The sequence below is a fragment of the Sorangium sp. So ce321 genome (genome assembly GCF_051530195.1).
Lineage (GTDB): Bacteria > Myxococcota_A > Polyangia > Polyangiales > Polyangiaceae > Sorangium.
The window spans coordinates 4,468,872-4,584,214 of sequence record NZ_CP150329.1 but is presented as its reverse complement, the minus strand read 5'-3'; the positions used below and the strand labels follow the sequence as shown (position 1 = coordinate 4,584,214).

Annotated in this window: 73 protein-coding genes (1 of these 73 only partly in view); 34 read left to right on the top strand and 39 right to left on the bottom strand. The window is 71.8% G+C overall.

Features of this window, described 5'->3' with window-relative positions; all coding sequences use genetic code 11:
• Positions 1 to 139: 139 nt before the first annotated feature.
• The gene (locus tag WME89_RS17455) at positions 140 to 832 is read right to left on the bottom strand and encodes a hypothetical protein (RefSeq protein WP_438010261.1); all 693 of its coding nucleotides are present in this window, start codon (positions 830 to 832) and stop codon (positions 140 to 142) included.
• A 437-nt stretch (positions 833 to 1,269) separates the two neighbouring features.
• Between WME89_RS17455 and WME89_RS17450 the strand changes: the two genes are divergently transcribed.
• A complete protein-coding gene (locus WME89_RS17450) occupies positions 1,270 to 3,273 on the top strand; it encodes a PAS domain S-box protein (RefSeq protein WP_438010260.1) in 2,004 nt (667 codons plus the stop codon).
• A gap of 21 nt (positions 3,274 to 3,294) precedes the next feature.
• Here the strand turns inward: WME89_RS17450 and WME89_RS17445 are convergent, their stop codons facing one another.
• The 3 genes from WME89_RS17445 to WME89_RS17435 form a co-directional block, all read right to left on the bottom strand.
• Complete coding sequence (locus tag WME89_RS17445) at positions 3,295 to 6,921, bottom strand: protein kinase domain-containing protein (RefSeq protein WP_438010259.1); 3,627 nt, start codon at positions 6,919 to 6,921, stop codon at positions 3,295 to 3,297.
• 365 nt (positions 6,922 to 7,286) lie between these two features.
• Positions 7,287 to 8,180, bottom strand: a complete 894-nt coding sequence (locus WME89_RS17440; protein WP_438010258.1) for a fibro-slime domain-containing protein — start codon at positions 8,178 to 8,180, stop codon at positions 7,287 to 7,289.
• Positions 8,181 to 8,343: 163 nt separating this feature from the next.
• On the bottom strand, positions 8,344 to 9,216 hold the full coding sequence (locus tag WME89_RS17435; protein ID WP_438010257.1) for a hypothetical protein: 873 nt from the start codon (positions 9,214 to 9,216) through the stop codon (positions 8,344 to 8,346).
• Between WME89_RS17435 and WME89_RS17430 the strand changes: the two genes are divergently transcribed.
• Positions 9,199 to 9,978, top strand: a complete 780-nt coding sequence (locus WME89_RS17430; protein ID WP_438010256.1) for a hypothetical protein — start codon at positions 9,199 to 9,201, stop codon at positions 9,976 to 9,978. The two genes, WME89_RS17435 and WME89_RS17430, sit on opposite strands and share 18 nt — an antisense overlap.
• A 135-nt stretch (positions 9,979 to 10,113) precedes the next feature.
• Here WME89_RS17430 and WME89_RS17425 read toward each other — a convergent pair whose 3' ends face one another.
• The 3 genes from WME89_RS17425 to WME89_RS17415 all read right to left on the bottom strand — a co-directional run bounded on the left by WME89_RS17425 (position 10,114) and on the right by WME89_RS17415 (position 15,197).
• Complete coding sequence (locus WME89_RS17425; RefSeq protein ID WP_438010255.1) at positions 10,114 to 12,009, bottom strand: L,D-transpeptidase; 1,896 nt, start codon at positions 12,007 to 12,009, stop codon at positions 10,114 to 10,116.
• A 132-nt stretch (positions 12,010 to 12,141) separates the two neighbouring features.
• The gene (locus tag WME89_RS17420; protein ID WP_438010254.1) at positions 12,142 to 13,503 is read right to left on the bottom strand and encodes a DUF1552 domain-containing protein; all 1,362 of its coding nucleotides are present in this window, start codon (positions 13,501 to 13,503) and stop codon (positions 12,142 to 12,144) included.
• Positions 13,500 to 15,197, bottom strand: a complete 1,698-nt coding sequence (locus WME89_RS17415) for a DUF1592 domain-containing protein (protein ID WP_438010253.1) — start codon at positions 15,195 to 15,197, stop codon at positions 13,500 to 13,502. Before WME89_RS17415 ends, WME89_RS17420 begins: the two co-directional genes overlap by 4 nt.
• 276 nt (positions 15,198 to 15,473) lie before the next feature.
• On the opposite strand from WME89_RS17415, the gene WME89_RS17410 reads away from it, so the two are divergent.
• The 3 genes from WME89_RS17410 to WME89_RS17400 all read left to right on the top strand — a co-directional run bounded on the left by WME89_RS17410 (position 15,474) and on the right by WME89_RS17400 (position 20,087).
• On the top strand, positions 15,474 to 16,889 hold the full coding sequence (locus WME89_RS17410) for a hypothetical protein (protein WP_438010252.1): 1,416 nt from the start codon (positions 15,474 to 15,476) through the stop codon (positions 16,887 to 16,889).
• A gap of 25 nt (positions 16,890 to 16,914) precedes the next feature.
• Positions 16,915 to 17,535 carry a hypothetical protein gene (locus tag WME89_RS17405; protein WP_438010251.1) on the top strand — a complete coding sequence of 207 codons (621 nt, stop codon included), beginning with the start codon at positions 16,915 to 16,917 and terminating at the stop codon, positions 17,533 to 17,535.
• Between the two features lie 107 nt (positions 17,536 to 17,642).
• Positions 17,643 to 20,087, top strand: a complete 2,445-nt coding sequence (locus tag WME89_RS17400; protein ID WP_438010250.1) for a hypothetical protein — start codon at positions 17,643 to 17,645, stop codon at positions 20,085 to 20,087.
• Between the two features lie 78 nt (positions 20,088 to 20,165).
• On the opposite strand, the gene WME89_RS17395 is transcribed toward WME89_RS17400, so the two are convergent.
• The 3 genes from WME89_RS17395 to WME89_RS17385 form a co-directional block, all read right to left on the bottom strand.
• Positions 20,166 to 21,785 (bottom strand): hypothetical protein, encoded by a 1,620-nt coding sequence (locus WME89_RS17395; RefSeq protein ID WP_438010249.1) that lies wholly within the window; start codon positions 21,783 to 21,785, stop codon positions 20,166 to 20,168.
• 132 nt (positions 21,786 to 21,917) lie between these two features.
• Positions 21,918 to 22,826, bottom strand: a complete 909-nt coding sequence (locus WME89_RS17390; RefSeq protein ID WP_438010248.1) for a hypothetical protein — start codon at positions 22,824 to 22,826, stop codon at positions 21,918 to 21,920.
• Entirely contained in the window at positions 22,823 to 24,349 is a 1,527-nt protein-coding gene (locus WME89_RS17385; RefSeq protein ID WP_438010247.1) for a hypothetical protein, read from the bottom strand. The genes WME89_RS17390 and WME89_RS17385 overlap by 4 nt, the downstream gene beginning before the upstream one ends.
• A gap of 321 nt (positions 24,350 to 24,670) precedes the next feature.
• On the opposite strand from WME89_RS17385, the gene WME89_RS17380 reads away from it, so the two are divergent.
• Positions 24,671 to 28,561: a serine/threonine-protein kinase gene (locus WME89_RS17380; protein WP_438010246.1), complete on the top strand. Its 3,891-nt coding sequence runs from the start codon at positions 24,671 to 24,673 to the stop codon at positions 28,559 to 28,561.
• A 344-nt stretch (positions 28,562 to 28,905) separates the two neighbouring features.
• Here the strand turns inward: WME89_RS17380 and WME89_RS17375 are convergent, their stop codons facing one another.
• From WME89_RS17375 to WME89_RS17340, 8 genes are all read right to left on the bottom strand, one after another.
• Positions 28,906 to 30,489, bottom strand: a complete 1,584-nt coding sequence (locus WME89_RS17375; protein WP_438010245.1) for a protein kinase domain-containing protein — start codon at positions 30,487 to 30,489, stop codon at positions 28,906 to 28,908.
• Positions 30,490 to 30,747: 258 nt separating this feature from the next.
• Positions 30,748 to 42,318 carry a tetratricopeptide repeat protein gene (locus WME89_RS17370; protein WP_438010244.1) on the bottom strand — a complete coding sequence of 3,857 codons (11,571 nt, stop codon included), beginning with the start codon at positions 42,316 to 42,318 and terminating at the stop codon, positions 30,748 to 30,750.
• Positions 42,319 to 42,394: 76 nt separating this feature from the next.
• Positions 42,395 to 43,303 (bottom strand): tetratricopeptide repeat protein, encoded by a 909-nt coding sequence (locus WME89_RS17365; protein ID WP_438010243.1) that lies wholly within the window; start codon positions 43,301 to 43,303, stop codon positions 42,395 to 42,397.
• Positions 43,304 to 43,843: 540 nt separating this feature from the next.
• Complete coding sequence (locus tag WME89_RS17360; RefSeq protein WP_437930805.1) at positions 43,844 to 45,886, bottom strand: AgmX/PglI C-terminal domain-containing protein; 2,043 nt, start codon at positions 45,884 to 45,886, stop codon at positions 43,844 to 43,846.
• 89 nt (positions 45,887 to 45,975) lie between these two features.
• A complete protein-coding gene (locus WME89_RS17355) occupies positions 45,976 to 46,224 on the bottom strand; it encodes a hypothetical protein (RefSeq protein ID WP_437626347.1) in 249 nt (82 codons plus the stop codon).
• A 275-nt stretch (positions 46,225 to 46,499) separates the two neighbouring features.
• Complete coding sequence (locus tag WME89_RS17350) at positions 46,500 to 47,969, bottom strand: tetratricopeptide repeat protein (protein ID WP_438010242.1); 1,470 nt, start codon at positions 47,967 to 47,969, stop codon at positions 46,500 to 46,502.
• A gap of 11 nt (positions 47,970 to 47,980) precedes the next feature.
• Positions 47,981 to 51,835 (bottom strand): hypothetical protein, encoded by a 3,855-nt coding sequence (locus WME89_RS17345; protein WP_438010241.1) that lies wholly within the window; start codon positions 51,833 to 51,835, stop codon positions 47,981 to 47,983.
• A 91-nt stretch (positions 51,836 to 51,926) separates the two neighbouring features.
• Complete coding sequence (locus WME89_RS17340; protein WP_437626344.1) at positions 51,927 to 53,579, bottom strand: tetratricopeptide repeat protein; 1,653 nt, start codon at positions 53,577 to 53,579, stop codon at positions 51,927 to 51,929.
• A gap of 631 nt (positions 53,580 to 54,210) precedes the next feature.
• Between WME89_RS17340 and WME89_RS17335 the strand changes: the two genes are divergently transcribed.
• Positions 54,211 to 55,047 (top strand): hypothetical protein, encoded by an 837-nt coding sequence (locus WME89_RS17335; RefSeq protein ID WP_438010240.1) that lies wholly within the window; start codon positions 54,211 to 54,213, stop codon positions 55,045 to 55,047.
• A 295-nt stretch (positions 55,048 to 55,342) separates the two neighbouring features.
• Entirely contained in the window at positions 55,343 to 55,666 is a 324-nt protein-coding gene (locus WME89_RS17330) for a YraN family protein (RefSeq protein ID WP_438010239.1), read from the top strand.
• Positions 55,667 to 55,805: 139 nt separating this feature from the next.
• On the opposite strand, the gene WME89_RS17325 is transcribed toward WME89_RS17330, so the two are convergent.
• Entirely contained in the window at positions 55,806 to 56,675 is an 870-nt protein-coding gene (locus WME89_RS17325; protein WP_438010238.1) for a HAMP domain-containing protein, read from the bottom strand.
• Between the two features lie 76 nt (positions 56,676 to 56,751).
• Positions 56,752 to 57,519 (bottom strand): HEAT repeat domain-containing protein, encoded by a 768-nt coding sequence (locus WME89_RS17320; protein ID WP_438010237.1) that lies wholly within the window; start codon positions 57,517 to 57,519, stop codon positions 56,752 to 56,754.
• Between the two features lie 451 nt (positions 57,520 to 57,970).
• Here WME89_RS17320 and WME89_RS17315 point away from each other — a divergent pair, with 451 nt between their 5' ends.
• The 9 genes from WME89_RS17315 to WME89_RS17275 all read left to right on the top strand — a co-directional run bounded on the left by WME89_RS17315 (position 57,971) and on the right by WME89_RS17275 (position 69,438).
• On the top strand, positions 57,971 to 59,782 hold the full coding sequence (locus tag WME89_RS17315; RefSeq protein WP_438010236.1) for a carboxypeptidase regulatory-like domain-containing protein: 1,812 nt from the start codon (positions 57,971 to 57,973) through the stop codon (positions 59,780 to 59,782).
• A gap of 124 nt (positions 59,783 to 59,906) precedes the next feature.
• The gene (gene ftsY / locus WME89_RS17310; protein WP_438010235.1) at positions 59,907 to 61,274 is read left to right on the top strand and encodes a signal recognition particle-docking protein FtsY; all 1,368 of its coding nucleotides are present in this window, start codon (positions 59,907 to 59,909) and stop codon (positions 61,272 to 61,274) included.
• A 671-nt stretch (positions 61,275 to 61,945) separates the two neighbouring features.
• Positions 61,946 to 62,641: an outer membrane beta-barrel domain-containing protein gene (locus WME89_RS17305; RefSeq protein WP_438010234.1), complete on the top strand. Its 696-nt coding sequence runs from the start codon at positions 61,946 to 61,948 to the stop codon at positions 62,639 to 62,641.
• Positions 62,642 to 62,846: 205 nt separating this feature from the next.
• The gene (locus WME89_RS17300) at positions 62,847 to 63,581 is read left to right on the top strand and encodes a hypothetical protein (protein WP_438010233.1); all 735 of its coding nucleotides are present in this window, start codon (positions 62,847 to 62,849) and stop codon (positions 63,579 to 63,581) included.
• Between the two features lie 221 nt (positions 63,582 to 63,802).
• Positions 63,803 to 64,498 (top strand): HEAT repeat domain-containing protein, encoded by a 696-nt coding sequence (locus WME89_RS17295; RefSeq protein WP_438010232.1) that lies wholly within the window; start codon positions 63,803 to 63,805, stop codon positions 64,496 to 64,498.
• A gap of 304 nt (positions 64,499 to 64,802) precedes the next feature.
• The gene (locus WME89_RS17290; RefSeq protein ID WP_438010231.1) at positions 64,803 to 66,401 is read left to right on the top strand and encodes a hypothetical protein; all 1,599 of its coding nucleotides are present in this window, start codon (positions 64,803 to 64,805) and stop codon (positions 66,399 to 66,401) included.
• A gap of 11 nt (positions 66,402 to 66,412) precedes the next feature.
• On the top strand, positions 66,413 to 67,882 hold the full coding sequence (locus WME89_RS17285; RefSeq protein WP_438010230.1) for a cytochrome c3 family protein: 1,470 nt from the start codon (positions 66,413 to 66,415) through the stop codon (positions 67,880 to 67,882).
• 108 nt (positions 67,883 to 67,990) lie between these two features.
• Positions 67,991 to 68,245, top strand: a complete 255-nt coding sequence (locus WME89_RS17280) for a hypothetical protein (RefSeq protein WP_020735484.1) — start codon at positions 67,991 to 67,993, stop codon at positions 68,243 to 68,245.
• A 77-nt stretch (positions 68,246 to 68,322) separates the two neighbouring features.
• Positions 68,323 to 69,438 (top strand): hypothetical protein, encoded by a 1,116-nt coding sequence (locus tag WME89_RS17275; protein WP_438010229.1) that lies wholly within the window; start codon positions 68,323 to 68,325, stop codon positions 69,436 to 69,438.
• Positions 69,439 to 69,454: 16 nt separating this feature from the next.
• Here WME89_RS17275 and WME89_RS17270 read toward each other — a convergent pair whose 3' ends face one another.
• On the bottom strand, positions 69,455 to 70,369 hold the full coding sequence (locus tag WME89_RS17270) for a diguanylate cyclase (protein WP_437626330.1): 915 nt from the start codon (positions 70,367 to 70,369) through the stop codon (positions 69,455 to 69,457).
• A gap of 57 nt (positions 70,370 to 70,426) precedes the next feature.
• On the opposite strand from WME89_RS17270, the gene WME89_RS17265 reads away from it, so the two are divergent.
• Together WME89_RS17265 and WME89_RS17260 are read left to right on the top strand one after the other, a co-directional pair.
• The gene (locus WME89_RS17265; protein ID WP_438010228.1) at positions 70,427 to 71,248 is read left to right on the top strand and encodes a DUF3105 domain-containing protein; all 822 of its coding nucleotides are present in this window, start codon (positions 70,427 to 70,429) and stop codon (positions 71,246 to 71,248) included.
• Positions 71,249 to 71,288: 40 nt separating this feature from the next.
• Positions 71,289 to 75,761 carry a sigma 54-interacting transcriptional regulator gene (locus tag WME89_RS17260; RefSeq protein WP_438010227.1) on the top strand — a complete coding sequence of 1,491 codons (4,473 nt, stop codon included), beginning with the start codon at positions 71,289 to 71,291 and terminating at the stop codon, positions 75,759 to 75,761.
• A 73-nt stretch (positions 75,762 to 75,834) separates the two neighbouring features.
• Here the strand turns inward: WME89_RS17260 and WME89_RS17255 are convergent, their stop codons facing one another.
• The 7 genes from WME89_RS17255 to WME89_RS17225 form a co-directional block, all read right to left on the bottom strand.
• On the bottom strand, positions 75,835 to 76,554 hold the full coding sequence (locus WME89_RS17255; RefSeq protein WP_438010226.1) for an SCO family protein: 720 nt from the start codon (positions 76,552 to 76,554) through the stop codon (positions 75,835 to 75,837).
• Between the two features lie 52 nt (positions 76,555 to 76,606).
• A complete protein-coding gene (gene cyoE / locus WME89_RS17250; protein WP_438011942.1) occupies positions 76,607 to 77,614 on the bottom strand; it encodes a heme o synthase in 1,008 nt (335 codons plus the stop codon).
• Between the two features lie 380 nt (positions 77,615 to 77,994).
• Positions 77,995 to 78,897: a carboxypeptidase regulatory-like domain-containing protein gene (locus WME89_RS17245; RefSeq protein ID WP_438010225.1), complete on the bottom strand. Its 903-nt coding sequence runs from the start codon at positions 78,895 to 78,897 to the stop codon at positions 77,995 to 77,997.
• Positions 78,898 to 79,082: 185 nt separating this feature from the next.
• On the bottom strand, positions 79,083 to 80,153 hold the full coding sequence (locus tag WME89_RS17240; protein ID WP_438010224.1) for a hypothetical protein: 1,071 nt from the start codon (positions 80,151 to 80,153) through the stop codon (positions 79,083 to 79,085).
• 260 nt (positions 80,154 to 80,413) lie between these two features.
• Complete coding sequence (locus tag WME89_RS17235; protein ID WP_438010223.1) at positions 80,414 to 80,920, bottom strand: T3SS (YopN, CesT) and YbjN peptide-binding chaperone 1; 507 nt, start codon at positions 80,918 to 80,920, stop codon at positions 80,414 to 80,416.
• A 44-nt stretch (positions 80,921 to 80,964) separates the two neighbouring features.
• Positions 80,965 to 82,713, bottom strand: coding sequence for a hypothetical protein (locus tag WME89_RS17230; protein ID WP_438010222.1), 1,749 nt, complete (start codon positions 82,711 to 82,713; stop codon positions 80,965 to 80,967).
• Positions 82,714 to 82,998: 285 nt separating this feature from the next.
• Positions 82,999 to 83,844 (bottom strand): SDR family NAD(P)-dependent oxidoreductase, encoded by an 846-nt coding sequence (locus tag WME89_RS17225; RefSeq protein WP_437310456.1) that lies wholly within the window; start codon positions 83,842 to 83,844, stop codon positions 82,999 to 83,001.
• Positions 83,845 to 84,079: 235 nt separating this feature from the next.
• Here WME89_RS17225 and WME89_RS17220 point away from each other — a divergent pair, with 235 nt between their 5' ends.
• Positions 84,080 to 84,874 (top strand): J domain-containing protein, encoded by a 795-nt coding sequence (locus tag WME89_RS17220; RefSeq protein WP_438010221.1) that lies wholly within the window; start codon positions 84,080 to 84,082, stop codon positions 84,872 to 84,874.
• A 3-nt stretch (positions 84,875 to 84,877) separates the two neighbouring features.
• On the opposite strand, the gene WME89_RS17215 is transcribed toward WME89_RS17220, so the two are convergent.
• Positions 84,878 to 85,612, bottom strand: a complete 735-nt coding sequence (locus WME89_RS17215) for an OAM dimerization domain-containing protein (protein WP_438010220.1) — start codon at positions 85,610 to 85,612, stop codon at positions 84,878 to 84,880.
• Positions 85,613 to 85,999: 387 nt separating this feature from the next.
• Complete coding sequence (locus WME89_RS17210) at positions 86,000 to 87,544, bottom strand: lysine 5,6-aminomutase subunit alpha (RefSeq protein ID WP_438010219.1); 1,545 nt, start codon at positions 87,542 to 87,544, stop codon at positions 86,000 to 86,002.
• A gap of 187 nt (positions 87,545 to 87,731) precedes the next feature.
• Here WME89_RS17210 and WME89_RS17205 point away from each other — a divergent pair, with 187 nt between their 5' ends.
• The 4 genes from WME89_RS17205 to WME89_RS17190 all read left to right on the top strand — a co-directional run bounded on the left by WME89_RS17205 (position 87,732) and on the right by WME89_RS17190 (position 92,604).
• Positions 87,732 to 88,307 (top strand): FxsA family protein, encoded by a 576-nt coding sequence (locus WME89_RS17205; protein WP_438010218.1) that lies wholly within the window; start codon positions 87,732 to 87,734, stop codon positions 88,305 to 88,307.
• A gap of 475 nt (positions 88,308 to 88,782) precedes the next feature.
• Entirely contained in the window at positions 88,783 to 89,298 is a 516-nt protein-coding gene (locus WME89_RS17200; protein ID WP_438010217.1) for an NUDIX hydrolase, read from the top strand.
• Between the two features lie 290 nt (positions 89,299 to 89,588).
• The gene (locus WME89_RS17195; RefSeq protein ID WP_437626316.1) at positions 89,589 to 90,281 is read left to right on the top strand and encodes an oxidoreductase; all 693 of its coding nucleotides are present in this window, start codon (positions 89,589 to 89,591) and stop codon (positions 90,279 to 90,281) included.
• A 208-nt stretch (positions 90,282 to 90,489) separates the two neighbouring features.
• Positions 90,490 to 92,604, top strand: coding sequence for a RecQ family ATP-dependent DNA helicase (locus WME89_RS17190; RefSeq protein ID WP_438010216.1), 2,115 nt, complete (start codon positions 90,490 to 90,492; stop codon positions 92,602 to 92,604).
• Between the two features lie 139 nt (positions 92,605 to 92,743).
• On the opposite strand, the gene WME89_RS17185 is transcribed toward WME89_RS17190, so the two are convergent.
• The 4 genes from WME89_RS17185 to WME89_RS17170 form a co-directional block, all read right to left on the bottom strand.
• On the bottom strand, positions 92,744 to 92,956 hold the full coding sequence (locus tag WME89_RS17185) for a hypothetical protein (protein ID WP_438010215.1): 213 nt from the start codon (positions 92,954 to 92,956) through the stop codon (positions 92,744 to 92,746).
• Positions 92,957 to 93,718: 762 nt separating this feature from the next.
• Complete coding sequence (locus tag WME89_RS17180) at positions 93,719 to 94,789, bottom strand: tyrosine/phenylalanine carboxypeptidase domain-containing protein (RefSeq protein WP_438010214.1); 1,071 nt, start codon at positions 94,787 to 94,789, stop codon at positions 93,719 to 93,721.
• 144 nt (positions 94,790 to 94,933) lie between these two features.
• Positions 94,934 to 96,253 carry a PhoH family protein gene (locus WME89_RS17175; protein ID WP_438010213.1) on the bottom strand — a complete coding sequence of 440 codons (1,320 nt, stop codon included), beginning with the start codon at positions 96,251 to 96,253 and terminating at the stop codon, positions 94,934 to 94,936.
• A 170-nt stretch (positions 96,254 to 96,423) separates the two neighbouring features.
• Positions 96,424 to 97,785, bottom strand: a complete 1,362-nt coding sequence (locus WME89_RS17170; protein ID WP_438010212.1) for a sigma-54-dependent transcriptional regulator — start codon at positions 97,783 to 97,785, stop codon at positions 96,424 to 96,426.
• 398 nt (positions 97,786 to 98,183) lie between these two features.
• Between WME89_RS17170 and WME89_RS17165 the strand changes: the two genes are divergently transcribed.
• From WME89_RS17165 to WME89_RS17155, 3 genes are all read left to right on the top strand, one after another.
• Complete coding sequence (locus WME89_RS17165; RefSeq protein WP_438010211.1) at positions 98,184 to 99,848, top strand: aminotransferase class I/II-fold pyridoxal phosphate-dependent enzyme; 1,665 nt, start codon at positions 98,184 to 98,186, stop codon at positions 99,846 to 99,848.
• A gap of 208 nt (positions 99,849 to 100,056) precedes the next feature.
• The gene (locus WME89_RS17160) at positions 100,057 to 100,791 is read left to right on the top strand and encodes a glutathione S-transferase family protein (protein WP_438010210.1); all 735 of its coding nucleotides are present in this window, start codon (positions 100,057 to 100,059) and stop codon (positions 100,789 to 100,791) included.
• Between the two features lie 74 nt (positions 100,792 to 100,865).
• Positions 100,866 to 101,573 carry a hypothetical protein gene (locus WME89_RS17155; RefSeq protein WP_438010209.1) on the top strand — a complete coding sequence of 236 codons (708 nt, stop codon included), beginning with the start codon at positions 100,866 to 100,868 and terminating at the stop codon, positions 101,571 to 101,573.
• Positions 101,574 to 101,617: 44 nt separating this feature from the next.
• Here WME89_RS17155 and WME89_RS17150 read toward each other — a convergent pair whose 3' ends face one another.
• A complete protein-coding gene (locus WME89_RS17150) occupies positions 101,618 to 103,222 on the bottom strand; it encodes an alpha-amylase family glycosyl hydrolase (RefSeq protein ID WP_438010208.1) in 1,605 nt (534 codons plus the stop codon).
• 545 nt (positions 103,223 to 103,767) lie between these two features.
• On the opposite strand from WME89_RS17150, the gene WME89_RS17145 reads away from it, so the two are divergent.
• Both WME89_RS17145 and WME89_RS17140 read left to right on the top strand, forming a co-directional pair.
• Entirely contained in the window at positions 103,768 to 104,673 is a 906-nt protein-coding gene (locus WME89_RS17145) for a hypothetical protein (RefSeq protein ID WP_438010207.1), read from the top strand.
• A 142-nt stretch (positions 104,674 to 104,815) separates the two neighbouring features.
• Entirely contained in the window at positions 104,816 to 106,273 is a 1,458-nt protein-coding gene (locus WME89_RS17140; protein ID WP_438010206.1) for a serpin family protein, read from the top strand.
• 36 nt (positions 106,274 to 106,309) lie between these two features.
• On the opposite strand, the gene WME89_RS17135 is transcribed toward WME89_RS17140, so the two are convergent.
• The gene (locus WME89_RS17135; RefSeq protein WP_438010205.1) at positions 106,310 to 107,215 is read right to left on the bottom strand and encodes a PAS domain-containing protein; all 906 of its coding nucleotides are present in this window, start codon (positions 107,213 to 107,215) and stop codon (positions 106,310 to 106,312) included.
• Between the two features lie 406 nt (positions 107,216 to 107,621).
• On the opposite strand from WME89_RS17135, the gene WME89_RS17130 reads away from it, so the two are divergent.
• Together WME89_RS17130 and WME89_RS17125 are read left to right on the top strand one after the other, a co-directional pair.
• Positions 107,622 to 108,791 (top strand): acyl-CoA dehydrogenase family protein, encoded by a 1,170-nt coding sequence (locus WME89_RS17130; RefSeq protein WP_438010204.1) that lies wholly within the window; start codon positions 107,622 to 107,624, stop codon positions 108,789 to 108,791.
• A 108-nt stretch (positions 108,792 to 108,899) separates the two neighbouring features.
• Positions 108,900 to 109,961 (top strand): LNS2 domain-containing protein, encoded by a 1,062-nt coding sequence (locus WME89_RS17125; protein WP_438010203.1) that lies wholly within the window; start codon positions 108,900 to 108,902, stop codon positions 109,959 to 109,961.
• Between the two features lie 69 nt (positions 109,962 to 110,030).
• Here the strand turns inward: WME89_RS17125 and WME89_RS17120 are convergent, their stop codons facing one another.
• Positions 110,031 to 110,969, bottom strand: coding sequence for a vWA domain-containing protein (locus tag WME89_RS17120; RefSeq protein ID WP_438010202.1), 939 nt, complete (start codon positions 110,967 to 110,969; stop codon positions 110,031 to 110,033).
• Between the two features lie 599 nt (positions 110,970 to 111,568).
• Here WME89_RS17120 and WME89_RS17115 point away from each other — a divergent pair.
• Entirely contained in the window at positions 111,569 to 112,168 is a 600-nt protein-coding gene (locus WME89_RS17115; protein ID WP_437665955.1) for an HAD family hydrolase, read from the top strand.
• A 19-nt stretch (positions 112,169 to 112,187) separates the two neighbouring features.
• On the opposite strand, the gene WME89_RS17110 is transcribed toward WME89_RS17115, so the two are convergent.
• Positions 112,188 to 112,856 (bottom strand): DUF2293 domain-containing protein, encoded by a 669-nt coding sequence (locus WME89_RS17110; protein ID WP_438010201.1) that lies wholly within the window; start codon positions 112,854 to 112,856, stop codon positions 112,188 to 112,190.
• A gap of 248 nt (positions 112,857 to 113,104) precedes the next feature.
• Here WME89_RS17110 and WME89_RS17105 point away from each other — a divergent pair, with 248 nt between their 5' ends.
• Positions 113,105 to 113,671 (top strand): class I SAM-dependent methyltransferase, encoded by a 567-nt coding sequence (locus WME89_RS17105; RefSeq protein WP_438010200.1) that lies wholly within the window; start codon positions 113,105 to 113,107, stop codon positions 113,669 to 113,671.
• A gap of 123 nt (positions 113,672 to 113,794) precedes the next feature.
• A complete protein-coding gene (locus tag WME89_RS17100; protein ID WP_438010199.1) occupies positions 113,795 to 114,604 on the top strand; it encodes a fumarylacetoacetate hydrolase family protein in 810 nt (269 codons plus the stop codon).
• A 381-nt stretch (positions 114,605 to 114,985) separates the two neighbouring features.
• Here WME89_RS17100 and WME89_RS17095 read toward each other — a convergent pair whose 3' ends face one another.
• On the bottom strand, positions 114,986 to 115,343 hold the 3' portion of the coding sequence (locus tag WME89_RS17095) for a serine/threonine-protein kinase (RefSeq protein ID WP_438010198.1). Its footprint extends 1,103 nt past the window's final position; 358 of the gene's 1,461 nt are visible here — the last part of the coding sequence; its start codon lies beyond the right edge, outside the window; the stop codon is at positions 114,986 to 114,988.

Below are 115,343 nucleotides of genomic sequence, written 5' to 3'. Positions count from 1 at the left end.
CCGGCAGCGCGTCGCCGAGCGGGGCTCGTCCGCACAGGAGACGGGCCCAGATCGGCGTTTTCGGCGCGCAAGCGCACTCCTGTGCGCTGAGCACCGAAAACGTCGAGGTGGGCCCGTATCCGAAGCGGACGAGTCCCGCTCAAAGAGGGAGCCAGAAGTCGGGACCGAAGAGGCGCCGAGCGGCCTCGATCGTGCGGAGGGCGCGCGGGAGATCGAGCTTCGCCTGGTGCTCGGCCAGCTGCACGACGTAGGGGATCCAGAGCGGCCGGCAGACGACCAGCGCGGCGAGGTGGAACTCGGCCTCCTCGGTCTGGCCTAGATCCGTCGAGACCTTCCCGAGGATGGTGTGCACCGGGACCGGCGAGCCAAGCGGCGCGATCGCCGTCGCGCAACGCCGCACCCCGTCCGCGGCCTGCTCGCTGGGGTGACGCCGGAACTCCTGGAACGCCTCCTCGAGCTCATGCTCGTCGCTGACCTGCTCCGGCAGGTGCTCCGCGACAAGCTGCTTCCAGTGCTCGACGAACGGCAGCGCCGCGAGCGCGGCCGACCTGTCCGCATGGGCGACGAGCAGATCGGCCTCTTTCCAGTCGCCAGCCTCGCGGGCGAACTCGAGCCCGGAGACGACGCGGGCCTCCTCGTGAAGCCCCGGCTCCTTCGTCAGCAGCCACCGCTGCCAGTAGAGCGCTCCCCGAAAGGCCACGCGCGCAAGCGGCTCCTTGTTCTCGGCGCGCATCTGCAGCGCCACGCTGATGAGCGCGCTCTTGTGCCGCTGCACGTCCTCGACCACGAGGCTCGCCGGCCAGGCACAGAGCCCGCACGCCTCGGAGATCATCGCGCTCCCCTCGCGCCGCGCGCTGGCTCCGCTCCGGCAGGCCGTGCAGAAGGAATCCGCTGCGACACAGGTCAACGCTACCACGACGCACGCGCCACGCGAGAGGTCGTCAGGGGCAGGTGATAGGCAGACCACAGCCGCGACAGCGACGGCCGGGCAGCCGTCGCCGCAGCAGGCGGCATGCGCCGAGCCGTGCAGCCCGACGGAACCGTGCGGCACGCGCCGAGCCGCGCGGCCACGCGATCGGCAGCCGCAAGGCCGCGCGAGCAGCACCGCCTCGCGGGCACATGGACCTCCACCGAGGCTTCCTGCACAATGGGCGGCTGGCGGCAGCGACCGAGCGGTCGGGACGGCGACCGCTCGAGGTGCTGATTGGCGAGCGAGCTCGTGAGGACGGTCCGGCAGCGTGGCGCGCGTGGCGGTAGGGAGCGCCGACCATGAGCCAGCGCGATCTCTACCGCGCCGCGTTCGAGGCCGCCGAGGACGCGCTCCTGCTGCTCGAGGGCGGCCGCGTGATCGAGGCCAACCCGAGCGCGACGCGGCTGTTCTCGGGCACCGCGGACGGCCTCCTCGGGCGCGCGCTCGCGGACCTCTCGCCGCTCCTCCAGCCCGATGGGCAAGACTCCGCCGGAGGGCTGAAGCAGCGGATCGACGCCGCGAGCCGCGGCGAGCCGCAGCGGTTCCGCTGGCTCTACCGGCGCCCCGGCGGAGGCCTCATCGTGGCCGACACGCAGCTCGCGCGGCTCGCCCTCCCCGACAGCGTCGCGCCGATCCTGCGCGCCGTCGTGCACGAGGAGGACAAGGAGCAGCGGCGGCTCTACGCGCTCGCCGTCGACATGCTCGGCATCGCGACGCTCGACGGGCGCTTCAAGGAGCTCAGCCCGTCGTGGGAGCGCACGCTCGGGTTCAGCCGCCAGGAGCTGATGGCGCGCCCCTACCTCGACTTCATCCACCCCGAAGACAAGACGCGGACCCTCTCCGAGACGGATACGTTCTCGACGGGCGCGCAGACGCTCACCTACGAGAACCGCTTCCTCTGCAAGGACGGCTCGTACCGGTGGCTCGAGTGGAACGCGATGCTCGCGCTCGACGAGGGGCTCGTCTACTTCGTCGCCCGCGACGTGACGCGGCGCAAGAGCGCCGAGCTGGCGCTCCGCGAGTCCGAAGAGAAGCTGCGGGCGCTGTACGAGGGCATCCCGCACTACCTGACCGTCGTCGACAAGGACGGGCGGATCGTCTCCGCGAACCGGTCGTACCCCGGGGTCTCCATGGAGAGCCTCCTCGGCCGGAGCCTCTACGATTTCACGGCGCCGGAGTACCACGACACGGTGAGGCAGGCGCTGGAGGCCGTGCTCACGACCGGCGGCCGGGCGCACTACGAGGTCGTCGGCGCCGGGGCGAACGGCGGACGGGCGTGGTACGCGAACCACGTCAGCGCGATCCCGGGCGCCGGCGAGGTCGCGAACGCGCTCATCGTCTCGGAGAACATCACGGACCGCCGGCACGCCGAGGAGCAGCGCCGGCAGACCGAGGCGCGGTTCCACGCGGCCGTCGAGGCCAGCATGGACGCGTTCCTCACGATGACCTCCCGGCGCGACGAGAGCGAGGAGATCGCCGATCTCGTGATCACAGGGCTCAACGCGCGCGCCGCGGCGATGCTCTCGATGCCCCGCGAGGAGCTCCTCGGCAAGCGCCTCTCGGAGCTCGAGCACTCGGTCGAGGCCGACGTCCTGCTCGACAAGTGCCTGCGCGTCGTCCGGAAGGGCACGCCGCTCGAGGAGGAGATCCTCCTGCCGGCGCCGCCCGGCCAGGCGTCGCGCCCGGGTACGTGGGTGCACCACCAGATCGTGCCGATCCAGGGCGGCGTGGCCGTGACGATGCGGGACACGACCGATCGCAAGCGGCTCGAGGATCAGCTGCGCCAGTCGATCGATCGCCTCGAGGCGTACGCCGAGGAGCTGGAAGGCAAGAACCGGATGCTCGCCGAGGAGAACGCCGAGCGCGAGCGGACCGCGAGCGTCCTGCGCCAGCAGCAGGAGGCGATCCGCGCGCTCTCGACGCCGATCATCCAGGCGTGGGAGGGCGTCCTCGTGCTGCCGATCATCGGCGCGCTCGACAGCGGCCGGGCCACGCAGATCATGGAGAAGCTGCTCGGGGAGGTCGTCCGCACGCAGGCCCACTTCGCCGTGCTCGACTTGACCGGCGTGGAGGACGTGGACGCGCCGACGGTCGACCACCTGCTCCAGGTGGCGCGGGCGGCGAGCCTGCTCGGCAGCCGCTGCCTCATCTCCGGGATCTCCCCCGGAGTCGCGCAGGCGATCGTGGAGCTCGGCAGCGACGCGCGGACGTTCGAGACCTTCGCCGAGCTCGAGGACGCCCTGCGCCACGCGCTGCGCGTGTCGGGCGCCCGGCTGCCGCGGCTGGGGCGCGGGAAGCGCTGAGGCGCCCGGCGGAGCCGCGCGCTACGCCTCGTCGGCCTCGATCTCCTCGCGGAGCTCCCGGGCCCGCGCCGCGTGGCGCGCCGCCTCGGAGCCCTCGCCGATCGCGTCCGCGTACGTCGCGGCGCGGGCGTACGCCGCCGCCGCCGCCCGCAGATCGCCGCCCCGCTCGTAGTGGTGGGCGAGGAGGGCGGCGCACTCGTCGCCCGGCGCGCGGTGCTCGAGCCAGTCGGCGACGAGCAGGTGGATCCGCCGCCGGATCTTGAGGCTCAACGTCTCGTAGGCGACCTCGCACGTCGCCTGCTCCGCGAAGACGTACTCGCGCTCGCCCGGGAACGTCGCCGGCGAGCGGAGCCGGATCAGCTGGCGCTCGCAGAGGCGCGCGAGCAGCTCGGCGGTGGACGCGCCGGCCCCGTGGCGCACCGAGAACGGCGGATCGAGATCCTGGAGCTCCGCGAGGATGCGCTCGCTCGACATCGGCGAGCGCGCCTGCGGGGCGTCGTTCCGGAGCCGCTCGACCGCGCCCTCCCAGAAGGTCCGGCCGACGACGGCGGCCTGCGCGAGGAGCCCGCGCGCGTCGGCGTCGAGCCGATCGAGGCGGGCCTGGACCAGGCCGTGCACCGTCGGCGGCAAGCTCAGCGTGCCCAGCCCGTCCTCGCGGACGCGCCACGCGCCCCCCTCGGCCTCGATGGAGCCGGCGTCCACGAGGTGCTGGAGCATCTCCTCGACGGTGCGCGGGTTGCCCTCGGCGCGCTCGGCGAGCGCGCGCACGACCTCGGGGTTGAGCTCGGGGACGCAGCGGAGCCGATCCCGGATCATCTCCTCCGCGTGACGCCGCGCGAGCGGGAGCGCGTCGACGCGGACGTAGGCTTCCTTGGCGATGCCCCAGTCCGGGCGGCGCTCGTAGAGCTCGGGGCGCGCGGCGCACACGACGCAGAGCGGCAGCCCCTCGGCGTGCGCCACGAGCTCCTCGAGGAGATCGAGCGTCGCGTCGTCGGCCCACTGGAGGTCGTCGCAGATGATCACCATCGGTGTCCGCTCGAGCGCGAACGTGATGAGGTGCGCCAGCGCGGAGGTGATCCGGCGCTTCGCCAGGACGCTGCCGCGCGCCGCGGAGTCGAGCAGCCCGGCGGGCGCAGGCCGCGCGCCCAGGATCGCCGCCAGCCGGGCGAGGATGTCGTCGAGATCGCTCGAGCCGAGCGGCCTCGCCAGCGACGGAGAGGGATCGAGCTCGTCGTCGTCCTCGTACCGCACGGCGCCGGGCCCCCTGCGCCCGGTGACGGTCGAGCTGATCGGCCCGCGCAGGGGGACGGACGACGCGCGGGTCACGACGGGCGACGCGCCGCCGAGCGCGGCGCGGGTCCCGGCGCCGGCGGCCTCCCGCTCGGCGCGGGCGCGCGCGCGCGCGGCGCGCAGCCGGAGCCAGCGCAGGCCGCGGCGCAGCTTGCGCAGGATGACCTGGGCCGGATCGGCCTCGTAGATCCCGAACCACCGGCGCAGCAGCGCGCCGGCCAGGCCGTAGCTCGTCTCGCGCGCGAGCGCCGAGCACTGCGCCGAGAGGACGAACGGCTCGCCGGGCGACGCGGACGCGGGGCCGTGCTCGGACGCGGGCGCGCCGCCCTCCGGCGCGCCGCCGCGGAGGCCCGCGAAGAGCTCGGTGAGCATCCGCGTCCGGCCGACGCCCGGCGCGCCGACCAGCGTGACCAGCCGCGGCCGGCGCTCGTGGAACGCGGTCTCGACGAGGTCGCGCAGGCGCTGCATCTCCGCGCCGCGCCCGACGAGCCGCGTCGCGATCCCGTGGAAATCGGGCGGCGCGGGCGCGTGGTGGGGCGGGCCCTCGCCGAGCACGCGGTAGCTCGGCGGCGACGCCCCACGGTAGCTCGGCGGCGACGCGCCGCGGTAGCTCGGCGGCGACGCGCCGCGCGCGGAGGACTCCGGCGCCGCCCTGCCCGCGGCGGCGCCCCCCTCGAACGGCTCGACCCGGAACCGCCCGAGGACGAGCCGGTGCGTGTCGCGGCCGATCACGATCGCGCCGCGCGGCGCGCTCTGCTGGAGGCGCGCGGCGCCGTCGACCGCGTCGCCGATGACGGCGAGATCCTGGCGCGACGAGCCCGCGGCGCCGACGAAGACCCGCCCCGTCGTGATCCCGATCCGCACCGAGAGGTGCACCGATCGCGCCGCGCGCGGCAGCGCCAGGCGCGGGATCGCGGCCTGCGCGCCGAGCGCGGCGACGATCGCCCGCTCGGCGTCGTTGTCGGTCGAGCGAGGGACGCCGAAGACGGCCATGACGCGCCCGCCGATGGGCCGCTCGACGACGCCGTACATCCGCTCGACGTGCTCCGCGAGCACCTGGTAGCAGCGGTCGACGACGTCCTTGACGTCCTCGGGGTCGAGCCGCGACGAGAGCGCGGTCGCCTCGGACAGGTCGGCGAACAGGACGGTGCACACCCGGTGCTCCCCGCCCTCGAACGGCGCCACGGCGCGGCCTCTCGACGGGCTGCGGTCGGGGCTCACGGTCCCCCTCACGCCGCTGCTCTCCGGCGCCCACCGCGGCGGCGATGGCGGCGGCAGCGACGCCGGCCGCGGCGACGGCGGCGGGACCGATAGCGACGGCGGCGGCGGCAGCGGCGGCAGGTGGACGGCGGCGAAATCGAGCAGCCCTTCGTCGTCGTCGTCGGCCGCGTCCGGGCTGAAGGCGGGCGCGCGCAGGGTGTCGCGCGCCACCACGACGACGCTCGCGCGCTGGGCGGCTTCCAGGGCGGACCACATCTCGCCGAGGTTGTGGAACCGCTGCGAGGGGTGGATCGCGAGCGCGCGGCCGAGGACCGCCTCGACGTCGACGCTCGCGTTCACCCCGCGGCCGCGGAGGCTCGGCCGGAGCGCCTCGTCGCTCGACGAGACGAAGAGCTGGATCACGTCGCTGCCGGAGAGGGCGGGATGGCCGCTCGCGACCTCGATGAGGATGAGGGCCATCGCGTAGACGTCCGTCCACGGTCCGGTGGCGCCGAACCGCGGGCTGAACTGCTCCGGCGCGCCGTACTGCGGCGTGAACGCGCGGAACGTTCGTCCCGTCTGCACGAGCGCCTCGGCGAACTTCGGTGTCTCGGCGAAGACCTTGGCGAGCCCGAAGTCGAGCACCTTCATGCGATCGCCGAGCAGGAACAGGTTGGCCGGCTTGACGTCGCGGTGAGAGACGTTGCCGTCGTGGGCGACGGCGAGCGCGGACGCGACCGGCGCGAGCAGCTTGAGCGTGTCGGCGAAGCTCCTCGGCGGGAGGTTCTGGGCGCGGCGGCGCTTGAGGTCCTGCTCCAGCGTCTCGCCCTCGAGCCACTCCATCACGATGTACGGCGTCCACGGCCCGTTCGGCGCGGCGGCGGCGCCGATGTCGAGCGCCTGGACGATGCCCATCGTCCGTCGCGAGAGCTGGTGGAGCAGGCGCGCCTCCTCGCGGAACTTGGCGAGGAACGCGTCCTGCTGATCAGGGCTCAGGCCCGTCGGGATCTTGAGGCACTTGACGGCGACCGGGGCGTCGAAGCCGAGGTGCCGGGCCCTGTAGACGACGCCGAAAGCGCCCTCGCCAGCCAGCGCCTCGACGGCGAACTGGCCGTCGATTATCGACCCTACCCAGCCGAACGGGTCGCTGGCCTGCATCGTTGCCTAGGCTACCTGCTGCGACGAACCACGAGCAAGGTGGCAGCGGCGGCCAGGCGGCCGTCGAGGGGAGGTGCGGGGCGGGGCGCGCGTGGGGGCCCCGCCGAACTCGCAAGGGCCGCTCGTGTCTCCCTCGCTGCGCGAGGGAGACACGAGCGGCAAAGATGTGCTCGGACAGCGGCCCGTCCCCACGCGCGCCCCGCCCCGCACCTCCCCTCGACGGCCGCTCCAGGGGGGAAAGGGGGGGTCGGCGCGAGCTGCTGGGGGGATACGGCGCGGGCGGGGCGGTGAGCCGAGGAACGCGGACGGTGGGAAATGAAGGGTGCTGTGGGCTCAGGTCGCGCCGGGCCCGCGGACGACCGAGCTCAGTTGACGACCGGGGTGAAGCAACCGATGGACGTGTCGATGCGGAAGTTCGACTCGGTCGTACGGCGCTCGGCGAAGAAGAAGTCGAGCGCGTACTTGTTGCCCGGGGTGATGCCGAGCTCCTGCGCGCGCGCGTCGAGGTCGATCGTCGCGCTCTCCGGCTTGTGAATACCGCCCAGATCGATCGCGAGGCGGCCGTTGATGAAGGTGAAGAGGTCGTCGTCGCCCGAGAAGGTGAACACCTCGCCACCCTTGTATTCAAACGTGGTGTGGAGCTCGAGCGTGAAGTGATAGTTGTGGCTCCGGTCCTCGTTGCCAAACCCCATGTCGTCGATCGGGAAGAAGTCGGAATCGTCGTACGTGGACGTGCCGTTCCCGTTGTCCGTGAGCGAGATGGATATCTGGATGGCGGTGTTCACGTCGGGCACGTCGCGGAACCACTGATCGAAGGCCTCCTTGCCGGTCGTGGTCAACGTGCCCTCGCTGCCGCCCGCATAGACCGGCTTGCCGTCCGGGCCGAGCTGAGCCTCCACGATGCCCCGGTCCTCCCCGGGCCGGGCCTCGAAATCCGGGTGCGAATCCTTGAAGTCGCGCACGATCGCGATGAGATCGCTGCCGCAGGCGTCGCCACCCGCGCTCGGGTCGCCGCCGACGCCGCCACCGAGATCTCCCCCGAAGTCGTCGCCGTTCGCCGACCCGTCGCCGTTCGCCGACCCGTCGCCGTTCGCCGACCCGTCGCCGTTCGCCGAGCCGTCGCCGTTCACCGACCCGTCGCCGTTCGCCGACCCGTCGCCCTCCGAGCCAGCGTCGCCGCTCCCCCCTCCGCACGCGGTCGTCGCCACGAGCGCCACGAGCGCCGAGACCGCCACCATGGTCCGCCGATAAGCCATCATGTCTTGCCCCTTTTCCTGAGCGGGAAAAGCCACCGAGTCCGCCTGGAACGACGTCGGAGACGCCACGCCGCCGATGTCCTCCCCGGTGCGCGGGGGTGCGTCGAACGGGTCAGTTTTTTTTCAGAGAGCGGACCGATATCCGAGCGCCCTCGGGCGCCGCAGCTCACGCCTGCGATCGCCGCGCAGGGACGCCGTAGAAGTAGTACCCCTCCCCACGGAGTGGGAATCTGTAGGTACCGTACTCCCACGTGAACGCGTCGCCGAGCGGGGCGACCATCTCCCGCAGCTCGGCCTCGGAGTAGACGCGGAGCGTGCTCACCAGGCCGTCCCACACGCTGGCCGCGGCGGCGATCGGCGTCGCCCACGTGAGCCACGCCTTGGCGGCCCGGGAGCGGCGCGTGAGCAGCGGGTTCGCGGCGAGCGCGGCGACGCCGACCGGGACCATCGGCAGGAACCCGAGCGGGTTCCGCTCGAACCCCTCGGACAGGAAGATGCCGGACGAGCCGCGCGCCGCGTCCGCGAGGATGGCGCGCGCGAGCTCGGGAGAGAAGTGGTGGAACGCGTTGATCATCAGCCGCGCGCGGCCCTCGGCGAGCGCGGGCGGGATGCGCGTCGCGTCCACGGGCGACGGCTCGAAGGCGACGAACGACGGGTGCCGCGCGGCGGCTTCCGCCCACGCCTCCGGCTGCGGCAGGAGATCCGTGAGCACGAACCGCGGCGGCGTCGTGCCGGCGCGCAGGAGCTCGCCGATGAGCACCTCCGACGGCCCGGCCGCGCCCGCGCCGAGCTCGATCACCTCGGTCGCCCCGGAGGCGGCGAGGAAGCCGCGGAACGGCTCGATCAGACCGCGCAACATGCCGCCCCACCGGATGGTCCGGCTCAGCGACTCGATGATGAGCTCGCGCAGCGGACCGGGGGCCCACGGCGAGTCGTTCCACTCGAAGAGCGAGAGGCGAGGCAGGGAGCGCCGCATCGGTTTACCGTCGACCGCCATGGGCGGCGGCGCCATCCTGAACACATGAATTTCCTGCTCCATCGCCACCTCGCGGCGCGCGACCTCGGCTCGGTCGCCGCGGGCGCAGGAGCGATGCTCCCGGACCTCTGGCGCATGGCCGACCGGCGCGTGAGGCCCTCGCGGGCAGCCGAGCGCCCCGCCGCCCTGCCGCCCCGCCTCGCCGAGGTCCTGGCCGGCATCGATCACCACGTCGCCCTCGACCGCTGGTTCCACGCCGCGCCCGTGTTCGTCGAGGGGGAGCGCCGCCTCGCCGAGGCGCTGCGCGGCGCCTCGCTCGGCGCGCCGCGGCTCGGGCTCTTCGCCCACGTGCTCTGGGAGATGTGCCTCGACGGCGCCCTCCTGCGCCGGACCGGCCTCGCGCCCGCCCTCGAGGCCCTCCGCGCCGGCCTCGCGGCCGTCGACGGCGCGCCAGGCGAGACGGCGGCCTCCATCCACCACTTCCTCCGGCGCGCGCCCTCCCCCGCCGGCGCGCCCGCCGACGCCCCCTCACCCGCCGGCGCGCTCGCGGACCGCGCCGCCTTCGAGGCGCGGCTCCGGCGCATCTACGACGAGCTCGCCCGCGGCCCCTGGATCGCCGGCTATCAGGACGGCGCCGGCCTCGCGCTGCGCCTCGCGGGCGTGCGGTCGCGGTTCGGCATGCCCCCGTTCACGCCGGAGCAGCACGATCGTCTCGCCGCGCTGCTCGACGGCCTCGCCGGCGCGGCCGACGCGGCGGTCGACGACATCCTCCGCACCGCGCCGCTCGGCACAGGCCAGTACCGCGTGGCCCAGCTCCGTCCGTGATTCGAAGAGAGAAAGAACCACAGAGGCACAGAGGGCACAGAGGGCACAGAGGGCAGAGAAGATTTTTTTCTTCCCTCTCTCCTCTGTGCCTCTGTGGTTCGAATCTTCCCATCACGGAACCGCTTCTTCAGCGGTTCACTCGTGGACGATTACTGTCGTGCCCTCGCCCAGCTCCTCGCCCGTGTTGATGGCGTGCCAGCCCGGCGGCACCCTGGGCTCGGTCCACAGGAACACCCGGTGGGCGTCGATGGGGGACATGTTGATGCAGCCGTGGCTGCGCGGCGTGCCGAAGACGTCATGCCAGTACGCGGCGTGGAGCGCGTAGCCGCTCGCGAAGTACTGGATGTACGGCACGTCCTTGAGGGCATAGGTCCCCTCCCCGCGGCGCCGCGTGACGCCGTACTCGCCGTCGCCCTTGCGGGGGGAAGCCGCCTGGCCCTCCGCGGGCTTCGCCGCCGCGCTCGCGCCCGGCTTCTTCGCGGCGCGCTCCTTCGAGGAGCCGCCCTTGTCCGGCTTCGCGCCGCGCGAGGCCGAGGGGGCGTCGGCCGTCGTCTCCGCCCGGCCGCCGACGCTCGACGACTCGTTCGAGTCCATCGTCGCCGTGATGTGCTTGTTGCGGATGCGGAAGATGCCCCGCACCGTGGCGGTCGTCGTCTTCGGGTCGGCCACCCCGGCCTGGCCGGTCGAGACGAGCGTCGCGTAGACGGGGCGCTTGCCCTCCCAGAGGACCAGCGTCTGGTGCTGGATCGACACCTCGATCCACTTCTCGCCCTTCTCGGCGACCTCGGGCCAGGCCGACGGGGCGACCGCGAGCCCGACATCCAGCTGGCTCACGTACCGCTGATCCCTGGTGCGGTAGTACTTCACCCCCTCGATCCGGCGCATCCGGCCCGTCAACGGGATGACGTCGCGGAACGGGAGCTCCTTGCCCGGCGCGGTCCTGTCCCCCTGGATCTGCACGTCGCGCGCGCTCCGCGCCCGGACGAAGGCGAGCGGCAGCGTGACCTGGTCGTTCAGCTCGACGCCGTGCCAGGGAGAGCCCGTGTCGGGCTTGATCTTCGTCGCGGGCGCGAGCCGCAGATCGGTGGTGATCGCGAACCGCCGGTTCAGCGACTCCGGCCCGGTCGGGAACGATCCGATCAGCGACAGGCCGGTGAAGCGCCGCGCGCGATCGGCGAAGGCCGCGTAGTCCGGGACCTTGAAGTCGCTGATGTTGCGGATCAGGCGCTTGCCGCCCTCCAGCCAGAACGGGATGGGGTCGCTCTCCCCTGCCGCGCCGAGCAGGGCGCCCTCGCCGAGCTCGAGCGAGTTCTTCCCGAGGCCGAGCTCCCCGAGCTGCTTGCCCGGCAGCGGCACGCCGCGCTCGTCGATCGCCACGTCGTTCGCGCCGAGGACGACCCGCTGCACGGTCGCCTTGTTCTCCTCGAACCACGCGAGGTGCTCGTCGAGCTTGAACTCCGATTTGCGCTGCTCCTCGGCCGTGGGGACGCGCAGGTAGAGGGGCAGCACGGCGCGGACGAAGGCGTACTTGTACGGGAGCGCGGTCCTCAGGTTCGGCCCCGGGCCGGCGGCCTTGAGGATGGGGTCGTCGAGGTCGAGCGTCGCGTCCTCGCCGACGCAGAGGAAGCCGCGCGGCTCGATCGCGTACCAGCCGCCCGGGCAGCCAGCGGTGCCGGCGGGCTCCGCGGCGCGGGGCACCCTGGCGCCGACGCGCAGGTAGCCGAGCTTCTTCGACGTGTCGCGCGGCTCCTTGTAGACGGTCGCCACGAAGGCGGTCACGCCGAGCAGCGGCCTGTCGCTCGGCACCTCCGCCGCGGCGCCCACGTCCGCTACCGCCGGCTGCGCCGCGGTGGCCGCGAGCGCCGCGCCGGTCGCCGCCGCGCCCGCGTCGTCAGCGGCGGCCCCGGCGTCCGCCGACGCGCCCGCGGGCTTCTGGCAGGCGCACGCCCCGCACGCCGCGGCAGAGAGCGCCGCGAGGTGAGCGAGACGAGCGAAACGAGCGAAACGAAGAACAATGCGCGCTGCGCGCATCGAGCGCAGCGCACGACGAGGCTTCCCGGAGGACAGCAGGCCGCCCATGCGGGCCTACTTGCCAAAATCGGCGCGCGACGAAAAGCCCAAAACACGCGGGGGACGGCGGCGCGGCCGCGGTCGCCGCGCCGCTCAGGCCAGGAGCCCCGGCAGCGGCCCCGTACAGTACGCGGGGTTGCCGAAGGTCGAGACGTCGACGCCCATCGCGTTGCACAGCGCGACGAGCAGGTCGTTGTGGGGGTCGCCGGCGTAGCTCAGGAACCGTCCGGTCCGGAGAGCCCCGCCGGCCCGCCCCGCGATCACGTAGGGCATGTCGCGCCGCGAGTGGCTCTGCCCCGCCGAGATGTCGGTGCACCAGAGGACGATCGTGTTGTCGAGCAGCGTGCCCGCCCCCTCCGGGACGGCGTCGAGCTTCCCGAGCAGGTACGCGAGCTGCTCCGCCTGCCAGCGGCCGATGTCGACGAGCTGCTGCTGCTTCGCCTGATGGCCAGGGCTCGAGTGCGAGAGCGCGTGGTGCGTGTCCGACTGCCCCAGCCAGGTGAACACCTTCCCCGCCTGCGTCGCGCTCCACTGGATCGACGCGATCCGCGTGAGGTCGCAGGCGAGCGCCATCGCCAGCAGATCCATCTGCAGCCGCCCGATCGCGGGGAAGTTGTCGTTCGCGTAGACGTCGAGCCGCTCGCCCAGCTCCGGCACGGCGCACGCGCCGCCGAGGAGCCCCGGCGCGTCGAGGCGCTTCTCGATCTCGCTCACCGCCTCCAGGTGGTGCTCCAGCTTCTGCCGGTCCTCGCCCCCGAGCTGCCGCGCCAGCGAGCCGTAGTCCTCCATGACGCTGCCGAGCACGCGGCGGCGCAGCGCGCGCCGCCGCTCGAGGTCCGCCGGATCGGCGCTGAGATCGTTGAAGAGCCGGTCGAACACCGCGCGCGGATCGTCCTCGGGCGGGACCGGCTGGCCGGGGCCGAGGTACGAGATGCGCGACGAGACGTTGGCGTACTGGACCTGGACGCCGAGCTCGAGCGACGAGAGCTTCGTGCGCTGCCCCAGCCTCGCGGCGAGGAGCTGGTCGACGGAGATGCCGCCGCCCCACCCGACGAGCGCGGCGGGGTCGCACGCGTACGGGAAGAGCGTCCCCTCCTGGAGCTCCGTGCCGGTGAGGGCCTGGCCGATGCCCTGCTGGTGGGGGTCGCCCGGCCCGTTGTAGGCGGACTCCATGTCGACGCCCTCGATGACGAGCAGCTTGTCCCGGTAAGGCGAGAGCGGGGCGAGGATCTCCCCGAGCTCGAACGCCGTCTCGGTCCCGGTGGGCTGCCAGGCCTCCTTGACCGTGCCGAGGCCCGTGAAGAAGACGACGAAGCGCTTCGGGAACTCGACGGCGCTCGCCGAGCCGGACATGGCGTCGAGGAACGGGAGCGCGACAGCGAGCCCGCCGGCCCCGCGCAGGAAGGTGCGGCGATCGAGGCGCCACCGCGACGACCGGCGCGCGGCGCCGCTCACGGCTCACCCCCGGCGCCGGGCCCGCTCCGGCGGTAGCGGAACGCGTCCGTCTGGGTGAGCGCCACGAGCAGCGCCTTGATGTTGTACCCGCTCTCGGCGAACGCCTGCTGGATCTGGCTCATGCTGCACTCGTCCTCGGCCTGCTCGGCGCGGCCGTAGCCGAAGCGGAACCACTGCGTCGCGACGCACTGGCGCACCTCGTCGCTCTCCGCGAGGCGATGCGCGAGCTCCACCGCCCCGTCGAAGCGTCCATCCGCGCCGCGGCTCCCGACGATCTCGCCGCTCGCGTCGACCGGGACCTCCTGGTCGACCTCGCGGTAGAGGCCGATGCCGTCGTAGTGCTCGAACCCGAAGCCGATCGGATCCATCAGCCGGTGGCAGCCCGCGCAGCCCGGGTCCTGCGCGTGCTGCTCGAACTGCCGGCGGGTCGGGATGCCCGGCCTGACCGCGGGCGGCTGGATGTCCACGTCGGGCGGCGGGGGCGGCAGCGTCTGGCAGAGCAGCCGCTCGCGGACGAACTTGCCGCGGTGGACGGGCGAGGACTGGTCCGGCTTCGCGAGCACCGACAGCAGGCTCGCGTGCGTGAGGAAGCCGGCGCGCCGCGACGGATCGAGCGGCACGACCTCGAGCTCGCCGGGCGACGCCGCGCCTTCCGCCGGGGCCTCCAGCCCGTAGAACGCGCGGAGCTCGGCGTTCATCAGCGAGTAGGGCGCCGTCAGCAGGGTCGCCACGTCGCCGGCATCGTCCTCGAACACGACGTGATCGAGGAACGCCTCGGTCTCGGCCCGGAAGAGCGCCGGGAGCCCGCCGTGGTACTGCGGGTAGACCGCCGCGTCCTTGGCGAGGGTGTCGATCTTCGTGAGCTCTAGCCACTGCGCGTGGAAGTTCGCCACCGCGGCGCGGGCGCGCGGGTCCTCGAGGAGCCGCCGGGCCTGCGCGGCGATCTGCTCGGCGGTGCGGAGCTCGCCCGCTTCCGCGGCGGCGAACAGCGCGTCGTCGGGCATCGAGCTCCAGAGCAGGTACGAGAGCCGGGAGGCGATCTCGTGATCGGAGAGCGGCACCACGCCCTCCCCGGCGGGATCCGGCATGCCGAGCTCGACGCGGTAAAGGAAGTGCGGCGACTGGAGCATCGCCTGGATCGCGAGCTCGACGCCGGTCGAGAAGCCGTGCTCGTCGTTCCCCCAGGCGAAGAGCCGCTCGAGGCGCTCGATCTCCGTGGCCGTCAGGGGCCGGCGGAACGCGCGCTTGCCGAGCCGCTCGATGAGCTCCGCGGCGCACGCCTCGGGCCCCTGCACCGCCGGGTCGCAGCCCTGGAGGAGCCGCTCGAGATCCTGCGCGGCCCGCGCCGCGATCGCCTCGGAGGCCTTCATGAGCTGCTCGGCGAGGAGCTGCGTGACGCCGAGCGCGGCCGCCTGGTTGTTGAACCCGAGCGCCTCCTCCTCGATGACGAAGGCGTCGGCCGGCGCGCTGTCGTCGCCGAGGAGATCCCGGATCGTGTTATTGTATTCGAAGCGCGTCATCCGCCGGAGCGGCGAGGCCCCCGGCCGGATCTCCGTGCAGCGCAGCGCCTCGTCGCTCGCCCCGCCGTCGGGCCTGCCGGAGCAGGCGGCCGCCGTCGCGAGGACCAGGGCGAGCCCCGGTGTCCTGAAAGGCCCGCGCCCGGCGCGGGGGTGCCGTCCTCCCAAGCGATCCATCTGCCCTCTACCCCCGACGTGTGGTCCACGATGCGTCGCGTTGAGGCGCTGCGCATCGTGCGACGACTTTTCTTACTCCACTGAAGGCAGTTACGGAAGGCAAGGGCGGCGGCGAGATCCCGTGAGTCCGGTTCTAACGGAGTCTCGTAGCGACACTGCATGTCGCGGAAAGATCGCCTAGGGCATCGAAAAGACGCTGGATTCTGTGGGTTGGTCGCCTGTAGGCTCGCGCGCGTGCAAGCTCCGGTCGACGTCACTGCCGCTAGCGAGAGGCCCGTGCGCAAACCCTTCAGGACCACAACGTCGTTCCTTTCTTCTATGAGCCTCTGCGGGCGGATCCTGCTCGGGCTCTCCGCCGCCACCACCGCGACGTTCGCGCTCGCGCCAGTCGCGCTCGCCGCCCCCAAGGCGTCGAAGTCGATCGCCGTTCGCATCGAGGGTCCCAACGCGGATGACATCCGCGAGGACATCCTCTCCATCGTGCCGGAGACGCTGGGGGTCGTGGAGCCTGACGCGTTCTCGAAGGCGCTGAAGAGCGCCGGCCAGGCCAAGCCGGTCGGGGACACGCTCGTGTCGAAGGCGCAGCGGAAGAAGGCCATCGACCGCATCCGCAAGGCAGGCAAGGCCGCGAAGGCAGAAGGGGTGATCTACGGCGTCTCGCGGACCAACAAGAAGAAGAAGAAAGAGGTCCACCTCGTCTACGTCGACGAGAACGCCGGCGACCTCGCCGTGGACAGCGCGGTGCCGCTGAGCGGCTCGCGCGACGACCGCAAGAAGGCGCTGGAGGAGCTGCTCGGCCCGACGCTGGCGCAGATCGCGCCGCCGCCCGCCGACAATGACGACAAGGCGAAGGGCGACGGGGAAGCCGAGGGCGAGGAAGGCGACGGCGGCGAGGGCGACGCGGAGAAGGACGGAGGCGGCGAGGAGAAAGACGAGGGCGACAGCGGGAAGGACGACAAGGGCGGCAAGCGCAAGAAGCACGAGATCGGCTCGGCGCTCTTCTCAATCGAGCTCGGCGTCGAGTTCATCGGTCGCTGGTTCGACTACTCCGATCCGCGCACGCAGAACCTCCGGCCCTACGGCGTCTTCGGGCAGCCCGCGATCTCGGTCTCGGGCGAGCTGTACCCGCTCGCGTCCACGGACATCGCGGTGCTCAAGGGCCTCGGGATCACCGCGGGGTACGCGCGGGCGCTCGGCCTCAACTCGGCTGTGGGCGGCGGCGACCCGATCAGCACCACCTACCAGCGCATCAACCTGGGGCTCCGGGAGCGGCTGTCGATCGGCGAGAAGTCGGTGCTCGGGATCTCCGCCGGGCTCCGGTTCCTGACCTTCGAGATCGACGCGCCGGCGGACCTCGCCAGGACGGTGCCGAACGTCTCCTACACCCTGTTCCGGGCAGGCCTCGATGGGCGCTTCCCGGTCGGCCCTGTCGCGCTGGGGCTGGGCGCCGAGTACATCCTGCCGCTCTCGTCAGGCCCGGTCTACGAGCGGTTCACCGGGGCGAGCGTGCAGGGCATCGGCGCGCTGGCCGGGGTGATGATCCCGGTCGCGACCGGCATCGAGGCGCGCCTGCTCGTCGAGTACGCCCGGTTCTTCTCGTCGTTCCAGCCCGAGCAGGGCGACGCTTACATCGCGGGCGGGGCCATCGACCAGTACCTGGGACTCCGGCTCGCCGGAGCCTACGTCCATTGAGAGAGAGAGGTAGCACGTGACGTTCATGACTTCCCTTCACGGGCGCGCCGCGCTCACCGCGGGCGCCCTGCTGACCGGCGGCGCGCTCCTCATGAGCTGCGCTGGGACCCTCGACGAGGACGAGTTCCCCCCGGACGAGCAGGGCAGCGGCGCCGGCGGCACCCAGGGGGCCGGCACCCCCGCGGCGACCACCGGCGGCGACCCCGCCACCACGACCGCAGCCACCGGCGGCGACCCCGCCACCACGACCGCGACCACCGGCGGCGACCCCGCCACCACGACCGCGACCACCGGCGGCGACCCCGCCACCACCACGACCGCGACCACCGGCGGCGGGCCGACCGGATGCGACGATGCGCCGGCGCTGGTCACGGCGAAGTGCGCGAACGCGGGCTGCCACGACGCGAACTCGAAGCAGGCGGGCCTCTCGCTGGCCGCCGGTTGGGAGAACACGGTCCGGGGGCAGGCGTCCGCGTGCGGCGGCGGCGCCAGCGTGCTCGTCCCGGGCGACCCGGACGGCAGCACGATCTACACGAAGGTCACCCCGACCCCGACGTGCAACAACCGGATGCCGCTCGGCGGCCAGCCGCTCAGCGACACCGAGATCGCGTGCATCCACGACTTCATCGCCGCGCTCACGCCCTGAGGAAGTGAACGAGCGTCTGGCCGCCGCGGCGGCGCGGGCGATGCGGTCGTCTCCTCGGTGAGACCGCCTCGTTGGCGCCCCCGCGGCCAGACGCTACGCTCGCCGCGATGCTGCGCCGGCGCTCGTTCTGGATCGCCGCGGCCGCCGTCGCCTACACGGCCTTCGCCGCGCTCCGGGCCTCCGGCGGCCACGGGCCCGCGTGGCTCGCCCTGCTCGGGCTTCCGGCGCTGCTCGCCCTCGGCTTCCGGTGGGTCGAGCGGCCGCCGCGCGGCGAGGACCGCATCGAGCCGGCCGCCCGCAGCGCGGCCGCCGTCTGCCTCACCGGCGCCGCGATGCTCGCCGCCGCGCGGAGCGGCCCCACCGGCCTCGCGCTGATCGCGCTCGGCAACCTCGGCGCGGCGATGTCGGCGATGGCCGCCCTGGTCGGCCTCGCGCGCGTCGCGGGCCTCGGCGGCCTGCTCGAGTCCCCGCCCAGCACGCGGCGCCTCGACGCGGCGGCGTTCGCCTCGCTCTTCTGGACCGTGGCGGTCGCCCTGCCCGCCGTCTCGGCCGTGGCGCCGGCGCGCGCGGCGGATCTCGATCCGCTCCTCGTGCACTACGCGACCTCCGCCGCGTCGCTCGGTTCGCTCACGGTGATGCTCGTCGCGCTCGCGCGCGTGCGCATCGCGCGGCGGCTCGAGCTCGGCGTCGCCGACCGGGTGGAGGCCGCGCTGCTGCTCTCGGCGACAGCGCTCGCCGTCGGCCTCGCGGCGGCCTTCGTCGGCGTCGCGAGCCCCGAGGCGATCCTGCCCGTCACGAGCGCGATCGCGGCGGTGTGCGTCGCCTTTTGCACCGTGGCCGCGGACGCCGCGCAGGTCTCGCGCGCGCTCCGCCTCACGCTCGCCCTCGCGACGCTCGCGACCCCTCCGGCGCTCCTCGCCGTCTACGCGGTGCACGAGGCGCCGCGCGGCGACCTCGGGCTGCGCGGCGCGCCGCAGTCCTCCATCGGCGTCGCCGTGTTCAGCGCGTGCGCGATCTGCGCGCTCGCGGGGCTCCTCTCGCCGGCGCTCGCGCGCCGGTTCGCGCCGGAGGGGGCGCGCTGGCTCGGCGCCTTCGACGCCGCGACGCGCGCGGCCATGAACCCGGAGCCGGAGGCGGCGCTGGAGACGGCGCTCTCCGCCCTGCGGGACGCGTCGGACGCCGGCGCCGCGGCGCACGCCCCGCCGGCGCTGTACCTGCTCTCGCCGCCCGAGCGGGTGACCGTCGACCGCGCGGGCTACGCGCACACCGAGCCGGCGCAGGTGCCGGCGCGCCTCATCGAGCTCGCCCAGGTCGAGCCGGAGCGCGTCCTGCGCGTCGAGGCCGCCGAGGCGGTCCAGGTCCGGCGGCCGGAGGTGCGCCCGCTGCTCGCCTGGCTCGCCGAGCGCGACATCGGCGTGGTGGCCCTGGTGAACGACGCGGAGGGCCCGATCGGGGCGCTCGCGATCCCGCGGGGCCGGCGCGCGTCGCCGATGACGCTGGAGGAGGTGACCGGCCTGCGCGCCGTCGCCGACCGGCTCGGGGCGGTGATCGCCGTGTCGGCGATGCTGTCCGGGTCGCGCGGCCGGGAGGTCGCCGCCCGCCGCGAGGTCGAGGAGCGCGCGCGCGAGGTGAGCCGGCTGGAGCGCGCGCTGGCGCAGAGCGCGGGGCGGTTCCGCGCGATCGCGGGGCTCCTCGCGCGGCCGGCGCGCGCGGCGGCCTACAGCCCCGCGGCGCGCTCGGCGATCGAGCAGCTCGAGCGGCTCGGCGCGGCCGGCGCCCCGGTCACGCTGCTGACCGCGCCCGGGATCGACGCGGTGGCGTGGGGCGCGGTGGTCCACCTGAGCTCCGCGCGGTCCGAGGGCCCGCTGGCGATCGTCGACGGCGCGGCGCCCGCGCCCGAGGCGTTCGCGCAGGCGTTCGCGCAGGCGCGGGGCGGCGCGTCGGGGCGCGAGGGCGAGGCGCCCGCCGCCGGCTCCGACGAGACGCCGCGCGCGCTCGCCCTGTGGCGCGATCCGGACAGCTCGCCCATCGAGGCGGCGAGGGGCGGCACGCTGCTCGTCCTCGACGCGCAGGCGCTGTCGGCCGAGGTGCAGAGCTACCTCGGCGCGGCGCTGCCGGACGACGTCGGGCTCGTCGTGGCGGTGCCGCAGACGGTCGACGCGCTGGTGGCGACCGGCCAGATGAGCGAGCGGCTCGCCGACCGGCTCGGCGATCGGGCCGTCGCGCTGCCGTCGCTCTCGTCGCGCGCCGAGGATCTCCGGGCGCTCGCGCTGGACCACCTCGCCCGCATCGGCGTCCGCCTGCGCGGCCGGCCGTTCGGCCTCGATCTGCGCGCGCTGCAGGCCGTGCTCGACCATCCGTGGCCGGGCAACGACGCGGAGATGGGCGCGGTGCTGCTCCGCGCGGCGCTCGTGGCCGAGGGCGACGTGATCGGCGAAAAGGAGCTCGCCGCGATCGGGTTCACCCCGCAGCCGGCGCCTTTCGAGCCGGCAGACGGCGCCCGGAGCGAGGCGCGCCGCGCCCGGCGGCGGCGCGCGGGCAAGGCGGGGTAGCCCGGGCGGCCGCTGGCGTGCAGGACGCGGTGGGGGACCGCCGACGGCGCGCAGGACGCGGCGGGGGGACCGCCGCGGTCAGTAGAAGCGGTAGCCGAGGCTCACCGGCGCCGCGATCACGAAGCCGTCGAGCCCCTTCATGAACGTCGGCCAGGCGCTCAGGAGGAGCGCGCCCGACGTCCAGCTCGAGCTCGGCCAGTCCGCGAGCACCAGCGACACCTCGACGCTCCCGCCGAAAGCGAGCGTCTGGACCAGCGCCGTCTCGGGGAGGCTGCCCTCGCGCGCGTTCACGTTCACCTCGGTCCGGCCGTAGTTGAGGCCGACCAGATCGGACGGGATCTCCCCCTTCACGCCGGTGACCTTCGCGTTCTGCCCGACGGCAGCGGCGAGCCCCGAGAGGCCGAGCCAGAGGCGCCCGAAGCGCATCGAGGCGGAGGGGCCGCCAGTAAGGAGGTAGCCGCCGCCGAACCTGTAGCCGCCGAGCGCCCGGATGCCGAGGTGCAGCTCCTCGGAGAGCGCGATCCCGGCGAAGGCCGTGCCGCCGGCGAAAGGCCCGATCGCCGGGTCGAAGCTGGCGTGGCAGACCTCGTCATCGCAGGGCGCGATGAGCTCGCCCTCGCGTACATTGTAGCTGTACGAATACGTGCTCAGGTCGCCGAAGCTGCCGGCGTCGATCAGCCCGATCAGCGCGCCGCCGGCCAGGCCGGCCTCCAGCACGAAGGTCCCGGAGTGCTTCGGCGCTGCCGCCGGGGTCGGCTCCGGCTCCTCGGCCGCGTCAGGCGTGGCGGACGCCGCGCCTTCCTCCGCTCCCGCCACGCCCTCCTCCGCCCCCGCCACGCCCTTCCCGGGCCCCGCGGCCGCCGCGCCCTTCCCTGCCCCCGCCGCGCCCTTCCCGGGCCCCGCGGCCGCCGCGCCCTTCCCTGCCCCCGCCGCGCCCTTCCCGGGCGCCGTGCCCCCCTTGTCCGGCGCCGCCGCGACGGGCGACGCCGCCTCCTTCGCGGGCGCCTCTGCCGGCGCGGGCTCCGGCGCGGCCGAGCCGTCCTTGGCGAGCGCCGGGACCGCCACGGCTTTCCGTTCGCCTCGCTTGATCGTGACCGAGAGCTCCCACCGCTTCCTGCCGGGGGCGCTCGCGCTCACCTTGTGCTCACCGGGGTCGATCGGCCTGGCCTGGCCCCAGGCCGCGCTGTCGACAGGCTCTCCGTCGAGCGTCACCTCGAGCCCTTCGATGGCGGCGGCCCGCGGCACGTTCAGCGTGAGCCGCGGCAGGCGCAGCTCGAGCTTCGCTCCCCTCGCCTTCGCGTCGGCCTCGAGGCGCTTGTTGCCCTCCTTGCGCGCCGCCGCGCCGAGGTCGATGTACTCGGCCCAGGCGGTCGCCAGCTTGCCCTGCTTCTCGTGGCAGGTGGCGAGCGCGAGGAGCGTGGCCGACCTCGGGCTCAGCCGGTAGCTCTCCTCGATCTTGGGGCAGGCCTCCGCGAGCTTGCCCTTCTTCATGAGCTGCTTGCCCTGCTCGAGCAGCGCGTCCGCCTGGGCGAACGCGACGCCCGGGCTCACCGCCAGCGCGAGCGCCAGCGCGACGCCGGCGACGCGCCGGGAGCGCCTGGAGCACCGGGCCGCCTCCTGGAAGCGACCGCCGAGACGCGACGAGCGCCAGGGGAAAGAGGGGATCGTGTCGGCGTTGTCAGCGTCTTGCCGGTTCAAACGGTTCGTCGCTCCAGAGCGGTGCTCGTGAAGTGAAGTCGAAGGCGCGATGAGCGAGACGGCGGTCGCGCTCGAGGGGACCGGAGCGTACCACGCCCCGTTTGCGCCGATCAAAGCCGCGCGGCGCGCAGCTCACGCCGCCCCGGAGCGCTCGTCGAGCAGCTTGATCCCCGCGGCGACCTCGCTGGCGAACGACTCGGCGATCGTCCGGGCCTGACCGAACCGGGACGGGACCTCCCTGGCGGCGCGCGCGAGCGCCGCGACGGCGAGGTCGTGGGGCTGCCGCAGGAGCACGCGGTACGCGAGGCTCCGGCCAGGGGGGGTGGCGACCACAGCGAGCGTCGAGGCCGACCACGCGAACGGGGGGCTCTTCCGGGTGGCGGTCGCGAGATCCGTGAGCGGCGTGCGCGTCAGCCAGAGGGCGAGCGCGTCGGCGAAGTCCGCCGGCGCGAGCCCGGGGATGCCGTGGCCCATGTCGGCCAGCGCGACGCGCCGGGTCTCGACCTCGACGTTGCGCAGCTGCCGCCACCGGAGCAGCCGCGCGGGCGGGCGCTGGCCGCGGAAGCTCGCGCGGCCGGTCCACCAGGCGACGTGCGCGTCCGTGCGGAAGCAGTCGAGCACGCGCGCGAAGGTCGCGTGCCGCGAGAGCGCGGTGGCGACGTCCGCCGGCGCGGGCACGAGCTCGCAGAGGTCGCGCACGCTCGCGAGCAGGCGGGGATACCGGCTGCGCGTCATGGCGCCGGCGAGCTCGTGGTTCGTGAGCTGGAGCAGGTCGTTCAGCGCGGCGAGGAGCGCCCAGTCGGCGGCGGCGAGCTCCGGGAGCGTGTCGATCGGGGCGATGAGGCGCGCGACGCGGACGCGGACCAGATCGATGCGGGAGCCGAGATCGCGGTCGAGCGCCGGCGCGCCGTCGCCGAGGAGGAGCGCGAGCCGGACCCCGAACGGGCGCACCGGGTAGAGAGGGCCGCCGAGGACGAGCGGGGCGAGCACGCTCGCCTGGAGCTCGGAGACGCGCTCGGCGATGGCCTCGGGAGGGGTCATACCCGGCCGGCGCCCGGCGGGAGCGCCTTCGGATCGGCGGCCGCGTCGGGCGGGGCGAGGTCGCGCAAGGGCCGGATGCCGACCCCGCCGAGGACGACCTCGGGCAGCTCCGTGGCCAGCGCGGCCGTGAGGCCCGTGGACCGCGCGGCCACCGGCGACCACTGCTGCGCCTCGAGGAGCGCCGCCTCGAGCGGGACGAACGCTTCCTCGGGCACGCCGATCGCGCGCGCGTCGCGCCCGATGAAGAGCGCCTGCCCGGCGGGGGCGCCGAGCGCGCGGAACAGCACGGCGGGCGCGACGGCCGGGACCGCGTCGTAGCCGGCGGGGATGTACAGCCCCGCGTGGACCTCCCGGAAGAACTCGCCGACCGGGATGCCCTCGATGCCGGTCGGGTGCCGGAGAAACGCGCCGGCGGCGGTGAAGGCGATGCGGGCGCGGCGCAGGGTGTCGGGGCCGAGCGCGTAGGCGACGTGCCGGAGCAGCTGCATCTCCTCCGGCCGGATCCACGACGCCGTGACCGATCGCCACGGCTCCGAGCTCGGGACGAGGCGGAGCGACAGCACGACCGACGCGGGGCGCTCGGCGTCCGCCGTCGCCCTCGCCACCGCGGGCTCGCGGCCGAGCTCCACCCGGGCGAACGCGGAGACGTCGCCCATCGCCGGCAGCTTCGCGATCTCCAGCGCCTCGCGGCCCCTACCGCGGAAGAGCACGAGGCCCGCCTCGCTGAACACAGGGCAGGCGCGGAGGTTGACCGGGTGCCGGAAGCCCACCTCCACCGCGGCGCCCGGGGCGACCGGGACGAAGTACCCGAGGCCCGGCGTGCCCGTGAGCAGCGGGACCATCCGGCCGGGGATCGCCGGCACGCGGAAGAGGTACCGGAGGATCGGGGCGTCATCGAAGCTCGACTCCGGCGGCCACTCGCAGAGGCCCACCTCGGCCTCGACGCTGCTCCGGGAGAAGTAGCGGATCAGCGCGGGGCCGAGCCCAGACTCCGCGAGCAGCCAGCGCGGCCCGGGCTCGCGCCCGGCGGCGGGGTCGAGGTGCGGCTCGAGCCGGAGCAGCAGCCCGCGCACGTCGAGGCGCCGCTCGACCTCGTACGTCTGCGAGAAGGCGTTGTGGTAGAGCGAGAGCGCCGCGTCGCTGGGCAGGATCTGCGGGACGTCGTACCCGAACGGGGCGGCGGCGTCGCGGTACTGGACGAAGTGGCGGCTCGTGCCGGTGAAGCAGTAGCCGCCAGCCAGCCGGGCGATCTCGGCGACCCGGTCGAGCCGGTCGCTGCTCTCCGCCGCGAACAGGAGGGTGACCTCCCGGGCGCCAAGCTTCGATCGCACGACCTCGACGACGAGCGAGCGGAGGATGTCCCCGAGCGAGCCCTGCCGCGTGTAGAGCGCGAGGAAGGCGACGAGCCGATCGATCGACGGCAGGAGGACGAGACCCTTGGCCCCGAGCGCGACGCCCTTGGCATCGAGCCCGAGGCCGGGCGTGCGCAGCCGGGTCTGATGAACGGCGACGCGATCGAGCATCGATTGGCTCCCGACGTTAGCGCAGAGCCGCGACCGTAAGAGGAGCCGCCGGAGCCGTCAAGGGAGGCCCGGCGAAGCTCGATCGACCGGCGCGGCGCGGCGCCACGTGACGACGAGCGGCGCGACAGCGCGTGGCAACGCCCGGCGGTCTCACGGCGCGCGCGACGCGACCGCGACACTGGAACTGCCATGAATGACGGCGTACTCTCGTCTCCGATGCGCCCAGTCGGAACACCGCAGGCCCCACCGGCCCGGCGCCCTGAGCTCGCCTCTCCGCCACGCCGGAGCGCCCTCGGCGCCCATCCCCCCCTCGGCTAGCGCATGAACCCCGTGCGCATCGAGCCAGCAAGAGCGCTTGTCGCGGGCCGGTTCCACATCGAGCGCGAGATCGGCCGGGGCGGGGTCGGCACCGTGCACCGCGCGTTCGATGTGCAGACCGAGCGGTACGTCGCGCTGAAGATCATCACGGCGGTCGGCGTCGACGCCGAGGGCCAGGCGCGGCTCTCCCGCGAGGGGCAGATCCTCTCGGAGCTCGACCACCCGGGGATCGTGCGGGTCGTGGCGTTCGGGACGCTCGAGTCGAGCGCGTCGGACGCGGAGGGGCACCGCATCGAGGAGGGGGCGACCTTCATCGCGATGGAGTGGCTCGACGGCGAGGATCTGGCGGCGCGCCAGCGGCGCTCCCCGCTCTCGCTGCGCGACGGGATCGAGGTCGGGCGGCAGGTGGCGAGCGCGCTCGCGGCCGCGCACGACGCGGGCGTCGTCCACCGCGACATCAAGCCTTCCAATATCCTCCTCCTGCGCGGGGCGCAGGACGGGGCGATCCGGATCAAGCTCGTCGACTTCGGGGTGGCGGCGTCGAAGGAGGTCGTGCTCACGACCGACGCAGGCGGCCTCGTCGGCACCCCGGCGTACATCTCGCCGGAGCAGGCCCGCGGCGACGCGACCGTCGACGCGCGCAGCGACCTCTACTCGCTCGGCGCGACGCTGTTCGAGCTGGTCGCCGGGCGGCCGCCGCACATAGGGCCGACCTCGATCGCAACCCTCGTGCGCCTCGCGACGACGCCCGCGCCGCGCCTCTCGGAGTTCCTGCTCGACGTCGTCCCCGCCCTCGACGACCTGATCCACGCCCTGCTGCTCGCCGATCGGGAGCTCCGGCCGAGCTCGGCGCGCGAGGTGGCGGAGAAGCTCGCGGCGCTCGTCGACGAGCCGCACCTGCCCACGCCGTCGCCGCTGCGCGTGAGCGACAACCCGCCGGGCGTGATGGGCACGCGGCTCGTGACGACGATCGTGGCGCTGCACGTGGCCACCGGCGAGGAGCGGCAGCGGGAGCTCGAGACGCTGCGGCGCCGCGGGGCCGACGCGCTGCCGCTCGGCACCGACTCGATCGCCGCCCACCTCGGCGTGCGTCAGGCCCACGGCGACGAGGCGTCCCGCGCCCTCGAGCTCGGGCTCGCGCTCGGCGAGCGCGGCGGCCGCGTCGGCGTCGCCTCCGGCCGCATGCGGGTCGACAGGACGCGCTCGGCGGGCGAGGTCGTCGACCGCGCGGTCGCCCTCGCGCGCGAGGCGGGCCCCGGCCGCGTGCTCGCGGACGCGACCACGGTGGAGCTGTCGCGCGGGCGGTTCCTGTGCGAGCCCCAGGAGGCCGGCGCCGTGCGGGTGCTCTCGCGCGCGCCGAAGCGGCCCGACGCGCAGACGCCGTTCGTCGGGCGCGACGCCGAGCTCATCACCACCGTCGCGGCGTTCGACCGCTGCGTGGAGGACCGGACGCCGGTCGTCGTCAGCATCTCGGGCCCGCCGGGGATCGGCAAGAGCCGGCTCGCGCGGGAGTTCGTCGCCCGCATCTCGGACCGCCCCGATCCGCCGCGGCTCGTCCAGCTGCGCTGCGAGTCGTTCGGCCGGGCGCAGGCGCTCGGCGTCGCGACCGACGCCCTGCGCGTCCTCACGGGCCTGCCGAAGGGCGCGTCGCTGGAGCAGGCCGACGACGCCGTGCGCGCGCGGCGGCTGCACCACGGCGACGGCGGTCTCCTCGCCCGCCTGCTCGCGAACCAGCCCTTCCCCGACGGCATCGACCTGCGCGGCGCGCGCGACGCGCTGTACCTCTCGATGACCGACATCGCCGTCGGCGCCGCCTCGCTCGAGCCGTGCGCGCTGCTCGTCGAGGACGCGCAGTGGGCCGACCCGGAGAGCATCGCGTGGCTCGATCACCTGCTCGGGCGGGCCACGGGCAGGCCGCTCTTCACCATGCTCATGGTGCGGCCGGCGTTCTGGCGCGACCAGGGCCAGCGCTTCACCGGCCGCGACCACGTGCGCGTGGAGCTGCGCCCCATCGCGCGGCGGGCCACGCGCGAGATCGCGCGGGCCGTGTTCAGCATGGCCGCCGCCGCGCGGCCGTTCGACGACGCGACGCTCGACCGCGTCGCGCAGCAGGCGGCCGGCTCGCCGCTCTTCGCCGAGGAGCTCGCGCGGGTCATCGCCTCCGGCAAGGACGCGGCCACGGCGCCGACCATCGAGGCGGCGATCCAGGTGAGCCTCGACGCGCTCGACGAGTCCACGCGCGAGGCGGTCGTGCGCATGAGCGTCTTCGGCCTGTCGGTCTGGGACGCGGGCCTCGCCGAGGTCGGCGTGATCGAGCCGGAGACGGCGCTGAAGAAGCTCATCGCCGCGGAGCTCCTCGTCGAGCAGCGCGCGTCGCGCTTCCCTGTCGCGCGCGAGTTCCTGTTCAAGCACGCGCTCGTCCGCGACGTCGCGTACGCCTCCGCCGGCGAGGAGCTGCGCCAGACGCTGCACGCCGCGGCCGCGCGCTGGCTCGACCGGCTCGGAGAGGACAGCGCGACGGTGGCGCAGCACTTCGACCTCGGCGGCGAGCACGAGGAGGCGGCGATCCGCTGGGAGGCCGCCGCGCGGCGCGCCCTCGCGACGAACTCGCTCCGCGACGCCGTCACCATGGCCGATCGCGCGCTCGTCTTCGCCCCCGACAAGCCGACGGCGTTCGCGCGCGCCGTCCTCCTGGAGGACGCGTACTCGCGGCTCGACGCGCGCTCGCCCGAGCGCGACTCGGCGATCCGGGCGATGGGGGAGAACGTCTACGACGAGGCGAGCGAGCTCCGCACGCTCACCGCCCGCGCCCGCTACGACCACGCGTGCGGCTCGGGCATCGACCTGGAGGAGCGCCTGACGGCGCTGCGCGACCGCGCCCGGACGATCGATCTCGTCGAGGAGGAGGCGCAGTGCTCGGCCACGCTGGCGCAGGTCCACGCGTTCGCCGGGCAGCTCGCGATGGCCGAGCAGGAGGCGACGCACCTGCTCGACCTCGCGGCGCGGCGGGGCCTCGTCTGGGCGGCGGTCGACGCCTGGCAGACGCGCGCTGTCGCGCACCAGACGCGCGGCGAGCCCGCCGCGGCGCTGGAGGCGCGCCGGAACGCGGCGCGGGCAGCGCGCCGCGCGGGGCTGCAGGAGCGCGAGGCGATGCTGACGATGAACGTGGGCTTCGCGCTCACGACCATCGGCGCCCGGGCGGAGGCGCTCCAGGAGATCGAGGGGGGCATCGCCAGGGCGCAGGCGATCGGCAGCTCCGGGGCGGCGCGGCACGGGCAGATGATCCTGCTCTGCTGGGCGGCGACGTTCGGCCCCGAGCCGCGGCTCGACGCGGCGCTCGCGGAGCCGCGCGCGAGCGCGGACGAGGCCGCGGGGAGCATGTGGGTCGTGCGCGACCGGGTGACGCTCGGCATCCTGTTCTACCGGGGCTGCGAGCTCTTGCGCTTCGAGTCGTCGGGCCTCGCGCGGGCGCGCTCGCTGCTGAAGAAGGCGACGGAGGCCTACCGGGTCACGGAGAACCGCGACGTCCTGCCCGTGGCGCTCGGGTTCTGCGCGGAGGCGGAGCGCCGCTTCGGCGACGCCGAGCAGGCGCGCGAGATCGCGCGGGAGGCGGCGGCCCTGGTCGAGGCGGGCGCGCCCAGCCTGCTCAACGAGGCGCCGATCTACCTCGCGCTCCACGACGCGTGCGTGGACATGGGAGATCTCGAGGGCGCGCGGGACGCGATGGAGCGCGCGATGCCCCCGCTCCTGCGCCGGCTGAAGGGCCTCGAGGGGACGCCCTACGCGAGCTCGTTCCTGCTCAACCTGCCGCAGAACTCGGCGATGCTCGCCGCCGCCGAGGCCTACGGCTGCGTACCGCTGCAGATCGAGGCGATGCTGAACAGCAGGCCGTAGCGCCGCGCGCGGCGCGCCGGGGCAGCGCCGAGCAGCGCGCCGGGGCAGCGCCAAGCAGCGCGCCGGGGCAGCGCCAAGCAGCGCGCCGGGGCAGCGCCAAGCAGCGCGCCGGGGCAGCGCCAAGCGGCGCGCCGGGGCAGCGCCAAGCGGCGCGCCGGGGCAGCGCCAAGCAGCGCGCCGGGGCAGCGCCAAGCAGCGCGCCGGGGCAGCACCAACCGCCGCGCCGGGGCAGCACCAACCGGCGTGCTGGAGCGGCGCCGGCACGGCGTCACCCGGCGCCGCGCGCTCGCGGCGTCACCGCGCGGTGGCCCCGCGAGGCCACGGAAGTCCCGCGGCCCTGCCCGTCACTTCCTGGGCGAGGTACCGCCCCCGCCCTTGACCGGCGCCTGCACCACCGGGCGCAGGTTGATGGTCAGCACCTCGTCGCGCGTGAACACGACGAAGCGCGCCTCCGGCGTGTACCCGTCGGCCGCGACCCGGATGCGGTGCCCGGTGCCATCCCGGCTGAACCTCGCGAAGAACGGGTTGCTCGGGAGCTCGACGTCGTCGAGGTAGATCTTCGCGTCGAGCGGCGTGGCGATGATCCGGAGCTCGACGAGGTTCGGGTTGATCGGTGAAGTGGGCGTGGGAGTCGGCGGCTCGGGGGCCGTCGGGTCAACCTGAGGGACGCTGATGGGCGCATCCGACGGCGTCCACTTCATGGTGGCGATCGCCCACGCGCCGGCGATCAGCAGCACGGAGAACGCGGCGATCGCAGCGCTCCAGAGCGCCTTGCGCTTGGTCGACTTGGCGTTGGCGACCATGATCGTGGGGATCGTCTGCCGGTTCGAGATGCTGTCCTCGCGCGATCCGTCGTCGCCGAGCGTGTGGTCCGGCACAGGCGCCGCGAACTTCTGCGACATCTGCGACATCTGCGACATCTGCGACATCTGCGACATCGGCATCCGCTGCGACCACGGCACGGCGGCGCGATCCTCGAGCACCGGGAGGACCTCGAACTCCTCCGGCCCCTCGGCCGTGTCCGCATGCAGCCGCCCCAGCTGATCGCTGATCGCCGCCCTCACCTCGGCGCGGCGGTTCGCGAACGTCTCGCCGATGAGGCGGCCGATCTCCGCCGAGGAGGGGCGGCGCCCCATCGTCGCGAGGTAGGCCTCGACGTCCTCACGCATGTGGGCCGCGGTGGCGTACCGGTCCTCGGGCGCCATCGCGAGCGCGCGCGAGCAGATCCGGTCGAGCGCCTCGGGCGCCGCGGGCCACCGCTCGCGCAGCTGCGGGATCTCGCCGAACGTGAGCCGCTGGAGGATCTGCACGTCGGAGAGATCCCCCCAGAAGCGCTCGCCCACGACGAGCTCCCAGAAGATCAGGCCCATCGAGAAGACGTCCGCGCGGCGATCCACCATCGTCGCGAGGGCCTGCTCCGGCGCCATGTAACGGATCTTCCCCTTGACGACGCCGGTGCTCGTGTCGGCGTCGCGCGTCGCCCACTTCGCGATGCCGAAGTCGACGACCTTCGCTTGCCCGTCGTAGGTGACGAAGATGTTGTGCGGGCTGATGTCGCGGTGGACCACATGGAGCGGCTGGCCGTTGAAGTCCATGAGGTCGTGCGCGTAGTGCAGCCCGGCGAGCGCGTCGGAGAGGATCGCCAGGTAGACAGCGCGGTGCCGCGAGGGGTCGATCTTCCTGCAGATCCGATCGAGCGAGTGCCCCTCCAGGTACTCCATCACGATGTAGTACTGGTCGTCGATCTGGCCGCACTCGTACGTCTGCACGACGTTCGGGTGGTTCAGCCGCGCGGCGAGCCTCGCCTCGTCGAGGAACATCGCGTTGACCTCGGGCTCGGTCGCGATGCCCGGCTTCAGCCGCTTGATCACGACCAGCTTCTCGAACCCGAGCGGGCCGCGATGCGCAGCGAGGAAGACCTCGGCCATCCCTCCCTGCCCCAGCTTTGCGATCAGCCTGTATCTCCCGAAGCCTCTCGCAGACTGCACCGGGAGCCGGACGATCATCGATGACGAGGTCACAGCACCCGATCGTTCGTAAGGATTGCTGACTCGTCAAGCAGACTCATGGAGATGTGCATCCCGATCACACCGGGGAGCCTCCGGGCCGGGAGCGGACGGCTCCCGGCCCGGAGGCTCCGATTAATGAGGTGAATCTCGCTACTTAGGGCCCGATCTAGCGCGCTCTCATCCCTCCCCGATCGCGATCCCGAGCGCCTGACGCAGCGCGAAATACTGATCGCTTGTCGAGAAGGTGATGAGCTCCTTCAGCTTGTCCTGGGGCGGGAGATCCCCGGGCTGCTGCGGCTCCGCGGCGATGATCTTCTTGGCGATCTCGAGGTCGCCCGAGAGGAGCAGGCCGGCGCGCGCCGCGGTGATGTCGACGCACTGGACCCACCGCTTGATGTTCGCCTTCGCGCCCTCCGCGAGGAACTTCTTGACCACCATGCGGAGCCCCTCGAGCTGCATGGGCTGCATGAACCCGCGGAGCGTCTGCGCGGTGGCCATGATCTGCTTCTCGATGTCCTGCGGCACCTGCGTGTCGGGCGCGACGAGCTTGATCCCCGCGAAGAGGAGCACCGTCAGCTCGGTGACCGTCGGGAACAGCGTCTTGATGTAGTGCTCGCCGCGGTACATCGCGAGGTGCTTGCCCACGATGAAGGTGAGCTCCTGCGGTGAGAACCCGGTCAAGACGGTCTGCCCCGCGACGGACGCCGGCTGCTCGTTCGCCACCGCGACGAGCGCGCCGGGCACGTCGCTCCGCACGTAGAGCCGCGGCGCCGGGAGGCCGAGCACGTTGGCCGCCCAGCCGAAGGTCCGGGCGAACGTCACCGTCGAGGTCGCCGGATCCTGCAGGAACCGCTGGTCGAGGACCGGCAGCTCCCGCCGCTGCTTGAGCGTCTCGATCTTCGCCCTGAGCGCGGCCCCCGCGATCATCTCGAAGATCTTGCCGACGTAGAGGTTCTCCTCCTCGTGGAACAGGTTCCTGATCCACTGCTCGTTGTCGAGCCGGCTCTTCGCCTGGATGAGGCCCTGCGGGCGGTAGTCCTCGAAGTACTGCTGCTCGTCCGGATCGGCCTTGCGGAGGAACGCGAGCGCCGCCGCCACGCACCAGGCCTGGTCGTACTGCTTGCCGTCCACGTACAGGCGGTAGAGCCGCTTGTACGGGTCGATCTTCATCGGATCGAGCTTCACCATCGCCTGGAACTCGCCAGTGGCCAGATCGAACTGCTCCGCCTGCTCGTAGAGCTCCGCCAGGATGAGGTGCTCCGTCGCGTCCTCGGGCTTGAGCCGCGACGCCATGCGGAACGTCTCGACCGCGGCCGTCCTGTCGCCGAGCCGGTCACGGTAGATGAGCCCGAGCGCGTGCCAGAGGCTGTACTCGAGGTCCGTGTTCCCCTTGCCGGCGACCCGGTGCAGCATCTTGCGGTACGCCCGCTCGAGCTGCTTCCACTCCTTCTGCGCCGTGAGGATCTTGTTGATGCGCTCGAAGGCCTCGAGGGAGTGCGGGTTCAGGTCCAGCGTCTCATTGAACAGCTCCACCGCGCGCCCCGGGTCCTCCAGCTTGTCGCGGTAGATCTGCGCCATCGTGTAGAGGTAGCGGCTCTTGCGATCCGGCTGCGGCTCGAGGTCCGCGATGCGCTGGAGGCAGTCCACCATCCGCTCCCACTGCCCGGTGCGCTGGTAGAGCTGGAGCAGCTTGTGGAGCAGCACGTGGTTCTGCGGCTCCAGATCGAGCGCCTCCTCCAGGGCCTCGACGCCCTTCGGGATGTTGTTCTCCTTCTCGACCCAGATGTCGCCGATCTCGTTCAGCATCTTGAACCGCTCGGCGCCGTCCATGATGTTGTCGAGGATCAGCCGCTTGTAGTGGCAGACCTGCTTGTAGTCCTTGAGCGCGTCGTAGACGGAGACCATCGCCTCGAGCGTCGGCCGGTGCGAAGGCTCGGCGCCGAGCGCCTTCTCGAAGTTGTTGACCGCCTGCTTCGACTGCCCCTGCGCCTGCTTGATGCACCCGAGCTTGTAGTAGACGGTGGCGCGCTCCTCGGTCTCGGCCTCGTCCAGGCTGGTGAGCACCTTCTGGTAGTTCGTCAGCGCGCTCGCCCAGTCGCTGAGCTTGAAGCTGACGTCCGCGAGGCCCCTGATCGTCTCCTGGTCGGTCAGGTCGAGGTTGTGCGCTGCCGTGTAGGCCTTGAGCGCCGCCTCGTCCTTCCCGAGCCGCTCGAGGACCCTGCCGAAGGTCCGCTGCAGCCGGTGCTGCTCCGACCGGTCGCGCTTGCCGCTCTTCCGGACGAGCATCTCCGCGAGCGGCTCGGCCTGGGCCCACCGCTCCGTGGAGACGTACTCGTTGAGGAGCGGCATCGCGGCGTCCTCGTTGTCGGGGTCGCTCTGGAGCGCCATCTCGTACGCCTGCACCGCGAGCGTGTGCTCGCCGAGCATGTCGTCGCGGAGCTTGCCGAGCTCGACGAGCAGCCGCGCCTTGGCGCGGGGCGCGTCGGTGTTCATCTGCTCCTGCTCGAGGTAGCGCGCCGCCCGGTCCCAGTCCGCCGCGTCGATCGCGATCACCCGCAGCGCGGCCAGCGTCGGCACGTGGGACGGGTCGAGATCGAGCGCCATCTCGAACCGCTCCTGCGCCAGGCCCCGCTCGCCGAGCTTCTCGTCGAGCTGCCGGCCGATGCGGTAGTACATCTCGACGCGCTGCTTGCCGTCGGCCGTGAGGTCGGCGACGCGCGTCATGTACTCGATGGCCTTGGACGAGTTGTCCTGCTTCTCGTAGAGCTTGGCCAGCGCCTCCAGGGCCGGGATGTGCGTGTCCTGGATGTCGACGATGTTCAGGTACGCGTCGATCGCGCGGTCGAGGTCCTCGATCTCCTCGGCGTAGACCTTCGCCGTCTGAGACCAGAGCTCGATCTTCTTCTGGCGGTCCTCCGCCGCGTTGATGTGGCGATCGTAGGTGTTGATGAGATCGTGCCACTGGCGGAGCCGCCGGTAGCAACGCTCCAGGGCCTCGAGCGCGGGCTCGTGTGACGGGTCGATCTCGACCACCTGCTCGAGCCGCGCGGCCGACAGGTCGGGCTTCAGGAACTGCTCCTCCTGGAGGGTCGCGATCTTCATCAGCACGTCGATGCGCTCGCGCTCCGTGGTGACCACGTCGAGCTGCATCTCGAGGACGCGCACGAGATCCGGCCACTGGTGCGTGGTCGTGTACACGCGCTCGAGCCCCCGCATGGCGAGGAGGTTCGAGGCGTCGATGTCCAGCACCTCGCGGTAGACCGCGCCGGCCTTGTCGATCAGGCCGAGCTTGGTCTCGTAGAGGCCGGCGGTGCGCAGCTTCACGGACGCGACGACATCGGGCTCGCTGACGGCCCGCGCCTTGCGGAGCAGGACGTCGACGAGATCGTTCGACTGGTCGCGATCCGTGTAGATCCGCTCCAGCGCCTCGAGGGCCGGGAGGTGGAGCGGATCGACGTCGAGGGCGCGCCGGTAGAAGCTCAGCCCCTGCTCGACCTCGCCCATGTGCTTCTCGAGCACCTCGCCGAGCTCGGTCAGGATCTCCTTCCGGTCGACGTCGGTGACCGCGACGTTCAGGGCGCTCGTGAGCATCTGGCCCTGCTGCTGCCACTGCCCGGTCTTCTTGAGGTAGTTCGCCATCTGGCGAAGCACCGCGACGTTGTTCGGGTCGTACGCGAGGATCTGCTGGTAGTACGGCTGGGCGTACTCGGGGTGGCCGAGGTCCTCCGCGTACCACTTGGCGAGCCGCAGGCAGAGCGTGATCTTCTGGAGCGGCGCGGTCTGCTGCTGCAGCCAGCCGTTCACCGTCTGCACGAGCTCGGGCCAGCGGTTCGTCGCCTGGGCCATGCGCTCGAGGTAGCGGACCGTGTCCATGTCCGAGAAGTCCATCTCGAACGCCGTGAGCAGCGCGTCGAAGGCCTGGGGCTTGTCCTCGAGCTGCTCCTCGAAGACCCGGGCCACCTTGCGGAGGATCTCGGTCTTCTCGTGGACCTCCTCGCGCGAGTCGAGCCGCGCGAGGTAGAGCTCGATGAGCGGCTCGCTCCGCCGGGCCGCATCGTGGAGCTGCTCGAGCGCCGCGAAGGCCTGATCGTGCGTCGGCTCGAGCTCCAGGACCTTCTCGTACGCGAGCGTGCCCCGGTCCCTCTCCTCGACCTGGTGCTCCCAGATCTGCGCCACCTCGAGGTACTCGCGCACCTTGTCGGCCGGCGACTCGTAGGCCGCCGCCCGGCCCATCTTCACGTCGATGACCTCGACCCAGCGCCCCTCGGCGCGGAGCAGGTTCTCCAGGGCGGCCATCGCCTCGAAGTCCTTCGGGTCGACGTCGAGCAGCTTCCTCCAGGCGTCGATGGCGTCGTACGACTGCCCGAGGACGTGCTGGTAGGTCGTCCCGAGCTCGCGGTAGAGCGCGATGACGTTCTCGGCCGGCAGGACGTCCCGCGCCCGGTCGACGGTCTGGTGGAGCGAGCCGACGATCTGCTCGGGCTCGTTGCGCAGCCGCCAGATCGCCGCGATGGCGTAGAGCGCCTCGAGGTTCGCGTAGTCGATGTCGAGGACGCGCTGGTAGTCGTCGAGCGCCGAGTCGTCGCGGCCGAGCTGCTCGTGGAACAGCTTGGCGCGGCGGAGGAGCACCGCGACGCGCGACTCGTCGTCGGTCGCGATGTCGTAGTGCCGCTCGAGGACGTCGCAGAGCTCGGCCCACTGCCCCACGCGCTCGTAGAGGTTCGACAGCGCCCCGAGCGCCTCCGGATCCTCGCCGCGGAGGTCGAGGACCCGCTTCCACGTCTCGACGGCGCCCTGGACGTCGTTCAGCCGGTCGGCCAGGAGGTGCGCCATCTTGGCGCGGATGTCGGCCTCCTGGCTGTCGCCCATCGCGTTCTCGAGCTCCCGCTCCAGCACGACCTTGAGCTGGGTCCAGGCCCCCTTGGTCGTGTAGATGCGCTCGAGCGCGCCGATCGCCTGCTCGTTCGTCGTCTCGAGCTCGTCGAAGATGCGCCGGAAGGCGCGGATGGCGTCGTCGAGCTGCCCGAGCCGCTCCTCGTACGTCTGGCCGAGCCGGAGGTACAGGTCGACGAGCTCCGGGCGATCCTCGGTCGCGCGCACCCGCTGCTCGAGCACGCTGGCGAGCTCCGGGTACTGCTCGAGCTGCGTGTAGATCCGGTCGAGGTTGGAGAGCGCCTCCGCCTCGAGCGGCTCGATGCCGAGCACGTACCGGTAGGTCTCCTCCGCCTTGGCGACGTCGCTGAGGTCGGTCTCGAAGACCCGCGCCAGCCGCTTACCGATGCTGGTCTGCACGTCCTTGTCGGCGTGGATGCCCAGCACGTCGGCGTACGCGTTGGCGAGCAGCTCCCAGCCGCCGTCGACCGAGCCGGAGAGCCGCTCGACCTCCTCGAGCGTCTTCTCGTCCCGCGGGTACTCCTTCAGCGCCCGGATGTAGACGCCGAGGGCCCCGTCCGGCGAGATGAGCCGCTCCTCCTGGAGCTCGCCGAGCCGGTAGTACATCGCCAGCCGGTCCGACTCCTGGGTGAGGTGGGCGAGCTCCGCCTCGAGCACGCCGCCGAGCTTCTCCCACTCGGCCGCGGCCTGGTAGAGCGGCTCCAGGATCGCGCCGATCTCCATCTGCTTGATCCCGGCCGCGAAGAGCCCCTCGAGGGCCTCCAGGGTCGGCGAGTGCTCGGGGGCCGCGGTGAGCACCTCGCGGTACGCCGCGATGGCCGCCGGCAGGTCGTTGAGCCGCGTCTGGTGCACCACGCCGAGCCGGTACTTGAACTCGAGGATCTCGTCCGGCGACTGCGCGATCTCCGCCTCGCGCGAGAGGATCTCGACGAGGTCGCCCCACCGCTCGGTCGCGGTGAACAGGCGGTCGAGCGACGCGATCGCGGTCTGGTTCTCCGGATCGACCTCGAGCACGCGCCGGTAGCGCGCGACGGCGCTGTCGATGTCCTCGAGCTGCGTCTCGAAGATCTGCGCGAGCCTGAGCCCGAGCTCGACGAAGCGCGACGGCTCCTCGCCGAGCCGCCCGAGCTCCGCGTCGTACAGCGCGGCGACCTGCGGCCAGCGGTTCACCACGATCGCGAGCCGCTCGAGGTTCGAGAGCGACTCCTCGTTGCCGATGTCGCACGTCACCGCGCGCGCGTACGTCTCGAAGGCGGAGACGTGATCGCTCAGCATCTCCTCCGAGAGCCGCGCGATGCGGTGGAGCAGATCGACCTTCTCGTACGGGTCCTCGGCCACCTTGACGCGGACCTCGAGCACGCTGATCAGCTTCTGCCACTCGCCGGACGCGTCGTAGATCGGCTCGAGCACGAGGGCGGCGCCGAGCGCGTCGCGATTGCCGTCCTTGATCTGCTCGAGCGCGCGGAGCGTCGGCTCGTGATCCGGCATCTGCTGCAGGAGATCGCGGTAGAGCTCGATCGCGCGGGTCACGTCGTCGAGGTGCTTCTCGTAGAGCTCGGCGATCCGGTACTGGTAGCTGATGCCCTCGGCCGGGTCCGAGGTGATCTCGGCCTCGTGCTGGAGCACGCTGAGCAGCTCGAGCCAGTTCTGCGAGGTCTGGTAGAGCACGTCGAGCCGCCCGAGCGCCTGGAGGTCGTCCGGGTCGATCTCGAGCACCCGCTGGTAGGTGTCGATCGCGCTCGCCACGTTGCCGAGCTCGCGCTCGTACACCGCGCCGATCTGGTAGTAGATGCGCTTCTTCTCGCCCGAATCGAGGACGAGATCGGCCTTCTTCGCGTAGACCGAGAGCAGCTCCTGCCAGCGCGAGAGGCTGAGGTAGAGCTTGGTCAGCGCGTCGATCGCCCGCAGATCCTCGGCGTCGAGCTCGAGCACCTTGCCGTAGACGGCGATCGCCTGGTCGTGCCGCTCGAGCACCTCCTCCTCGATGCTCGCGGCCTGGAACAGGGCGAGCTTCTTCTCGTTCAGGTCGTCGAGGATGTCCGCCTTCTGCTGGAGGATCTGCGACAGCTCGTTGTAGCGCTCCGCGGTCCGGAACAGCCGCTCGAGCGACTCGGCGGCGTGCAGGTTGCGCGGATCGATCTCGAGCACGCGCCGGTAGTGCCCGACGGCGCTGTCCATGTCGCCGAGGTCGCTCTCGTAGATGCGCGCGCTCATCGTGTAGAGCGTGCTCGCGAGCTCCGCGTCGGTCTGCTGCGCCGCCAGCGTCTCGAACACGCGCGCCAGGTCGGTGAAGCGGCCGGTCGCGCGCGCGAGCCGGTCGAGCCCCTCCTGGGTCGACTCCGAGGCCGGGTCCTGGCTCAGCGCCCGCGCGTAGGTGTCGAAGGCCGAGCTGAGGTCGCTGCCCGCGTCCTCGTACAGCACGGCGATCTGGTGGAGCAGCTCGACGCGACGGGTCACGTCGTCGCTGCGGCGCACCTGGACCTCGTGCACCCCGATGAGCTTCTGGTAGTCGCCCGACTGGCGGTACAGGGGCTCGAGGATCTCCGCGATCGCGACCTCGTGCTCGGGGAGCTTCCCGAGCCGCTCGAGGGCCGCGAGCGCCTCGACGTTCGTCGGCTCGCGCTCGAGCACCTGCCTGTAGATGTCGATCGCCGAGTCGACGAGCCGCATCCGCGACTCCCGGAGCGCGGCGAGCCGGAGCATCAGCCGGATCTGCGCCTCCTCCTCGACCGCGATGCTGAGCTGCGCCTCGAGGTTGTCCGCCAGCTCCTCCCACATGCCCTGGCGGCTGAAGAGCCCGTCGAGGGCGGTCAGCGCGACGAGGCTCGTGTTATCGATGGAGAGCACCTCGCGGTATGCGGCGATCGCCTCCTCGGGCTGCCCGAGCCGCTGCTCGTAGACCTCGGCCATCTGCGCATAGAGGCCCTCGCGCTCGGTGGGCTCGTGCACGAGCTCGATGCGGCGCCGGTAGACGCCGATGAGATCGCTCCAGCGCTCGGTGCGCCGGTACAGCGCGTCCATCGCCTCGAGCGCCTCCGAGTCGGCGGGATCGATCGAGAGCACGCGGAGGTAGCCGTTCGCCGCCTCCTCGACCTTGCCGAGCCGCTCGTGGGTGCTCGCGAGCCGCATCCAGTACTCGCGGCTCAGCCGGGCGTCGCTCAGCGAGTCCGCGATCTCGCTGAAGATGACGTCGAGCCGGTCCCATGCGCCCGCCTGCGCGGCGAGCGACTCGAGCTCCGCCCGCGTCTCGGCGTGCGACGGATCGTCCTTGAGCGCCCGCGACTGCGCGTCGAACGCGCGGCCGAGGTCGTTCAGGCTCTCGGCCGCCGTCCGCGCCACCTTCCGGAGCAGCGAGACGCGCGTCGCCGTGTCGCCCTCGGCGGCCGCGAGGATCTCGAGCGCCTGGATCAGCTTCTCCCAGTCGCCGCGCCCCTCGTAGATCTCCTGCAGGATGGCCGCGGCCTCGGCCCGCAGCGACTCGTTCGAGAGCAGCGCCTCCAGCGCGAGCCGCGCCGCGTCGTTGCCCGGATCGAGGATCAGGATTTCCTTGTAATTCTCGAGCGCTCCGGCCGCATCGTTCAGGTGCTTCTCGAGGGTGCTCCCGAGCCGGAACTTGAGGTCGATGAGCGCCTGCTCGTCGAGCGGCGAGTCGATCCGCTTGCGGAGCACGTCGACGTAGGACTCCCAGTCCTGCTGCTCGCGGTAGAGCTTGTCGAGCGCCGCGAGCGCCTGCGGGTCCGTGGGCTCGTCGTCGAGCACCTGGCGGTGCGTCGCGATCGCGCGCACCGGGTCGCGCAGCTCCCCTTCGTAGAGCTCCGCGATGGCGTAGAGGATCTGCTTGCGCTCCTCGGGCTCGGTGATGATCTCGAGCTTCTTCTCGTAGATGCCGAGCAGCTCGCCGAACCGGCCTGTCTCGCGGTACAGCCGCTCCAGCGCGCTGATCGCGGCCTGGTTCTCGCCGTCCGCCTCGTACACGGCGCGGAACTGCGCCAGCGCCTCGTCGATGCGCTTCACCTCGTCGAGGAGCACCCGCCCGAGCCGGAGCCGGAGATCGACCCCGAGCGCGATGTCCCCCTCGCTCTCGGCGCGCGAGATCGCCGTCGAGTAGGCCTGGATGAGCGCGTCCCACCCCTCGGTGGAGCGCGCGGCCCGCTCGACGTCGTCGATGCACTGCTCGTCCTGCGGGGCGAGCTGGAACGCGGAGAGGTAGCGCTCGAACGCCCGCTGCGGCTCCTTGAGCCGCGTCTCGTAGAGCGCGGCCACCTGCCGGTAGAGGTCGAGCCGGGACGCGTCGTCCTGGTCGTGCGAGAGCTTCACCTCGATCGCGCCGGCGAGCCCCTTCGGGTTGTTCGCCTGCGTGTAGAGCGGGATCAGCGCCTCGGCCGCGGCGAGGTGCGCGCCGTCGATCGAGAGCACCTTCTCGTAGGCGCGCGCCGCGCGATCCGCCTTCTGCTTCTGGACCATCCAGAGCTCGGCGATCTTGAGCAGCAGGCTGATCTTGGCCGCGTCGTCGGTCTCCTTCGCCTCCTGCGACTCGAGGACGCGGATGAACTCGTCCCACTTGCCGCTCTCGGCGTAGAACACCTCGAGGTCGTCCCAGCGCTGGAGCTGGAGATACGCCTTCTTGAGCGCCTCCTGGGCCTTGCGGTCCTGGGGGTTCAGCGCGATCACCTCTTGCCACGCCCTGACGGCCGCCTCGTCGTCCTTGAGGCGCTCGCCGTAGAGCTGCGCGAGCTTGCTGAGGAGCGCGAGCTTCTGGGTGCTGTCGAACGTCGTGTCGACCTGCTTCTGCAGCACCCGCGCGAACGCCTGATAGTCCTTGTTCTTCTCGTAGAGCCCGGCCAGCGCGTTCAGGGCCTCCGGGTTCTCGGGGTCGTTCGCGAGCACCTCGTCCCAGAGCTCGATGCAGAAGTCGACCTTCTTCACCCGCTCCGACGCGAGCTTCGCGATCTCGAGGTATTTCGCGGCGCGCTCGCCGCCCTCCGGGAGGGCCGCGGCCTCGCGGCGGAGCAGCCCGATGAGCTTCTCCCAGTCGCGCCGCTTCTCGTAGCTCTGGCGGAGGAAGTCGATCGCCTGCGGGTGCTCGCCGTCGATCGCGAGGATCGCCTCGTAGCACTTCACCGCCTCGGCCGCGTTCGAGAACTTGCCCGAGTAGAGCTCGGCGGCCTTCGAGTAATTCTCGATCTTCTCGGCCGGATCCGAGACCGCCTCGGCGATCTCGATCAGCGTCTTGACGTACTCGTTGTACCGCTTGGCCTGCTCCTGCTTCTGAGCCTTGGCCTTGAGCTCCTCGACCCGCCCCGCCATCTCGGCGGCGGGGGGCGGCGGCGCCGTCGGCCGCCGGCCGATCTCGGAGTCGGCGGGCCTGCTCTCCGCGGGAGCGCGCGGCGGCGGCTCAGCCGCGACAACCGACGTCCTCGCGCCATCGTCGTCCGACGAGGCATCGACCGGAACGTCCGCCGGCGTGCTCGCCCTGCCGCTCACCGGCGCGGGCGCGCTCACGGGCGCCGGCGCGCTGACCGGCGCCGGCGCGCTGACCGGCGCCGGCGCGCTGACAGGCGCGGGCGCGCTGACGGGCGCCGGCGTGCTCACCGGGGCCCGCACGCTGACCGGCGCCGGCGCGCTCACGGGAATGGGCGTGGCGTCCGCAGCCCGCTCGACGGGCGCGGGCGCGACGGCCACGGGCGCCACGGCCACGGGCGTCGCGGCCACGGGCGTCGCGGCCACGGGCGCGGCCGGCGCTGCGGCCGTGAGGCGCTCGCCGATCTGCGCCTCGAAGGCGCTCACGCTCGGGTGCGTCGGGGCGACCGCCGAGAGCCGCTCGAACCAGCTCCTGGCGCGGATCAGATTGCCGAGCTGCCGCCAGGCGACGCCGCCCGCCTGGGCGATCATGTACGGCGAGTCGCCGTTCTGGTTGGCGGCGCTCTCCGCCAGCGCCGCGACGCGCTCCCAGTTGCCCTCCTTCGTCCCCCAGAGCTCGCGCAGGTAGGCAAACGCCGCCTCGTTCGAGGGGTCGTACCGGAGCGACTCTTCCAGGAGCTTCGAGCCGATCTCGACGTTCTGGTGCCGCGTGGCCCAGCGGACGCCGAACTTGAACGCCGCCTCGCCGCGCGCCACGCCGGTGCGCGCATCGAGGATGCGGCGCTGCGTCTCCACGATGGTCTGCGGCCGCTCCTCCTCGGCGAGCAGCCCCTCGAACATCGCCGCGGCCTGCTTGTCGGAGGGGGCCGCCTCGTAGGCCCGCCTGAGCAGGTCCTCGAGCTGGCCGCGATCGAAGCGCTTCGCGAGGCGCGCCGCGCGGAGCAGCAGCCGCTTGCGCTCGCTCGTGGTCGCGGCCGCGTCGGCCGCGTCGACGAGCTCCGCCATGTGCCCGGCCCACGACGACTGATCGACCTGCATGTCGCCGAGGCAGGCGCGCGCCTCCTCGCTCGTCCCGCCGGAGACGCCGAGCGCGCGCGCGTACGTCGCCGTCGCCCGCTCGAAATCGCCCGCGTCGCAGAGCACGTCGCCGAGCTCCACGAGGAGCTCGGCGGCCGCGGTCCCCTCCGGAGCGTTCCTCAGCTCGAGCTCCAGGAGCTTCTGGACCATGTTGGTCTTGCCCAGGTCCCAGTAGATGGAACGAGCCGACTCCAGCGCCTCGAGCAGCGCTGGATTCAGCTTGTAGGCGTCCTGGAAGTGCTTCAGCGCCTTGACGGCCTGAAGGAACTTCTCCTCGAGCAGCCGCCCGAGCTTCAGGTGATATGCCGCCTTCCGGGTCGCGTCCCCTTCGGCCGCAATCCCCTTCTCGAGCTCCTCGACGAGCCCTTGCCAGTCATGAACCGACTCGAGATGATTGAGACGCTGCGCAAGATCCATTGATTATCGACCCTCGGCCCCGACCTTCGAACGGATTGAAACGCTCACGTGCCCCGCGCCGCGCGCGGCACCACGGCTACTGGCCACCGAGCCGCGCGACCAGCGTGTTCGCCGTCTCGCACTCGGTCTTGAAGCTCGCCGCCTTCGATCCCTTGCAGGCGCGCGTTGTGAACCCCTTGAGCATCTGGATCGCCTCCTGCTTGCGCGGCGGATCCAGGGTCGCGTAGGTGCTCCCAAGACTCCAGAGGATCTGTACTGACTCAGGACCATCCGACGGCGCAACCGCCCGAGCGGCCTCGAGCTCGGCCACCATCTCCGCCGTGGACCCGCGGTCCTGGTAGACCGACGCGAGCAGGCTGTGTACGCCGAAGAGGTACTTGTCCCCCGGCTTCGCGAACGACTTCGCCTCCTTGAGCACCTGCTCGGCCTCCTTCGTGTAGCCGAGGCGGCTGTAGAGGTCGGCGAGCGCCGCGTAGTAGCGGATCTCGTTCGGGTTGTGCTCGATCGCCTTGGTGAGGTTCTCGAGCGCCTTCTGCTCGTCGTCCGTCCAGAGGTAAACGTTCCCGAGCTGGGAGTAGCAGTCGGCGAAGTTGGGGTCGTTCTCGATACACTTCTGGTAGGGCTCTTTGGCCTCTTCGTAGGAGATCGTCTTCTTCTTCGCCTGCTGCTCGAGCGCCCAGCCCCGCTCGAACCAGTAGTTGGCGAATTTCGGAGCGATCTGTGTGGCGCGAGCCAACGTCGATGCGACCTTGTCCCACTCGTCCCGCTTCTTGTACGCCATCGCCAGCTTGAAGAAGATGCGATGGTTCGTGGCGTCGAGCTTGGTCGCTTGCTCGTACTTGTTGGCCGCACCCTCAGGGTTGACGGCGACCTCTTTGTCGGCCTGATTCGCGAGGATGACGGCCTCCTGGCGGTGCCGGCTGCAGCCCAGCCCCGCCGCGCTCGCCGCGACCAGTCCAACCATCAAGAATGCCCCAAGCTTCATCTAGCTCACCTTTCGAATGGATTCGGCTCTGCCGGCTCCCAAGTGACCGTGGGCGTCGCGCCGCCCCTCTCCAGCAATCCGGAGCCGGCTGCGCCGCTCCGTCAGCAATCCGGAGACGGCTACGCCGCTCCGTCAGCAATCCGGAGACGGCTACGCCGCTCCGTCCGCAATCCCGGAAACGGCTGCGCCGCTCCGTCAGCAATCCGGAGACGGCTGCGCCGCTCCGTGTGGCACCGTCACAAGCGTCCTGAGGTGGCGCGCGTTCAACCTCGCGCGGCGTCGCGAGAATAGGCGGAGGCAACCGCGGAAGTCCAGGCCTTCAGATCCCGCTCCTGCGCCGGTCTGCGCGGCCTTCAGGCGAGGCCCCACGCCCTCCCCCGCCGCGACGCGCGCCGACCTGGTCGACCCCGCTGCCCACGACCCCGCGATGACCGCGGACGTCGGGCGCGCCCGCGGCTCAGGCCGCATCCAGCGCTGAAACGGCGAACGCCCCGCACTGTCCGTGCGGGGCGTTCGGTCGAGCCGAGCTGTGCAGCGAGCTCAGCCGCCAGGGCTGAGCATGATCGGGTAGACGACGGTGACGATACCGCCCTCGGGCTGCGGGAACGAGAGGCCGTAGAAGGCCCGCACCACGCAGGAGACCACGCCGTTGTCGGGCAGGTCCGAGCCGCCGTTACCGACGTTGGACACCGCGCCGTCGCGCCCGATGACGAAGCGCACCGCCACGCGGCCCTGGAGGTTCGGGTTGTTCCTGAGGCCGTTTTCGTAGCAGAGCCGGAACCTACCGAAGTTCTGGCGCACGATACGCTGGATGACCTCAGGCGGCAGACGGCCGCTCACGCTCGTCGCACCCATGCGCACCTGAGGCGGCTTGGTGCGATGCGACCCGCCGAGACGTCCGTGGCCGGAGCCAAAGCCCTGGCCGGTGCCGGTGCCGGCGCCGTGCCCGATGGTGCCGATCGAGCCGAGACCGATGCCCTCGCCACGACCGCCGCCGCCCTCGCCGATGCCGGAGAGGCCGAGGCCGCCGGCGCCGAACGAGTCACCGATCTGGTCGCCCCACATATTGCCGCGGGCGCTCAGCGCATCGTTACCGAGCGAATCGTCACGTCCCCACGGCGCCGTCGGGGCGTTGGGATCGCCGCCGGCGCCGGCGTTGAGCAGGCCGATCATGCCGAACTCCGCGGCGTCGCGCAGCGCCGCCTGACGGGCGATGTGCGGATCGGGGTTGTCGGCCGGGCCCTGGACGCCGTAGCGGTTGCCGGTGGCCTTGGTGTTCGGGTTGCCCATCGAACCCTCTTCACCCTTGGCGCGCGTGCCGGTGCCGCCCTCCTTGTTGTCCGCGGCGTTCTCGGCGACCTGCTCGGTCTCCTTCTCCTCCATCTCCTTCTCGGCGGCCGCCGCGAGGTACTGCTGGATGAGGAACTGCTGATCCGCGGAGATCCCGTCCTCGCCCGTGTCGCCGAGCGGCGGCATGAAGAAGGCCATCGCCGCGAGCAGGCCGAGGTGCACCGCCATCGAGAGGCCGGTGTACAGCAGGCCCTGCGTGTCCACCTGGAAGTGGCCAGCCACAACGCGGCCCGCGTTCACGGCGGACACCTGGAAGACGATGCCGTCGAGCTCGACCTTCGCCTTGGCACCGGAAGGCAGCGCCATCTGGTAGGCGCCCGAGAGCTCGGAGCACGGCTGTGCGCGGCCCTGGTCGATCGCCTGCTGCACCGTCAGCTTCGGCTGCCCCGGGATCTCGATCGTCCCGGTCGCGCGGGGGAGGAGCACCACGGAGACCGAGCCGGAGCGGTCCGCGAGGACGATCGGCGCCCGCGTCGTGCCGAGCTTCTCCGACGGGATGAAGTAGTCACACTTGAAGTTCTTGCCCTCCTCCTCGCCCACGTAGAAGGAGCGCGGCGGGGTGAGGTGCTCGACGTGCAGGACGGCCGCGTCCCACAGGATCATCACCTCGACCGAAGCCGCGGGGACCTCGACCTCCTCGCTCGGCACGTCCGGCCCGTTCTTCACGAGCGTGTACGTGTAGGAGCCCTCCGGCGCGTCCGGGGGCACCTCGTCGACGGCGGGCGCCGACTGCGCGAACGGGTTGTTGTACGCAAACGGGTCGGCCCCGCTCGCGGCGGTCGCGGCGAACGGGTTCGCCGGGGCGGCGGCGGCGAACGGGTTCGCCGGGGCGGCGGCGGCGAACGGGTTGCCGGGCGCCGCGGCGAACGGATTCGCGGGCACCGGCTTCGCAGGGCCCGCCGCCGCGGCGACGGCCACCGGCTCGGCGCGCTCCAGCATGATCTTCGTGCCGCCGATCTGGAGCTGATCGCCTGGGCTGATCTTGCACTTGTTGACGCGCGCCCCGTTCACCATCGTCCCCGGCTCGTTGCCGAGATCGATGAGCGTGATGTCCTGCGGGGAGGCGACCTCGATGACCGCGTGCATGCGCGAGGCAAGCTCGTCATCGACACGCAGATGGCTCTTCGCGTCCTTGCCTACCTTGACGATATCCTGCGTGATCGTCTCCCGACGGACGAGCGCTTCGTTTTGGTAGAGCGCAAATGTGAGAGCGACCCTTTGCTTGCCTTCCATCTCCGCCAGCCTTCCCTATGCGCCCCGCGGCGCATGCCCCCAGCACCGGGGGATAAATCGATAGGGCAGGTGACAACCTGCCCGGCACATCAGAGGTTCTCGACCGACTTGAGCATCTCCGGAACGAACGAGGTGCGGGGCCGGATCAGCGTCGTCCGGACCGGGCCGGGCCGCACGCGGATGGTGGCGTCGTTGGGGCCGAACCCACCGGCGTTCAGCGGATCGTCGGAGAACTCGTAGCCGTAGCCCTCATCCTTCTTCCCGCCACCACCGCCGGCCGGAGCCGCCTCCTGCGCGACCGCCGATGAGGCGACCACGCTCATAAGAACGGCAGCCACGACTCCCGCACCCAATCGGGTCAACCCTCTCATTCCAGCCTCCTCGAAATGTTTCGACGCCGTTACAGTGTCATTGTACCGCCTTACGCGGCGGCCGGTCAACCAGCTTCGCATGTCATCGAGGCGACAGAGAGCACGACCCACGCTCACCTCGACAACAGAACCAACCCAAGGTTCCCAGAGCGATGCGACGAAAGTGACGAGCCCCCCTCTCCTTCGTGTGGCGAGAGAAGGGGGCTCGTCCGACAGCACCAGGGGACGGGCTCCGCGGCTGCCTAGGGAGCCGGAGTCGCCCCTTCGGCCCCTTCGCCCTCGCTCCCGGCAGCGGCCTCCTGCTCCGCTTCCTTGGTCTTCATGTCGGCCTCGGACGCCTTGCGCTCGGCCTCGGTCTGCTTGTTGAAGGCGATGATCTGGTCGATCTCCTCCATGCGCTCCTTCGACCGCTTCACCGCGTCAGCGAACTCGGCCGTGGAGCCCGCCTTCTGGATGAACTGACCGAACAGACCCTTCGCCGACTGGAGGGCGCCCTCGGCGGACTTGCCGCCCGACTTCGCCTTGTACTCCTGGGTGAGGATCGCCTCGTTGTAGTAGGTCTCGGGGCGCTCGGGGGCGAGCTTCTTCGCGGCGTCGAGCTCCGCGCTGGCGGCCGCCACCAGGCTGTCGAAGTTCGAGTCGTCGATCTGACCGCGCAGGGCGAGCGCGAGGCCCAGGTGAGCGTCGTAGTCGTTCGGACGCATCTTCAGGGCCGCGCGGTACGCCTCCTCCGCCTGCTTGAACCCGCGGAACGACAGGTTCACCGCCGCGTAGTTCATCTGCGCTTCGTAGAAGGTCGGGTCGAGCCGCCTCGCCGTGTTGAACTCCTGCACGGCGCCGTTCAGGTTCGCGAGCTCGACCTGGATCATCCCCGCGGTGTTGTGGATCGGCGCGTAGTTCGGGTTCTTGCGGATGGCCTGGGAGCAGACCAGCGCGGCGAGCTCCAGCGCCTGCGTGTCGACCTTCTTCTGCTTGCTGACGTTGGTCGCGACCGCCTTGCCCGACTTCCTGCCGGCCTTCTGCTTCGCCGTCTCCAGGTAGTAGATGGCGAGCTGGTTGAACGCCGGCATGAAGGCGTCATCGACGGCCAGCGCGCTCTGGATGTACCGCTTCGCGCGCTGGAAGTCGTTGGGGCCATCGCTGTCGGCGACCTGGTTGCCGCGCTTCATGTACAGGAGCGCGAGGTGCACGAGCGCCTCGACGTTCTTGTACTGGGCGTCGACGACGGCGGCCTGGCGCATCTCGCTGATCGCCGCGTCGATGTTCCGCTCGCCCGACTCGGCCAGGTTGTAGAGCGCCACCTGGACACGCGCCGGGTGGAACTTCGGGTTCTTCTGGAGCGCCTGCTGGAAGTACTTCTTCGCTTCCGAGTCCTTCTTGCAACGCTGGTACGCGAGCCCCGCGTTGTAGATGGCCTCGGCGAACGTCGCGTCCCCTTGCTCATCCGCCGCGTCGAGGAACAGCTGCGCCGTCGAGCTGCAAGTCGCCTCGGACCAATCCCCAGCCTTGTCGTGCTGGACCATGGTCTCCATGGCGGTCTTGAACTTGTTGGCCGCCTCGACCGACACCGCGTTCCCCTTGCTGTCGGTGATCGCCTTGCCGGTCGTCGGATCCTTCGCCGCGCGAGCCGTGCCGCCGGAGCTTCCGCCGCCACAACCCGTCGCGGCCAGAAGGAGCGCCGCGACCGCTACCATTGAGGTGATGCTTCTCATGTTTCGCTCCATCACTTCTTGGGTCGGGTCGTGGCCCGATCGAGCGCCGAGCCTTCTTTGGAGCCGCCGGACGCCGCCGGCGTTTCCTTCGTCTTGTCGTCGGCCTCTTCCTTGTCCTTGCTGGCAGCCGGCTTGTCAGCGACCGTCAGCGCCTCGCGGAAGGGGGTCCCGTCGAGATTCAGCGGTGCCGGGCGATCGCTCAGGCCGGAGTTGACGCGCGACGGCGAGCCGCGGAATTCGTCGATGAGGTGGTACTCGGCGCCGTAGTTCTTCGAGAGCCACACCTCGCAGGTACGCGAGTAATCGTCGAAGTACTGGTACTTCACGGACAGGTCGAGGCAGGTCTTGAACGCGCCCTTCGCCATCTGCTTCTGCGGCTCGCTCGCCTCGTCCAGGCGCGAGTAGTACTCGCCCCGGATCTCGTCGTACGAGACGTCGGTGCCCGGCACCACGCCGTGGCCCTTCCACTCCTTCGGGATCGGCGCGGCCCGGAACTCGGCGACGAACTTGCCCCACATCTGACCGACGCGCGCGCCGGCGGCGATGACCCATCGCGGCGGAGGCGTCGGCTCCAGCTTGAGGATCTTCTGGTACTCCGCGTCGGCCGCCTCGATCGCCGGGCGCTTCTTCTTCACCCAGTCGGCGACCTTGGTGTTGATGTGCTTGAGGACGTCCTCGCGGTTCCCGGCGCCCTTGTACTCGGGGAACTTGATCTTATCGACGTCCTTCCGCTTCTGCTCGGCGAAGTGGAAGTAGGCCTCGCCCACTGCGGTCAGCACCTTGCCGAGCCGGCGCAGCTTCTCCGGCTCCTCGCCGCCGATCGCGTCGATCTTCTTCAGCGCGGCCGCCGGGTCCTTCCAGTAGCCTCGGACCTTGTTGTACTCGCCGTTCGCCGGGGTCACGCTCTTCGTCTGGAGCAGCACGCGCGCGTACATCGCGTGCGCCTGCACCTGGACGTCGAACGTCGCGTTGCGGTCGATCTGCGGCATCGCCGTCGACAGCCGCCGGCGCGCCTGATCCCAGTCCTCGCGGTCGATGTAGTGCGCGCCGATCGCGAACGCGATCTGCGCGGTCTGCGCCGGCTTCGCCTTGCCGTAGTTCTTGTTGAAGAGGTCGGCGTCCTTGATGGCCTGGTCCTCCTGGCCAAGGCCGAGCCGCAGCACGACCGAGTCCTGGAGCGCCTCCGCGGCCTTCTCCCCCTTCGGGTTCTCGCGAGCGTAGCGCTCGTACCAGTTCGCCGCCTCGTCATAGACCGCGATCGCCTGGTAGTTGCCGCCGATCTCGTAGATCGACGTCTTCGCCAGCTCGGTGTTGTGGAGGTTGTACCGCGGGTCGAGCAGGATCTTGCGCGCCGCGATCGACTTGGCGATGAGGCGGGCGGCCTGGAACGCCTTCGCGGCGTTGTAGAGGACCTCCTCGCTCTTCTCGCAGGCGGGCTGCTTGGCCTCGCAGGCGGCCTCGCCGTACTTCTTCCACATGTCCATGTACGCGACGGCGGCCTTCTCGTAGTTCCTGAGGGCCTCGACGCCGCCGGCCGCGTCCGCCGCCTCGACGAGCTTCTGGGCGCGCAGGCGCTCGATGTCGCGCTGGATGCGGATCAGGATCCCGCACTGCTCGGCGTTCTCCTTCTCCTTGCCGCCCTTGCAGTAGAGGTCGATGAACTTGGGCACGTCCGCGGCCATGTCGTCGTAACAAGACGGACGCGGCGGGTCCATGTTCGCGCCGAGGACGTTGAGCGACTCGAGGTAGAGCTGCGACGCGTAGATGCCGACTTCCTTGTCGGCGTGGTTCAGCGCCACGTCGCGGAACGCGAGCGCGGCCTCCTCCCAGTGCTGCGCCTCGAAGTACGTGCGGCCACGCGCGTACTTCACCTCGACGTACTGCTCCTGCGCCTCCTTGTCGTTCGCGGCGGGCTTGATGTAGCAGACGTAGCGGTTGAAGGCGGTGATCATGCCCTTCTGGCTCTCGCTGAAGTCCTTGGGCAGGAACTTCGCCTTCTCCGCCTTCTTGTCCTTCTCGCCCTTCTTGCCCGTCCCCGGGTCGGGGAGGTTGCCGGAGCCCTTCTTGTCAGAGCCGTCCTTGTGCGTCTCGGTGTAGATGTTCTGGTAGCAGAGCACCGAGGCGTACGCGGCCTCCGGGGCCTGGGGGCCGTTCGGGTCCTCCGCCACGACCGAGTCGAAGGCGGGGCCGCACTTGGCCCAGTCCTTCTGGAAGTACAGAAGGTCGGCCATGGCGTACTTGATCTTGAAGATGTTCGGCCAGTCCTCCTTCAGGATGCGGGGGAACTCGAACTTGGCGAACTGCTCCTGCTTGAAGTTGTTGACGACCTTGTCGTAGAGCTGCGCGGCGAGCTGCATCGTCTTCTTGTCGCCGGTGCCGCGCACGCCGCCGGAGCCCACCGCCTCGAGGTGCCAGGCCATCGCCGTCTCGGTCAGCAGACCGGCGGTGATGTTCGAGCACTTCAGCTTGGCGTCCGCCGGGTGCCCCTCGCCCTGGAACTTGTTGTGGACGTCGAGCTGGCGCCCGAGCTCGCCCATGATCTGGTCCTTGTTGCCAGACTTCATGGCGAGCGTCGCCTCGGCGATGTGCCCCTGGTACACGCAGTACCTCGGGCCACGATCGCGGGTCATCAGGTCGGTGTAGAGCTCGATGCCCTCCTTGTAATGACCGGTGTCGAGGTAGTTCTGCCCGAGGTCGTCCATCATCTTGAACGTCTTCTCGGAGCTGCCGCTCGCGTCGCCGCTGAGCGGCCGGAGGAAGTCGTGCGACTTCCGCGGATCGCCGGCGAGCGCGTAGACCGGGACGATGTCGCGCCGCGCCGAGACCGCGAGCTGGGCGGCGTTCGGCATCTGCTGGTACTGCTGGCCGTACTCGATCGTCTTCTTGAACTCGCTGATGGCGCGGGCGAAGTCACCCTTGTTCCAGTAGACGTACCCGAGCTTGTAGTGGGCGTAGCCCCAGACCTTGTTCTCGGGCGGCGGGTACTGGGTGACCTTGACGTACGACTGCTCGGCGAGGTCCCACTTGGACGGGTCGCCCTGCGCCTCGTTGAAGAAGAGCTCGCCGAACGCGAGGTACGCGTTCGGGATGTACTTCGAGTTGGGCCAGTTCTTGATGAGCTCGAAGTAGACCTTGCGCGCGTCCTCGAGCTGCTGCGCCTGCTCGTACTCGTAGGCGAGGTAGTAGAGCACCTCGTCCGTGCAGCCCGTGCTCTTCGCGGGGTCGGCCGCGTTGGTGCTCTGGCAGTACTTCGGGTACTGCGTCTTGAGCTGCGTGTAGTACTTGATCGCGCTCTTGCGCGCGGCGGCGAGGATCTTGTCGGCCTTGCCGATCTCCGCCCGCAGGCCGGCGACCGCCTTCGGGTTCTTCCGCTTGGCCTCGTCGGCCTTGATCTGCCCCTCGGTCTTGTCACGGAAGGCCGCCGACTCGAGCTCGACGTAGCCCTCGGCGAGGCGCCGCATCAGCTTCGGCCGATCCGGCGCGTTCTTCGGCGTCGAGGCGTACAGGCCCTCGAGGCCCTGGATCTCCGTGATCAGCAGGCTCCTCACCTTCGGGGCGAGCCGGTTCCGCCGCTCGTCGCGCTGCGCCGAGGCCTGTGAGGCGGTCGGGTTGGCCGGCTTCGTGAGGTCGTCACGCTTCTTCAGGTTGATCCCGGTGGGGGCCGACTTGAAGCTGACCTGCGGCTTCTTGCCGGCCGACACCTGGAGCTTGCCGCCCGGACAGGCGGCGATCGCGTCCTTCGCCGGCTGCGTGATGCACGCGTCGGCCGCGGTCGCGGGGCTCGCCGTGGCCGCGCATGCCGCCACGGCCAACGTGCCTGCCGCCGCGCGGAGCGCATGCAGTACACTGAACTTCGACTGCTTCATCTCCATCTCCGTCCCTCCGCCACGGACCCCCGTGAGGAAGCGCTGTCTGCCCCGCGCACTCTGGCCGCGGGGCGAACCATGAGGAAACCTCTCACTTGCTGCATTTCGACGTCACGACCTGCCGGTAGAAGCCCAGCTCATCGCGCCAGTACTCGCCGTCGAACGGCCAGAGCACGTGCTCGTCGTCGGGCTTGACGACGCCGTAGGTGAGGGCGTCTTCCTTCGACAGCTGGCCGCTGACGACCTGCTGATCGAGCTTGTTCCGCTCGGCCGCGGTGATGTCGATGAGGATCTTCGACGAGTCGCGGAGGTGCTCGTTGAGCTCATCGAGGTTGCGCTGGTAGCGCTCCCGGCCGAGCGTGCCGGCGTTCCGGACCGCGAGGCTCCGCGCGAACTCGAGGGCGTCGGTCACCTCGCTGCCCACCGGAGAGTTGCGGAAGTTCGCGGGCGCCTTCTTGAACCGCTGCGCCTCGTCGTCGAGCACGCGCACGTACTCCATGTTGCGGCGGAGCTGGCGGTCCGAGAGCGCGTTCTCGACGATCGGGCGGACCGTCGGCGAGAGCTGGGCCTTGCCGGCGCCCACGTCCTTCAGGAACTGGAAGAAGCGCTCCTCGTTCCCCTCCCCCTGGAAGCGGTTCAGGATCGCCTCGAGCTCCTTCTTGATCGGCTCGTACTTCTTCTTCATCTTCGCGACGGTGATGGTCGCGTCGCCGTACTGGCAGATCGTGAACGAGACGACGGCCTTCAGGATGTCGGCCTCGGGATAGAACGAGTTCGGGAAGTAGGGCGACTCGATCGTGTGGATGTTGCCGAGGGCCTGCGGGTACAGCCCGGCCATGAAGTACGCCCAGGACTGCTCGAAGAGGCTGTCCAGCCAGTACTCGCTCGCGACGTCGACGCGGTTCCAGTACTTGACCGCGGCCGAGAGCTTCGCGGCGTCGATCGTCGGGACGTTGTTGTCGTCGAGGCGGACAGAGGCGGAGTAGTAGGTCCGCGCCATCGAGAGGAACGCGAGGTCGCGCATGCGCGCCTCGTCCTCGACGCCCTCGACGCCGTCGTCGATCGCCTGGACGATGCGCTGGAACGACTTGACCGCCGGCACCGACTTGCGCAGCTGCACGTACGAGATGCCGCTGAAGAACTGGGCCTGGACGTAGTACTTGCTGTTGGGGTCGACCTTGGCGAAGAGGCTGATGGCCTCCTCGTAGTTCCGGTTGCGGTACTTGTAGCGGCCGAGCAGGTAGTTGAGCTGCCAGTAGAGGTCGCGCTGCTGGGGGTTGTTGAACCGCGCGACCTGCTCGGTCTTGTACTTGCCGACGCGCTCGATGATGTCCGCCGGCTCCGGGAGCTGCGTCGCGAGCTTGGACAGCCAGAGGAGCGTCTCGTTGAACTTGAGGTGGTTCGGCTTGTCGGCGATCTGCGAGAAGATCGCGTAGCTCGCCTGGTAGAACTGCAGGCGGTACAGCGCGATCGCGAGGTGGTACTGCGCGATCTGCCGGTTGCCCTCGTCGTCGCCGGTGTCGCCGTCGACGACGCGCTTCAGCTGCAGCGCGGCGTCGCTCCACCGCTCGCTGTCGAACAGCCGCTTGCCCTGCGCTGCTTCCTCGGTCATCTGGCCCGCGGTCACGGGGCCCGCATCCTCGTCGAGGTTGATGGGCTTCTTGCCCCCATTGGCGTCCGCCTTCTCAGCCGCGCCGGGCTTACCCTTGCCGGCCTGCGCGTGCCCCACGGCGGGGGAAAGCAACAGGGCAGAAGCTACAAGGCAGATACTCGCCAGCCGGTTCCGCATCGTCGTTCCTCGCTTTCGGCGACGTAAAGATCGTGGCCCCTTCGCCCCGTTCGCGGCTCCACACACGGGAAGCGCGCGCCGTAGACCCCCGAGGCAACTCGGTCGAGAACCAAAAAGTTCAATGAGAATCAACGGATACTTGCGTGTGGCCGGGGATGGTAGGATTGTGGCGCGCGGCTTGTCAAGCGATGCCAGCCGGCGGCTTGCTCTACATTCCCGCCCTCAGACACCGGTCGCCGCGTCGAGCTTGGGGTGGCGCACTGCGTAGGAGTCGACGGTGGAATTATTGAACCGATGCGCGGGCGCTTCCGTAACGAGCGCGCCACGCCGGCGCGTCACGCCGGCTGCGTGACCGACCGCTGCCAAGGGCGCGACGAGCACGGGGTCGAACGGTCCACGCCGGCGGCCGACGCACCTCGGCGGTGGCGCGCCCCATCCGGCTGTTGACGGTCCAGGCGCCCTTCGTCTAGGGTCCAACCGCTGACGTTGTGCCTTTGAGCACCTCGACTTGAGCGTTTTCTTGCCTCCCGTCCGCGCGCCTCTGCCGAGGCGATGGCGCGCACCGCCGCCGAAGGAGCACGTTCTGATGACCCGTTCCATTCTGTCCGGCCTGCTCGGCCTGCTCAGCGTCGTCGCTATGGCGAGCCTGCCCTCCGCGTGTGAAAGCGGCGGCGTGGGCGACCCGTGCCTGCCCGAAGACGAGTACGATCCGCAGTTCGCTGGCTTCAAGGTGACGGAAGAGAACATCGAATCGCGGTCCTTCCAGTGCCAGACGCGGATCTGCCTGGTGAACCACTTCCAGGGGCGCGTGAGCTGCCCGCTCGGTCAGGAGGCACCTCCGCCCTGTAACCCCGACCAGCCCGGCACGTGCACGAGCTGCCAGCTGTCGGGAACGTATGCGCCCGACTGCGATGGCGACGCGCAGTGCCTCAGCGGCGATTGCGATGAGGCAGGCGGCTTCTGCCGGTGCAGCGGCGACCAGGACTGCCCCACCAACTGGAGCTGCAGGGGAGGCGTGTGCCAGCTGCACCTCTGCCGCGACAACATCACCGGCTGCCAGGACCCGACCAAGTCCGCAGAGGAGAACGAGGGCAAGGCCTGCTGCGTGCCGGGGACCGAGGATCCCGTCGCGTCGCCCGTGTGCGGCCAGTGCGCCGGCGACTCGGACCGAAACGCGGAGCAGGCGGTGTACTGCTCCTGCCGGTGCGGCGTGGCCGAGGGAGAGGCGGAGGACCCGAACTTCAACTTCTGCGAGTGCCCGCAGGGCTTCACCTGCTCGGAGATCCGTCCGAACGTCGGCCTCGGCGACCCGAACATCACCGGCAAGTACTGCATCAAGCAGGGCTCGGAGTTCACGGGCGAGCAGGCCTGCGGCAAGGTGCAGGGCCGCTACAACTCGGAACAGTGCGAAGGCAACCCGTAGGAATCGGGTGACGGGCCGCCGCGCCTCGCGCAGCCCTCGACGAGCGCCGGCCGAACAGGCCGGCAGCTCCGTACCTTCCAGCGACGACTCAACCTCACTTGAAGGCCTGCGCGCCAGGCGCGCGGCGCGCGCCGAGCCTCCGCCGACCCTCGGGATCGGCGAGGGCGACGGCGCCGCGGCCCGCGGCGGCGCGCATGGCGCTCTGTCAACGACGGCGGCGGCGGCGGGCCGCCCAGCGACGGCGGCAGCGGCGGGGCACGCGCGGAGGGCGCTCGGGGCGCGCGCGGAGGCGGCCGTGGTCGCCCATCTCGCGGCGCAGGGGATCGAGGTCATCGCGCGCAACGCGCGCGTCGGGCGGCTGGAGATCGACGTGATCGCGCGAGACGGCCCGGTGATCGCGATCATCGAGGTGCGCACGCGCGGCGCTGGCTCGTACGTTCGCGCCCTCGACAGCATCGACGCGAGCAAGCGCGCCCGCGTGCGGCGGGCGGGAGAGCAGCTCTGGCGCGCCCGCTTCTCGCGCGTGCGCGGCGTGGAGCGGATGCGCTTCGACGCCGCGTCGGTGACGTTTCTGCCGACCGGCGAGGTCGAGATCGAGATCGTGAAGGCCGCGTTCTAGCGCCAGCGCCTGGGGGCGAGCCGCGCGGCGAGGAGCGGCGCGTTCGCTCTGAACCTTCGGGTTGATCTCGGATCGGCTGCGAGCTGCTGCGACGGCAGCTCGACCGGGCGCGCAGCCGCCGGGGCCGCGCGCGGGCAGGTCATACGTCGAGCTGCTCTTGCATCTCGCTCCGGAGGCGCTTGAGCTGCGCGAGGCCCTCGGGATCGATCTCCCGCGAGCCGCTCTGGGCGCGCGCGTCCGACTCGAGCTTCTCGAGGACCGCATCCATCTTGGCGATCTTCGACTGCTGGCGCGCCCTCAGGTCCTCGACCATCTTCTCGAACGCCTCGAAGAAGTGCTGGAGCTCGTCGCCCTTCCGCAGCCGCTCGCGCACGACCAGCTTGCCCTCGCCGACCTGGCGGAGCAGCCGCTTCATCTTGAAGATCGGGCCGGCGATCTTGTGCGTGAAGACGATGCCCGCGACGCCGACGCCGAGGACGAGCAACGACAGGAGCGCGACGATCAGGCGGAGCAGCATCTGCTGGTTGTGCGCGACGTCGGCGGCCTGCCGCCCGAGCGCCTCGGCGCGCTGCTGGAACGTCGCCGCGTCGCGCTCGAGCCGCGCCTGCTCGTCCTTGAGCTTGCTCTCGTCGCGCTGCGCCGCCTCGCCGAACGTCTTCGCGAGCTCGGGGTCGTCCTTGTACTCCTTCGCGATGTTCATCGCGACGACCTCGCTGACGCGCCGGCTCTGGACGAGCACCTCCTGGCCGCGCTTGACGGTCTCCTGACCCTGCCGGACCGTCTCTTGCCCCTGCTGCACGGCGCTGCGGCTCTGCTCGATGATCTTCGAGCTGGCGTTCCAGAGGAGGATCCCGAGCGCCACCGAGAGCACGAGGCTGATCCCCACGAGGAACCCCGTGTATTTCAGCTGGAATTTCTGATCGATCAGGTAGTTCCGCGCGCTCCGCTGGTAGCGCGCTCTGACCTCCGGCGCGGAGGTCTGCGGGGCCGTGCTGGAAGCGTCGCTCATGGGATCCTCGAAGCTGGCTGGAGATGACAAGGGTCGTGGCGCACTGGGAAAGCCAATGTCGAGCAGCGATGGTGCGTCACAGCGACGCGACGACCTTGTGGAAGGTATCGACCGCGTTCTCGACGCACATCTTCATCAGGATGTTCTCGCTCTGGACGTCTTTCTTCGGGGTGCCGCTCTGCGTGAGCTTGGGCGCGAACTCACCCTGGAGCGACTTGGACGGATAGGTCCACATGCTGACGCGGACCACCTGGGTGAGGTTGCCGCCCTGGTACAAGGCCGGCTCGACCGTGGCGAGGAGGTAGAAGCCCTTCAGCTTCTTGCCGCCCACAATCTTCTTGCCTTGAGCCGCCGTCTCGCCCTTGGGGGCGACCGCGTAGCCGGCCTTCGAGAGGATCTTCGACTGGATCGCGGAGCGGACGATGGCGTCGATCTCTGCCTCGGGGCGGCCCGTCTTGTTCGTGACCTCGATCGCCACGTAGTACTTCGTGTCCGCGCCCGGCGGAGGCGGCGTCGCCGCGCCGCCCGCGCCGCTCGCGCCGCCCGCCGAGAGCGTCGCGATCGACTTCTGCATCTGCGACTTGACCGCCGGCGTCTGCTCGCGGGCCTCGGCCCGCTCCAGGCACGCGAGCCCCGCGGGCTTGCCGAGCCTGCCGAGCGCCGCGGCCGCCGCGACCTTGACGGACGCGTTGCTGTCCGTGAGCGCGTCGCAGAGCGGCTTCGTCGCGGCGTCGTCTCCCGACGCGCCGAGCGCGAGCGCCGCCTGCGTGCGGACGCGGTAGTCCTCGTTCGTCTTGAGCTGCTCGGCGAAGTAGCTCGTGCGCTGATCCGCGTAGAGCCTCATGGGCATCAGCGAGAGTACGAGCGTCACAACCAGCGACACGAGCACAGGAGAGGGCCGGCGCATTCCACTTCCGACGATACACGAGGGGCCCGCCGCCGGGGCGATCGGATGATCGGATCCAGACCCAAAATCTGGTGCGCACACGCTCGCACTTTTGCCTTGCATTCGCTCGCTCCTCGCTGCCGCCGGACTGAACGGTTTGACGCGCCCTGCCCGCGGCGCTTCAAGGCCTGAAGCATGTTGGGCCCGGCGCGAACACGACATCATCATCCACTTATCGACGCGACGTCGACGTCGACCTCGACGCCACGCCCACGCTCTCGAGTGCACGTCCGCTCACGTCCGCTTACGTCCGCGCTCGCCCTCACCGGCCGCGCGGCCAGGCGAGCGCGAGCGCAGCGCCGCGGCTGCGCTGCTTCCCCTTGCCCGGGCTCCGCCCGCGTGACGAATAATGCGCGATCATGACGAGAGGCTCGCCAGAGGGTTTCGCGGGGTGCGCGGCGTGATGCGGCGCTGGCCGGGGGCGATCCTCGCGACGACCGCGCTCGCCACGGCGCTGTCCGCGCACGCGCAGACGCGAGGTGCGCCGCTCCGCATCCATGTGCGGGGGAGCGCGCAGATCGACGCCGTCGCGTGGACCGAGCCCGACGGGTTCGTCGTGCGCGGCAGCGTCGTCGACGACGCGCGGAGCGCCGTCGCGGAGGCGCCCCTCGCCATCGAGGGGATCACGCGCAGCGGCGCGCCCGTGGACCTGCCGCCGGCGGAGGCGTGCGCCGCCGACGGCGCGGACCGCGTCCGCGAGCACCGCGCGTCCCAGGGCGGGTACGTGATCGCGACGGACGAGCGGGGCGGGTTCTGCCTCCGGGGCCGCGCGCCCCTCGCCGACGCGACGCTGCGCATCCGCTTCGCGGGGGGGAAGCTCTACGAGCCGGTCGAGGTGAAGATCCCGATCGAGACGCACGCCGCGCCGCTCGCGCCGGTGACGCTCCGGTTCGATCCGCCGGTGGACGCGGTCGACCTGGATCGACCGACCGTCAACGTCACCGTCGCGCTCCGGATCGATCGCAGCGGCGCGCTCCTGGGCAGCGCACCGTTCGAGCGCGAGCGGCTCACGGTCGCGCTCGAGGACGAGCGCGGCGCGAAGCTCGCGGAGGCGCTGACGGGCGGCGACGGACGCGCGCGGTTCGAGCTCGCGACGGAGGGCCTCGACGGCGCCGGGCAGGGCGTGCTGCGCGCGCGCTTCGACGGGAACGACCAGCTCGCGAAGGCGAGCGTCAGCGAGGGTGTCGTGCGGTACGCGCAGGTGACGCTCGCGCTCCCCCACCCCGTCGAGCCGGCGCGCGCGGAGGACGGCGTGCCGATCGACGTCGACGTGCGTTCGAGCCGCGGCCCGGTCGAGGGCGGCGTGGTCGAGGCGCTGCGCGCGGGCGAGCCCGTCGGGGCCGCCCCCGTGAGCTCCGGCAAGGCGCGCGTCATCGCCGCGTTCACGGCGGAGCGCGAGGGGACCGTGCCGATCACGCTCCGCTACGTGCCCGCCGCGCCGTGGTGGATCCCCGGCGCGGAGCTCGCGATCGACGTTCCCGTCGCGGGCCCCGGGGTGTGGCGGCAGATCGCGCTCGGCGCGGCCGTCCTCGCGATCGCGGGCTGGGTGCTCGGCGGCTGGCGTCGGGCCCCGAAGCGCGCCGTGGAGCGCGCGAGCGACGAGAAGCCGGCCGCGCCGCCCGGGCGCGCGGGCGTGCGGATCATGGGGCCGCTCGAGGACGCGACGGGCTGGCGCGGCGCGGTCTCCGACGCGCACGACGGCACGCCGATCGCGCAGGCGGAGCTCACGATCGTCGTGCCCGCGTTCGAGGGCAGCGGCGTCGTCGCGCGCGCGCTGACCGACGACGTCGGCGAGTTCGCGATCGACGCGCCGTACCGGAGCGACGCGAAGCTCGTGGTCCGCGCGCCGACGCACAGCAGCTACGAGCAGGCGCTCCCGGCGCCGAGCAAGCTGGGGATCGCGCTGGTCACGCGCCGCCGCGCCGTGCTCGATCGCCTCGTCCGCTGGGCGCGGCGGCAGGGCGCCCCGTTCGAGGGCCCGCCGGAGCCGACGCCCGGGCATGTGCGCCGCGCGGCGAGCAGGGCCCAGCAGCACGAGGTGGAGCTCTGGGCGAGCCGCATCGAGCACGCCGCCTTCGGGCCCGATCCCGTCGACGAGCGGGTGGAGCAGGACCTCGGCGCGTCGGAGCCGAAGCCGGGCATCTCACAGCTCGCCCCCTGAGCGGGGCGGCCGCCCCGCCGCGCCGGCCTGCAGTTTCGATGGCCGGATCGGGCGCCCGCGCGAGCGCACGTTGACGTATGGGGTACGTCCCATATAGTCGGCTCCCTCGCCGGAGAACGCCAACGTGGAAATCGCCCTAATTATCGTCGGCCTCGTCGTGGTGGCGGCGATCGTCTACTTCGTCACGAAGAAGGCGCCGCCACCCGAGATCGAAGCGCGCCCCGAACCGAAGAAGCTCCCGGAGAAGGGGAAGCAGCCCACCGACAAGCCGGCCGACAAGCCGACCGATAAGCCGGCAGACAAGCCGCGCGCCCCGAAGAAGCCTCTGGCGGAGGAAGAGCCTCCGGCGAAGGCGAAGCAGCCCGCGCCGCGGGAGGAGCCGCCCGTGGAGGCGCCCTTCCCCGTCGAGGTGCCCGTCGTGCCGCCCGCCGCCGAGACGGCGGCGCCCGTGGTCGAGGAAGCTCCCCCCGCGCCCGTGGTCGAGCCGCCGGTTGTAAAGGCGCCCGCGAGGCCCGCGCGCGAGACGACGCCCCCGGGCGCGCGCAAGCGCGACATCGAGGGCCTCCGCAGGGGCCTCACGAAGGTGCGCGAGAGCGAGGGGTTCTTCGGCCGGCTCAAGGCCCTGTTCGCCGGCAAGAAGGAGATCGATCCCAACGTCGTCGAGCAGATCGAGGAAGTGCTGCTCACCTCCGACGTCGGCGTGAAGACGACAGAGCTGCTCCTCGACGAGATCCGCTCGGCGCTCAGCAGGAACGAGCTCGCCGACACGGACAAGGTCTGGGACGCGCTGCGCGAGCACGCGAAGCGGATCCTGCGCGTCGGCGCCGGCGGCGGGCTCTCTCTGAAGACGCAGCCGACCGTGGTGATGGTGGTCGGCGTGAACGGCGTGGGCAAGACGACCACGATCGGCAAGCTCGCGACGCAGCTCAAGGCGGAGGGCAAGACGGTGGTGCTCGCCGCGGGCGACACGTTCCGCGCGGCGGCGGTGCAGCAGCTCAACGTCTGGGGCAAGCGCGTCGGCTGCGAGGTCGTGCGCGGCAAGGACGGAGCGAACCCTGGCGCGGTGATCTTCGACGCGATCCAGAAGGCGAAGGACACCGGCGCCGACGTGGTGCTCGCCGACACCGCGGGCCGGCTGCACACGAAGACGAACCTCATGGAGGAGCTGGCCCGGGTCGCGCGCACCATGAACAAGGCGCTCGAGGGCGCGCCCCACGAGACGCTGCTGGTGCTCGACGCCACGAACGGACAGAACGCCATGCAGCAGGCCGCGCTCTTCAAGGAGGCGCTGCCGATCACCGGCATCGTGCTGACGAAGCTCGACGGCACCGCCAAGGGCGGCGTCATCCTCGGCATCTGCGCCGAGCACGGGCTGCCGGTCCGCTACGTCGGAATCGGCGAGCGCGCCGAGGACCTCCGCGAGTTCGAGCCCGACGAGTTCGTCGAGGCGATGCTCGGCCGCGCCAGCGGCTCCGAGGACGCGGCTGCCTGACGCGCGCGCGTCAGGCAGCCCGCGCGCTGCCCGGCGACGAGCGATCTCGACCTCACCTCCCAATCACTTTCCTCGACATCGGTCAAAGAAACGGGCGATGATCCGGGCCCGCGGACCATCGCGCTCGCGCCGCTGAACCGTCAGGAGCCGCCACCATCATGCCCCCCCAGAGCACGCACACCGGCAGATCCGGGCACGCGGTGATTCTGCAGTCCATCGGCCGTCGCGCGAGTCCGCCAGGTGCGCGGTCTGGCGGCTCGCCCGGTCGTCCATGGCAAAAGGATTTGGTTGTTGATCCTTTGATTTTCGGCGTGATATAGTCCGTCGGGCTTGGCGGTTGACCGAATTAATCAATCATTTCGAGTAGTTAGGAAGCTGTTCTACCTGGGCGTTCGAGATCGATCGCTCGCATCGCACGGACTTCGGAAGGGATGGCGATGAACCAGGCTCGCGTGGGGCTTCTCGTTGCGGCTGCGCTGGTCGCGGTGCCGCTCACGGCGTCGGCTCAGCCAAAGGAGCAACCCAAGGAAATTAACCTCGACGAGCCAGAGACTCCTGCCGAGGGCACGGAGCCGGCGGAGGCCCCAGAGGCTCCAGCCGAGGGCGGCGGCGACGAGGCGGGGCTTGGGGACATCTGTAAGATCGACCCTTCGGCTTGTCCTACGATCGACTTGAACAAGGAAGCGGCGAAGGATCTCAACCCAGAGACCTACGCGGTGCAGCAGATCTACGCGCTGCGCTATCACCGCTTCGAGGTGAACCCGTACTTCGGGCTGACCATGAACGACCAGTTCGTCGGTCACAACGGCCCCGGGCTCGCGATCAACTGGTACCTCACCAACGTCCTCGCGATCGGGGTCAACGGCAACTGGTATGCCGGCCTCAACACGCCGTCGGACTTCAACTTCCAGACGAGCAGGGCGGCGCGTATCGGCGAGCCGATCACCGAGTATCAGTGGAACGCGAATGCGAACTTCACGTACGTCCCCGCGTACGGCAAGTTCGCAGGGTTCAGCGACTTCATCTTCCACTACGACTTCTACGTGCTCGGCGGTGTCGGCGCGATCTCGACGCGGCCCATCGCCGTCGTCGATCCGGACAACCGCTCCTTCGACTGGAAGCCGAAGCTCTCCTTCCACGTCGGCGGCGGCCTCCGCATCTTCTTCAACCGCTGGTTCGCGGCGATGGCCGAGGTCAGCGACTACATCTTCTTCGACGAGCTCGAGAACCCCAGCGTCAACAAGGACAGACCGCAGGACAAGGGCACGTGGCTCGCCGAGGGGAACAGCTTCACCAACAACGTGCAGGCGCAGGTCGGATTCTCGGTCTTCCTGCCGTTCTCCTGGGAATACCGGCTGCCGAAGTGAGGCCTTTGGACGTGGGGACGCGCGGACGCCTAGCGCGAGACATGGGATGATTCAGCCAAAGACGGGGACAGGCATGATGCGTCGATTCGTCCAGAGTCTCTGCACCATGGTGGCAGGGCTTACCGGCTGTGCACTTCTGATGACGGCTGCGCCCGCTGAGGCGCAGGAGATTCAGCTTACGGGCCCTCTGGCCGGCGCGCCCGCCGTGCGGAAGCTCCGGCTCCACCGCGACGGGCGGTTCGAGGTCGCTCCTGGCGCATCGTTCACGCTGCTGGACGAGTACCGGCGGACGATCATGCCGGGGATGCGCCTCACCTACCACCTCACGGACTGGTTAGGCATCGGCGCCTGGGGCGGCTACGGGTTCCAGTACAACACCGGGCTGACGGACGAGCTCCAGCGCGTGGCGATCGACGCGCGCGACTGCTCGAACCGGTCGTTCACCAAGGAGTGCCAGCTGACCAGGGTCAACCTGACGCGGGGCAAGCTCACGGAGGATCAGCTCGCCCAGATCCAGTGGGTCGCGGCCCCCCAGCTCACGTTCGTGCCCTTCCGCGGCAAGCTGGCGCTGTTCGCCGAGCTCTTCGTGGACACCGACGTGAACTTCTTCGCGGGGTATGCGGCCGTCGGGGTCAAGGAGCGCAAGGTGTGCACCACGAACTGCGCGAACACCTTCGGGCTCGATAGCCGCGTGGCCTTCGCGCCGACGTTCGGCCTCGGCCTGAACTTCTACCCGTCGGACTTCCTCGGCTTCGGCGCGGAGTGGCGCGCCCTGCCGTTCGCGTGGAATACTTCCGGCTTCGACAACCACGGTCTCGGCACGGATGAGGCGTTCCCCGACAACAAGGTGGACGACAAGGATCGCGAGTTCCACTTCACCAGCATGGTCACCGTGAGCTTGAGCGTTCAATTCCCCACCGCCATCAAGACGACGGAGTAGACGGCTGCGCCGGCTCGGTGCGACCGAGCCGGCTCGTCCGGGGCGACCCGGGCGAGGCGCGCCACGTGCCGGGGGCTCGACCCCCGCCGTGGACAGCGGCGGCGATCGCCGGTCGGCTCGGACCGCGGCGGCGGGACAGCCACCAGAGGTCAGCGTTGGGCATTTTCGATTTTCTCCGCAAAAGCAATCCCCCCTCCGGAAGCGCCTCCTCCGACAAGAAGGTGGCCGGTCTGGCGAAGGTCGTCGCAGACAAGCGGGCGCAGACGTACGACCGCCTCGACGCCATCCAGTCGCTCGCCGCGATGAAGAGCGCCGACGCCGCGGCGGCGCTCCTCCGGCGCTTCACGTTCTCGATCGACCCCTCGATCACCGATCAGGAAGAGAAAGATCTGGCGTTCCGGGGGGTCGTGGACGCCGGCAGGGACGCGGTGCCGGCCGTGGTCGAGTTCTGCCTCAAGGCCGAGGCGCTCACCTGGCCGCTCAAGATCCTGCGCGAGCTGCTCGACGAGGCCGACTACCGCACCGAGCTCGTCCGCCTGCTCGACCGGTTCGACACGGAGTACGCGCGCAACACCGAGCCGAAGCAGCAGGTCATCGTCGCGCTGGGCGACATCAAGGGCGACGATGTCCGGATCGCGGTGGAGCGGTTCCTCGAGGACGTCAACGAGACGGTCCGGTTCCACGCCGTGCAGACCATCTTTTCCCAGGGCGATGAGGTGAGCACGCCAGCGCTGGTCAAGATGCTCGCCACCGAGGAGTCGGTCCGGGTGAAGAACAAGGTGGCCGAGGGGCTGATGGGCCGGGGCTGGACGGTGCCGGCCGATCTGCGGAGCGGCGCGAACCAGGCGCTCCAGGACTCGAACGGCTTCAGCGTCGGCCCGGACGGCAAGCTCCGGAAGGGCGCTGGATACGGCTGAGAGCGCGCTTTTGCGACAGAGCTGCTCGTCCTGCGATCGGGTTGACAGCATCGCCGGGCGTGGACGAAACTCCTCGCCATGCTTGTCCAGCCCTCCGCGGCTGCTGTGAGCGAAGGCCGCCCAGACCGGCCCGCACAAGAGGAAAGCGAGCGCAGATTCCGTGACTGAGCACCGCTCGTCGATGGCGGAGCTCCCGTCACGACGCCGTGAGCTGCGCTCCTGCTCCGGCAGGACGCGGCCAGGAACGCCCCAACGAAGAGCGCGGAGCGTCTCGCTTTCACGCGCGCTTGCGGCCGCCTGCCTGTTGCCCTGCGCGCTCGCCCCGCGCGGGGCAGCCGCGGCCGACTTCGAGGTCGAGTCGACCACCGGCTTCCAGGCTTACGAGGTCGCGAGCCCCTGGGGGAACACGAACATCGAGCGACGCCGTCTCCTGCAGACGCTGGGGCTCGCCGTCTACAACCTCCAGGGCGACTCGGCCCCAGGCGAGGCCGACTACTCGGCGACCCTGCGGCTCCGGCTCGACGCGGACTTCGGGTTGAACGGTCACCTCGAGGGCGCGCAGCAGGGCGGCGAGACCGACTACAGCGTCGCGGGCGGCTCCAGGTTCATCCCGGGGCTCCACGAGGCGCCGCTCGACCTGATGTACGCGTATGTCGAGGGCCGGAACGTCGCCAGCGGCTGGCTCGGCTTCCGGGTGGGCCGACAGTACGTGAGCGACGTGCTCGGTTGGTGGTCGTTCGACGGCGCGCTCGTCCGGCTGACGACCCCCTATTACGTCCAGCTCGAGGCGTACGGCGGGCTCGAGCAGCGCGGCGGCCTGCCGCTCTCGACGTCGCGCTACGAGCGGCAGGGGGTCTGGCGGGGCAGCCGCCGCGGCTTCGGCAGCGACCGGACGCAGCCCGACAGCCCCGCCGACTTCCCGTCGTACCAGGAGGCCGCTCTGGCCCCGGCGTTCGGCGTCGCGCTGGAGAGCGCCGGTCCGAGCTTCCTCCACGGCCGGCTGACCTACCGGCGCGTCTACAACCTCGGGAGCTCGATCACCCAGCAGTTTCCGGATCAGGACGGAGGCGTCCGGACGACCGACGGGTCGCGCATCTCGCAGGAGCGGCTCGGGTACGCCGCCGACGTCAACAAGGCGGATCTCGGCGGGATCAAGGGCGGCGTGACGTACGACCTCTACAACCAGCTCGTCGGCTCGTTCTACGGCGGCCTGGAGGTGTACGCGGGCAGCCGCGTCACGCTGGGCGCGGACATCGACTACTTCGTTCCCACGTTCGACGCCGACTCGATCTGGAACTGGTTCACCCACGCTCCGATCACCACGATCACGGGCCGCGTGGCGGTCGACATCACCCGGGAGGTGGATCTCGCGGCCTGGGGCGGCACGCGGATGTGGACCGCCGAGGGGAACCCGGAGGAGTTCGGCGCCGATCAGTGCGAGACCGCAGACCTCCAGCGCGATTGCCTGGGGACGACCGTGCTCGATCCGTCGAGCGACAGCGATCTCAAGGACTTCGCGCGCGACGAGGCGAACCGCGCCGCGACGATCACGACCGACGTGCTCGCGAACCTCGCGGGGCGTTACCGCACGCGCACGTCGACGGTCGAGCTCCGCGGGATGCTGCAGACCGGGGAGCGCGGGCGCCGGACCGGCGGCGATCTGTCGGGGGAGAAGCGGCTGCACGGGCAGCGCTACGCGCTCGGAGCGCGGGTGTCGCTGTACAACTGGGAGGATCCTCTGAGACCTGACCGCGGCGCGACGTCGTTCGGGTATGTCCTCGGGGCCGGGTACCGCCCGGGCGAGGTCGCGGATTTCAAGCTCGAGTGGGAGCACGACATGAACCGGCTGGTAGGCCAGCGCTTCCGGGTCGTCGGCCTCGTGAACCTGCGGGTGGCGCCGTGAGCGAGGATCGTATGGACGCAGCACAGGAAAGCCGGCGCGGCGCGCGGCGGGACGAGGCGCGGTTCGTGCCGGGGTGGGTCGCGATCGTCGCGTGCCTGGGCGCGCTGGCGCTCGCGATCGTGGGCCCCGAGGCGTCCGCGCAGCCGAAGTCGCCAGCGGCGGCCGAGGGCGACAGCGCGGCAACGGCGGACGACGCCGAGGAGGGCGACGCCGAGGAGGGCGACGCCGAGGCTGGCGAGGGCGAGGCGGGCGCGAAGCCGCCGCGCGGCGGGTACACGTCGGGCCTCCACCCGATGCCCGGCGACGCCGAGGTGCCGCTCGCGTGGATGCCGCCAGGGACGAGCGCGACGCCGGTCCCGAGCGACGAGATCTACCCGCCGCAGACGCTGACGATCCGCTTCAACCACAAGAAGCACGTCAAGGGGCTCAAGCAGACGTGCAAGTCGTGCCACGCGGCGGCCTACGCGAGCAACGCGGTGTCGGACCGGCTGCTGCCGAGGCCCGGCGAGACCTGCGACAACTGCCACGACGTCGATCACTCCGACCTCACCCAGGTGAAGGCGGGGACGAACGAGAACGGGCAGTGCGTCTACTGCCACATCGGGGAGAACGCGGGCAGCGGCGGAAAGGTGGCGCCGCTCGTCCTGCCGCACGCGAACCTCCGCTTCCCGCACCAGAAGCACGTGGGCCGGAACATCAAGTGCAGCCAGTGCCATGGCCGGGTCGATCGGCTCGAGCTCGCCACGCGCGAGCAGTTGCCGCGCATGGCGGGCTGCTTCACGTGCCACAACATGAGCGGCGCGGCCCAGGGCGACGCGAAGAGCGACTGCGACGTCTGCCACCTGACGCGCCCCGACGGGCGGCTCGTGACGACGTTCGCCACGGGCGATCTGCTGCCTCCCCGGTGGCTGCACAACGCGGGGCACACCCCCGACTGGCTCGAGCGTCACAAGCAGATCGCCGCGAACGACAGTGCCTTCTGCGGGACGTGCCACAGCGCGAACTACTGCACCGACTGCCATGACGGGAAGGTCCGTCCACGCGACGTGCACCCGAACGACTTCCTCTCGATGCACGCGCAGGCGGCCCGACAGGACAATCCGCGCTGCGTGAGCTGCCATCAGGAGCAGACGTTCTGTGCAGACTGCCACCGGCGGACGGGCGTGGCGCGCGACGCGCCGAGCGCCACGCGACCCGCAGGGCGCCGCTTCCACCCGCCGCCGGCGGAGTGGACCACCGCGCCGCGGAGCGCGAAGCACCACGCCTGGGAAGCAGAGCGAAACCTGAATGCGTGCGTTTCCTGCCACACCGAGCGGGACTGCGCGACTTGCCACGCGACCCGGGGGATGTCAGGCGGGCAGGGGCTGAACCCGCATCCGCTCGGGTTCGAGAGCAAGTGCAAGACGGCGTTCTCCCGGAACCCGCGCCCCTGCCTCGTGTGCCATCAGTCGAGCGACACGTTCCTGCAGCGTTGCCAATGAAAAGTCAAAATCGGTCAGTATATTCCTTGCCCTGGCCTTCCGGCGACGGGTATAGCGAGGTGCGCGCGGCTTCCCTAACGATCGCCGCGAACGCCAAGGAGAACGGGCGTGAAGGAGCTGATCAAGTACCTGATCGACAACCTCTATCTCGATTTCCAGGGGGAAATCACGCTGGAGACAGTGCGGGGCTTCCTCCGCGAGGACGACGGACGGGAGGCACGGCAACTTTTGTCGAAGCTCATCGAGGAGAAAGGGGTCGACGACATGCTGATCACGCTGGCCGACTGTCTCAAGGAGCACATTCAGAGCGGGGTGAACGAGAAGGTCGTGCGCGAGCAGCTCTCGCTCTACGCCGAAAGCTGAGCAGGTCGGCCCGCGCGGCGCGCCTTGCTCCCCTCCCCTTCTGCCTCATCGCAGCCCTCCCGACGGCGGGCTGCGATGTGGGCGAGGCCTCGTACCAGCCGGTCGACGCCCCTCCGGTGAACCTGATCGAGGCGCGGGCCACGACCAGCCTCGACCAGAACTACCAGCCCATCCGAACCGCGCTCGACCCGAGCGGCGCCACCCAGGTGCTGTCGACCGCGAGCATCGTGCTGAAGTTCGACCGCTTCCTGCTGCCCGGCTCCGTGGACGCCGCGGCGGTCGGCCCCGACTTCGTGTGCCTCTCGGGGGACCTGGCCACGCAGGTCAAGACGCAGGCGGACTGCGTCAACCCGATCCCCCTCTCGGCGACGTACAACCCCGTCCAGCGGGAGGTGATCCTCCGCCAGGTCGAGGGCATGCCGGGGCTCGTCCCGGGGCTCCGGTATGCGCTCACGGTCCTCAGGCCGGCGGACGAGTCGGCGCCGTCCGGCGTCCGCGCGTTCGACGGCGCGCCGCTGCGCGACAACGTGCGCATCGAGTTCACCGTCGCGGCGACGAACCCGCCCCAGGCGCTGCCGGAGTTCAGGCTGCCGAGCGGCGACTTCTACTGCCAGCGAGACCTCGAGTGCGTCGCGGCGATGTGCCCGGACGACCCCCTGTGCGGCACCTGCGTGAAGGGCGCGGCGATGCTCCTCTTCACCTGCGTGGGCTGCCACATCCAAGGGAACCAGGCCGCGGGGCTGAACCTGAACGTGGGAGCGCCGCTGTTCAACCAGGTCGAGCCGCTCTACGAGACCGCGATCGGGCACGCCGCGCACCAGACCCAGATGGGCGAGCAGGCGTACGTGGCGGAGCAGACCCCGGAGCGCTTCGGCAGGGCCATGCCGCTCATCGACCCGAACAACCCGGGCAACAGCTACCTGCTCTACAAGATCATCGTCGGAGAGAGCGCGATCGACCCCTCGTTGACCGGCGCGGCGGCCGAGCAGCTCCGCGAGGAGACCGAGCGGCTGCGCGCCGCGTTCGTGATGGGGATGCCGATGCCGCCCCCGGAGTCGGGCCCCGCGTTCAGGTTCTTCCCCGAGCAGCCGGGCGATCCGTCCCTCACGATGTACGTGGATGGGTTCGACATCCTGTCCGCGTGGATCCTCGCCGGCGCCGTGCCGCGCGACTGCTCCACGCCGGCCCCGTGAGGGCGCCGGCGCGCCGTCACATCACGCGATTCCGCCCGCCCTTCTTCGCGTGGTAGAGCCGCTCGTCGGCGCGGCGATAGAGCTCCATCGGCGAGACCGGCGCGTCCGGCGTGATGCCGGCGACGCCGAAGCTCGCGGTGACGGCGATCTCTCCCTCGTCGAAGCGGAACGGCGTGCTCGCGACGATCGTGCGCAGCTTCTCGGCGACGTGGCGCGCGCTCTCGACGGCGATCTCCGGGACGAGCAGCGCGAACTCCTCCCCGCCGACGCGCGCGAGGACGTCATCGCGGCGGACGTTCGCGGCGGCGAGCGCGGCCATCTGGCGGAGCACCGCGTCGCCCGTGAGGTGCCCGCGCGTGTCGTTGATGCTCTTGAAATGATCGATGTCGAACATGATGAGCGAGAGGTGGCGATGGTAGCGGCAGGCCCGCGACACCTCTCGCTCGAGCGCCACCTCGAAGGAGCGCTTGTTGTGGACCTGCGTCAGCCCGTCGAAGGTCATCAGGCGGTAGATCTCTTCGTGGTACGAGAGCTCTACGTTCCCCCCCTGGATGAACTTGAAGATCGTCCGGCCGATCTTGACCTGGTCACCGTCCTTGAGCGCGCGCTCGTCGACGGAGACGTCGTTCACGTAGGTGCCATTGGTCGAGCCGAGATCTCGGACTACGTAGTTCATCCCCGTCCAGGAGATGCGCGCATGACGGCGGCTCACCGCCTCGTCGTCGAGCGGGATATCGGTCTGTATCGCGCGCCCGCACTCGATCGCCCCGGTGCCGAGCGCGATCCGGCGCCCGAGCTCCGTGCCGTAGATCACGACCAGGCACGCGGTGCCAGGCTCCACCGGGAGCGCGGGGGGCGCGATCGAGGTGCAGGTGACGAGCGTCTGCCGATGATCGTTCTCTTGCTTCGCCACGCTGGAGGAGAAGTACACCAGAGCCGGCGTTCCAGGGCAACGCGCGTCGCGCGTCGGACATGGTAGCCTGCGGCCATGAAACGCGGCGGTTTCGCGCGGATGTACGGGACTGTCACGGCGGCGGCTGCCGTGCTCGCCGCACCCTTGTGCGGGTGTGGTCAGAGCGCTCCCCCGCCCGACGAGCACGACGCCTCGACCTCACCGGGGTCGCCCGAGACTGTCACCCTCTTCCCGGACGCCCCGCCGCTCCCGGGCGAAGCCGAGTGCAAGGTCGTCATCCGGACGGGGATCGGCGTGACCGCCGCGCGGCACGTGCCCGCGTGCACGCCCGTCCAGTACGCGACCAACCCACCGAGCGGCGGCGATCACTGGGCGTTGTGGGCCGAGTACAAGGGGTACGAGGCGGAGGTCCCGCGGGAGCTCTACGTGCACAACCTCGAGCACGGCGCGATCGTCCTCGCCTACCGGTGCCCCTCGACCGGCTGCGCGGAGATAAAGGCGACGCTCGCGGAGGTGCGCGCCGAGGCGGCCTCCGACCCGCGGTGCCTCATGCTGCCCGGAGGGCCGGAGGCGCGCGTCGTGATCACGCCCGACGGCGCGCTGGACACCCCGGTCGCCGCCGCCGCCTGGGGCGCCACGTACACGGCGACGTGCCTCGACAAGGCGTCGCTCGCGCGGTTCGCAGCGGACCACTACGCCCAGGGCCCGGAGGACACGTGCAGCAACGCGGGGGCCGTCGACGTCGACCGGCCCGACGGCGGCGCGCCGAGCTGCGCGGGCGGGCTGCCGGATGGCGGCGGGCCAGCCGCGCCCGACGCCGGAGGGGCCGGCGGCGGCGGGGCCGGCGGCGGCGGGGCCGGCGGCGGCGGGGCCGGCGGCGGCCCCCAGGGACCGTAACCGGGTTGACAGGTGGCTCGCGGGCCAGGAGCATCCAGGGATGCTCGGATCGTCAACCCTGACACCTCGGTTGGCAGATCGCTTCCGGCTGCTGGAGCTCGCGGGCTCCGGCGGGTCGGCCGAGGTCTGGAAGGCCGCCGACCAGGAGCGCGGCGGCGTGGTGGCGCTCAAGATCGAGCGGCGCGACCGCGGCGCGTCCCGGGAACAGCGCGCCGCGGTGCGGCGGGCCCTGGCCCGCGAGGCGCTGCACGCCGCCCTGGCGCTCTCGCCGCGGCTGCCAGAGCTCGTCGACGTCGGCTGGCTCTCGGCGCGGGCCGGCGCCGCGCGCGTGGAGGGCGCCCCCGGCGAGGAGGGGCGCGCGTTCGTGGCGATGCGCTGGATGGAGGGGCGGGCCGTGGCCGAGGCCGTGCGCGGGGTGCCGCCAGGCGAGCGCGCGGCGCTCGCGCTCGCCGTCGCGCGCGACGCGGGCGAGGCGCTCGGCGACCTCCACGGCATCGGCCTGGCGCACGGCGATCTCAAGCCGGAGAACCTGATCCTGACGCCGGAGGGGCGGATCGGGATGATCGATCTGGGGCTCGCCTGCTCGATCCACGAGACCTCCGTCGAAGGGGCGACGCTCCGGTACATCGCGCGCGCCGACGCGGAGCTCGGAGACGCGCGAGCGAGGGATCTGCTCGCGCTGGGGACGCTGCTCACCGAGATCGCCCTCCCCGGCGTGGCGGCCGCGGCCGACCCCATCGGCGCGGCGCGCGCCGCGGTGGCGATCGAGAGCGCGGCAGGGGCGGCTCTCGACGCGATCTGCAGGGCCCTGCTGTCGCCCAGCCCCGCGGCGCGCCCGTCGTCGGCGTGGGTCACCGAGTCGGCCCGCGCCGCCCTCACCGGCGCGCAGCAGGCGCGCCATCCGTCCGCCGGGCGGCGCTCCGGGGCGCCCGGCGCGGAGCGCGACCGGCAGGACCGCGACGCGCGGCGCGTGCGCGCGGCGTACCTGCGCCTGCGCCGGCACGAGCTCGAGACCGCGCTCGGGGTGCGCGACGACGTAGCGTCATGGCTCGCGGAGGCGTTCGCGGTGGTGCAGCGAGCGCGCGCGCTCGCCGGCGCGGAGGGCGGCGCGGCGCGCGCGGGCTCACCGCCGGGCGAGGCGCAGCGGCTCGGGCGGCTCGGCCCGGACCGCGTCGCGCGGTGGCTCACCGCGCTCGTGGGGACGAGCGCCGCGGCGTGGCCGATGGGGATCATCGCGTCGGCGCCGGAGCGCGCGCTCGCGGACGCGCTCGTGGCCCTGGCGCGGCGGATCCCGCCGCGGGCGTGGACGTTCGCGGACGTCGAGGCGGCCGCGCTCGGGGACGGCGCGCGGCGCCGGAGCACAGCGGCGGCGAGGGACGGCGTCGCCGCGGCAGGCGCCCTCGGGGCGGAGCGCATCGGCGCGGCAGAGGCGGCGGAGCTCGCGCTCGCGATCGCGCGGGTGCCGCCGGATCCGCTCGCGCTCGAGGCGATCGAGCAGCGCGACGACGCCCCCGCCTGCCTGGTCGTCGCCGCGGCCAACGCGCTCCGGCTGCACGGCGATCTCGGGCGCGCGCGGAGCCTGGTGCTGCGCGCGTGCGTGCGCGACGCGAAGGAGGCGGCGCCGCTCGCCGCGGAGGTGCTGCGGCGCGCCGGGGATCGCGCCCTCGCCGAGGAGCGCGCCCGCGCCGCCATCGACGCCGACGCGGACCCGGACGGGCGCGCGGCCGCGGTGCTCGCGCGCATCGCGATCGACGCGGGGTCGCTGGGCGCCGCCGAGGCGCTCGCCGGGGAGGCGGCCACCGCGCCGCTCTGCGAGGTGCGCGCGCTGATCGCGGTGCTGCGCGGCGACACGGCGCGGGCGCTGGCCGAGGTGGCGCGCGGCGAGGCGCTCGCGAGCTCCGTCGAGGAGCTCGCGAGGATGGCGGCGGTGCGCGGCTACGCGTGGCACGTGAGCGATCCGGAGCGCGCGCACGCGTCGTTCAGCGCCGCGGTGGACTACGCCGTGCGCGCCGGGGCCGTGGTGGAGGAGGCGACCTACCGGACCGGCGAGGCCGCGGCGGCGGTGGACCTCGGCGATCTCGGCGGCGCGATCGCGACCTCGACCCGCGCGGCGCTGCTCTGGGAGCACCTCGGCCGGCCAGCGCAGGGGGCGCGCGCGCTGCTCGCGTGCGCGGCGGCCTACGCGACCGCGGGCCTCGCGCACGAGACCTGCCGGATGGCCGAGGACGCCATCGCGCGGGCCCGCGATGCAGGGGACACGAGGGCGGAGGCCTACGCGCTCTGGGCGATCGCGGACGTGGCCGCCGCGCGCGGAGAAGGCGCCGCGAGCGCGGAGCTCGGGTCGCACGAGGACGCGCGCGCGGCGGCGGCGCGGGCCGCGGCGCTCCTCGCGGGCGGCCCCGCGGAGGACGCGCTCCGGGCGGCGGCGCGGCTGCTGCGCCACGGCGCGGGCGAGCTCGATCGCGCCCGCGTCGACGAGCTCGACGAGCTCGCGAGCAGCCCGGAGATCGCGGCGGCCGCGCGGCTCGACTGGTGGGGCGCGCGCGCGGCGCGCTCGCTCGCGGCGGGCGACGGCGGCGCGACCGCCGCGGACCATGTCGGCGACGCGATCGCCGCGGGCGACGGGCCGGGCGGCGCGGCGCGACCGGCGGAAGAAGGCGGCGTCCGCGATCGCGCGCTCGCCGCGCTCGCCGCGCTCGCGGGTGCCCGCGCGCCGATCGCGTCGCGCGGCCCGGCGCTCGCCGCGGCGCACGCGCTCGCGGTGAGGACAGGGCAGACGGACGTCGCGCACCGGGTGCTCGCGGCGCTCGCCGAGGCCGCGCGCGAGCTCTGCAGGCGCAACGCCGACGCGGGCTCGGCCGGCGCCTCCGCCGCCTCGCCCGCCGCGCCGGAGCTCTCGGGCGCGGTCCGGTCGCTGCCGTGGGTCGCGCGCGCGCGGGCGCTGCCGGAGAGCGGCTTCGGGCCCGAGCAGGCGCGCGATCTCGAGGCGCTCGTCAGCGCGCTCGGAGAGCGCGAGCGGCTGGCGCCGCTGCTCGACCGGGTCGTCGACGCGCTCGTGCTCTGGACGGGCGTCGAGCGGGGGCTCTTGCTCCTGCCCGCTCCGAACGGGCGCCTCGTCCCGCGCGCGGCGCGCAATCTGGCGCGCTCCCAGCTCGGCGCGGAGCAGCTCGAGCTGTCGCAGACGCTCGCGCGCCGCGCCCTGGAGGCGCGCGAGCCGGTCATCGCCGTCGACGCGGCGGGGGAGCTGCCGAGCGTGCACCGCAGCGTGCACGCGCTGAAGCTACGGAGCGTGCTCGCGGTGCCGCTCATCGCGCGCGGCGAGGCGCTCGGCGTCGTCTACCTCGACGACCGCGTGCGGCGCGGCGCGTTCGGCGCGCAGGAGCTCCGGTGGGCGCGCGCCATCGCGTCGGTCGCGGCGCTCGCGATCGCAGACGCGCGCGCGCAGGTCGAGCTGCGCCGCGCCGCCCGCCGCGCGGAGCGCGCCTCGTCGCGGCTCGCCGACGAGCTCTCGCGGCGCGAGGCCGAGCTCGACGCGGCGGCGCTCGAGCTCGCCAGGGCGCGCGGCGGCCGGGACACGCGCTACAGGTACGACGCCATCGTCGGCGAGAGCGAGCCTGTCCGCGCGATGCTGCGCCTCGTCGATCGCGTGACCGCCTCCGAGGTGCCGGTGCTCATCAGCGGCGAGTCCGGCAGCGGCAAGGAGCTCGTGGCGCGGGCCATCCACCAGAACGGCCCGCGCGCGGCGCACCCGTTCGTGACGGAGAACTGCGGCGCGATCCCGGAGGGGCTCCTCGAGTCGGCGCTCTTCGGTCACGTGCGCGGCGCGTTCACGGGCGCGGAGCGGCCGCGCGCCGGGCTCTTCGAGGTGGCGGATCGGGGCACGCTGTTCCTCGACGAGATCGGCGAGATGAGCCTCGGCATGCAGACGAAGCTGCTGCGCGTCCTCGAGGACGGCCTCGTGCGGCCGCTCGGCTCGGAGCGGGCGCGCAAGGTCGACGTGCGCGTCATCGCCGCGACGCACCGCGATCTGGAGGCGCTCGTCCGCGCCCGCGTGTTCCGCGAGGACCTGCTCTACCGGCTGAACATCATCACGATCCGGGTGCCCCCGCTGCGCGAACGGGCGACGGACGTGCCGCTCATCGTCCAGCACCTCGTCTCCAAGCACAGCCGCGGCCCGATCCGCGTCACGCGCGGGGCCATGGATCGGCTCTCTGCTCACGGGTGGCCGGGCAACGTGCGCCAGCTGGAGAACGAGATCCGACGGGCGCTCGTGCTCTGCGATGGGACCATCGATCGAGAGCACCTGTCGCCGGACATCGCGCGCGGCGGCGGCGGCGCGGCGCCCGGCGAGCTCGGCCTCAACGTCCGGGCGCGCATCGACGCGCTGGAGACGGAGCTCGTGCGCGAGGCGCTCGAGCGCACGCGCGGGAACCAGACGCAGGCCGCCAAGCTGCTGGGCCTGTCCAGGTTCGGACTGCAGAAGATGATCAAGCGGCTCTCGATCGACGCGTAAGGGCGACGCGTAAGGGCGACGCGTAAGGGCGACGCGTAAGGGCGACGCTCGACGGGCCTCCGGGCGTGCCCCGCTACTTCACGAGGGCACCGGCGTCGCGCAGGATCGCGGAGATCCCCTCGTCGTTCGCCTCGTAGTAGCCGCGGATCACGCCCTCCTGGTCGACCAGCACGAGGCGCTCGCCATGGAAGATGCTGAAGATGCCGGGGCTCGATTCCTTCTTGCCCATCGCGATCTTGAAGCCCTTGAGGATCGTCGACTCGATCTGATCGAGGGGGCCTGTGAGGAGCGTCCAGCGCTCGAGCGGGAGCCTCTGCGACGCAGCATAGGCCGCGAGCACCTCCGGCGTGTCGTTCTCCGGGTCGACGGTGAACGTCAGGAGGTGCAGCGCGCCGCCGAGGTCGCGGCTCCGGAGCTCGATCTCCCGCATGCGCTCCGTGAGCTTGGGACAGACGGTCGGGCAGGTCGTGAAGATGAAATCGGCGATCCAGACGCGGCCCCGGAGCTGCTCCAGACCGAACCGCTGGCCCCGCTGATCGGTCAGCGCGAAGGCCGGCAGAGGGATGCGGATCGAGGGCGGCTCCGCGGCGTGGCTGCGGACCGCGCGGCCCACGAAGAAGAGCGCGATGAGCCCGATGAGCGAGACGAGCGCGATCCAGAGGAGCGGCCTGGCGACGCGCGCCCCGCTCCGGGGCCTCGGCGCGCGACCGCGATCGGACGGGAGCAGCGGGCCGTTCGGCTCCGCAGCAGGGAGGGCGCCGTTCGCTGGGCGCATCGGCTCGATGGACGCCATCGGACGATGGCTTAGGATCCGGTACCGGGCGAGTCAAGCCGGCGGGCGCGGCTCACGCGCCGATCATCAGCGCGGCGAACAGGAGCACCAGATACACCATGGAGGCGATGAAGACCTTGCGGGCCCAGCGATCGCCGGCCCCCGCCAGGAGGCCGCGGGCGCCGAGACCGAAGAAGGCGCCGCCGAGGACGATCGCGGCGCCGAGGTAGACAGGACCTCCGACGCCGAGCGGCACGAAGAGCACCGAGGCAAACACGAGCAGCGCGAGGTAGCCGACGATGTGGAGCCGCGTTGTGCGCTCTCCCTTCTCGATGGGCAGCACCTTGAGCCCGGCGCGCTGGTACTCCTCGCGACGGAACGTCGCGATCGCCAGGAAATGCGGGATCTGCCAGATGAACATGACCGCAAAGAGCAGGAAGCCGGGCGCGTCGATGCGACCGGTGATGCTCGTCCACCCGAGCAGCGGGGGGATGGCGCCCGGGATCGCCCCGATCGGCAGCGCGAGCGTCGTCCGGCGCTTGAGCGGGGTGTAGACGAGCACGTAGCTGAGCAGCGCCAGCGCGGCGAGGGCGGCCGTCGTCGCGTTCACCCACACGAACAGCAGCGGAATCGAGGCGGCCGAGAGCGCGATCCCGAACCAGAGCGCGATCTCGGGCGCGAGGCGCCGCGCCGGCAAGGGGCGGTTCCGCGTCCGCGCCATCAGGAGATCCGTATCGCGCTCGATGTACATGTTGAGCACATTGGCGCCCGACACGACGAGGACCGTCCCGAGCAGCGCCAGGAGGATCTGTGTCGCCGGAACCGCCGCGCGCTCGATCGCGGCCTCTCCGGCCAGCCCGGAGCGGAGATAGCGGCTCGCGACCCACATGCCGCCGAGCATCGTGGCGACCACCATTCGCGTGACGCGCGGCTTGGTGAGGCTCACCAGATCGGCCGCTACCTTGAGCAGCGGGCGCGCGCTCGTGGGGAGCGCGCCGTCGTCATCGCCGTCGCTCGCGGACGGCTCGGCCTGGCGAACGTAAGGGACCGGGGCCCGCTCGGCGGCCTGCTCGACGCTCATGGTCACGCGCGCACCTCGCCGCCGTGTCCGGCGCGAGCGCCCAGCGCCAGCGCGACACCTCCGAAGACGTCTGTACGCCGGGTAGCCAGGTCGGAAAACGACATCATCGTCGGAGCGCGGGTGGCAGGGTTGAACAACATCTGGGCCGGGAGACTAGCGCGCGCAACGCGGCTCGGGGAGTCGAGATCGTCAGTTGTTCGCGCTTGACTGCGATAGGGGAAGAAACAGCGTTCGGCAACGGTCGCGGCGCGCGCGGCGCCACAGCGCGCGCCTGCAGCAGGCGAGATCCGGAGCGGGCCGTTCGCCTGCCCCGCTCGCTCCGCGCGTCAGCCGAGCGGCCTCGGGCGCCGCCGCGCGCGCCCTGCGCGCCGGGTGCCTCCTCACCAAAGGCCCTTGAGCTCGTCCTTGTTCTCCGCCGGCTCAGGCTCGGTGCCGGCGTACGTGAACGTGACCTGGGCGGGCTTTTCGTCGGCGACCGAGACCTCGGCCGTCTTCAGGCCATAGCGCGGGTGCCACGCCTCGAGCTTGTACTTGCCGGCAGGGACCTTCTCGATCGTGAAGGAGCCGTCATCGCCGCTCACGGCGAAGAACGGGTGATCCGTCACCACGACAAAGCCGCGCATCCACGGGTGGATGTCGCAGGTGAGCTTGATGATGCCGTCCTTCCACGTCTTCGTGAGCGGGTCGCCGCCCCTCGGCTGCGCCTGGTTGAACAGCGTCTCAGAGCCCTTGTAGGTGTGCACGTTGTGCAGCGTCCGGTCGCTGTTCTTGATGTCGACCTGCTGGTCGGAGACCACGCCCTGGATGCGCGGCTCATACATGCAGTCCTTCTGGTCGACCACCGCGTGCGTGTCAGGCGCCTTCCAGCTGCCCTGCACGCCCCCGACCGCGATGCGCACGAAGGTGTCCTTGAGCTTGCCGTCGTTGACGAGGACAGCGTTGTACGCGACTTCCTTGTCCTGGCAGAACGGGGCGTCCTTGCGCGCGGTCGGGACCTTCATCTCGACCGGCTTGCCGGTGAACTTGACCACCCCCTTGATCGTCCCCTTGCCTTCGGGCGTTGGCGGCGCCGCCGCCTGTCCCGTGGCCTGCGGCGCCTCCACCTGTCCCGTGGCCTGCGGCGCCTGCGACGCCGCGCCTGGCTTCTCGGCCGAGGCAGCCGGCGTCGTGCCCGTCGTGGCCGCAGCGCCCGTGGACCGCGAGGGCTCCTCGGGACACCCGACGCCGAGCGTCAACGCGGCAAGCGCGAGGGCGGAGAGCGAGACGAGATCGCGAGCGTGCATGGATGACTCTCCCGGGCCCGAGGCGCGCTACGGCGAGCCCGGGTCGCGCCCCGCCGGGCCTGCATGGATGAGGACCGGCGGGACCGGACGGCCCCCACGTCATTCAGGCGGCGGGCAGCAGGTGGAACGCCGCGCGCTGATCTTCCGCGCAGCGAGGGCGTGCTTAACGAGTGTCGTCGCTCGCGTCAACCTGACGCGCCCCCGGTGGGGTCCGGTTTCCCGGCGCCCGGGAGCGCGGTCGAGGTGCGCTCGCGCTCGGTCGCGAGCACGGCCGCCCAGAACCCGCGCTCGTCCCGCGAGGCGAGCGCGACGCAGAGGGCGGCGATCACCAGCGAGAGCGCGCCGAGGGGCACCTCGGGGGCGCTGCGCGCGACGAGCAGCAGCGCCAGCGCGCCGCCCAGCGCCGGCAGCCGGGGCGGGGCGATGAGGGCAAGCGCGACGACGACCACCGAGAGCGCGGCGGCGAAGAGCTGCATCGACAGCGGCACCACCGGCGCGGGGCGGGTGAGCAGCCGGTCGAGCGCGCGGCGGAAGAGCGTCTCGACCATCGACGCGTCGTCCGCGGCGCCCGCGAGCGCCGCCCGCGTGGCGAGCAGCGCCGAGGCGAGCGCCGCGAGCGAGAGCGGGCTCACGAGGCGCGGCCCCTGCCGGTCGGCGTCGCGCGGCCGCGCCTCGCGGCCCGCGCCGAGCGCGACCGTTCCGACGAGCACGGCGAGCGCGTCGAGCGCGAACGCGGCGGTCGCGACCGAGCTCGTCGCGCCGGCGAGCGCCTTCGAGCCGCGCTCGTTCGCCCAGACGGCCAGGAGGACGCCGGTGAGCCGCACGAGCGCCGAAGCGCCGACGAGCCCGAGCGCGGCCGCGACCGGCCGCATGAACGGGACGCGGAGCGCCTCCCAGGCGCTGCCGAGCGCGAGGATCGCCGCGCTCACGCCGATGAGCGCGGCGGAGAGATCGGGCACGCGCTGCACCGTCGCGTGCAGGACGACGAGGATCACGAAGCTCCCCGCGACGATCGCGGCGATCCGCAGCGCGTAGGGCACGCGGCTCCGCACGACCGCGCTGATCAGCGCCATCGCCATCACGATGGCGCCGATCGCGAAGAGCTGCGATGCGCCGGCGCCCGCGAGCTCGACCGTGTGGGCGGCGCGCTCGATGCCCACCGCCAGGCCGACCATCGCGGGCGCGAGCATGCGGCCGAGGACCATCGCGAGCAGGGCGAGCACGGCGAGCGCCCGGATCGGCGAGAGCACGGCCATGCCGGCGAGCGGGGGCCGCCCGGCGGCGGAGGACCGCTGCTCGGCGGGCGGAGCGTCGCTTCCCTCCTCGCGGCCAGGTGAGGCAGCGGGGTCCGACGCGGCGGCGCGGCCAGGTGAGGCAGCGGGGTCCGGCGCGGCAGAGGGAGGACGGCCTTCTTCGGGGAGAGGAGGGCCTTCGGGAGAAGGAGAGCCGTCGCGGGGTGGAGAGCCGTCGGGGGGAAGATCGATGTTGAGGAGCATTGAAGAAGAGCGCCCGTCGCTCAGCCCTTGTCCCAGGCGCGGGGGACGGGGTCGAGATCGGTGAACACCGCGGCGGTGGCCGAGGCGTCGATCAGGTCCTGCATCCGCTGGCCGCCGGCCTCCTCGACGATGCGATCGTCGTACTCGTCCGCGAGCACCGACAGATCCCGGAGGGCGACCAGGAGCTCCTCGGCGTCGAGCGTCTCGCCGCCGAGGAGCGTGTGAACGATGACCACACACGAGCCCTGCGCGACGTAGCCGAACGCGCCGAAGCGGATGCGCGCGTTCAGGCGGAGCAGCTTCATCGCGAGATCCGGCGTCATCTCGACGCCGCGGGCGAGCTGCGCGACGAGCCGCACGAGCGCGCGATCCGGCGCCCACGACAGGACATGGAGGTAAACGTACGCCGTCCCCTGGCGGACGACGTAGAACTGCGGCTCGACCCGGGTGAACGCCGGTGAATCCGCGAGCGCCGCCTCGATGCGCGCGTTGGTCACTTGAACGGCCGCGTCGGAATCCTTCGGCATGACGCCGAGGATACATCGCCGCGGTCCCGATGCAGAGCCGGGACCTACCGCCGGAGCGGGAGCAGCGGTCCGGACGGCGTCAGGGTCTTCTCGTCGCCCGGCACCGGCCGCGGCGCCCTGCGCACCGGCGCCGGCTCGACCGGGGCGGCATCGGACGGCGTCTTCAGCAGGAAGGGGCGGGCGTTGCGGGTGGAGCACGCGTCGTACGGATCCCGGTGGAACTCCCAGTGCAGGTACACGTTGCCGTCCGGCGACACGATCGCGTCCGGCGCCTTTCCGAACGGCGACGCGCGGTGCACCGAGCTCAGCGCGACGATGTCGAACGCCGTCATCCCGCTCGGCCGCGTGACGCCGAGGCGAACGATGCTGCCGTTGTCCTTGTTCAGCACGATCTCGAGGTGCGTCACCCGGTTCTGGTTGAACGCGTGCCCGGCGGGCAAGCTCTCGAGCGACGCCAGGAACTCCTCCGCGAAGATCGGGTGGAGCCGGTTGTGGATCATGTTGATGTACGTCGCGAACGGCACCCGCGCGGCGTTGAGAGAGGTCTGGTTGCCGGGCTTGACCGAGGGGTCGTAGTTCTCGATCGCGGCGCGCCACTTCTTCCACTTGTCCGTCGTCTCCCACGAGCCCCGGTGCGCGCTCTTGCGGGACGCGCCGTCCGAGGCCCGCTCCGCCCTGAGCTTCTCGTTGCCCACGGCCGCCTGCACGCCGGCCATGTTCAGGTTGAGGTTGGGCCCGCCGGGGATCCCCGGCGCGCCGAGCCCGATCGAGCCGACGCGGACCGGGCTCTGGTAGGGCTGCGGCGTGGCCTTCTTGCCCGCGACCCGGCTCTTGCCGTCGCCGCCCGGGTTCGCCGGGTTCAGCGTGTAGCCGCCTTGCGCGCTGTCGACGACCTCGGGGGACGCCGGGCCCGAGCCGCCGGCGGCGCCCTTCTCTGGCGCCGGCAGGGCGGGAGGCGCCTGCGCGACGCGGCCGCCGCCGCTCGCTCCCGGCACGCTCGCGGGCGGCGCCGACCGAGCGGGGGCCTGCGCCGGAGACGCCGGGCTGTGGTGCTCCGCGCTCTCGCTCTCGGGGTTCTTCTCACCGGGCGCGTGCTTCTCGTTGCCAGCCCGCTCCTCGCTGTGGCCGTTGTGATCGTGGTCGCTGTCGCCGACCTTGTCCTTCGGACCCATCGGGCCCGACGGGGTGCCGGGCGTCGGCTCGGGATCGTCCTGATCCTTCGACCGGATCTGCGCCATGGTCTCCTCGGCGACCTTGTTGGCGTCGTCCGCGATCCGGTTCGCCTCGGGGTTGTCCTCCTGGTCCTTCTGGACGTGCTGGCGAACGGCGATCCGACGATCCGCCGGCGGCAGCGGCGGCGGCGGGGGCGCCGGCTGGACCGGCACGACCTTGACGACCTCTTCCTTCGGCGGCTCCGGCGGCGGGGGCGGAGGCGCCTTCTCGCGGGTCGGCGCCGGCTTCGGCGGCGGGGCCTTCGCCACCTTGGCCGGCTCGGGCTTCGGCGGATCGGGCGGCGTGGTCCTGTCCGGCTCGCTTTCCGCCGCGGCGTCCGACGGTCGCTCCGGCGGTGCGAGCGGGGCGGCCGGCGGCGTGGGCGCCACGCCGTCGGTCAGCACCTCGAACGTCATGTCGCCCGGCCGCAGGCCCTCCCGCACCGCGTGGACCATCTGGCGGAGCTGGGCCCGGTCCTCGATGACCTGCGCCACCTCGACCGCGCCGCCGCCGCCTGCCATGTGCGCCACGATCGCCGCGCAGATCCACAGGGCGAGCGGGATGTGGGCTTCGCGCGACATGGTGCTCAGCGCCCCCGCGCTGCAGAGGCCGCACCGCGCGACGTGGCGCAGCCGTAACAGCAGCGAACGACGGTCACCGGTGGCACCTCCAGACTCCGCGTGAACGACCTGCTCGAACAGTACGCCGATGCGCCAATCGCACCCAGGAAGCGGGTCGAACCTAGCATCCGGGGATCAGCACAGCAACGGTCGGCGCGCGCGAAGCCCCCTCGCGTCCGTCGCGTCCGCCACGTCCGCCAGCCAACGCCCCGGCGAGGCCGCCCCGCCAGCGCGCCGGCGTTGCCATCACAGCTTGTTGATCGCGTCCCAGTGGTCGGCGATCTCCTGCGCGGTCCAGATGCCGCCCTCGTCCTTGAACTTCCCGGGGCTCTGGACGACCTTGTAAATGTACATCTGCGCGCCGGCGACGGCGAGGACGTTGCCGGTCCGGTCGGCGCACAGGTCGGACGCGAGGAACAGCGCCGCGGGCGCCACGTGCGCCGGCGTGAGCGTGTCGCCGGCGGACTGGAACATGGGCAGATCCTCCGTCATGCGCGTCTTGGCGATCGGCGCGACCGCGTTGACCGTGATCCGTTGCTTCTGCAGCTCGATCGCGGCGGTGCGCGTGAGGCCGTAGATGCCGGCCTTGGCAGCGGCGTAGTTGGCCTGTCCGAAGTTGCCGAGCATCCCCGAGACGCTCGTTGTGTTGACGATCCGCCCTCCCCCGCCCTGCGCGATCATCTGCTTCGCGGCGGCCTGCGTGCACAGGAACGTGCCCTTCAGGTGAACGGCGACGACCGCGTCCCACATCCCCTCATCCATCTTGAGGAGCGTCTTGTCGCGGAGGATTCCCGCGTTGTTGACCAGGATGTCGACCCTGCCGAACGCGTCGACCGCCGCCTTCACGATCCTCGCCGCCCCCTCGGGGGTGGTCACGCTGTCGAAGCTCGGCGCGGCCTGCCCGCCCGCGGCCCGGATCTCCTCCGCGACCTGGGCCGCCATCGCGTCGCTCGAGCCCGACCCGTCGCGCGCGCCGCCGAGATCGTTGACGACGACCTTCGCGCCCTCGCGGGCGAAGAGCAGCGCCTCCTCGCGTCCGATCCCGCCGCCGGCCCCCGTGATGATCGCGACCTTTCCGTCGAGCAAGCCCATCGCAGATTCCTCCTGATCCGCGCGCCGGCGCGGTGCGCCGGGCCGTTTTCGCGCGGAGCTTCGCACACCGGGCCTCGGCGAGGGCGCACATTCGTGCGCGCAATTCCGCCATCGTGCGCGCGAGCGGGCCCTACCAGTCCCGTCCACGCCGCGGGCCGAGCCCGACGCGTCGGCGCGCCGAGCCCGACGCGGCTTCTTTGCCCGATCGCGGGCGGCGGTGCTAACGCCGCGTTCGATGCAACTGCCCAGCCGCCTCTCCACGTCGACCCTGGGAGACCTGCTCGGCGCGCTGCACCGTGAGAAGACGACCGGGCTCCTCGAGCTCTGCGAGCTCCGGACGCCGAGCGGCTCCACGGTGCCCGGCCGCCAGCACCGGATCCAGCTCTTCTCCGGCCTCGTGACGGCCGTCGAGACGCCGCTGCGGGTGCCCCGCCTCGGCGAGATCCTCGCGCAGGACGGCTCCGCGCCCGGGCCGTCGATCCAGCGGCTCGCGTCGCTCGTCGCGGCGCACCGGGGGCGCCGGACCGGCGAGGTGCTCGTGGCCGCCGGGCTCATCCCGGAGAGCGCGGTCGAGCGCGCGCTCCGGATCCAGCTCCGCGCCCGCCTCGAGGCGCTCTTCGCCATCGAGGAGGCGACCATCTGCTTCCACACCGCGAGGCCGCTCGCCGGGGCGCTGCGGCAGACAGGCCCGCTCCCGCCGAGCGACTTCCTCCACGGCCGCCCGCGCGCGCGGGATCGCCACCGGCGCGTCGCGAGCGCGGGCGCCGCCCGCGGCGCCTCGACGGGCGCGCCGCCGCGCGGCGCCTCGACGGGCGCGCCGCGGGCCGCCCGCATGGACGAGCCGCGCCGCCGCGCGCTCGAGGTGCTCGGCCTGCGCGAGGGCGCGACCGAGGCCGAGATCCGCCGCGCCTTCCGCCGCATGGCCGCGGTCCTGCACCCCGACCGCGGCGCCGGGCAGCCCGGCGAGCACGCCCAGCGCACCGCGCGCTTCGCCGAGCTCTCGGCCGCCTACCACCTGCTCGTCGCCTGACCGCTACGCCCTGCCCACGAGCCGCTCGACAAGGAACGACGCCACCGTGATCGGCTTCGTGCCCGGGCCGAAGCCGGCATCGAAGCCGAGCTCGACGGCGAGGTTGTGATCGATGCGCGGGCCGCCCAGCAGCAGGATCACCTTGTCCCGGAAGCCCTGCCGCGTCGCCATCTCGACGAGCGCCGCCGCGTTCTCCTTGTGGCAGTTCCGCTGCGTGATCACCTGAGAGACGAGGATGGCGTCGGCGCCGAGCGCCTTGGCCTTCTCGCACAGCTCGGCGTTCTCGACCTGGGCGCCGAGGTTGTGGGCGTCGAAGCACTTGAAGCTCTCGAGGCCCTTCTCTCCGGCGAATCCCTTGTAGTTCAGGATCGCGTCGATGCCCACAGTGTGCGCGTCGCTGCCGGTGCAGGCGCCGACCACGACGATCTTGCGGCCGAGCTTCTTCGCCTGCGCCTCGATCTGGTCGCGCGTGAGCGGCTGGGCGGCGAGCTCATCGACCTCGATGTCCGAGATGTCCACCCCGTGCTGGGAGTGTCCGTAGACGACGAAGTAGGTGTGCTCCCGGCTCGCCTGCTCCATGGCCGTGACCAGCGGCTCGCGCAAGCCGTGCGCCTCGGCGAAGCGCTTCGCCGCCTCTCGCGCGCGGTCGCCCGGCAGGACGCGCAGCGTGAACGACATCTGGACCATCCCGTCGCCCTCGCGATCGCCATATGCACGCAGGATGTTTCGCTGTGTCATGCTCACCTCTGTCTCCAGGGGAAGGCGCCGATACCCCATAGACAGTAGCGCCTGGCGGCCTCGCGTGGCCAGCGCCATCGCATGATCGAGGGGGCGCGCAGAGGCGCGCTCCCTACGAGCCCTGGAAGAACGTCTTTCGAAGAACTCAGTGAGTTGGCTTTCGAGAGCGGTTCGCGCCCGGCGCTTGTACAAGCGCCCATCCAGCGCGGCGCTCGGAAGAGAGAGACAATCCACCAGGACGGCCTGGAGCACCAGAGATCTCGCTTCCTGGCGACTCCTGCCGCCCGGCGCGTCCCGCGACTCCCGCGACTCCCGCGACTCCCGCGACTGGCGGGTTTCCTTCCGTTCCCGTTGTTCTGGCTCCTCCGCGCAGACAAGGCGGGCGGTCTACGACCGCTCCAGCACCTCGAGGATCGGGTTCAGGTACTCCGGGTGCCGGACCACGACCCCCGAGTACCCCTTCCCTCCTGTGCGCGTCCGCTTCACGTCGCCGAACGCCCCGCGGCCGATCGCGTCCCAGAGGGTCTCCCGCTCGACCTCGCGCAAGAGCGCGTGCGCCTTGTCGAGGACCTCGCGGGCGCGCGACTCGACGATGCCGCCCGGCTTCCACTGGATCTCGTCGCCGAGGTGCCGCGCCGCCGTGAAGATGTAGCGGGCGCTCTTCAGCGCGAGATACCGATCCATGAGGAGCGGTGTGTGGACCGCCTCGCTGAACATCCCGAGCAGCTCGATCGACTGGCCCGTCGTGATCCCGACCAGGTTGAACATCGCGTCGTGGACGTGGCTGTGGAAGATGTCGCCTGTCTTGAACTTGGTGGGCGGCATCCACTTGATCGGGTGGCGATCGAAGATCTGCCGGACGAGCTGGGCCTGGGCGAGCTCGAACAGGAGGCTGTCCTCGAGCCAGGGGTTGATCTCGAAGGCGTGGCCGAGGCCCATCTGCTCCTCGCGGAGGCCCGCGCGCCTGGCGAACGCCTCGTTGATGAACTGCGACGCGAGCACCGTGTGGGCCATCTCGACCGCGTCGGCGGTCGTGAGGTAGTTGTCTTCTCCCGTGTTGATGACGATCCCGCTCCTCGCGATGATCCTGCGGGAGAAGTACTGATCGATGAACGTCCGCTGCATGTTGATGTCGCGGAACAGGATCCCGTACATCGCGTCGTTGAGCAGCATGTCGAGCCGCTCGACCGCCGCCATCCAGGCGATCTCGCTCATGCACAGGCCGGACGAGTAGTTCGTCTGCGCGAGGTAGGTGCCTGTATCGCGGGTCGCCTCGTCGGCGGCGCGGCGGATGATCCTGAAGTTCTCCTGGGTCGCGTACGTGCCGCCATACCCCTCGGTGGTCGGCCCCTCGGGGACGTAGTCGAGGAGGGACTGCGCCGTCGCGCGGATCACGGCGACGATGTCGGCGCCAGCGAAGCCGGCGGCCTTGGCCTGCACGGCGTCGTCGTAGATGTTGCCGGTCGCGACGATGACGTACTTGAGCGGCGCGACGCCGACCCGGTGCGCCGCCTTGTTGGCCTCGCGCTCGTCACGGGCCCTGTCGATGCGGGCGATCGCCTCCCGCGTCGCCGCCTCGAGGGCGCCGCGCGCCTCGCCCACGGACGGGCCCGGACCGAGCTCGGCCGCCTCGCTGAACGCCAGCATCTCGGCCGCCTCCTGCACCGACGCGGCGCCCTCGCACAGCGCCCGGCCGAGGTGGTACGCCACGCCGCGGCCCGCCTGCCCCGCCTTGTGGATGCGATCGACGAGCGCGTTCACGAGCGGCGTCCCCTCGGCGTCCGCGCCGACCACGCCGTAGGCGCGGGCCACGGTGCGCTCGACCCCCACCGTGGTGTGGCGGTCGATGAAGCGCTGCACCTCGTCGGCGATGTCCGAGGCAAACGCGCGGCACGCCTCCACTTTTTCCTGCTCCACGGGGACAGTCGTCATGGATTTCTCCGGGACAGGCGGTCTTAGCGCACTCTCACGGCGGCCGGTACTCCGGGCGCGGGATCCGCGACAGAGCGGCCGACCGCGAGAAGGCCGGCGGGCGGTGGGGCCGCGGCGCGGCGGCGTGGCGCGACGGCGACCGCCGGCGCCACGTGCGCCGCGCGGCGGGCGGCGCTAGACGGGGGTCATGGGCAAGCTCATCCTGCTCTTCTCGGTGGTTCCGATCGTGGAGCTCTGGCTGCTTCTCTCGATCGGCGATGTCATCGGCTTCTGGCCCACCGTGGCGATCGCGCTCGGAACAGCGGTCCTCGGGGCGGCGCTCGGCAAGCGCGAGGGGCTCAAGGTGCTCGCCGCCTGGCGGGGCGCGATGACCGAGGGACGCATCCCGGACGAGGGGCTCACGGGGGGGCTGCTCGTGCTCCTCGGCGCGGCGCTGCTCATCACGCCGGGCGTGCTGACCGATGTGGCGGGTCTGCTGCTCCTGTTCCCGCCCACGCGCCGCCGGATCGCCGCGGTGGTGCGCGAGCGGCTCGAGCGGCGGGTGGTCGCGGCGAGCGCCGCCGGCTTCGGCGGACAGGGCCCGGGCCCCGGCGCTTTCTTCAGCATGCGCGTCATCGATTTCGGCGGCGAGCCGTTCGGCGACCGCGCCGGCGCGTCCCGAGGACAGCCGGCGGCCGGCCAGGTCATCGACGTGGAGGCGGAGGTGACCGAGGGCGACGAGCCCGGCCGGCCGGCACCGAAGATCCGACAGCTGCCCGGCTGACACCCCGATGACACCGGCCGCCCGGCGAGCCCATGTGCGCTCGCCCGGTCCGGGGCATCAACGACTCTCGCCCACCACGCCCGAACACCTGCGTCAGGAGCTCGCGAAACACGCGAGCAACAACGCAAGTTGATGATTCACGTCCGGGCTGCACGAATGAAACGACAATGAAACAGAGCCTATTGTACGCTCCTCAACGTCGTCGGAGTGGTCCGACATACCAGGAGGATCGGCATGAAGATCTGAGCCTGCTCCCCGTGACGCGACAACGCACAACGCACCCAACGCAACACCCTATGCTAGACCCAACTCGATACGTGATCCCATCGACCGAACCGTGCCGCTCGGAGAGCGGCACGAAGACCGGCTCTGGCACGATGTCCAGCCCTGAACAGCGCCCGCGCCCTCGCCGGAGCACGCGGCGCGCGGCGATGAGCCAGCGGCCCCACCTCATGCCCGCGGGGAGGGTGGACCGATGAGGCTCATCAGATCCATGGCCGGCTGGCTGCTCGGGTATGTAGACCCGCGGGAGCCGATCGGCAGCTCGCTCATCAACGCTATTTCCAGGCTCCCGATCCACCTCGCCGCGGACGCCGTGTGCCTCCGGAAGAACGCGGACTCCGGCGCCCTCGAGGTGCTCCTGACCCAGCGCGGAGCGTCGGAGTCGGAGCCCGGAGCGTGGGGCTGCCCCGGGAGCGTGCTGTCGCCGGGCGAGCAGCCCGAGCACGTCCTCGATCGGGTCGGGATGGCGATCTCCGACTTCACGTTCATCGGGGATTACTTCTCGGCCGCCGCGCGCGGCTGGATGCTGTCCCGGCTCCACCAGGCGAAGCTCGCCGAGGTCCCGGCCACGGGCACCTGGTGGCCCGTCGAGCAGCTGCCGCACAACATGGTTCCCAAGCATCGGGAGCAGGTCATCCCGATGGCCGTCAAGGCGCTCCACGCCCAGCGTACGAAGATCTCGCACAAGGCCAGCGCCGCGCCCGCGTGAGCCGCGCGGCGCGCCGCCCCTGCGCTCTGCAGCGCGCGATGGCTCTGCCGTCCCGGCTGCACGCCCCCCGCGCTCAAAGCGCGCGGTGAACCACGCGCAAAGCGCGCGGTGAACCACGGACAATGTAGAGTCCGCGCGCACGAGGAAAGGAGGCGTGGGAGCCCAGCTCAGCCCGCCCGCTCGCGCCGCGCGCGGACGGCCGCTATCGATCGGGCGATGCTTCGGTTACGCTGCGCGGTACGGCTGTGGATCTCCGCGGTGGCGCGCTCCGCGGGTGATTCCGCAGGGACATGGAGCTCATGACGGTCGACAAGACAGCTCTCATCGTGGGAGGAACAGGACTCGTCGGCGGCCATTGCTTGCGCCTCCTCGTGCAGCAGCCCGCGTACGGGCGGGTCATCGCCCTGCTGCGCCGCCCAGCCCCGATCGAGGATCCGCGGCTCTCCCAGCGCATCGTCGACTTCGACAAGCTGGACGGCGCCGAGTTCGCCGGGGTGACCGACGTGTTCTGTGCCCTCGGGACGACGATCGCCAAGGCCGGGTCCGAAGAGGCCTTTTACCAGATCGACTATCGCTACCCGATCGCCGTCGCCCGGCTCGCCGAGAAGGCGGGGGTGAAGCAGTTCGTCCTCGTCTCGTCCGTGGGCGCCGATCCGCGCTCGACCAGCTTCTACCTGCGCGTGAAGGGGGAGCTCGAGCAGGAGCTCTCCGCCGCGAGCTTCGCGTCGGTCCACGTCGTGCGCCCGAGCCTGCTGCTCGGGGAGCGGGGCGAGGTCAGGAGGGGTGAGGCCATCGGCGTCGCGGCGGCGCAGACGCTCCGCTTCACGATGAAGGGGGGCCTGCGCAGGTACCGCCCGATCGACGCGAGGACCGTCGCCGGCGCGATGGTCGCGGCCGCGCTCCAGGGGAGCCCCGGTCGCCACGTCTATCACTTCGACGACATGGAAACGCTGGCCAAGGGCATCGGCGTCGTGCAGGCCTGATCGCCGCCCGCGGGCCGGACACAACCCTCCGGCCGGCCCCGACGAGGAGGGGGCCGGGCCGCGCCGCCCCGGGACGCCCACGCCGGCGGTGGCGGCGCCGCCATGGCGCCGCCACCGCCGGCGCGACGCAAGAGCGCGGAAGTGCTAGGGCTCGCGGCGGGCACGGCGCTCGCTCGAGGCCGCCGTCATGGTCTTCGCGGAGCCCCCCTTGTCGATCCTGACCGAGCGCCTCGCCCCCTCCTTGCTGCGCCCCCCCGAGAGCTCACCGCCATCGATCGACGCCGTGCTCGCGGATCGCTTCGGCATCGCCGCGTTCCGGCCGTGGCAGCGCGAGGCGATCGACGCCCTGCTCGGGGGCGCTGGCCGCGTCCTCGTCGTCGCGCCGACAGGCGGCGGCAAATCGCTCTGCTACCAGCTCCCGGCCGTCGCCCTGCCCGGCACGACGCTCGTCCTGAGCCCGCTCATCTCCCTGATGGAAGATCAGGTGCGCGCGCTCGATGCGCGGGGCATCCCCGCCACGTTCGTCGCGTCCAGCCTCTCGCGCGAGGAGAACGGCCGGCGCCTCGCCGCCCTGCGCCGCGGCGAGTACAAGCTCGTCTACGCCGCGCCCGAGCGCCTCGCCCTCGACGGCTTCGTCGAGGCGCTCGCCGCGAGCCGGCTCTCGCTCGTCGCCGTCGACGAGGCGCACTGCATCGTCCAGTGGGGTCACGACTTCCGGCCCGACTACCTGCGCATCGGCGCCGCCCTCGCGCGCCTCCGCCCACCCCGGGTCCTCGCCTGCACCGCGACCGCGACCCCCGACGCGCGCGACGAGATCATCCGCCGGCTCGGCTGGCCGCTGCCCTCGTCCGACGCCGATGGAGACGCCGTCGGCGAGGTCGAGGAAGGGCGCGGGTCCGAAGATCCTCCGCCCAAGGTCATCCTGCGCGGCTTCGCCCGGCCCAACCTCCACCTGCAGGTCTCGGCGGTGGACGGCCCGCGCGAGGCCGGGCGCCGCACGGCGCGCGCGCTGCTGGACGCCCTCGGCGATCCCGGGCGGCCGCGCGGCGCAGGCATCGTCTACGCCGCGACCCGCAAGGGAGCGGAGCGCCTCGCCGAAGCGCTCCGCGACGCCGGCTGGAACGCGGAGGCGTACCACGCCGGCCTCGCCCCCGAGTCGCGCGCCCGCCTGTCTGCCGGCTTCGCCGACCGCAGCCTCTCCGTTGTCGTGGCGACGAACGCCTTCGGGATGGGGATCGACCGCCCCGACGTCCGCCTGGTCGTGCACGCCCAGCCGCCGTCGTCGATCGAGGCCTACTACCAGGAGGTCGGGCGCGCCGGCCGCGACGGCGACCCGGCCCGAGGCCTGCTGCTGTTCGCGCCCGCGGACATCGCGCTGCGCCGCCGGCTCTGCCAGCTCGGCGAGGGGGGCGTCGAGGCGAACGTCGACGACGCCGCGCGCGCGTGGGGGCTCTTCCGCGAGCTGCTCCGCTACGTCGACGCCGCGACGTGCCGGCACGACTTCATCCTCCGCTACTTCGGGGACGAGGCCGAGTCGCTCGGCGGCTGCGGCCACTGCGATGTCTGCCTCGAGGTGGACGCGCTCGAGGCGAGCGACCCGGCCGCGCTCGCCCGCGACAACGACCTCGTGCGCCGCGCGCTGGCCGGCGTCGCCCGGGCGAAGGGCGGCGCCGGGATGCAGGCGATCGCGTCGATGCTCGTCGGCGAGTCGAACGAGCGCGTCCGCCGCATGGGGCTCGACCGGCTCTCCACCTTCGGCGTCCTCGACGGGAAGAGCCACGACGAGGCCATGTCGATCCTGCGCGTCCTGCTCGCCAACGCGTGGATCGATCTCACCACCGGCGAGTTCCCCGTCCCCCTCGTCACGCCGGCGGGCTGGCGCGTGATGCGCGGCGAGGTGCCCACGCGGGTGCGGCTGCCGCTCCCCGCCGCGCGCCGGAGGCCGCTGCGCCGTGCGGCGCCAGGCCCCGCGGCCGCCGTGCGGTCCTCGGGGACGACGGCCGCCGCGCCCTCCGCGCCGGCGCGCGCCGCCCTGGCGGCCGCGGGGGGAGCCTCGTCGGGAGCGCGGGCGGAGCCCGGCGCCGAGCTCGAGGAGCAGGACGTGCCGCTGTTCGAGGCGCTCCGCGCCCACAGGGCCGCGCTCGCCAAGGAGAAATCGCTGCCCGCTTACGTCATCGCGCACGACCGGACGCTCCGCGATATCGCGCGGATCCGGCCCGCGTCGCTCGACGACCTCGCGCTCGCGCGGGGCATGGGGCAGGCGAAGATCTCGAGCTACGGGGAGGGCATCCTCCGCGTCGTGAGGGAGTTCTCCGGCCCGTGAGCGCCGGAGGAGCGCGCGGGCGCGGTCGGTCGCTGGATCTGTCCGGGGGCACACCAGGAGAGGCGCGGAGGCGCGGGGGAATGTTCGAGGCGCTCGCCCCGTCTCCGCGCCACCCTGCGCGGCGCGGCGTGGTCTTCGTTCAGGCGTGACCCGCGACGCGGAGCTCCGCGATGAGCTGGCCGTCCAGGCTGACGAATGTCGTGAGCCGGCCCTCGACGTTGATGAACACATCGAGCATCACGCCGGCGCCCAGGTCGACGACGTGAAGGTCGTCCTTGAGGACCACCGTGGGGGCCTCACCGCCCCGCGGCGCCCGTCTGGGCCTCCTCTCCATGGCCTTCTTCGAGCTCATGTCCCCCTCCGCCCGTTGACCCCACCGCGCCGCGCCCTCCGGGAGCCGGCTCCGCGGCGCGCTGTCGACCGGATCGCGCCCCCGCGCGCGGGACGGCCTGCTTTCTGACGGACACGACAAGCGCGTTCCGTGCCGCGCTCGCACGGCTGAAGTGATCCTTCCCTTCACGCGACCTCCTTTCGCTCCTCTCACGAACCGGTGGTCCTCCATTTCACCGGATGGGCTCGACGGGAAGGTGTGAAGTTCAGGGGATGGCCGGAATTTTGTTTCGGGTTTCCCATCCTCCCGTTCGAACCAGGCAACCACGATCGCCAGCTCACCGCAGCTCACTGCACCCACGGTCGGCTCCCCCACCTGCGGTCCCGTTCAACCTGGGACGGCTGCTGCTCTGCCAACTTCGGTCGGCCGGCTCCCCGGCTCCCCTCGGCCGGCTCCCCTCAACCTGGGTCGGGCGCCTCAACCTGGGTCGGGCACCTCAACCTGGGTCGGGCACCTCAACCTGGGTCGGGCGCCTCAACCTGGGTCGGGCGCCTCAACCTGCGGGCACTTCAACCTGCGGGCACCTCAACCTGGGTCGGGCACCTCAACCCGGGTCGGGCGCCTCAACCTGGGTCGGGCGCCTCAACCTGGGTCGGGCGCCTCAACCTGGGTCGGGCGCCTCAACCTGCGGGCACTTCAACCTGCGAGCACCTCAACCTGGGTCGGGCACCTCAACCCGGGTCGGGCGCCTCAACCTGGGTCGGGCACCTCAACCTGGGTCAGTCAGCTCACCCCCGCCCAGGACGAGAGCGATGCTGCCGCGCTCACGGAGACCCTGCCCGAGGCGAGCACCTGGCCGAGCGCCGGCTGCGCCAGGAGCAGCGCCTCGACACGCAGCAGCGCCGGCAGGTAGACCACCTCCCGCGCCAGGCCGCCGCCCCGGTGGACCCGCGCCGCGATGCGCAGGGCGTCCCCGGTCGAGCTCACCCCGCGCGCCTCGAGCAGCCGCGCGGTCTCGACGAAGCCGGCGCCGCGCTCGACGCTCCGCGCAGCCAGGTGGCGCAGCCCGAGCTCGGTCCGGCGCGCGCCGACCAGGTAGCCCGCGGCGCGCTCGCGCGCGAGCGCCCAGCCCTCCTGATCGTCGCCGCCGTGCGCCGTCCCGATCAGAAAGATCCCGAGCGGGAGCCCCGCGGCGCGCACCCCCGGCGCCGCGTGCCCCTCGATCTCGTGGAGCACCGTGCGCTCCACGTCGTCGCGCGTCAGCATGCGCCCCCTCGCGACCTGGATCACCCCGTCGCCCGTCGCGGCGAGCGGCGCGATGTCGGCGATCACCACCCGGAGCGGCAAGCGCCGCACCCCGATCTCGCGCCGCATCCGCGACACGAGCGACCCGGGCGACCGCGCGTCATCGCTCCGCACCCGCGCCTCCTCGCTCGCCGCCGCGCCAGCCGCCTCCTCGACCCAGGTCGCGGCGAGCGCGTCCGCCTCCTCGTCGAACGCGTCGCGCGCGGCGTAGCGATGGCGCGCCGCGGCCCAGCACCCCGCCCCACCCGCGGCCTCGCAGATCGCGGCCTCCGCCGCGAGCTCTCGCGCGCGCCCGGCGTACACGGCGCCGAGCTCTCCCTGCCCCCCGAGCCGCTCGGCGGCCGTCTCCATCGCTCTCCGGAGCTCGCTGTGATCCTGCGCCGGCGCGTAGGCGAAGCGCGGGAGCTCGGCGCCCCCCCGCCCCCACGCAGCGGCGACCCGCGCGAGCTCCTCGACCAGGTTCACCGGCGTGCTCGCGCCGACCACGCGGATCCGCCGCGCCGCGGCGCCGAGGAGCCGATCCGCGTCCGGCACCCAGGCCGGCGGCACCGCCTGCTCTGCCGATCTAGCTCGAGGACGCCGCGCCACGGCCCTCCGCTCCCTTCCCTCGCGCTTCACCCCCGCTCGCCCCGCCCTCGCTCGCCCCGCCCTCGCTCGCCCCACGATCGCGCCGCGCCCCCGGCGCTGCCCGCCTCAGAGCAGGTTCGCCGCGAGCTCCGCGAGCTCGCTGCGCTCGCCCTTCGCGAGCACCACGTGCCCCGCGATGCGCTCGCGCTTGAACCGCTCCGCCACCACCAGCAGGCCGTTCGACGCGTGGTCCACGTACGGGTTGTCGATCTGCTGCGGATCGCCGGTCAGCACGATCTTCGTCCCCTCGCCGCACCGGGTGATGATCGTCTTCACCTCGTGCGGGGTGAGGTTCTGCGCCTCGTCCACGATGAGGTACTGGTGCGGCAGGCTGCGCCCGCGGATGTACGTCAGCGGCTCGACCTGGATCCGCCCGCTCTCCAGGAGCTCCACGAAGCCGCGCGCGTCGCGCCCCGGCTTCGCGCCGCCGTTCGAGAAGAGGAACTCGAGGTTGTCGAAGATCGGCTGCATCCACGGGTTCAGCTTCTCGTCCACGTCGCCCGGAAGGAAGCCCAGATCGCGCCCGAGCGGCATGATCGGCCGGCTCACGAGCAGCCGGCTGTACGCGTTGTCCTCCGTCGTGCGCTTGAGCGCCGCCGCGAGCGCCAGGAGCGTCTTGCCCGTCCCCGCCTTGCCGATCAGCGTGATCAGCCGGACCGAATCGTCGAGCAGGAGGTCGAGCGCGAAGGCCTGCTCCTTGTTCCGCGGCCGGACCCCCATCACCCCCTCCCGCCCGACGCGCAGCGCGACGATCTGCCCGCGCGCCGCGTCGAAGCGGCCGAGCGCCGTGTGGCTCGGCGCCCCCGCGTCGCGGAGGAGCACCGCCGAATTCGGCAGCAATTCCGCGAGGTTGGCGCCGGCGAGGAAGCCGTTCTGGAAGAACGCGTCGACCTCGGCGCCGGGCACCTCGAGCTCCACCACCGACTGCTCGATGGCCGGGTCGTTCACCCGCTGGTTCTCGTACGTCTCCGCCGGGATCCGGAGCGCGTCGGCCCGGATCCGCAGGTTCGTGTCCATCGTCACGAAGATGGTCGGCCGATCCTTGTGCCGGTCGCGGATGTCGATCGCCGTCTGCAGGATGGCGCTGTCCTGCGAGCCCGACTCCAGCCCCACGAGCAGCTCCGGCCGCCGCTCCGGGATCGCGATCCGCAGCGTGCCGCCGCTCTCGAGGAGCACGCCCGTCGCGAGCGTCCCGGCGCCGCGGACCTCGTCGAGCAGCCGGGCGATGGTCCTCGCGTTGCGCCCGCGCTCGGAGCCCTCCCGCTTGAACTGGTCGATCTCCTCGATCGCGTAGATCGGGATGATGACGTCGTTGTCCTCGAACTTGAAGATCGCGTGGGGGTCGTGGAGCAGGACGTTCGCGTCGAGAACGTAATTCTTCTTCATGGGGGAGCGCGACGACGTACCCCCCTGAAGCGACGGGCGCAAGAGACCTGTCGTGTCGCCCGCCGGAGGACGTCGTCACCCGTTCATCGGCGGCAGCCATCTCGGACATCGGAGGAAATATCGACCTTCGACTCGGCCGGATCGCCGTGCCCTGGACGCCCCAGCCGCGGTCAGAGATCGATCCGGTAGTCCTTGATCTTGTAGAGCAGCGCACGATGGCTGATCTCGAGCACCTCGGCCGCCTTGGTCCGGTTGCCCTTGGTCTTCTGGAGCGCGCGCCGGATGAGGATCTCCTCGATCACGCGCGACGTCTTCTTGATCGACAGCTCGCCGCTCGTCAGCTGCATCTGGATCGGGTCGCGCGCCTCGCGGATGCGCTCCGGCAGATCGGCCTCGCCGATCCGCTCGCCCTCGCAGAGCACCATCGCGCGCTCGACGGTGTTCTCCAGCTCCCGGACGTTCCCGGGCCACCGGTACTCCAGGAGCAGCCGGCGCGCCTCGGGCTCGAAGCCGCGGATGTTCATGGCAAAGCGCGCGTTGTTCCTCGCGAGGAAGTGGTCGAGGAGGATCGGGATGTCCTCGCGCCGCTCCCGGAGCGGCGGGATCGCGATCGGCAGCACGTTGATCCGGTAGAACAGGTCCTCGCGGAACCGGCCGGCCTGCGTCTCGGCCGAGAGGTCGCGGTGGGTCGCCGCGAGGATGCGGACGTCGACCTTGATGTCCCGGTTGTCCCCCAGGCGGCGGATCGTCTCCTCCTGGAGCACCCGGAGCAGCTTCACCTGCAGCGACAGCGGCAGCTCGCCGATCTCGTCGAGCAGCAGCGTGCCGTGGTTCGCCTGCTCGAACAGCCCCGCCCTGTCGTTCATCGCGTCGGTGAACGCGCCCCGCTTGTACCCGAAGAGCTCGCTCTCCAGGAGGCTCTCCGGGATGGCGCCGCAGTTGACCGCCACGAACGGCCCGCCGCGCCGGCCGGACCGCCGGTGGATCGCCCGGGCCACGAGCTCCTTGCCGACGCCGCTCTCGCCCGTGATGAGCGCCGTGGTCTTGTACTCGGCCACCTTCGCGATCGTCTTGAAGATCGCCTGCATCGGCGGGCTCTTCGCGAGGATCTCCTCGAAGAAGTTCTCCCGCCGGATCTCCTGGCGCAGGGCGCGGTTCTCGCGGCGGAGCGCCTCCCGCTCCTCGGCCTTGCGGAGCGTGAGCAGCACCTCCTCGGCCTTGAACGGCTTCTGGATGTAGTCGTAAGCGCCCGCCTTCATCGCCTCGATCGCGAGGTCGACGTTGCCGTACGCGCTCATCACGATGACCGTGGCCTCGTTCCCCTTGGCCTTCAGCGTCGCCAGGAGGTCGAGCCCGCCCATCCTGGGCATCCGGACGTCGGTGAGGATGACATCGGGCCCGAACGTCTCGACCATCGCGAGCGCCTCCTCGCCGCTCGAGACCGCCTCGACCTCATAGCCGTCCCGCTTGAGGAAGGTGCGCACCACGAGGCGCAGGTTTTCTTCGTCGTCAACGACTAGGACACGGCGCATAGACCCTGAAAACTTTTCCTACACCGGCGCGCATCACTCCGCAACGAGTTGCGCCTCGACCGATGCCGCGGTGCGCCCATCTGCGGGGAGCTGGGCCAGGGCGCGCGCTGTGCGGGGCGCGCTGTGCGGCGCGCGGGCGGGCTCTGCGAAGGTGGCCCCGCACCGCGCGAAGCCAGCTGCGCGACGCGGGATGCGCGGTCGCGGTGATGGCGCTGCGCGGCGATCGCGTGGAGGTCTGCCCGGCGAGGCTGTGCCAGTTGACGCAGGTCGCGCAGGCTGCTTTAGCGGCGACGCGCACCGGGTGCGAGCTGGGCCGTGCGCGGCCCGGCGCGACACGCCGGCGCGGCTTTCGCAGGCAGTACCGCATCCCTTAACACGATCGCGTGAGGAGCCAGGGCATGAGCATGAAGGATCGTCTGGTCGACCAAGCAAAGAAGCTCGCCTCGTCGGGCAGGGTCGTCCGTGTCGTCAGCAACGATCGCGTGATGCGGCTCGCCACCGGGGTCATGGATGCGAAGAACCGCCTGCGCGCCGCCGGGGAGCGGGCCGCGGAGGCGTGGGACATCCTGCTGAACGGGCACGCGCTCCCGAACATCGACCCGGCGCTCGACGACGAGGCCGGCATCCACGGGGCGGCGCCGGCCCGCGCGGCGTCCCCCCGGCCCGCCGTGGGCGGCGCGGGGCTGTCGACCGTCGAGGAGGCCGTGAGCAGCAAGGCGCCGCCCGCCTCCGCCCGCGCGCACGTGAACGGCGTCGGGGCGAACGGCGCGGGCGCCAACGGCGCGGGCACCTACGTCGCGGCGGCGGCCGAGCAGCAGCTCGCGACCCAGATGGCGTCGCGGACGTCGCTGGCGCGGATCGGCGGGCGCGACGTGTTCGAGAAGGCGTACAAGTTCATGACTGCGGACAACGCCCGCGCCATGGGGGTCTACCCCTTCTTCCGCCCGCTCGACTTCAACAACGGCCCCGAGGCGCAGCTCGAGGGCCGGACCGTCACCATGCTCGGCTCGAACAACTACCTCGGGCTGACGACCCACCCGAAGGTGCGGGAAGCCGCGCGGAACGCGATCGACAAGTACGGCACGAGCATGACCGGCTCGCGGCTCGTGAACGGGTCGATGCGCCTCCACAACGAGCTCGAGGAGAAGCTCGCCGCCTACCACGGCAAGGAGGCGGGGCTCGTCTTCACGACGGGCTACCAGGTCAACATCGCCACCATCTCGGCGCTCCTCAGCAACAAGCGCAGCGTCGCGATGATCGACAAGGACGATCACGCGTCGATCTACGACGGCGTGCGGCTCGCGCAGGCGTCCGGCGCCCGGATGGTGCGGTACAAGCACAGCGACCCCGCGGCGCTCGACAGCGCGCTCTCCGAGATCGCCGACACCGAGGGCGCCCTCGTGATCACCGACGGTGTGTTCAGCGCCCAGGGCGAGATCGCGAGCCTGCCGGGGATCGTCGAGGTGGTGAAGAAGCACAAGGCGCGGCTCCTCGTCGACGACGCGCACGCCCTCGGCGTCATCGGCCCGGGCGGCCGCGGCACCGCGGCGCACTTCGGCCTCGGCAAGGAGGTCGACCTCATCGGCGGCACCTTCTCGAAGTCGCTCGCCTCGATCGGCGGCTGGCTCGTCGGCGAGCGCAAGGTGCTCGATTACATTCAGCATTTCGCCGCTAGCTTCCTCTTCGCGGCGAGCGCGGCGCCGCCCTGCGTCGCCGCCGCCATGGCCGCGCTCGACGTCATGCAGGAGGAGCCCTGGCGGCAGGAGAAGCTCCGCGAGAACTTCACCTACATGCGCACCGAGCTGCAGCGGCTCGGCTTCGAGCTCGGCAAGACCGAGACGGCCGTGATCCCCATCTACATCCGCGACGACCTCAAGACCGTGATGATGTGGAAGTCGCTCCTCGACGACTACGCGCTCTACGTCAACCCGTTCATCACCCCCGGCGTCCCGCCCAAGCAGCAGGTGCTCCGCACGAGCTACATGGCGACCCACGAGCGCAAGCACCTCGATCATGCCCTCGAGGCGTTCGAGAAGGTCGGCAAGAAGTTCGGCGTCATCTGAGCGGCGGTCACCCGCTGCGGATACGGGCCCATCTCGGCGTTTTCGGTGCTCAGCGCACCGGAGTGCGCCTGCGCGCCGAAAACGCCGATCTGGACCCGTCTCCTGTGCGGGTGACCGCCGCTCCGGGACGGGCGTGACGACGGCGGCAAGCCGGCCGAGCTCGGCAGGACGGCTCCGCCCCTCGGCCCGCCCATGGTATCGGGGAGCGATGACGATCGTCCTCCATCGCTTCCCGCTCAGTCACTACTCCGAGAAGGCCCGGGCAGCGCTCGACTTCAAGGGACTTGAGTACCGGATCGTGGAGCACCGGCCCGGCCTCGAGCAGCTCGCGATCTACCGCCTCTCCGGCCAGCGCAGGCTCCCCGTGATCGAGCACGACGGCAAGGTCGTCGCCGACTCCACCGAGATCGCCCTCTACCTGGAGCGCACCTTCCCCGATGCGCGGCGCCTGCTGCCCGAGGAGCCCAGCAAGCGGCTCGAGGTCCTCGCCCTCGAGGCGCAGCTCGACGACACGCTCGGCAAGTTCGGGCCGCGCGTCTGGCTCCGGCACGCGCTCCGCGACGAGCAGTACCTCGACGCCATGGGCGCCGCGACGTCGCCGCTCTTCAGCGCCGGGCTCCGCGCCATGGCCGCCGTCCTCCCGCTGGCCGAGCAGCAGGTCGGGGCCATCGAGCGGCGGTTCGACGAGGCAGAGCGCACCCTGCGCGCCACCCTCGACGACCTCTGCGTCCGCCTCGAAGCCTCGAAGTACCTCGTCGGCGACGAGCCGTCGCTCGCCGACGTCGCCGCCGTGGGCCTCGTGCACTTCTTCAAGTTCCCGCCGTCGAAGCACCTCTTCAGGCAGGAGGTCGCGGGCGCCGCCGTGCGCAGCATCGCCGAGCACCCCGATCTCGCCGCCTTCTTCGACTTCCGGGACCGGTTCTACCGCGACTACCTCCAGTGAGCGGCGCCGCGGCGGCGCGGCAGAGCCGTCATGGAGATTTTCGCCCCGCCGCGGCCGTGGTGAGCTGAGAGGTCATGGATCTTCGACCTTTCATGCAAGGCGTCGCCTCGGCGCTGGGTCCCGCGCTCCGCTCGTTCTTCCTGACCGCCGCGACCATGTCGCTCCTGGCCGTCGGCCTCGCCGGCGCCTCGTACGCGATCGCGGCGGACGGCTCGGCCCTGCGCGGGGCGCTGGCGGCCGTCGTGGCGCTCGCGCTCTGCGCCGTGATCGGCTTCACGCTGTCGTGGAAGCGCGCGCTCGGCACCGGCATCCTGGAGGTCGTGCGGGCGAGGCGCGTCGGCGGGATGCTCGTGGCCGCGGTGTTCGAGCGGCTGCTCGGCGTCTCCGAGGTGGACGAGGCGGGCGCGCGCGGCGGGCGGGTGGCGCAGGCGGTGGAGCGCGTGCCGCTCAACGACGCGGTGAAGCGGCTGCGCCTCGCGGTGATCCACCGGGTGCAGGCGGCGCCGCGGGGCGGCGGCCTGCGAGGGCTCTTGCGCCGCAAGATCGAGGCGCGGCTGCTCGGGACCATCGAGACGCTGACGCTCGCGCGCTTCCGGGACGAGGCCAACCAGAAGGGGGGCATCGACCTGCTCAAGGTGCGGGACGAGCTCGCGCTGGGCGTGGACGGCCTCGTCACGGACCAGATCGAGGGGACGCTGCTGAAGGTGACGGTGCTCCTCGTCGGGGCCGCCGCGCTCGCGTCGCTCGGCGCGGCCGCGGGCATCCAGCACATCCCGCTCTGAGCGAGGGCAGAGGCGCCCTCCTCCGGGCGAGGGCGGAGCCCCTCTCAGGCCTGCGCGCCAGCCACCTCGGCGATCAACCCCTCGTCCGGGCCCAGCTCCGCGATCGCCTCCAGCCGCTCCCCTGCCCGATCGAGGCCCGTGGCCAGCAGGACGCGCCCTCCGGCGACGCCGCCCGGGAGCTCCAGCCGGCGCGGCTGCGAGGAGAGGTTGAGCACGACAGCGAGCCGCCGGCCGCCGTGCGCTCGCTCGTAGGCGAGCAGGTCCTCCCCCGCGGCGAGCGGGGCGTAGCTGCCCACGGCGAGCGCCGGCTCGGCCTGCCGGAGGGCGATGAGGGCGCGGTAGAGCGACAGGATCGAGCGCGGGTCTCCGCGCAGCGCCTCGACGTTGGTGCGGCCGGCGTCCGGCGCGAGCGGCAGCCACGGCGCCCCGGTCGTGAAGCCGCTGCTGGCGCTGCCGTCCCACTGCATGGGCGTGCGCTCCGGGTCCCGCCCGACGCCGAGGCCGGGCACGTTCTTCTCGAACGGGTCCTGCACCTGCTCGGGCGCGATCGGGACGTCGCTCATCCCGATCTCGTCGCCGTAGTAGAGCGTCGGGGTGCCCCGGAGCGTGAGGAGCAGCATCGCGGCGACGCGCGCCTGGGCGGCGCCGATGCGGCTCCTGATGCGGGGCTTGTCGTGGTTGCCGAGCACCCAGTTCGGCCACGCGCCCGGCGGCAGCGCCGCCTCGTACTCCCGCACGATCTCCGCGATCGCCCGCGCGCTCCACGGCGCGCCGATGAGGTGGAAGTTGAAGGGCAGGTGCATGCCGGACAGGTCCTGTCCGTAGTAGGCCATCAGCCGGTCGAAGGGCAGGTAGGCCTCGCCGATCAGCACCCGATCGTCGTACGCGTCGAGCACGCGGCGCATGGCGGCCACGGCCTCGTGCACCTCGGGGCGGTCGGTCGTGTACAGCCGGAGCAGCTTCCGGTGCGGCGGCATGCCGGGCTTCCAGCGGGGGTTCGGCGGGTTGTCCCGGAGCTCGCTGTCCTTGATGAGATGGTGAATGGTGTCCACGCGGAAGCCATCCACGCCGCGGTCGAGCCAGAAGCGCAGCACCTCGAGCATCGCGGCGCGCACCTCGGGGTTGCGCCAGTCGAGGTCCGGCTGCTCCTTCAGGTACGCGTGGTAGTAGTACTGGCCTGTCGCGGCGTCCCACTCCCACGCAGGGCCCCCGAACTCGCTCAGCCAGTTCGTGGGCGGGCCGCCGTCAGGCGCCGGATCGCGCCAGATGTACCAGCCGCGCTTCGCGCTGGCGCGCGACGCGCGGGACTCGAGGAACCACGGGTGCCGATCGGAGGTGTGGTTCGGCACGAAGTCCAGGATGACCCTGAGGCCGGCGCCGTGCGCGTCGCGCACGAGCGCGTCGAACTCGTCCAGCGCGCCGAAGCGGGGATCGACGCCGCAGTAGTCCGACACGTCGTAACCGAAGTCGGCCATGGGCGATGTGTAGATGGGAGAGATCCAGATCGCGTCGACGCCGAGCCACGCCAGGTAGTCGAGGCGGGACCGGATCCCGCGAAGATCGCCGACACCGTCGCCGTTCGAGTCCATGAACGAGCGAGGGTAGATCTGATATACAATCCCGCGCTGCCACCAGCGTGCATCGAGCATGTCGCGCGCTCCGTCTGGGCCTCTGGTGGCGAGCACATAGCACGTGCGGCCCCCGGCGCGGAGCGCGCTGTCGTTCGCGCCGCGCTGCGACGCCCTGCCCTGCTCTACCCTCCCCGCCGCGCCGCGCTCTACCGAGCAGGCGGCGCGGGCGTCCCCGCGAGGCCCTCGAGAGCGCGGCGGGGCGCGGCTTCGCCGAGCGCCGCGCCGCGCTCTCGAGAACGCCCTCGCCGCAGCCGCCGACGTGATGCAGCCCACCATCACAGGCGCGGCGCTCCCGCGACGATCGCCGCAGCGCCGCGGCTGCGGCGCTGGCCGGCGAGCGCGCCGCCTCTGCGGGGCGCTCGCCGGCGAGCGCCCCGCGGCGCCTCGGTCGCGGTCACCTTCACGGTCGCGCGCGAGCACGTCGTTGATCGCTCGCGCCCATGCACATCGGCTTTGCCTAACGGCTCTCTACTACGTTACTGTCAGCCCGCGGCCGTCACGTCTCATGTTGCTTTCACGTTTCATGTTGCTTTCAGGCCATGTTGCGCAGAGGAGGCGGTTCAATGATGGAGAACGGTTTGGGGAAATGTTGCTCGGCGCTCGCTTGCGTCGTGGGGTTGCTCGCGTCGCCGGCCGCCTGGGCCCAGGATCCCGCGCCGCCGCCGGCGGATCCGGGCTCGGCTGCGCCCCCCGCGGAGACGACCGCGCCGGCGCCCCCGGCAGAGCCGACCGCCACCGCGCCCGCGGCCGACGCGGGGACAATGGGCACGACGGCGCCCGTCCCGCCGGCGCCGGGCACCGCTGAGCCGGTCGGAGAGCCGAAGGCGGAGGAGAGCCCGATCGCGAGCTGGTTCCGGTTCGACGCCGACAACCTCGGCCTCCAGCTCTGGGCCGGCGCCGCGCACCAGCTCGGCCCCATCAGCCTCTCGAGCGACATCTACATCACGCCGCTGCTGGGGACCGCGGAGTTCGATATCGGCCCCGCCTTCACGGCGGGTCCGGTCACCATCAACCCGATGATCGGCTTCGCGTTCAACTTCCAGACGCAGCAGCCGGCGGCGCTCGTCGCCCCGCAGCTGTTCACCTACATCGACGTGAAGCCCGTTTACTTCGAGTCGTGGATCCTGGGGTCGTTCTCCAGCATGTTCAATGAGAGCATCCAGAATTACTTCTATTCGAGGGATTTTCTCCTCTTCTACCCGACCGACGACTTCGGCATCGGCCCGCACCTCGAGCTCACGATCGACGCCAACGAGGTCGTGACCGCCGTGGACGACCCGACGACTGTCGGTGTGGACGAGGGGGTCGTCGACGACACGGGCCTCTCCAGCCTGCAGCTCGGCGGCGTGATCGGCCTGAACTACGGCACGGGGAACAAGCTGCTCCTCTACCTCGGCTACGAGACGCAGAAGGAGAGCCAGCTCAACGACAAGCTCGCTGGCCGGTTCACGTTCATCCACAACTTCTGAGGTGACGCCGGGTCGCGCGGAGAGCCCGTCGCGCCCCGGCTGTCTCCGCGCAGGGCGGATGCGCTCGACCGGGGCGCTCTTCGCTCGCCCCACAGGCGGAGAATCGCTTCCCAGCGCCCCTGCGCGCTGGTACCGAAGCGCCATGGCCCAAAGGTACCTGTTCGCCACCGCGCTGCTCAGCCTCCTCGGACCCGGGTGTCAGGCCCAGAATCACGCCCCGCCGGCCGGGCCGGACCCGAGCGCGTCCGCGTGCCAGCCCGCAGACTGCGGCCCGCTCGCGAAGATCGCCCGCATCTGCGACGACGGCTCCACCGGCGCCCCGCAGTGCACGCGCGCCGAGGGCGGGGCGTGCAGCTGGGAGCACGTCTGCCCCGGCGTGAAGCCGGCCGCCGGGACCGCAGGCCCCGGGCCGAGCCAGCCCGCGCAGCCGGACGCGCAGCAGCCGGGCGCGCAGCAGCCGGGCCCGGCGGGCTTCGCCGACGCCAATGCGGCCTTCGCGCAGCGGCTCTACGGCAAGCTCGCCGCCACGACAGGCAAGCTCTTCTTCTCGCCAGCGAGCGTCTCGACCGCGCTGGCCATGACCTACGCCGGCGCCCGGGGCGAGACGGCGACCCAGATGGCGAAGACGCTCGAGTTCACCCTCGCGCCCGAGGCGCTGCACCCCGCGTTCGGCGGGCTCGTCAAGGAGCTCACGCAGGCGACCGGCCCCAAGGCGCCCGAGCTCCGGATCGCCAACCGGCTGTGGGGCCAGGCCGGGCTGACGCTCGAGCCCGCGTTCCAGAGCACCACACAGCAGCACTACGGGGCGGGGATCGAGCTCGTCGATTTCAAGGGCAAGGGCGAGCAGGCGCGAGGGAGCATCAACCAGTGGGTCGAGCAGCAGACGAACGCGAAGATCAAAGATCTGATGCCGCCCGGCAGCATCACCCCCCTCACGCGGCTCGTCCTCACGAACGCGATCTACTTCAAGGGGAAGTGGGCCACGCCGTTCGACAAGAAGGCCACGAAGAACGAGCCGTTCACGGTCAAGCCCGGCGCGGCGCCGGCGGTGCCGATGATGCGCAAGACCCTCCAGGCGAAGCTCGGACAGGCCGCTGACGCCTCGGTGCTGGAGCTCGCCTACGAGGCGCAGAACCCCGAGCGCCCCCTGGCCATGGTCATCATCCTGCCCGCGCAGGCGGACGGGCTGCCGATGGTGGAGCAGCGCCTGTCGGCCGGACAGCTCAAGGGATACGTGGAGGCGCTCCAGCCGGCGCGGGTCGACGTGGCGCTCCCCCGCTTCAAGATGACCGCCGAGTTCGAGCTCTCGAAGGCCCTGAGCGAGCTGGGAATGCCGCTCGCGTTCGACCAGGCGAAGGCCGATTTCTCGGGGATCACGCGGGCGGAGCCGCTCTTCATCTCCCAGGTGCGGCACAAGGCGTTCGTGGAGGTCAACGAGGAAGGGACCGAAGCCGCCGCCGCGACGGGCGTCGCCATGACGACGCGAGCGGCCCCGGCGCCACCGCCGGTGTTCCGCGCCGATCACCCGTTCGCGTTCCTGATCCGCGACGTGGCGACCGGCGCCGTGCTGTTCATGGGGCGCGTGACCGATCCGCGGTGACCCGCGCGTCCCCTGGCGCCCGGGGGAGAGCGGGGCTCAGGCCGGGCGGGCGCGCTCCGCGGCGTCCACCCGGGCCAGCGACTGGGCGACCGCGATGCCCGCCTGCAGGGTCCCGGAAGTCACGATCCCCTTGAGATCTATCTGGAGCGAGACGAGCATCTGCGCGACCTCGGGCCGGATCCCCGTGATCACCACCTGAGCCCCCATGAGCTGCGCCGCCTTCGCAGAGCGGATGAGGGCGCTCGCCACGTACGTATCCACCAGGGCCACGCCCGTGATGTCGATGATCGCGACCCGGGCGCCCGTACGGCCGATCCCGTCGAGCAGCGTGCTCAGGACCTGCTGCGCGCGGTGCGAGTCCATCAGCCCGATGAGGGGCATGGCGACCACGTGCTCGCTGATGGGGACGAGCGGCGTCGACATCTCCCGCAGCGACTCGCTCTGGCGCCGGATGAGCTCCTCGGCGGTGCGGCGCTCGTCCACGTCTTGCCAGAAACCGACACACTCGATCGCGTTCCCGGACGCGTCCCTGGACAGCGCTACGTCGTCGTGGACCCAGCGCCACCGCCCGTCCTCGTGCTTGAACCGATACTCGTGCTTCGTGTAGTCGTGCTCGGAGAGCTTCTCCAGCGAGCGGAAGACACGATCCATGTCGTCGGGGTGAACGCGCTCGGCCCAGAACGACGAGTCCGAGGTGAAGTCCTCTGCCGTGTAGCCGAAGAACCGGCACACGTTCTCGCTCATGTAGGTCACACCGTAATCGCCCGACGGCTTGCAGGTATAAATGACGATCGGGCTCGCGGAGACAAGCCCGCGGAGGCGCGCCTCCTTCACGGCGACGTCGGCGATCTCCCGCTCGAGCTCGGCGATCCTGCGGCGAGCGCTATCCAGCTCGCCTTGAATGCCGTCAGCCTCCGCCCCGGATCCGGTCATGCTCTGCATCGACAATCCCCACCTTCCCTGGGCGAGACGCAGCAGCGTTGACGTCACGGCTCGTGGACCGCGCCATCGCCCCCCGCACTGGTGATGCCTCCCTTACCACGAGACGCTCGCTCCACACCACCGCGCCGTCCCCGATCACGGCCTGCTCCGGGCGAGGCACCGGGCGGCGCTCCTGCTCTCGCCGGACCGGGAGCGCCGTCCTGGCGACAGCTGGCGAGCTCGGCAGAGATGCATCGGTGTCGGTGTGGTCGCCTGTCATCTTCGAGACCCGCCCGCTCAAGGCCCCTCCTTCCCGCGAGCGGGGCTGAAAGTCCGCGCGGCGCTGGACAGCCGAGATACGATGAGCCGTTTTGCCGGGCCTACACGGGCTCTGCCAACCCTCGACGTCAAGGAGCGAGCGATAGCGATGAGGAACGAAGACGCAGCGAAGGTGCTTCAAGCGGTCCGTGATCTGGCCCCCACGATCTCCTCGCGCAGCGCGGAGATCGAGGAGGCGCGGCGCCTGCCGGCGGACCTGCTCGGGCAGCTCAAGGCCGCGGGGTGCTTCCGGATGTTCCTGCCGAGGAGCCATGGCGGCCACGAGGTGGACCTGCGCACGGGGATGGACGTGCTGGAGACGCTCGCCCGCGCGGACGGGGCCACCGGCTGGACGGTGATGATCGGGTCGGAGAGCCCTCACCTCTTCGCGCTCCTGTCGCGCGAGCGCTTCGACGCCGTGTACTCCGGCGGGCCGGACGTGATCATCGGCGGCGGCTTCAACGCGCAGGGCGAGGCCCACGCGGCCGAGGGCGGCTACCGCGTCACGGGGCGCTGGAGCTTCGCGAGCGGCTGCGAGCACGCCAGCTGGCTGTTCGGGAACTGCGTGCTCATGGACGGCGGCCGCCCACGGATGGGCCCGGCGGGCGACGTTCCAGAGCTGCGGGGCATGCTGTTCCCCGCGAGCGAGGTGCGCATCATGGACACCTGGTCGGTGCTCGGCCTGCGCGGCACGGGCAGCCACGACATCATGATCGAAGGGGCGTTCTGCCCGGCGGCGAACAGCTTCGACATCTTCCAGGGCCAGCCGTCGATCGCCGGCCCGGGCTTCGTCGCGCCGGTCCTGCACTTCGTGCTCCACATGGGCGCCGTGGCGGTCGGCATCGCCCAGGGGGCGCTCGACGACGTCGTGACGCTCGCGCGATCGGGCAAGAAGCGGCTGTACGCGCGCGCCGAGCTCGCGGAGTCGCCGGTGTTCCAGGTGCACCTCGGCCGCGCCGAGACGAGCGTGCGCGCCGCCCGCGCCCTGCTGCGCGACACGGGCGACGAGCTCTGGGATGCTTGCGTCAACAACCCCGCCGCCGCCGCGGCGATGGCGCCGCGGATCTCGGGCGCCCTCGCCTGGGTCACGGAGGTGGCGTCCCGGGCCGTGGACACCTGCTATCAGGCCGGCGGGGGCGGCGTCGCCCGCAACGCGTCGCCCGTGCAGCGGCGGTTCCGGGATATCCACACGTTCTCGCAGCACGCCGCCGCCGCGGAGGGGTGGTTCGGCCAGGCCGGCGCCGCGCTCCTCGGGCACGCGACAGGCTTCTGGACCTGAGCCCTCGCCGCGCTCCTCGGGACGCCCCGCCCGAGAGCGCGCGCGGCCCCGCGCGCCGCGCGACCTCATCGCGCCCCGCCGCGCCGCCGCGGTATAGGTGATCCCGCCTTGCGCTCCGCTCCGCTCGCCCCGCTGGCCCTCGCCGCCCTGTCGTTCGCCGCCTGCGCCGGCGCCCCGCGCACCGTCGCCGCGCCCGCGCCCGCGCCCGCGCCGCCGCGGGAGGGCGCCTGCCCCGCGCGGCCGGCCTGCGACGCGCCGCCGCCGGCCGCCTTGCCGCGCGGGTTCCGGCACACGCGCTCGCGCCACGTCGCGAGCGGGTGGCCGCGCCACCGCGGGCGCGACCTCTTCGTGCGCGCCGAAGGGCCGCAGTGGGCCATCGCGAAGTTCGCCTACGGGCCGCAGGACGACGACCTCGAGGACGAGGACGTCGAGGCCTATCTCCTCCGCGGCTGCAGCGGTGACTGGGAGCGGCTCGGCGCCTTCCGGACGAGCGACGACGACCACCTGCACCCGACCACGGAGGGCATCCCGGACACCGGCGGGCGCGTTTACCTCGATCTCACCGCGGGGCGGCGCCTCGAGGTAGGCCGGCACCGCGTCCACCTCGCCGTCGCCGGCGACGGCACGAGCGCCGACCTGTTCATCGAGGTCCTCCCGCCCGGCGCGCGGGTGGCCGTCACCGACATCGACGGGACGCTCACCTCCGGCGAGGTCGCCATGCTCGGCGAGCTCCTCGGCGGCGCCCCGCCGGACGCCCACCCCGGCGCCGCCGAGGCGATGCACGCCCTCGCCAGCAGCGGTGTTTACCTGTTCTACGTGACCGCGCGCCCCGAGTGGCTCGTGGGCAGCACCAGAGTCTGGCTGCGAGAGCAGGGCTTCCCGCCGGGCATCCTCCGCACCACCATCGGCGTCGCTGGCGCCTTCGGCCGCGCGGCGGCCAGGTACAAGACCATCGAGCTCGGGTGGCTCAAGGCGCGCACGGGCATCGTCCCCTCGTTCGGCTTCGGCAACATGCCGAGCGACGTGGCGACCTACACGGCCGCGGGGATCGCCCCCTCGCATTGCTATTATTACGACCTCGGCGGCGACCTCCGCGGCGGCGTGCGCCACGACGACTACCGGCGCCTCGCCCCGGCGCTGTTCAGCCGGCCCGCCGCCTGCGCGCCCTGAGCGGGGGGCGCCGCGCCCGCGCGCCGGCGCGGCCCTGTCGAGGGCGCGCCGGCGGGTGAACACCGCAGCTCAGAGCGGGACCTCGATCACGTCCTCGCAGGTGAAATCGACGCCCAGGGACACCTCGAACTGGGCTTGCACCGAGGCGCATGTGCCGTCGCAGAGCACGATCGCGGTCGGGTTCGCGGGGTCATCGTAGCGCCACGCGCTCTCGGTCGCGCAGCTCTGGTCGTACCCGAGGGTCGTCGGAGCGCTGGTCGTGGTGCTCGTGTACGTCACGTTGACCTTCTGCTTGTCGAACGATCTCCCTTCGGGGGCCGGCGGGATCGGGATCGTGCACGAGACAGCGGCGCCGCGGATCTCCTCGATGGCCGCCGTGAACGCGGCCGAGGTCGCGGCGGCGTTGCCTGTGTCGAGCATGAACGCCTCTCCCGTGCCGCCCGCCTCCGCGAGCTGGTGCAGGTTGGCGAGGCTCGGCGGCGCGCCTTCCACCTGCGGGCTGTCGACCCCGATCACGAAGGTCGAGATGTCGCTGGCGCGCGCCTCGGTGACGCTCTCCGCGACGACGTCGATCGAGTCCGCGCCGCCGCCGCACTGCTCAGGATAGCCGTCGGTCACGAGCACGATCGCGTATTTGCCGGGGTTCAGCTGCCGCTCCGCCACGATGAAGTCGACCGTGCCTTGCATCACGTAGGCCGTCGGCGTGCCGATGCGCCAGCTGTTGTCGTCCGGGGGCGTGACGGCATCGATCGCCTCGCCGAACGCCGGAGAGGGCAGCACCGTCATCGGGACATCCGGGGTCGTGTACGTGTCGCGTAGGCACATCTGCCTCCGCCCGCCCGCGCCCGGGAAGAACGTGAGCGACGCCTTGAACCCCTCGGACGCCGGATCCACGAAGAACTGCTTCGTCGCGGCCACGACGGGATCCCACTTGAGCGCCTTGCTGCGCCACTCGACGTCGTTCGCGCCCATGCTGGCGGACACGTCGAAGGCGAAGGCGAGGTACACCTGTTGAAACCCGGCTTCGGACGTCTTCGTGGCGCACGCGTCGCCAGCGCCCGTCGAGGCGCCGCTCCCTGTGTTTGCTGCGCTGGAATTACCGCCCAGGTCCAGATCGCCGCCCGCGCCAAAACCGTTGTCGCCACCCCCGCTTCCATGGCTCGAGCTGTTGCTCGAGCCATTACCGCTAAGCGAGCTATTTCCAGCACCCGAGCTGTTCTGTGATGAATCTCCGTCCTGGTTGCCCGAGCCACCGCCGCACGCTGCACCCACCGCGGTCACCATTGACAGGGCAATGGCCATCGTCGCCAATCTCATGGCCTGACTCCTCTTCAATCAAGTGCCAGCGCTGTGCGCCGGTATGAAATCCCGAAGGCCCCACGAGGCCTCAGGAGCCGGCGATCTGTGCCGGACCGGGCTCGCGGAAGCCCCGCGACCCGTGAGGACTATACGACAGAAAGCTGCGCAGTGCGAGATATGCTCCGATGTACCGCATCACGCGTGTAGCGCCTACACCGCAACTCGCCCGTGTGAACGCAATAGGCTTGTACGCCGATGTGATCTGCGCGCTCACACGGGCGAGGCGCCGGTGCTAGGCTCCGCCGCGCATGGTCCGCGCGGTCTGTTTCGATCTGATGGATACCGTCCTTTATGACCCTTACCGCGAGGCGCTCGCCGCGGCGATCCGGGCCGATGCGCCTGCCGAGGTCGCCAGGCACCGCGACCCGACGTGCTGGCCGGCGTTCGAGACGGGCGAGATCGACGAGGCCGAGTTCGTCCGCCGGTTCTTCCGCGCGGGCGCCGAGGGCGTCTCGTTCGACATCGAGGCGTTCAACCGGGTGCGCCGCGCGGGATATCGCTTCTTGCCCGGCGTGCGGGAGGTCGTGGAGGCGCTCGAGGGCCGCGCGCTGCGGTTCGTGGCGAGCAATTACCCCGTGTGGGTCGAGGAGGTGCGCGAGGCGTTCGCGCTCGATGGGCTGTTCGAGGGTGTCTATTCGAGCCATCACCTGCGCGTGCGCAAGCCGGCGCGCGAGTTCTTCGATCGGCTGGTGAGCCGCATCGGCGTCGCCGCGGGCGATTGCCTGTTCGTCGACGATCGCGCGGAGAACTGCGACGCCGCGGCCGCGGTCGGGATGCGCGCGCACCTGTTCGACGGGGCCGCGGGGCTGCGCGCCCGGCTCGTCGGCGAGGGGCTGCTCGACGCGTGACGCGCCGGCGTCGCGGGCGTCAGACCGCCGCGCAGAGCGGGCACGACGCGCTGGCGTGCGGCGCGTCGTTGCGGTGGAGATCGAGGACGACCCGCGAGATCTGCGCGAGCTCGCGCCGCACCTCTCGGCGCATCCCCTTCACGCGCGGGATCGACATCGAGTCATAGGCCGTCGTCTGGTGCCGCATCCAGGCGATCACGGCCGACTCGGCGCGCCGCGCGACAGGGATCCGCTCCGTGCGGGCGACGGTGCCGCTGCCCACCGGGGTCGCGTGCAGCGTCACCTTGGTCGCGACCGCCCGCGCGAGCGCCGCGTAGCGCGGCGAGAACCGGAGGAACGCCGCCACCTCGGCCTCGAACTCGCGCACGTACTCCGCCTGGTCGCGCTCCCGCCGCCGGGCGTCCGACTCCCGCTTCTTCGCGTAGGCGGGCGTGCTCCGCTCGGCCTCGATCGCGGCGCGGGCGGCCTCGATGGTGGCGGCCGGCGCCCACAGGCCCCGGGAGAACGTCTTCCTCCCGCGCTTCTCGACCACCATCCAGGACGGGCCCGCGAGCTTCACCCGCCGGGTGAGCCCGGCGTCACCCGGGGGCAGGCACGCCCAGCCTTCGGGCGGCGAGAGCAGCGCGCCGTCGGGCGCGCGGAAGCGGCGGGGATCCGGGGTCGGGGCCAGGGTCAGGCACTCGGTCATGGCGGGACGGCCGGCCTGGTAGGCCAGGTCGTGCCGCGCGTCCAGCCGCCGGCGCCGGGCGCTGCCGCGGCCGCGGCCGCCGCACGGGCGGCTTGTCTCCGCCGCGCCGGCCGCGCCCCGTCCGGAGCGCCGGGGCGAAGCGTCGAGGAGCGGCGCGAGAAGCTACGCTGGGCGTGTGTCCTTTGCCATCATCGGGTCGGGTGAGGCGCGGCTCGCGGGCGAGCCGTCGACGTGAGCAGGAGGCCAGTGTGTCGGACGACGATCGCATCACGTGGGACGCTCGTTACAGCGAGGGGCGCGCCGAGCCGGGCGAGCCCTCGGCGGTGCTCACTGCGCTCGATCCGCTCCTTCCCCGGCGCGGGCGCGCGCTCGATCTCGCGGGCGGCGCGGGGCGGCACGCCCTGTGGCTCGCGCGGCGCGGGCTCGACGTGACCCTGGCCGACATCTCCGAGGTCGGGCTCGGCATCGCGCGGGGCGCCGCGGCGCGGGAGGGGCTCGCGCTGCGCACGGTGGCGCTCGACGTGGAGCGCGATCCGCTCCCCGGCGGGCCCTGGGACATGATCCTGATCTTCTATTTCCTCGAGCGCCGGCTCGCCGCGTGCGCGGCGGAGCTCGCGCCGGGCGGCCACCTCGTCATCGTGCATCCGACGCGGTCGAACCTGCTGCGGCACCCGCGCCCGAGCGCGCGCTGGCTGCTCGACGACGGCGAGCTCCCCGGGCTCCTCGGCGAGGGACTCGAGGTGATCCGATACGACGAGGGATGGCTGGAGGAAGGGCGCCACGAGGCGCGCCTCATCGCGCGGAAGCGGGCGTGAGGCCGCCCGCCGCCGCGGCGTCGTCGTCGGCGTGACGGCCGCCGGCGGCGCGAAGGCGCGCGCCTGCGTCGCGCCGCAGGGCGCGGGCTTGCCGCGACGCGGAGATCGCGCTTTGCTCGCGGCATGCGCTTCGCCCGCATCGCGCCCCCGGATCAGGATCGCCCGGCCTTCTTCGCCCGCCTCGAGGGCGCGGCTGCGCTCGTCTACGACGAGCCGCCGTGGCTCGGCGGCAAGACGACGGGGGAGGCCGTGGCGTGGACCGACGTCGACCTCGTCTGCCCCGTGCTCCCCACGAAGATCGTCTGCGTGGGGCGCAACTACGCCGCGCACGCGCAGGAGCTCGGGAACGAGGTCCCGGTCGAGCCGCTCCTCTTCCTCAAGCCGCCCTCGGCGCTCATCGGTCCCGGCCAGGCCATCGTGCTCCCGCCGGAGAGCAACCGCGTCGAGCACGAGGCCGAGCTCGGCGTGGTCATCGGCCGCCGGTGCACGGCCGTGCGGCCCGAGGAGGCGCTCGATCACGTGCTCGGTTACACGTGCCTGGGCGACATCACGGCGCGGGATCTGCAGCGGAAGGACGTGCAGTTCACGCGGGGCAAGGGGTTCGACACGTTCTGCCCGGTGGGGCCGTGGATCGAGACGGACCTCGACCCGGCGGCGCTCCGCGTGCGCGGCCTCGTGAACACCCAGGTGCGGCAGGACGGGTTGACGGCGCAGATGATCTGGGGCGTGCCCGCGCTGGTCTCCTACATCAGCCGGGTGATGACCCTGGAGCCCGGCGACGTCATCGCGACCGGGACGCCGCAGGGCGTCGGGCCGCTCGTGTCCGGCGACGAGCTCGTCATCGACATCGGGGGCGCCACGGCCGCGGCGCCCGGGATCGGCGCGCTGCGCGTCTCCGTCGCGTCGCAGGGCAACGGCCGCAGCGCGCACTGAAGCCCGCACAGGCTGGAGCCGGCGTCCCGCCGGTGCTGCCTGCTCGACTCACCCGCCCATCGCACCTGCGGCGTTCCGGCATCGACCGGGCGCCGGCGCTGCCCGCTCCACCGACGGGATCGCCGGCCCTGCGCGCGATCGCCTGCGCTGACCGGCGTGGCAGGCTCCGTGCAATGTCCCGCAGGAGAACGCATCCCTCCACCCCATCGCCGCGGCCGCCGTGGCGCCCCGTCCCGGGGCGTGCGCGCACGCCGCAGCAGATATCCGAGGTCACCGATGACATCTCCTGCGAACTACCGGCAGTGGCACCCCATGGCTCTCCTCGCCTTCGGCGCGGGCGCTGGCGCGACGGCGCGCGGCCCCGCCGAGCCCAGAGGCACCTCAGAAAGGCTGCCCGTCGCGGAGCACGATGGTGACGTGCGACAGCCCGGTCCCGCCGAGGAGCATCGCCTTCACGAGGAACTCGATCATCGTGTCCAGGCACTCGGCGGGTGAGAAGCCCGCCCTCCCCGCCCCGAGCAGGGGCAGCGCCATGCTGCGCAGCTTCATCGTGTCCGCGTGATAGAAGCACCCTTCGAGGAGCCGCAGGATGAGGTCGCGGGTCGGGCGGTACGTCGCCACGTGATCCCAGTCGAGCGTGATCGCGTGGAACACGAACCGCGCGTTCAGCCGGCCGGCGGAGGTGACCACCACCCCGCCGTGGCGCACGGGCACGTACTTGCGCGTCTCCATGTGGCAC

Excerpts from the sequence above, each read along its gene's own strand:
- WME89_RS17455 (WP_438010261.1), bottom strand. The coding sequence starts at position 832 with ATGATCTCCGAGGCGTGCGGGCTCTGTGCCTGGCCGGCGAGCCTCGTG.
- WME89_RS17450 (WP_438010260.1), top strand. The coding sequence starts at position 1,270 with ATGAGCCAGCGCGATCTCTACCGCGCCGCGTTCGAGGCCGCCGAGGAC.
- WME89_RS17445 (WP_438010259.1), bottom strand. The coding sequence starts at position 6,921 with ATGCAGGCCAGCGACCCGTTCGGCTGGGTAGGGTCGATAATCGACGGC.
- WME89_RS17440 (WP_438010258.1), bottom strand. The coding sequence starts at position 8,180 with ATGATGGCTTATCGGCGGACCATGGTGGCGGTCTCGGCGCTCGTGGCG.
- WME89_RS17430 (WP_438010256.1), top strand. The coding sequence starts at position 9,199 with ATGAATTTCCTGCTCCATCGCCACCTCGCGGCGCGCGACCTCGGCTCG.
- WME89_RS17435 (WP_438010257.1), bottom strand. The coding sequence starts at position 9,216 with ATGGAGCAGGAAATTCATGTGTTCAGGATGGCGCCGCCGCCCATGGCG.
- WME89_RS17425 (WP_438010255.1), bottom strand. The coding sequence starts at position 12,009 with ATGCGCGCAGCGCGCATTGTTCTTCGTTTCGCTCGTTTCGCTCGTCTC.
- WME89_RS17415 (WP_438010253.1), bottom strand. The coding sequence starts at position 15,197 with ATGGATCGCTTGGGAGGACGGCACCCCCGCGCCGGGCGCGGGCCTTTC.
- WME89_RS17405 (WP_438010251.1), top strand. The coding sequence starts at position 16,915 with ATGACTTCCCTTCACGGGCGCGCCGCGCTCACCGCGGGCGCCCTGCTG.
- WME89_RS17400 (WP_438010250.1), top strand. The coding sequence starts at position 17,643 with ATGCTGCGCCGGCGCTCGTTCTGGATCGCCGCGGCCGCCGTCGCCTAC.
- WME89_RS17390 (WP_438010248.1), bottom strand. The coding sequence starts at position 22,826 with ATGACCCCTCCCGAGGCCATCGCCGAGCGCGTCTCCGAGCTCCAGGCG.
- WME89_RS17385 (WP_438010247.1), bottom strand. The coding sequence starts at position 24,349 with ATGCTCGATCGCGTCGCCGTTCATCAGACCCGGCTGCGCACGCCCGGC.
- WME89_RS17380 (WP_438010246.1), top strand. The coding sequence starts at position 24,671 with ATGAACCCCGTGCGCATCGAGCCAGCAAGAGCGCTTGTCGCGGGCCGG.
- WME89_RS17375 (WP_438010245.1), bottom strand. The coding sequence starts at position 30,489 with ATGGCCGAGGTCTTCCTCGCTGCGCATCGCGGCCCGCTCGGGTTCGAG.
- WME89_RS17370 (WP_438010244.1), bottom strand. The coding sequence starts at position 42,318 with ATGGATCTTGCGCAGCGTCTCAATCATCTCGAGTCGGTTCATGACTGG.
- WME89_RS17365 (WP_438010243.1), bottom strand. The coding sequence starts at position 43,303 with ATGAAGCTTGGGGCATTCTTGATGGTTGGACTGGTCGCGGCGAGCGCG.
- WME89_RS17360 (WP_437930805.1), bottom strand. The coding sequence starts at position 45,886 with ATGGAAGGCAAGCAAAGGGTCGCTCTCACATTTGCGCTCTACCAAAAC.
- WME89_RS17350 (WP_438010242.1), bottom strand. The coding sequence starts at position 47,969 with ATGAGAAGCATCACCTCAATGGTAGCGGTCGCGGCGCTCCTTCTGGCC.
- WME89_RS17345 (WP_438010241.1), bottom strand. The coding sequence starts at position 51,835 with ATGAAGCAGTCGAAGTTCAGTGTACTGCATGCGCTCCGCGCGGCGGCA.
- WME89_RS17335 (WP_438010240.1), top strand. The coding sequence starts at position 54,211 with ATGACCCGTTCCATTCTGTCCGGCCTGCTCGGCCTGCTCAGCGTCGTC.
- WME89_RS17325 (WP_438010238.1), bottom strand. The coding sequence starts at position 56,675 with ATGAGCGACGCTTCCAGCACGGCCCCGCAGACCTCCGCGCCGGAGGTC.
- WME89_RS17320 (WP_438010237.1), bottom strand. The coding sequence starts at position 57,519 with ATGAGGCTCTACGCGGATCAGCGCACGAGCTACTTCGCCGAGCAGCTC.
- WME89_RS17315 (WP_438010236.1), top strand. The coding sequence starts at position 57,971 with ATGCGCGATCATGACGAGAGGCTCGCCAGAGGGTTTCGCGGGGTGCGC.
- WME89_RS17285 (WP_438010230.1), top strand. The coding sequence starts at position 66,413 with ATGGACGCAGCACAGGAAAGCCGGCGCGGCGCGCGGCGGGACGAGGCG.
- WME89_RS17265 (WP_438010228.1), top strand. The coding sequence starts at position 70,427 with ATGAAACGCGGCGGTTTCGCGCGGATGTACGGGACTGTCACGGCGGCG.
- WME89_RS17260 (WP_438010227.1), top strand. The coding sequence starts at position 71,289 with ATGCTCGGATCGTCAACCCTGACACCTCGGTTGGCAGATCGCTTCCGG.
- WME89_RS17255 (WP_438010226.1), bottom strand. The coding sequence starts at position 76,554 with ATGGCGTCCATCGAGCCGATGCGCCCAGCGAACGGCGCCCTCCCTGCT.
- cyoE (WP_438011942.1), bottom strand. The coding sequence starts at position 77,614 with ATGAGCGTCGAGCAGGCCGCCGAGCGGGCCCCGGTCCCTTACGTTCGC.
- WME89_RS17245 (WP_438010225.1), bottom strand. The coding sequence starts at position 78,897 with ATGCACGCTCGCGATCTCGTCTCGCTCTCCGCCCTCGCGCTTGCCGCG.
- WME89_RS17240 (WP_438010224.1), bottom strand. The coding sequence starts at position 80,153 with ATGGCCGTGCTCTCGCCGATCCGGGCGCTCGCCGTGCTCGCCCTGCTC.
- WME89_RS17235 (WP_438010223.1), bottom strand. The coding sequence starts at position 80,920 with ATGCCGAAGGATTCCGACGCGGCCGTTCAAGTGACCAACGCGCGCATC.
- WME89_RS17230 (WP_438010222.1), bottom strand. The coding sequence starts at position 82,713 with ATGTCGCGCGAAGCCCACATCCCGCTCGCCCTGTGGATCTGCGCGGCG.
- WME89_RS17225 (WP_437310456.1), bottom strand. The coding sequence starts at position 83,844 with ATGGGCTTGCTCGACGGAAAGGTCGCGATCATCACGGGGGCCGGCGGC.
- WME89_RS17220 (WP_438010221.1), top strand. The coding sequence starts at position 84,080 with ATGCAACTGCCCAGCCGCCTCTCCACGTCGACCCTGGGAGACCTGCTC.
- WME89_RS17215 (WP_438010220.1), bottom strand. The coding sequence starts at position 85,612 with ATGACACAGCGAAACATCCTGCGTGCATATGGCGATCGCGAGGGCGAC.
- WME89_RS17210 (WP_438010219.1), bottom strand. The coding sequence starts at position 87,544 with ATGACGACTGTCCCCGTGGAGCAGGAAAAAGTGGAGGCGTGCCGCGCG.
- WME89_RS17205 (WP_438010218.1), top strand. The coding sequence starts at position 87,732 with ATGGGCAAGCTCATCCTGCTCTTCTCGGTGGTTCCGATCGTGGAGCTC.
- WME89_RS17200 (WP_438010217.1), top strand. The coding sequence starts at position 88,783 with ATGAGGCTCATCAGATCCATGGCCGGCTGGCTGCTCGGGTATGTAGAC.
- WME89_RS17195 (WP_437626316.1), top strand. The coding sequence starts at position 89,589 with ATGGAGCTCATGACGGTCGACAAGACAGCTCTCATCGTGGGAGGAACA.
- WME89_RS17185 (WP_438010215.1), bottom strand. The coding sequence starts at position 92,956 with ATGAGCTCGAAGAAGGCCATGGAGAGGAGGCCCAGACGGGCGCCGCGG.
- WME89_RS17175 (WP_438010213.1), bottom strand. The coding sequence starts at position 96,253 with ATGAAGAAGAATTACGTTCTCGACGCGAACGTCCTGCTCCACGACCCC.
- WME89_RS17170 (WP_438010212.1), bottom strand. The coding sequence starts at position 97,785 with ATGCGCCGTGTCCTAGTCGTTGACGACGAAGAAAACCTGCGCCTCGTG.
- WME89_RS17165 (WP_438010211.1), top strand. The coding sequence starts at position 98,184 with ATGAGCATGAAGGATCGTCTGGTCGACCAAGCAAAGAAGCTCGCCTCG.
- WME89_RS17160 (WP_438010210.1), top strand. The coding sequence starts at position 100,057 with ATGACGATCGTCCTCCATCGCTTCCCGCTCAGTCACTACTCCGAGAAG.
- WME89_RS17155 (WP_438010209.1), top strand. The coding sequence starts at position 100,866 with ATGGATCTTCGACCTTTCATGCAAGGCGTCGCCTCGGCGCTGGGTCCC.
- WME89_RS17150 (WP_438010208.1), bottom strand. The coding sequence starts at position 103,222 with ATGCTCGATGCACGCTGGTGGCAGCGCGGGATTGTATATCAGATCTAC.
- WME89_RS17145 (WP_438010207.1), top strand. The coding sequence starts at position 103,768 with ATGATGGAGAACGGTTTGGGGAAATGTTGCTCGGCGCTCGCTTGCGTC.
- WME89_RS17140 (WP_438010206.1), top strand. The coding sequence starts at position 104,816 with ATGGCCCAAAGGTACCTGTTCGCCACCGCGCTGCTCAGCCTCCTCGGA.
- WME89_RS17135 (WP_438010205.1), bottom strand. The coding sequence starts at position 107,215 with ATGCAGAGCATGACCGGATCCGGGGCGGAGGCTGACGGCATTCAAGGC.
- WME89_RS17130 (WP_438010204.1), top strand. The coding sequence starts at position 107,622 with ATGAGGAACGAAGACGCAGCGAAGGTGCTTCAAGCGGTCCGTGATCTG.
- WME89_RS17115 (WP_437665955.1), top strand. The coding sequence starts at position 111,569 with ATGGTCCGCGCGGTCTGTTTCGATCTGATGGATACCGTCCTTTATGAC.
- WME89_RS17110 (WP_438010201.1), bottom strand. The coding sequence starts at position 112,856 with ATGACCGAGTGCCTGACCCTGGCCCCGACCCCGGATCCCCGCCGCTTC.
- WME89_RS17100 (WP_438010199.1), top strand. The coding sequence starts at position 113,795 with ATGCGCTTCGCCCGCATCGCGCCCCCGGATCAGGATCGCCCGGCCTTC.